The 112,637-nt window shown below is 63.7% G+C and carries 118 protein-coding genes, 2 tRNA genes and 1 pseudogene (1 of these 121 running past the window's edge); 60 read left to right on the top strand and 61 right to left on the bottom strand.

Going from position 1 to position 112,637, the window contains the following annotated elements; translation table 11 throughout:
• Positions 1-217 carry the 3' portion of a GNAT family N-acetyltransferase gene (locus C481_RS12045; RefSeq protein ID WP_006109499.1) on the top strand. It extends 371 nt beyond the left edge of the window, so the window shows 217 of its 588 coding nt (coding positions 372-588); its start codon lies off the left edge, out of view; its stop codon occupies positions 215-217.
• 15 nt (positions 218-232) lie between these two features.
• Here C481_RS12045 and C481_RS12040 read toward each other — a convergent pair whose 3' ends face one another.
• Both C481_RS12040 and C481_RS12035 read right to left on the bottom strand, forming a co-directional pair.
• Positions 233-1,189 carry a hypothetical protein gene (locus C481_RS12040; protein WP_006109498.1) on the bottom strand — a complete coding sequence of 319 codons (957 nt, stop codon included), beginning with the start codon at positions 1,187-1,189 and terminating at the stop codon, positions 233-235.
• Between the two features lies 1 nt (position 1,190).
• Positions 1,191-2,591: an outer membrane protein assembly factor BamB family protein gene (locus C481_RS12035; protein ID WP_006109497.1), complete on the bottom strand. Its 1,401-nt coding sequence runs from the start codon at positions 2,589-2,591 to the stop codon at positions 1,191-1,193.
• 125 nt (positions 2,592-2,716) lie between these two features.
• Between C481_RS12035 and fen the strand changes: the two are divergent.
• The 3 genes and pseudogenes from fen to C481_RS12015 all read left to right on the top strand — a co-directional run bounded on the left by fen (position 2,717) and on the right by C481_RS12015 (position 6,643).
• Positions 2,717-3,680 (top strand): annotated as a pseudogene (gene fen, locus C481_RS12030) (flap endonuclease-1).
• Between the two features lie 89 nt (positions 3,681-3,769).
• Entirely contained in the window at positions 3,770-4,789 is a 1,020-nt protein-coding gene (locus C481_RS12025; RefSeq protein ID WP_006109495.1) for a zinc-dependent alcohol dehydrogenase family protein, read from the top strand.
• Positions 4,790-5,404: 615 nt separating this feature from the next.
• Positions 5,405-6,643, top strand: a complete 1,239-nt coding sequence (locus tag C481_RS12015) for a PQQ-binding-like beta-propeller repeat protein (protein WP_006109493.1) — start codon at positions 5,405-5,407, stop codon at positions 6,641-6,643.
• Between the two features lie 61 nt (positions 6,644-6,704).
• On the opposite strand, the gene mvaD is transcribed toward C481_RS12015, so the two are convergent.
• Both mvaD and C481_RS12005 read right to left on the bottom strand, forming a co-directional pair.
• Positions 6,705-7,688 (bottom strand): phosphomevalonate decarboxylase MvaD, encoded by a 984-nt coding sequence (gene mvaD, locus C481_RS12010; RefSeq protein ID WP_006109492.1) that lies wholly within the window; start codon positions 7,686-7,688, stop codon positions 6,705-6,707.
• 79 nt (positions 7,689-7,767) lie between these two features.
• Positions 7,768-8,679 (bottom strand): coiled-coil domain-containing protein 154, encoded by a 912-nt coding sequence (locus tag C481_RS12005; protein ID WP_049904644.1) that lies wholly within the window; start codon positions 8,677-8,679, stop codon positions 7,768-7,770.
• Between the two features lie 324 nt (positions 8,680-9,003).
• Here C481_RS12005 and nth point away from each other — a divergent pair, with 324 nt between their 5' ends.
• A complete protein-coding gene (gene nth / locus C481_RS12000; RefSeq protein WP_006109490.1) occupies positions 9,004-9,687 on the top strand; it encodes an endonuclease III in 684 nt (227 codons plus the stop codon).
• A gap of 81 nt (positions 9,688-9,768) precedes the next feature.
• Complete coding sequence (locus tag C481_RS11995; protein WP_006109489.1) at positions 9,769-10,032, top strand: hypothetical protein; 264 nt, start codon at positions 9,769-9,771, stop codon at positions 10,030-10,032.
• A 184-nt stretch (positions 10,033-10,216) separates the two neighbouring features.
• On the opposite strand, the gene C481_RS11990 is transcribed toward C481_RS11995, so the two are convergent.
• Positions 10,217-11,029: an NAD(+)/NADH kinase gene (locus tag C481_RS11990; protein ID WP_006109488.1), complete on the bottom strand. Its 813-nt coding sequence runs from the start codon at positions 11,027-11,029 to the stop codon at positions 10,217-10,219.
• 93 nt (positions 11,030-11,122) lie between these two features.
• On the bottom strand, positions 11,123-12,436 hold the full coding sequence (locus C481_RS11985) for a M28 family peptidase (RefSeq protein WP_006109487.1): 1,314 nt from the start codon (positions 12,434-12,436) through the stop codon (positions 11,123-11,125).
• Between the two features lie 167 nt (positions 12,437-12,603).
• Here C481_RS11985 and C481_RS11980 point away from each other — a divergent pair, with 167 nt between their 5' ends.
• The 4 genes from C481_RS11980 to C481_RS11965 all read left to right on the top strand — a co-directional run bounded on the left by C481_RS11980 (position 12,604) and on the right by C481_RS11965 (position 15,279).
• Entirely contained in the window at positions 12,604-13,668 is a 1,065-nt protein-coding gene (locus C481_RS11980) for a polyprenyl synthetase family protein (protein ID WP_006109486.1), read from the top strand.
• Between the two features lie 175 nt (positions 13,669-13,843).
• A complete protein-coding gene (locus C481_RS11975; protein ID WP_006109485.1) occupies positions 13,844-14,263 on the top strand; it encodes a DUF7541 family protein in 420 nt (139 codons plus the stop codon).
• Positions 14,264-14,388: 125 nt separating this feature from the next.
• Positions 14,389-14,631 carry a DUF6684 family protein gene (locus C481_RS11970; protein ID WP_049904643.1) on the top strand — a complete coding sequence of 81 codons (243 nt, stop codon included), beginning with the start codon at positions 14,389-14,391 and terminating at the stop codon, positions 14,629-14,631.
• Positions 14,632-14,964: 333 nt separating this feature from the next.
• Positions 14,965-15,279, top strand: coding sequence for a hypothetical protein (locus tag C481_RS11965; protein WP_006109483.1), 315 nt, complete (start codon positions 14,965-14,967; stop codon positions 15,277-15,279).
• Positions 15,280-15,341: 62 nt separating this feature from the next.
• On the opposite strand, the gene C481_RS11960 is transcribed toward C481_RS11965, so the two are convergent.
• From C481_RS11960 to C481_RS11890, 15 genes are all read right to left on the bottom strand, one after another.
• Positions 15,342-16,154 (bottom strand): CBS domain-containing protein, encoded by an 813-nt coding sequence (locus C481_RS11960; protein ID WP_006109482.1) that lies wholly within the window; start codon positions 16,152-16,154, stop codon positions 15,342-15,344.
• Positions 16,155-16,207: 53 nt separating this feature from the next.
• A complete protein-coding gene (locus tag C481_RS11955) occupies positions 16,208-17,914 on the bottom strand; it encodes a DHH family phosphoesterase (protein WP_006109481.1) in 1,707 nt (568 codons plus the stop codon).
• 189 nt (positions 17,915-18,103) lie between these two features.
• Positions 18,104-19,624, bottom strand: a complete 1,521-nt coding sequence (locus C481_RS11950) for an NADH-quinone oxidoreductase subunit N (RefSeq protein ID WP_006109480.1) — start codon at positions 19,622-19,624, stop codon at positions 18,104-18,106.
• Entirely contained in the window at positions 19,624-21,159 is a 1,536-nt protein-coding gene (locus C481_RS11945; RefSeq protein ID WP_006109479.1) for a complex I subunit 4 family protein, read from the bottom strand. The genes C481_RS11950 and C481_RS11945 overlap by 1 nt, the downstream gene beginning before the upstream one ends.
• Positions 21,156-23,198 carry an NADH-quinone oxidoreductase subunit L gene (gene nuoL, locus C481_RS11940; protein WP_006109478.1) on the bottom strand — a complete coding sequence of 681 codons (2,043 nt, stop codon included), beginning with the start codon at positions 23,196-23,198 and terminating at the stop codon, positions 21,156-21,158. The genes C481_RS11945 and nuoL overlap by 4 nt, the downstream gene beginning before the upstream one ends.
• A 1-nt stretch (position 23,199) precedes the next feature.
• Complete coding sequence (gene nuoK, locus C481_RS11935; RefSeq protein ID WP_006109477.1) at positions 23,200-23,505, bottom strand: NADH-quinone oxidoreductase subunit NuoK; 306 nt, start codon at positions 23,503-23,505, stop codon at positions 23,200-23,202.
• Positions 23,505-24,002, bottom strand: a complete 498-nt coding sequence (locus tag C481_RS11930) for an NADH-quinone oxidoreductase subunit J family protein (protein ID WP_006109476.1) — start codon at positions 24,000-24,002, stop codon at positions 23,505-23,507. The genes nuoK and C481_RS11930 overlap by 1 nt, the downstream gene beginning before the upstream one ends.
• A complete protein-coding gene (locus tag C481_RS11925; protein WP_006109475.1) occupies positions 23,999-24,289 on the bottom strand; it encodes an NADH-quinone oxidoreductase subunit J in 291 nt (96 codons plus the stop codon). Before C481_RS11925 ends, C481_RS11930 begins: the two co-directional genes overlap by 4 nt.
• 40 nt (positions 24,290-24,329) lie before the next feature.
• Positions 24,330-24,791: a NuoI/complex I 23 kDa subunit family protein gene (locus tag C481_RS11920; RefSeq protein ID WP_006109474.1), complete on the bottom strand. Its 462-nt coding sequence runs from the start codon at positions 24,789-24,791 to the stop codon at positions 24,330-24,332.
• On the bottom strand, positions 24,788-25,876 hold the full coding sequence (locus C481_RS11915) for a complex I subunit 1/NuoH family protein (protein ID WP_006109473.1): 1,089 nt from the start codon (positions 25,874-25,876) through the stop codon (positions 24,788-24,790). Before C481_RS11915 ends, C481_RS11920 begins: the two co-directional genes overlap by 4 nt.
• Positions 25,873-27,549 carry an NADH-quinone oxidoreductase subunit D gene (locus tag C481_RS11910; protein WP_006109472.1) on the bottom strand — a complete coding sequence of 559 codons (1,677 nt, stop codon included), beginning with the start codon at positions 27,547-27,549 and terminating at the stop codon, positions 25,873-25,875. The genes C481_RS11915 and C481_RS11910 overlap by 4 nt, the downstream gene beginning before the upstream one ends.
• The gene (locus tag C481_RS11905) at positions 27,546-28,253 is read right to left on the bottom strand and encodes an NADH-quinone oxidoreductase subunit B (RefSeq protein WP_006109471.1); all 708 of its coding nucleotides are present in this window, start codon (positions 28,251-28,253) and stop codon (positions 27,546-27,548) included. The genes C481_RS11910 and C481_RS11905 overlap by 4 nt, the downstream gene beginning before the upstream one ends.
• Positions 28,254-28,269: 16 nt before the next feature.
• Positions 28,270-28,683, bottom strand: coding sequence for an NADH-quinone oxidoreductase subunit A (locus tag C481_RS11900; protein WP_006109470.1), 414 nt, complete (start codon positions 28,681-28,683; stop codon positions 28,270-28,272).
• A gap of 243 nt (positions 28,684-28,926) precedes the next feature.
• Positions 28,927-29,565: an AIR carboxylase family protein gene (locus C481_RS11895; protein ID WP_006109469.1), complete on the bottom strand. Its 639-nt coding sequence runs from the start codon at positions 29,563-29,565 to the stop codon at positions 28,927-28,929.
• Between the two features lie 15 nt (positions 29,566-29,580).
• Positions 29,581-30,789 (bottom strand): 5-(carboxyamino)imidazole ribonucleotide synthase, encoded by a 1,209-nt coding sequence (locus C481_RS11890; protein WP_006109468.1) that lies wholly within the window; start codon positions 30,787-30,789, stop codon positions 29,581-29,583.
• Between the two features lie 210 nt (positions 30,790-30,999).
• Between C481_RS11890 and C481_RS11885 the strand changes: the two genes are divergently transcribed.
• The gene (locus C481_RS11885; protein WP_006109466.1) at positions 31,000-31,317 is read left to right on the top strand and encodes a hypothetical protein; all 318 of its coding nucleotides are present in this window, start codon (positions 31,000-31,002) and stop codon (positions 31,315-31,317) included.
• Position 31,318: 1 nt separating this feature from the next.
• Here C481_RS11885 and tuf read toward each other — a convergent pair whose 3' ends face one another.
• Positions 31,319-32,584 carry a translation elongation factor EF-1 subunit alpha gene (tuf, locus tag C481_RS11880; protein ID WP_006109465.1) on the bottom strand — a complete coding sequence of 422 codons (1,266 nt, stop codon included), beginning with the start codon at positions 32,582-32,584 and terminating at the stop codon, positions 31,319-31,321.
• Between the two features lie 221 nt (positions 32,585-32,805).
• Between tuf and ribH the strand changes: the two genes are divergently transcribed.
• The 8 genes from ribH to C481_RS11840 all read left to right on the top strand — a co-directional run bounded on the left by ribH (position 32,806) and on the right by C481_RS11840 (position 39,440).
• Positions 32,806-33,240 carry a 6,7-dimethyl-8-ribityllumazine synthase gene (gene ribH, locus C481_RS11875; RefSeq protein ID WP_049904642.1) on the top strand — a complete coding sequence of 145 codons (435 nt, stop codon included), beginning with the start codon at positions 32,806-32,808 and terminating at the stop codon, positions 33,238-33,240.
• A 41-nt stretch (positions 33,241-33,281) separates the two neighbouring features.
• Positions 33,282-34,430 carry a pyridoxal phosphate-dependent aminotransferase gene (locus tag C481_RS11870; RefSeq protein WP_006109462.1) on the top strand — a complete coding sequence of 383 codons (1,149 nt, stop codon included), beginning with the start codon at positions 33,282-33,284 and terminating at the stop codon, positions 34,428-34,430.
• A gap of 169 nt (positions 34,431-34,599) precedes the next feature.
• Positions 34,600-35,409 (top strand): helix-turn-helix transcriptional regulator, encoded by an 810-nt coding sequence (locus tag C481_RS11865; RefSeq protein ID WP_006109461.1) that lies wholly within the window; start codon positions 34,600-34,602, stop codon positions 35,407-35,409.
• Positions 35,410-35,529: 120 nt separating this feature from the next.
• Positions 35,530-35,742 carry a hypothetical protein gene (locus C481_RS11860; protein WP_006109460.1) on the top strand — a complete coding sequence of 71 codons (213 nt, stop codon included), beginning with the start codon at positions 35,530-35,532 and terminating at the stop codon, positions 35,740-35,742.
• A gap of 124 nt (positions 35,743-35,866) precedes the next feature.
• Entirely contained in the window at positions 35,867-36,859 is a 993-nt protein-coding gene (locus tag C481_RS11855) for an arsenic resistance protein (protein ID WP_006109459.1), read from the top strand.
• A gap of 248 nt (positions 36,860-37,107) precedes the next feature.
• Positions 37,108-37,752, top strand: coding sequence for an imidazole glycerol phosphate synthase subunit HisH (gene hisH, locus C481_RS11850; RefSeq protein WP_006109458.1), 645 nt, complete (start codon positions 37,108-37,110; stop codon positions 37,750-37,752).
• 363 nt (positions 37,753-38,115) lie between these two features.
• Positions 38,116-38,454, top strand: a complete 339-nt coding sequence (locus tag C481_RS21960; RefSeq protein ID WP_161605633.1) for a helix-turn-helix domain-containing protein — start codon at positions 38,116-38,118, stop codon at positions 38,452-38,454.
• A gap of 59 nt (positions 38,455-38,513) precedes the next feature.
• On the top strand, positions 38,514-39,440 hold the full coding sequence (locus C481_RS11840; protein ID WP_049904621.1) for a DMT family transporter: 927 nt from the start codon (positions 38,514-38,516) through the stop codon (positions 39,438-39,440).
• Positions 39,441-39,506: 66 nt separating this feature from the next.
• On the opposite strand, the gene C481_RS11835 is transcribed toward C481_RS11840, so the two are convergent.
• Positions 39,507-39,842, bottom strand: a complete 336-nt coding sequence (locus tag C481_RS11835; protein WP_006109455.1) for a chorismate mutase — start codon at positions 39,840-39,842, stop codon at positions 39,507-39,509.
• Positions 39,839-40,717 carry a shikimate kinase gene (locus C481_RS11830; RefSeq protein WP_006109453.1) on the bottom strand — a complete coding sequence of 293 codons (879 nt, stop codon included), beginning with the start codon at positions 40,715-40,717 and terminating at the stop codon, positions 39,839-39,841. Before C481_RS11830 ends, C481_RS11835 begins: the two co-directional genes overlap by 4 nt.
• Before the next feature lie 131 nt (positions 40,718-40,848).
• Between C481_RS11830 and C481_RS11825 the strand changes: the two genes are divergently transcribed.
• Positions 40,849-41,340, top strand: a complete 492-nt coding sequence (locus C481_RS11825; protein ID WP_006109451.1) for a DUF5796 family protein — start codon at positions 40,849-40,851, stop codon at positions 41,338-41,340.
• 1 nt (position 41,341) lies between these two features.
• Positions 41,342-41,587, top strand: a complete 246-nt coding sequence (locus tag C481_RS11820) for a DUF7508 domain-containing protein (protein WP_006109450.1) — start codon at positions 41,342-41,344, stop codon at positions 41,585-41,587.
• A 56-nt stretch (positions 41,588-41,643) separates the two neighbouring features.
• Here the strand turns inward: C481_RS11820 and C481_RS22955 are convergent, their stop codons facing one another.
• On the bottom strand, positions 41,644-41,778 hold the full coding sequence (locus C481_RS22955) for a DUF7128 family protein (protein ID WP_006109449.1): 135 nt from the start codon (positions 41,776-41,778) through the stop codon (positions 41,644-41,646).
• Positions 41,779-41,940: 162 nt separating this feature from the next.
• On the opposite strand from C481_RS22955, the gene C481_RS11810 reads away from it, so the two are divergent.
• Complete coding sequence (locus C481_RS11810; RefSeq protein WP_006109448.1) at positions 41,941-44,208, top strand: AAA family ATPase; 2,268 nt, start codon at positions 41,941-41,943, stop codon at positions 44,206-44,208.
• A 96-nt stretch (positions 44,209-44,304) separates the two neighbouring features.
• Here C481_RS11810 and C481_RS11805 read toward each other — a convergent pair whose 3' ends face one another.
• From C481_RS11805 to C481_RS11795, 3 genes are all read right to left on the bottom strand, one after another.
• Positions 44,305-44,967 (bottom strand): protein sorting system archaetidylserine decarboxylase, encoded by a 663-nt coding sequence (locus tag C481_RS11805; RefSeq protein WP_006109447.1) that lies wholly within the window; start codon positions 44,965-44,967, stop codon positions 44,305-44,307.
• 74 nt (positions 44,968-45,041) lie between these two features.
• A complete protein-coding gene (locus C481_RS11800; RefSeq protein WP_006109446.1) occupies positions 45,042-45,422 on the bottom strand; it encodes a response regulator in 381 nt (126 codons plus the stop codon).
• Positions 45,423-45,517: 95 nt separating this feature from the next.
• Positions 45,518-48,358 (bottom strand): DEAD/DEAH box helicase, encoded by a 2,841-nt coding sequence (locus C481_RS11795; RefSeq protein WP_006109445.1) that lies wholly within the window; start codon positions 48,356-48,358, stop codon positions 45,518-45,520.
• A 280-nt stretch (positions 48,359-48,638) separates the two neighbouring features.
• Here C481_RS11795 and C481_RS11790 point away from each other — a divergent pair, with 280 nt between their 5' ends.
• The 4 genes from C481_RS11790 to C481_RS11780 all read left to right on the top strand — a co-directional run bounded on the left by C481_RS11790 (position 48,639) and on the right by C481_RS11780 (position 50,666).
• Positions 48,639-49,589 (top strand): hypothetical protein, encoded by a 951-nt coding sequence (locus C481_RS11790; RefSeq protein ID WP_006109443.1) that lies wholly within the window; start codon positions 48,639-48,641, stop codon positions 49,587-49,589.
• Positions 49,590-49,643: 54 nt separating this feature from the next.
• Positions 49,644-49,874: a hypothetical protein gene (locus C481_RS11785; RefSeq protein ID WP_006109441.1), complete on the top strand. Its 231-nt coding sequence runs from the start codon at positions 49,644-49,646 to the stop codon at positions 49,872-49,874.
• A gap of 148 nt (positions 49,875-50,022) precedes the next feature.
• Complete coding sequence (locus tag C481_RS22210; protein WP_006109440.1) at positions 50,023-50,187, top strand: hypothetical protein; 165 nt, start codon at positions 50,023-50,025, stop codon at positions 50,185-50,187.
• Between the two features lie 89 nt (positions 50,188-50,276).
• The gene (locus tag C481_RS11780; RefSeq protein WP_006109439.1) at positions 50,277-50,666 is read left to right on the top strand and encodes a hypothetical protein; all 390 of its coding nucleotides are present in this window, start codon (positions 50,277-50,279) and stop codon (positions 50,664-50,666) included.
• 16 nt (positions 50,667-50,682) lie between these two features.
• Here C481_RS11780 and C481_RS11775 read toward each other — a convergent pair whose 3' ends face one another.
• Entirely contained in the window at positions 50,683-51,039 is a 357-nt protein-coding gene (locus C481_RS11775; RefSeq protein WP_006109438.1) for a thioredoxin family protein, read from the bottom strand.
• A 212-nt stretch (positions 51,040-51,251) separates the two neighbouring features.
• On the opposite strand from C481_RS11775, the gene C481_RS11770 reads away from it, so the two are divergent.
• Complete coding sequence (locus tag C481_RS11770; RefSeq protein WP_006109437.1) at positions 51,252-52,607, top strand: glutamine synthetase family protein; 1,356 nt, start codon at positions 51,252-51,254, stop codon at positions 52,605-52,607.
• A gap of 229 nt (positions 52,608-52,836) precedes the next feature.
• Positions 52,837-53,256, top strand: a complete 420-nt coding sequence (locus tag C481_RS11765; RefSeq protein ID WP_006109436.1) for a hypothetical protein — start codon at positions 52,837-52,839, stop codon at positions 53,254-53,256.
• A gap of 5 nt (positions 53,257-53,261) precedes the next feature.
• Here the strand turns inward: C481_RS11765 and C481_RS11760 are convergent, their stop codons facing one another.
• Complete coding sequence (locus C481_RS11760; protein ID WP_006109435.1) at positions 53,262-53,996, bottom strand: SDR family oxidoreductase; 735 nt, start codon at positions 53,994-53,996, stop codon at positions 53,262-53,264.
• An 87-nt stretch (positions 53,997-54,083) separates the two neighbouring features.
• The gene (locus C481_RS11755) at positions 54,084-54,536 is read right to left on the bottom strand and encodes a response regulator (RefSeq protein ID WP_006109434.1); all 453 of its coding nucleotides are present in this window, start codon (positions 54,534-54,536) and stop codon (positions 54,084-54,086) included.
• 267 nt (positions 54,537-54,803) lie between these two features.
• Here C481_RS11755 and C481_RS11750 point away from each other — a divergent pair, with 267 nt between their 5' ends.
• Positions 54,804-55,514: a glycerophosphodiester phosphodiesterase gene (locus C481_RS11750; RefSeq protein ID WP_006109433.1), complete on the top strand. Its 711-nt coding sequence runs from the start codon at positions 54,804-54,806 to the stop codon at positions 55,512-55,514.
• An 85-nt stretch (positions 55,515-55,599) separates the two neighbouring features.
• On the opposite strand, the gene C481_RS11745 is transcribed toward C481_RS11750, so the two are convergent.
• The 4 genes from C481_RS11745 to C481_RS11730 form a co-directional block, all read right to left on the bottom strand.
• Positions 55,600-57,639 carry a SpoVR family protein gene (locus C481_RS11745; protein ID WP_049904620.1) on the bottom strand — a complete coding sequence of 680 codons (2,040 nt, stop codon included), beginning with the start codon at positions 57,637-57,639 and terminating at the stop codon, positions 55,600-55,602.
• Complete coding sequence (locus C481_RS11740; RefSeq protein ID WP_006109431.1) at positions 57,632-58,957, bottom strand: YeaH/YhbH family protein; 1,326 nt, start codon at positions 58,955-58,957, stop codon at positions 57,632-57,634. Before C481_RS11740 ends, C481_RS11745 begins: the two co-directional genes overlap by 8 nt.
• Before the next feature lie 76 nt (positions 58,958-59,033).
• Positions 59,034-61,319: a PrkA family serine protein kinase gene (locus C481_RS11735; RefSeq protein ID WP_006109430.1), complete on the bottom strand. Its 2,286-nt coding sequence runs from the start codon at positions 61,317-61,319 to the stop codon at positions 59,034-59,036.
• Position 61,320: 1 nt separating this feature from the next.
• A complete protein-coding gene (locus C481_RS11730) occupies positions 61,321-63,393 on the bottom strand; it encodes a PrkA family serine protein kinase (RefSeq protein WP_006109429.1) in 2,073 nt (690 codons plus the stop codon).
• Between the two features lie 550 nt (positions 63,394-63,943).
• Between C481_RS11730 and C481_RS11725 the strand changes: the two genes are divergently transcribed.
• On the top strand, positions 63,944-64,387 hold the full coding sequence (locus C481_RS11725) for a DUF5820 family protein (protein ID WP_006109428.1): 444 nt from the start codon (positions 63,944-63,946) through the stop codon (positions 64,385-64,387).
• A 45-nt stretch (positions 64,388-64,432) separates the two neighbouring features.
• Positions 64,433-64,879 carry a UPF0179 family protein gene (locus tag C481_RS11720; protein WP_006109427.1) on the top strand — a complete coding sequence of 149 codons (447 nt, stop codon included), beginning with the start codon at positions 64,433-64,435 and terminating at the stop codon, positions 64,877-64,879.
• Between the two features lie 20 nt (positions 64,880-64,899).
• Here the strand turns inward: C481_RS11720 and C481_RS11715 are convergent, their stop codons facing one another.
• Positions 64,900-65,256 carry a winged helix-turn-helix transcriptional regulator gene (locus C481_RS11715; RefSeq protein ID WP_006109426.1) on the bottom strand — a complete coding sequence of 119 codons (357 nt, stop codon included), beginning with the start codon at positions 65,254-65,256 and terminating at the stop codon, positions 64,900-64,902.
• Positions 65,257-65,495: 239 nt separating this feature from the next.
• On the opposite strand from C481_RS11715, the gene C481_RS11710 reads away from it, so the two are divergent.
• From C481_RS11710 to C481_RS11700, 3 genes are all read left to right on the top strand, one after another.
• A complete protein-coding gene (locus C481_RS11710) occupies positions 65,496-68,009 on the top strand; it encodes a penicillin acylase family protein (RefSeq protein ID WP_006109425.1) in 2,514 nt (837 codons plus the stop codon).
• A complete protein-coding gene (locus tag C481_RS11705) occupies positions 68,006-68,467 on the top strand; it encodes a hypothetical protein (RefSeq protein ID WP_006109424.1) in 462 nt (153 codons plus the stop codon). The genes C481_RS11710 and C481_RS11705 overlap by 4 nt, the downstream gene beginning before the upstream one ends.
• A 92-nt stretch (positions 68,468-68,559) precedes the next feature.
• Positions 68,560-69,540 (top strand): aldo/keto reductase, encoded by a 981-nt coding sequence (locus C481_RS11700; RefSeq protein ID WP_006109423.1) that lies wholly within the window; start codon positions 68,560-68,562, stop codon positions 69,538-69,540.
• Between the two features lie 10 nt (positions 69,541-69,550).
• Here the strand turns inward: C481_RS11700 and C481_RS11695 are convergent, their stop codons facing one another.
• Positions 69,551-70,105, bottom strand: a complete 555-nt coding sequence (locus tag C481_RS11695) for a hypothetical protein (protein WP_006109422.1) — start codon at positions 70,103-70,105, stop codon at positions 69,551-69,553.
• A 220-nt stretch (positions 70,106-70,325) separates the two neighbouring features.
• Between C481_RS11695 and C481_RS11690 the strand changes: the two genes are divergently transcribed.
• Positions 70,326-70,739 carry a helix-turn-helix transcriptional regulator gene (locus C481_RS11690; RefSeq protein ID WP_006109421.1) on the top strand — a complete coding sequence of 138 codons (414 nt, stop codon included), beginning with the start codon at positions 70,326-70,328 and terminating at the stop codon, positions 70,737-70,739.
• Between the two features lie 82 nt (positions 70,740-70,821).
• On the opposite strand, the gene C481_RS11685 is transcribed toward C481_RS11690, so the two are convergent.
• Positions 70,822-71,361, bottom strand: coding sequence for a CBS domain-containing protein (locus tag C481_RS11685; RefSeq protein ID WP_006109420.1), 540 nt, complete (start codon positions 71,359-71,361; stop codon positions 70,822-70,824).
• Between the two features lie 77 nt (positions 71,362-71,438).
• Positions 71,439-71,792, bottom strand: a complete 354-nt coding sequence (locus tag C481_RS11680) for a DUF555 domain-containing protein (RefSeq protein WP_006109419.1) — start codon at positions 71,790-71,792, stop codon at positions 71,439-71,441.
• Between the two features lie 322 nt (positions 71,793-72,114).
• Between C481_RS11680 and C481_RS22205 the strand changes: the two genes are divergently transcribed.
• Together C481_RS22205 and psmB are read left to right on the top strand one after the other, a co-directional pair.
• Entirely contained in the window at positions 72,115-72,285 is a 171-nt protein-coding gene (locus C481_RS22205) for a hypothetical protein (RefSeq protein WP_006109417.1), read from the top strand.
• A gap of 153 nt (positions 72,286-72,438) precedes the next feature.
• A complete protein-coding gene (psmB, locus tag C481_RS11675) occupies positions 72,439-73,170 on the top strand; it encodes an archaeal proteasome endopeptidase complex subunit beta (protein ID WP_006109416.1) in 732 nt (243 codons plus the stop codon).
• 162 nt (positions 73,171-73,332) lie between these two features.
• Here the strand turns inward: psmB and mct are convergent, their stop codons facing one another.
• A complete protein-coding gene (gene mct, locus C481_RS11670) occupies positions 73,333-74,520 on the bottom strand; it encodes a succinyl-CoA:mesaconate CoA-transferase (RefSeq protein ID WP_006109415.1) in 1,188 nt (395 codons plus the stop codon).
• Positions 74,521-74,657: 137 nt separating this feature from the next.
• Here mct and glmS point away from each other — a divergent pair, with 137 nt between their 5' ends.
• The 5 genes from glmS to citE are packed head-to-tail and all read left to right on the top strand — an operon-like array spanning position 74,658 to position 80,096.
• Positions 74,658-75,113 (top strand): methylaspartate mutase subunit S, encoded by a 456-nt coding sequence (gene glmS, locus C481_RS11665; protein WP_006109414.1) that lies wholly within the window; start codon positions 74,658-74,660, stop codon positions 75,111-75,113.
• Positions 75,114-76,553 carry a methylaspartate mutase subunit E gene (locus tag C481_RS11660; RefSeq protein WP_006109413.1) on the top strand — a complete coding sequence of 480 codons (1,440 nt, stop codon included), beginning with the start codon at positions 75,114-75,116 and terminating at the stop codon, positions 76,551-76,553.
• A 31-nt stretch (positions 76,554-76,584) separates the two neighbouring features.
• On the top strand, positions 76,585-77,865 hold the full coding sequence (locus C481_RS11655; protein WP_006109412.1) for a methylaspartate ammonia-lyase: 1,281 nt from the start codon (positions 76,585-76,587) through the stop codon (positions 77,863-77,865).
• Positions 77,858-79,006, top strand: a complete 1,149-nt coding sequence (gene mch, locus C481_RS11650) for a 2-methylfumaryl-CoA hydratase (RefSeq protein WP_006109411.1) — start codon at positions 77,858-77,860, stop codon at positions 79,004-79,006. Before C481_RS11655 ends, mch begins: the two co-directional genes overlap by 8 nt.
• Before the next feature lie 46 nt (positions 79,007-79,052).
• Positions 79,053-80,096, top strand: coding sequence for an L-malyl-CoA/beta-methylmalyl-CoA lyase (citE, locus tag C481_RS11645; RefSeq protein ID WP_006109410.1), 1,044 nt, complete (start codon positions 79,053-79,055; stop codon positions 80,094-80,096).
• 366 nt (positions 80,097-80,462) lie between these two features.
• Here the strand turns inward: citE and C481_RS11640 are convergent.
• Positions 80,463-80,544 (bottom strand) — tRNA-Ser (locus C481_RS11640).
• 23 nt (positions 80,545-80,567) lie between these two features.
• Entirely contained in the window at positions 80,568-81,398 is an 831-nt protein-coding gene (locus C481_RS11635) for a hypothetical protein (RefSeq protein ID WP_006109409.1), read from the bottom strand.
• A gap of 100 nt (positions 81,399-81,498) precedes the next feature.
• On the opposite strand from C481_RS11635, the gene C481_RS11630 reads away from it, so the two are divergent.
• Positions 81,499-81,723, top strand: coding sequence for a hypothetical protein (locus C481_RS11630; RefSeq protein WP_006109408.1), 225 nt, complete (start codon positions 81,499-81,501; stop codon positions 81,721-81,723).
• Between the two features lie 31 nt (positions 81,724-81,754).
• Here the strand turns inward: C481_RS11630 and C481_RS11625 are convergent, their stop codons facing one another.
• From C481_RS11625 to C481_RS11610, 4 genes are all read right to left on the bottom strand, one after another.
• Entirely contained in the window at positions 81,755-82,396 is a 642-nt protein-coding gene (locus C481_RS11625; protein ID WP_049904641.1) for a uracil-DNA glycosylase, read from the bottom strand.
• Positions 82,397-82,486: 90 nt separating this feature from the next.
• Positions 82,487-82,783, bottom strand: a complete 297-nt coding sequence (locus C481_RS11620; RefSeq protein WP_006109405.1) for a hypothetical protein — start codon at positions 82,781-82,783, stop codon at positions 82,487-82,489.
• On the bottom strand, positions 82,780-83,856 hold the full coding sequence (locus C481_RS11615) for an Mrp/NBP35 family ATP-binding protein (protein ID WP_006109404.1): 1,077 nt from the start codon (positions 83,854-83,856) through the stop codon (positions 82,780-82,782). Before C481_RS11615 ends, C481_RS11620 begins: the two co-directional genes overlap by 4 nt.
• A gap of 69 nt (positions 83,857-83,925) precedes the next feature.
• Positions 83,926-84,258: a hypothetical protein gene (locus tag C481_RS11610; protein ID WP_006109402.1), complete on the bottom strand. Its 333-nt coding sequence runs from the start codon at positions 84,256-84,258 to the stop codon at positions 83,926-83,928.
• A gap of 95 nt (positions 84,259-84,353) precedes the next feature.
• Here C481_RS11610 and C481_RS11605 point away from each other — a divergent pair, with 95 nt between their 5' ends.
• From C481_RS11605 to C481_RS11595, 3 genes are all read left to right on the top strand, one after another.
• A complete protein-coding gene (locus tag C481_RS11605) occupies positions 84,354-84,716 on the top strand; it encodes a DUF5783 family protein (protein WP_006109401.1) in 363 nt (120 codons plus the stop codon).
• A gap of 87 nt (positions 84,717-84,803) precedes the next feature.
• Complete coding sequence (locus C481_RS11600; RefSeq protein WP_006109400.1) at positions 84,804-85,655, top strand: translation initiation factor eIF-2B; 852 nt, start codon at positions 84,804-84,806, stop codon at positions 85,653-85,655.
• A gap of 290 nt (positions 85,656-85,945) precedes the next feature.
• Positions 85,946-87,232 (top strand): TIGR00341 family protein, encoded by a 1,287-nt coding sequence (locus tag C481_RS11595; RefSeq protein WP_006109399.1) that lies wholly within the window; start codon positions 85,946-85,948, stop codon positions 87,230-87,232.
• 15 nt (positions 87,233-87,247) lie between these two features.
• On the opposite strand, the gene C481_RS11590 is transcribed toward C481_RS11595, so the two are convergent.
• Complete coding sequence (locus C481_RS11590; RefSeq protein WP_006109398.1) at positions 87,248-87,970, bottom strand: ThuA domain-containing protein; 723 nt, start codon at positions 87,968-87,970, stop codon at positions 87,248-87,250.
• 240 nt (positions 87,971-88,210) lie between these two features.
• Here C481_RS11590 and C481_RS11585 point away from each other — a divergent pair, with 240 nt between their 5' ends.
• From C481_RS11585 to C481_RS11565, 5 genes are all read left to right on the top strand, one after another.
• Positions 88,211-89,365, top strand: coding sequence for a Gfo/Idh/MocA family protein (locus tag C481_RS11585; RefSeq protein WP_006109397.1), 1,155 nt, complete (start codon positions 88,211-88,213; stop codon positions 89,363-89,365).
• Between the two features lie 271 nt (positions 89,366-89,636).
• Complete coding sequence (locus C481_RS11580) at positions 89,637-90,920, top strand: ABC transporter substrate-binding protein (protein WP_006109396.1); 1,284 nt, start codon at positions 89,637-89,639, stop codon at positions 90,918-90,920.
• Between the two features lie 20 nt (positions 90,921-90,940).
• On the top strand, positions 90,941-91,918 hold the full coding sequence (locus C481_RS11575) for a carbohydrate ABC transporter permease (RefSeq protein ID WP_006109395.1): 978 nt from the start codon (positions 90,941-90,943) through the stop codon (positions 91,916-91,918).
• On the top strand, positions 91,918-92,871 hold the full coding sequence (locus tag C481_RS11570) for a carbohydrate ABC transporter permease (RefSeq protein WP_006109394.1): 954 nt from the start codon (positions 91,918-91,920) through the stop codon (positions 92,869-92,871). The genes C481_RS11575 and C481_RS11570 overlap by 1 nt, the downstream gene beginning before the upstream one ends.
• A 22-nt stretch (positions 92,872-92,893) precedes the next feature.
• On the top strand, positions 92,894-94,039 hold the full coding sequence (locus tag C481_RS11565) for an ABC transporter ATP-binding protein (protein WP_006109393.1): 1,146 nt from the start codon (positions 92,894-92,896) through the stop codon (positions 94,037-94,039).
• An 8-nt stretch (positions 94,040-94,047) separates the two neighbouring features.
• Here the strand turns inward: C481_RS11565 and C481_RS11560 are convergent, their stop codons facing one another.
• Complete coding sequence (locus C481_RS11560) at positions 94,048-94,827, bottom strand: DUF4013 domain-containing protein (RefSeq protein ID WP_049904618.1); 780 nt, start codon at positions 94,825-94,827, stop codon at positions 94,048-94,050.
• A gap of 92 nt (positions 94,828-94,919) precedes the next feature.
• Here C481_RS11560 and C481_RS11555 point away from each other — a divergent pair, with 92 nt between their 5' ends.
• From C481_RS11555 to C481_RS11525, 7 genes are all read left to right on the top strand, one after another.
• On the top strand, positions 94,920-95,246 hold the full coding sequence (locus C481_RS11555; RefSeq protein ID WP_006109391.1) for a DUF5785 family protein: 327 nt from the start codon (positions 94,920-94,922) through the stop codon (positions 95,244-95,246).
• 136 nt (positions 95,247-95,382) lie between these two features.
• Positions 95,383-96,144 (top strand): GTP cyclohydrolase III, encoded by a 762-nt coding sequence (locus C481_RS11550; protein WP_006109389.1) that lies wholly within the window; start codon positions 95,383-95,385, stop codon positions 96,142-96,144.
• A gap of 106 nt (positions 96,145-96,250) precedes the next feature.
• Complete coding sequence (locus C481_RS11545) at positions 96,251-96,877, top strand: CBS domain-containing protein (RefSeq protein WP_006109388.1); 627 nt, start codon at positions 96,251-96,253, stop codon at positions 96,875-96,877.
• A 249-nt stretch (positions 96,878-97,126) separates the two neighbouring features.
• Positions 97,127-98,359, top strand: a complete 1,233-nt coding sequence (locus C481_RS11540) for a phosphoglycerate kinase (protein ID WP_006109387.1) — start codon at positions 97,127-97,129, stop codon at positions 98,357-98,359.
• A 42-nt stretch (positions 98,360-98,401) separates the two neighbouring features.
• Positions 98,402-98,968, top strand: coding sequence for a GNAT family N-acetyltransferase (locus C481_RS11535; RefSeq protein ID WP_006109386.1), 567 nt, complete (start codon positions 98,402-98,404; stop codon positions 98,966-98,968).
• Positions 98,969-98,980: 12 nt separating this feature from the next.
• Positions 98,981-99,054 (top strand) — tRNA-Thr (locus tag C481_RS11530).
• A 693-nt stretch (positions 99,055-99,747) separates the two neighbouring features.
• Entirely contained in the window at positions 99,748-100,032 is a 285-nt protein-coding gene (locus C481_RS11525) for a HalOD1 output domain-containing protein (protein ID WP_006109385.1), read from the top strand.
• 53 nt (positions 100,033-100,085) lie between these two features.
• Here C481_RS11525 and C481_RS11520 read toward each other — a convergent pair whose 3' ends face one another.
• The 3 genes from C481_RS11520 to C481_RS11510 form a co-directional block, all read right to left on the bottom strand.
• Complete coding sequence (locus C481_RS11520; RefSeq protein WP_006109384.1) at positions 100,086-100,496, bottom strand: acyl-CoA thioesterase; 411 nt, start codon at positions 100,494-100,496, stop codon at positions 100,086-100,088.
• A gap of 53 nt (positions 100,497-100,549) precedes the next feature.
• Positions 100,550-101,302, bottom strand: coding sequence for a ribonuclease H-like domain-containing protein (locus tag C481_RS11515; RefSeq protein ID WP_006109382.1), 753 nt, complete (start codon positions 101,300-101,302; stop codon positions 100,550-100,552).
• A 103-nt stretch (positions 101,303-101,405) separates the two neighbouring features.
• On the bottom strand, positions 101,406-102,173 hold the full coding sequence (locus C481_RS11510) for a DUF7504 family protein (protein ID WP_049904617.1): 768 nt from the start codon (positions 102,171-102,173) through the stop codon (positions 101,406-101,408).
• 158 nt (positions 102,174-102,331) lie between these two features.
• On the opposite strand from C481_RS11510, the gene C481_RS11505 reads away from it, so the two are divergent.
• A complete protein-coding gene (locus tag C481_RS11505) occupies positions 102,332-103,243 on the top strand; it encodes a DUF7547 family protein (protein ID WP_006109380.1) in 912 nt (303 codons plus the stop codon).
• Between the two features lie 18 nt (positions 103,244-103,261).
• Here C481_RS11505 and C481_RS11500 read toward each other — a convergent pair whose 3' ends face one another.
• The 3 genes from C481_RS11500 to hflX form a co-directional block, all read right to left on the bottom strand.
• The gene (locus tag C481_RS11500; protein WP_006109379.1) at positions 103,262-103,621 is read right to left on the bottom strand and encodes a hypothetical protein; all 360 of its coding nucleotides are present in this window, start codon (positions 103,619-103,621) and stop codon (positions 103,262-103,264) included.
• Entirely contained in the window at positions 103,618-104,772 is a 1,155-nt protein-coding gene (locus C481_RS11495) for a thiolase family protein (RefSeq protein WP_006109378.1), read from the bottom strand. The genes C481_RS11500 and C481_RS11495 overlap by 4 nt, the downstream gene beginning before the upstream one ends.
• A gap of 438 nt (positions 104,773-105,210) precedes the next feature.
• Positions 105,211-106,512: a GTPase HflX gene (hflX, locus tag C481_RS11490; protein WP_006109377.1), complete on the bottom strand. Its 1,302-nt coding sequence runs from the start codon at positions 106,510-106,512 to the stop codon at positions 105,211-105,213.
• 527 nt (positions 106,513-107,039) lie between these two features.
• On the opposite strand from hflX, the gene C481_RS11485 reads away from it, so the two are divergent.
• Positions 107,040-107,363: an FUN14 domain-containing protein gene (locus C481_RS11485; RefSeq protein ID WP_006109375.1), complete on the top strand. Its 324-nt coding sequence runs from the start codon at positions 107,040-107,042 to the stop codon at positions 107,361-107,363.
• A gap of 205 nt (positions 107,364-107,568) precedes the next feature.
• On the opposite strand, the gene C481_RS11480 is transcribed toward C481_RS11485, so the two are convergent.
• From C481_RS11480 to C481_RS11450, 7 genes are all read right to left on the bottom strand, one after another.
• Positions 107,569-108,294: a ribosome assembly factor SBDS gene (locus C481_RS11480; RefSeq protein ID WP_006109374.1), complete on the bottom strand. Its 726-nt coding sequence runs from the start codon at positions 108,292-108,294 to the stop codon at positions 107,569-107,571.
• Positions 108,295-108,499: 205 nt separating this feature from the next.
• The gene (gene psmA / locus C481_RS11475; protein WP_006109373.1) at positions 108,500-109,261 is read right to left on the bottom strand and encodes an archaeal proteasome endopeptidase complex subunit alpha; all 762 of its coding nucleotides are present in this window, start codon (positions 109,259-109,261) and stop codon (positions 108,500-108,502) included.
• 4 nt (positions 109,262-109,265) lie between these two features.
• Complete coding sequence (locus C481_RS11470; protein ID WP_006109372.1) at positions 109,266-109,763, bottom strand: Rpp14/Pop5 family protein; 498 nt, start codon at positions 109,761-109,763, stop codon at positions 109,266-109,268.
• Complete coding sequence (locus C481_RS11465; RefSeq protein WP_006109371.1) at positions 109,760-110,386, bottom strand: class I SAM-dependent methyltransferase; 627 nt, start codon at positions 110,384-110,386, stop codon at positions 109,760-109,762. Before C481_RS11465 ends, C481_RS11470 begins: the two co-directional genes overlap by 4 nt.
• Positions 110,370-111,074 (bottom strand): RNase P subunit p30 family protein, encoded by a 705-nt coding sequence (locus tag C481_RS11460; RefSeq protein WP_006109370.1) that lies wholly within the window; start codon positions 111,072-111,074, stop codon positions 110,370-110,372. The genes C481_RS11465 and C481_RS11460 overlap by 17 nt, the downstream gene beginning before the upstream one ends.
• Before the next feature lie 131 nt (positions 111,075-111,205).
• Positions 111,206-112,024, bottom strand: coding sequence for a transcriptional regulator TbsP (gene tbsP, locus C481_RS11455; protein WP_006109369.1), 819 nt, complete (start codon positions 112,022-112,024; stop codon positions 111,206-111,208).
• Positions 112,025-112,406: 382 nt separating this feature from the next.
• A partial coding sequence (locus C481_RS11450) for a hypothetical protein (RefSeq protein ID WP_006109368.1) occupies positions 112,407-112,637 on the bottom strand: 231 nt, incomplete at its 5' end.

Raw genomic sequence — 112,637 nt, 5'->3', positions numbered from 1 at the left:
CGAACTCGTACTCGAGTATCCGCCGACGGCGACGATCGAGAGCGAGACTGCGACCGATGAACCCGTTGCTTCGGAAGACGCTGGCCGAACTCGAGACGCGTATCAGGCCGGTCTCGACGAGTTCCGCAACCGCGACCTCTCCGACGCCGAACACTCGTTTCTCGACTCCCGTCGCGGAAGCGAGCCGCCACCACCGGAAGCGACGGGAAGAGACTGACGCGGAATCGCCGCGCTAGTCGTCGGCCGACCAGCAAACGTACGCCGCTGCGACGACGGTCGCGTGGAGTGTCCCGCCGACGGCGACGCTCGTGAACGTTCCGAGTGCGACGCCGATTCGCGGGGACGGTCCGCCGTGAAAGACGCCGGTCAGGACGGTGCCGAGATAGCCGGTAGCGAGGAGTAGCGCGACGACCGAGAACGGGCGTCTCACGGCGTATGCGCCGCTCTCAATCACAGCCTCGATCGGGCGTTTGCCGCCGATCACGATCGCTGCGGGCGTTAGAAAGAGTCCGCTCGCGATGGGAACGACGACGAACAGCCATCCGAAAAGCAGACCGAGTCCAGTCGATCTAGGTCCGGGTCCGGGTCCGATTCCGAACGCTCCAACCACGAAGAGACCGGCGAGCAGTACGATCTGGACGCCGAGCACGTACGCGAAGAGCCAGCCGAGTCGGGCGGGTGACGGGACGAGACCCGGAATGAGTCCCCTGCTCCCGTCAGCCCCGACTTCGGATGTCGCCGATGTCGATGAGATCGCGTCCGTTTTCGAAATCGAACGAGTCGCCAGCCGAACGACCCCCGCGAACGCCACCGTCACCGCGAGCGCGAGTCCGACCTGCCAGCCGATGAGTACGGCCAGGAACGCCGGTTTCAGCCCGAGAACGAGACCCGAGTTCACCTCGGCCATCGGCTCCAGTGCCGGCACCAGTGCGACCGAAAGGTGGACGACGCCGTTGGCAGGAAACGCCACCATATCGACGGGATACGGCGATTCGATCCTGGCGACTGCACTCGTCGCTCCGACCGCACCGGCGAGCGCGAAGGGGACGAGTAACGACGGTCGAGCGCGGAGCAGCACGATGGTGATTCGGACGAGGCCGATCAACCCGACGGGAGCATTGTCCGCCGTCTGCTGTGACGGTTCGGTTCCCGTCGGCGTCCCGTCGTTCGAATCGTTCGGTGTCGACATACTATTCGAGTCCGTAGAGCATGAGCGTCGTTCCAATCACGATGCGGTCGTCGGTGACGACGGCCGGCGTCATCCCGCTGCGTTCGACCGATCCACCGCCGCTGGTCGGGGCCATTTCTGTGAACGTCCACAGTGTCTCGCCGGTTCCCCGATCGAGTGCGTGAAGTCCCCGCCTGCCGGGAACGAGCAGGTGCTCGTCGGCAACCGTCGGCGGTGCTCCGTACGGAAGTCGGGGAACGACCGGTGCACCGTCGATCGTCTCCACCCACCGCCGCGAGCCGCTATTGCGGTCGAGTGCGACGATGCGAAACGTCTCGGGTGCCCCCTCGCGGTCGACCAATCCGACGTGATAGAGCCGCGCCTCGTCGACGGCGACACCGATGTGTTCGCTTCGATCGAGTGATTTCGTCCAGCCGAGTTCACCGGTCGCAGCGTCGAGTTCGCGGAGGCGAAGCGCCCGAGACGACGTGTCCCAGTCGATCGTGTAGACAGTGCCGTCGCGCGTTGTGAGACTGTCCGCGGGTTCGACGCCCGGGTTCGTGTCGCCGGATGAGACTTCGCCTGTGGTCGTTCGCCATTCGAGCGATCCGTTCTCGCTGGAGATTCCGACGAGCAGCGGGACGGCGATGGCGGACTCCTCCCGCCGCGTCCGGAGTTTGACGACGACGGTACCGGTTGTCGTATCGACGACGTGGCCGACCGGGGAGGCGACGTATCCGTCGGCGGCGACCGTCTCGAGGTCGAATCGCCAGCGGTTGCTTCCGTCGTCGCTATCGCTCGCCGAAAGCGTCGCCGATCGTGGGTGCAGCGAGACGAGCGTCCCGTCGACGGTGAGCGGCGAGCCGAGCCACTCGCCGTCGGAAGCTCTGAGGGGCAGTCGAGACGCGCTCGTCGAGTCGCCGTCGAGCCACCAGCGAGCGCGTTCCTCGCCGATCCCCGAAACCGAGTCGGGCCAGCCGTCGCGGCCGGCAGCGTAGCCGCCGATGACGGTGCCGTACGGAACGACCAACACGCCGTCCCGGTAGAGTTCGGTCGAGGCGAACGCCATCGGTGAGATATCCCGGCCGAACGGCCCGTAGGTGCTCGCACGCGTTCCCTCACCCGTCGCAGCGTCGAGGACGAAGAGTCCGTTGCTGTACTGGCAGTAGACGGTTTCGTTCGCGACGACCGGCGGGTACCAGCCGGAGGCGCTGACCGAGCGTTCCCAGGCGATATCGACGCCGTCGCGCGGGAGGGACGCGTTCGGGACGAACCGCGTCCGGCCCGGGTCGCAGCCGTACATTCGCCAGTCGGTATCACTCGTGCCGGGCGTCCGCTCAGCGCCGAGACAGCCCGCACCGAGTAGCGATCCCACTCCGGCGAGAACCGCCCGCCGACTGACGTTCTCGACAGCGTTCTTCACGGTACGTATCACGATAGTATAATTAGAAAATAAAAGTATTTCCGTTCGTCGAGAACGTCCGACGGCGAAGTGAACCCGCGACAGAAGCCAACGATTCAAAACCCGTTCGCCCGAATAGAGAGGCAATGGGAAACGCTGCTTTGCGCGACATCGCCGTCATCGAGGAGGTTCCGTTCGCGGACATCGAGGGCGTCGTCGCCGTCGACGCGCACAACTGGCTCTACCGCTATCTGACGACGACGGTCAAGTGGACCAACAGCGCGAAATACACGACCGCGGACGGGACCGAGGTCGCCAATCTGGTCGGCATCGTCCAGGGACTGCCCAAGTTCTTCGAAAACGACGTGGTGCCGGTGATGGTCTTCGACGGCGGCCCCTCCGAGCTCAAGGAAGACGAGATCGAATCCCGACGCGATCAGCGCCGAACCTACGAGGAGCAACTCGAGACCGCCCGCGAGGAGGGCGACGAGGTCGCCATCGCCCAACTCGAGTCGCGCACCCAGCGGCTCACCCCGACGATCCAGGAGACCAGTCGCGAACTCCTCGAACTGCTCGACGTGCCGATCGTCGAAGCTCCCGCCGAGGGCGAGGCTCAGGCCGCACACATGGCCCGGCGCGGCGACGCCGACTACGTCGGCTCGGAGGACTACGACGCCCTGCTCTTCGGCGCGCCGCTCACGCTCCGCCAACTGACGAGCAAGGGCGACCCCGAGCGCATGGATCTCCAGGCGACGCTCGACCATCACGGACTGACACTCGAACAGCTCATCGACGCCGCCATCCTCATCGGCACCGACTTCAACGAGGGCGTCTCCGGTATCGGCCCGAAAACGGCCATCGCGGAGATCACCGAGCACGGGGACCTCTGGAGCGTGCTCGAGGCCCGCGGCGACTCGATCCGGTACGGCGACCGCGTCCGCGAACTCTTCCGCGAGCCGAACGTGACCNAGCACGACGCTCGATCCGGATCTGGACGCGGCTCGGGAATACGTCACCGATGAGTGGGGCGTCGATCCGGGGGAGATAGAGCGCGGCTTCGAGCGCATCGAGGAGAGCGTCACGCAGACGGGATTGGATCGCTGGACGTGATGTGAGGCGAGGACGAGTCTCATCGCAGAACCAGCAAAACGGTCGGTAAGCGGAGCACCGAAGTCCGGCGGTCCCCCTTCTTTCTGCTGATGGACGCCTACGAAGTACAAGAGGCGACGAGTGACTACACGGGCATCGTCGAAACCGATCGCGAACGGCCCGAACCGGACGAAAACGAGGCGCTCGTTCGAATCCACGCCGCGTCGCTCAACTACCGAGATCTGGCGATCGCCAACGACGAACTTGCCTACCCCGGCGCGGAATTGCCGGTCGTTCCGCTCTCCGACGGTGCCGGGGAAATCGTCGCAGTCGGCGACGAGGTCGACCGGCTCTCGGACGGCCAGCGGGTCGCGACGCCGTTCGCACCCGACTGGATCGACGGTCCCGGAACGCGGGAGAAGATCGCCCGGACGACTGGCGGCAACGTCGACGGCGCGCTTGCCGAGTACGTCACGTTCCCCGCAGCGAGCCTCGCGACCCTGCCCGATCACCTCTCCTACGAACAGGGGGCGACGCTCTCGTGTGCCGGGCTGACCGCCTGGCGCGCGCTGGTCGAAGACGGCGGGCTCGGCGCGGGCGAGCGCGTCCTCGCGCTCGGAACCGGCGGCGTCTCGACGTTCGCCCTCCAGTTCGCAGCACTCCACGGAGCCGACGTCTTCGCGACCTCCTCGAGCGACGACAAACTCGAGCGCGCCCGCGACCTGGGCGCGACGTGGACGTGCAACTACGAGGAAACGCCCGACTGGGGTGAACTCGTCCGGGAGCGAACCGGCGGTGGCGTCGACCACGTCGTCGAGGTCGGCGGCCCGGGAACGCTCGAACAGTCACTCGCGGCGGCCGCTCCGGGCGGGTACGTCCACCTCATCGGCGTCCTCGCCGGGCAGGAGGGACGGGTTCATCCGGGCCCGATCCTCCACAAGGCGCTCACCGTCGAGGGCGTGATGGGCGTCGGCAGCCGCGCGATGTTCGACCGGATGACTCGGGCGATGGCCGCCTCGGAAATGGAGCCGGTGATCGACCGCACTTTCGACGCGACCGACGTCCGCGAGGCCTACCGGTACGTTGAGGCCGGCGAGCATCAGGGCAAAGTCGTCATCACCCTCGAGTAATCTCCGGTGGGTGTGGACCGTTTCGTCTGTCAAACAGTGCGATTTCAATTCGATCGCGGAAAGCGGACCACAGTGCGGGCGAATCGGCGGACCTGTTTCCGATCACCCGTACGCGTTATTCGGGCTATAATAATCCGTTCCTCGCGGCAACGGGTGATCGGGGTGATTGCCCATGTCACAGCACACCGAACGCAATCGATCCGAGTCGGCGACCGCCGAAACCGAAACCACCAGCGAACGGTCGCCGGCAGATCGACGGCGCGGTCCGCGGTTCAGCATCGGTTCATGGTTGCTGTCGACCGCAGTGCAGACGATCGTCGTTCTNTCTCTTCGCCCTGGGCCAGGCGGTCGGTGCCGATCTCCTCGGAATGATCGGCGGCGCGTTAACGACCCACACTGGCCAGTGGCTCGCCGTCGCGTTCATCGCGCTGCTCGTGATCAGCATGGCGCTCCGAGCGATGCGATACACGCGCCCGCGGTGGTAACGCGACACGGCCACACCCGCAACGACGCGCAGCGGCCCACATCGACCCCGAGATCGGACGACCGAATCGAGACACACCACCCCTTTTGCGTATGAAAAGTATAACTGAATGTACTTCACACTAACCAGTAGTGCCCTCCAACGCAACACCGCCGGCCTGGCGTCGACGCGAGTTCATCGCGACTGCGTCCCTCTCGCTCGGTGCGCTCGCCGGCTGTTCGACGGTCCGAACCGAATTCCGAGAACGGCGGCTTGGAGAACCCGACCGGCGACTCTCCCCCGACTGGCGTCCCGATCCGGGTCAGTGGCCGATGGAGGGGTATAATTTCGCCCAGACGAGCCACAACCCGTACGCGACACCGCCTCGGGACGAGCCCGAAATCGTGTGGACGTACGAACACGAGAACGGGCAGGAACAGAACTCGCTTCGGACGCTGATAGTCGCCGACGACACCGTGTACGTCAGAACCGACGGTGAACTCGTGGCGCTGGACGCGGCGACCGGCCAAACGCAATGGACCCAACCGCGCGAGGACAGGGCGACCCTCGCGTTTATCGCCGGCCGACTGTACGAGTTCAGGGAGGATCAACTCCGCGCGCTCACCCCGGGCGGAGAATCGATCTGGGAAACTGAATTCGACGACGACAATTACTATTACACGCCCCTCGAACGCGACGGGTGGGTCTACGTCACGGGTCGAGATACCGTCGCCCGACTCCACGCCGACACCGGCGACATCATCATCACGGCGGATCTGGACGCTGCGAGCCCGATAACTGCGGGCGGGCCGGTCTACGCCGGGCGCTACTCGCTGACGGCGTACGATATCGTCGACGCCGAGTTCAGTTCGCGCTGGACGGTCGACGATGGATTTCCCTACGAATCCTACGGATCGACCGCGGTAGCGAACGGGCTGGTAGTTCGATCAGAGCGCCATAATTACGCCGGCAACGGCGAGGATAGGGGCCGGCTCTCGATCTACGATGTGACTGACGGAACGAGACGAACGGAACTCACCACGGCACGAACAACTCAATCGCCGTCAGTCGACGGACAACGGGTGTACGTGAGTACGTCCGACATTCGAGGAGGTACCATCGGATCGGCGGGACAACTCGCCGCGTTCTCAGTCGACGGCGAGGAACGCTGGCGTTACGAACCGGAGGCGGGACTTCAGCCACCGGTCAGTGCCGACGGGACCGTCTACGTCGGGCCGTTCGCCAACGACCGAGTTCCGCTGGTCGCGTTCGACGCCGCGACCGGCAATGAACTCTGGCGGCGCGACGTGGCGAGTTCACCCGAACTCGCGATCGCGGGCGAGACGCTGTACGTCGGGACGAGCGAGTCGGTGCGGGCGTTTCGAGCGTAACCACGCGGCGGCTGAACCCGTGTAGTCGTGAACTCGCGGCCGCAAACCCGAAACGCAGCCGTCAGAACAGGTGGTCGTCCTCGTCCAGGAGTCTGGCGGGGCCGCCGACGTCCCAGACCGTCGTCGAGACGCCGCAGTCCGAAATCGCCTCTTCGACCTCCTCGGCGTGTTCGTCGGTCGTGTTGACGTAGACGCTCGCGCCCGTATCGGTGGAGAAGTAGACGGGGATATCCTCTTCCTCTCGCAGTTCGCGAACGCGGTTGAAGACCGCGAGCGTCGCCGGCTGCCAGTAGACCCAGCCCTCGGGGCCGGTCATCGTCGTCGCCGCGAGCGAGAGCGAGTCGTGTTCGGCCAGTTCGAAGACGCCCTCGAAGTCGTCGTTCCGAAGGGCGTCGCGCATCTCGGCGATCTGACCGTGGATGTGGGCGTTGCGGGCCTGGAACATGTGACTGTCGGCGGCCTCGTCGTGGGCGTCCTCGGTTTCCTTGTGGTAGGGGACGAGCCCGACGATGATCTTGAGATCCTCGTGGAGATTACTCGGCAGGCGTTCGGACCGGCAATCCTCGTCGTTCAGCCCGGTGTGCAGGTGGGAGAACGCGCCGGTGACGGCGCGGGCGGCCGAGGCCGAGCCGACGCGGGCGATGGTCGAAATCGTGGGACGGTCGGCGTCGATTTCGGCCGCGTCGGCCAGCGCCATCGCGGCGGCGGCAAAGCCAGAGGAGGAGGAGCCGAGCCCGACGTTCGTCGGGAAACTGTTCTCGCTCTCGAGGCGGACGGGGTAGACCGTGTGCGCGGCGTCCGAGAGGTCGCGGGCCTTCTCGACGACGGCGTCGACGCGCTCTGCGGCGCGGCCCTCCAATTCCTCGCCGTCGACGACGTAGGTGTCCTCGTCGTAGTCCATCGAGAACTCGACGGTCGTTCGGGTGTGGCTCGGGGCCGTACAGACGCTGATGCTGTCGTGGTACGGGAGTCGCTTGATGTCGTCGCGCATCCCGTGGTACTTGACCAACCCCTGAATCGGGTGGGCCATCGCGGTCGCTTTCATACCCGGATAGGCGGATGATGGCCGCTTAAAGTTCACGGCATCCGATTGGTGGCTTCACGCGGGCGTCGAAAACGAACTGCTACTGCTCGTCGCTCGCTACCGAATCCGTCGGCGACTGGATCGCGTCCCGAAGTGAGTGCCGCCAGTCGCTGGCGGCTTCAGCTTCGGCTTCGAGTGCAGCCAGGCGAGTTTCGAGTTCGCTCGGTGCGGTCTCGAAATCGTCGGGAGCATCGGGATCTGCCCCGACCGTTTCCTCGAGCGCTTCGAGAGTGTCGTCGACGCGTTCGATTTCCCCCGAAACGGCCGACCGCAGCAAGAGGAGTTCGCGTTTGAGCCGCACTTCGGCCTCGTCGGTTTGGGCGGCCAACTCGTCCGTTCTGGATTCGAGGGTGCGTTCGACGGTGTCGATGCGGGTCTCGAGTTCGGCGAGGCGGTCGCCGTAGGTGTCGACGTCGGCCTCGAGTTCGGCAACGGAGCCCTCGAGAGCGGTACAGGTGGCCTCGAAGTCGGCCAGGCTACTGGTCGTCTCGGATCGGCGGTGTTCCAGCCGGGAGTCGAGTGCTTCGAGCCGGTCGGTGACCGAATCGAGTCGGGGCTGGAGCGTTCCTTCGAGACGACGCCGAAGGACGTTGTCGGCCGCGTTGAGATCCGCGATGTCGGCCTGGAGCTGCTCGATTTCGGTCGTGGTCGCTTCGAGTTCGGTCTGGACGTCTTCGAGTGCGGTGTCGGTGGACGCTGCGTCAGCGACGGTCTCGTCGGTAGCGCCGACAGCACTGTCAGCGGTGTCAGCGGTGTCGGCCACACCGGGAGGAGTACCGGCCGTACCGGCGGTCTCACCCGCGGGTGCAGTGTCGGGAAGACCGAGCGCGCGCTGGAGCGCCCGTCGCCGTGGCTCGTTTCGCTCGTCACGGAGTGCAGCGACCAGCGTCTCGAGAACGTCGGTCTCGTCCGACGAATCGGTCGACGGTGTCGTGTCGTTTCGTGATGGCATCGGAATCACGGGCACGGCGTGGCCGAGACGAAGGCGTATGCGTCAACCGCTCGTCTCGATCACTCCGTCAAGAGCGAGTCGGCGATGTGCGATCGCTCGTTCGTTGAACTAGTCACACGACGCGACTAATAATACCTCCCGTTCGTTGAAACTGATGCAACTATCCGGCCGGAACGAACCGCCGCTCACGCGTTCATCCGTCCGCGATGGCCACGGCGCGTCACCGTACCGCACTCTCTTCCAAACGACCCGCCGTGGCACGCCTGCCGGATCACTGGGGTCGAACCGAACACCTCAAATGGACGCTCTCGCAACGAACGCTGCATGGGAACGCCGCGTGAGAGCCGCACGGATCAGGCTGCGGAGGTCGTCGATCGACTCGAGGAAGCGTATCCGGACTCGACGATTTCACTCCGGTACTCGAACCGCCTCGAACTGCTGATCGCCGTCATCCTCTCGGCACAGTGCACCGACGAGCGCGTCAACACCGAAACCGAACACCTCTTCGAGACGTACGACGGGCCCGAAGACTACGCCACCGCGCCCCAGGACGAACTCGCCGAGGAACTGAACTCGATCACCTACTACAACAACAAGGCGAAGTACATTCGCAGCGCCTGTCAAACGATCGTCGAGGAACACGACGGCGAGGTTCCCGACACGATGGACGAACTCACCGATCTTTCCGGTGTGGGGCGCAAGACGGCAAACGTCGTCCTCCAGCACGGTCACGACGTCGTCGAGGGCATCGTCGTCGACACGCACGTCCAGCGCCTCTCTCGCCGGCTCGGGCTGACCGAGGAAGAGTACCCCGAACCGATCGAACGGGAGCTGATGGAACTCGTCCCCGAGGGCTACTGGCAGCAGTTCACCCACCTCTGTATCGATCACGGCCGCGCGACCTGTACGGCCCGAAACCCCGACTGCGATGACTGCGTCCTCGCGGACATCTGTCCCTCGGAGAAGGGCGACAGCGAGATCGACCTTGCTTCTGGCGAGCCCTGGTAGCGCCGCGGCGCTGGCTGCGGGTCGACTCACGCAAGCCGAACGCCTTTTCGGCGAGCGACGATAGCCCCGCATGGGATCACCATGGTTGACGACCCAAGCGAAACCGGCCAGACCGACAGGACCGGGAAAGACGAACACGGACGGGACGTCGAACTAACCCACGAAGAAACCGACGACGAGGAGGACGACGACGAGCTCACCGAGGAGGAGAAGGAAGCCAGAGAGCGAGAGGACGAGGAACAGCGCCGACAGGATATCGAGCACAAATCCGACGAGCGCGAGGCGGACGCGCTCGACAACGCGAATCCGGATCACCACCGGGACGAAGAGCCGTACAACAGTTAAGCGACGGGCGATCGGGCGTGGACAGGCTGAACTGGGGCGAGTTCAGCGGGCGGGCGATCCCACGTCCCGAACTGCGACGCCGATCACGAACGCAGGGCCAGCGCGATTCCGGCGGGTCGAACACGTAGTTGCGTTTTCTCGTTGTTTTCCACTCGTTTTCGAGGCGCTTACGGTCGGACCGAATTCACCCTTCGAGTACAGTACCGGGCACCGCGAGCACCGGGACCGTCTCGGTGACCGAGACGGTAACCGGTTCGGCCACGGCGACGCGACCGATCGCTTGCTCGTCGGCGACCAGCGTCACCGGCTGTTCGTCGCGGTCGATCGTCAGCGCGAGTTCACGATCCGGGAGAACCCACTGGCGGGTCTTCGTCACGAACGGTCCGATCGGAGCGACGGCGACGCCGTCGACCGCCCGAGAGAGTTCCGGGGCGTCGACGGCGCTCGCGTAGCCGTGCGTGCCGGCCGCGGTAGCGACGACGATGCCGTCCGCCCGAACCGAGTCGACCGTCTCGTCCCGGCTTCGGATCGAGAACTCGGAGATGGAGGCGGGTTCGTCGGTGACGAGGGTGAGATCGAACAGCGCCCGAACGGGGGGGTGGCTCGCGTCGCCCTCGAACAATGCGTCGGCTTCCAACACGTCCCGGCGTCGAACTGTCGCGTCGCCCTCGAGTGCCGCGGCGAGGGCGTCGGGAGCGCGATTTCGAGACGCAGCTCGAACGCCCGGAATCGGCCCGACTGGAAGCACTGGTGCGGAGAGCGAGGCGGTGGCGGTTGCACGAGCGAGCGCCGAAAGCGCCGCCCCGCCGGCTGCGACCAGCAGCGACGGAGCCGGCTCCGCATCGAGGACGGCCTCGAGTTCACCCCGGTGAATCGTCGCGTCGGCCGCGGCGAGCGCCGACTCGAACGCGTCGGTCGCCGGAAGCGACTCGTTCGAACTGAACTCGAGGAGGCCGATAACCGGCGACTCGTCGGGAGACCACGTGCCAGCGTCCATGCGGACCAGTTAGCGTGGCGTGATCAAAAGCGTGGGGTCCGTCCCAGACGGCTGCGGGTTACCGTCGAGCGGCCGGTCACGGGGTTCGTTCGATCAGTCGTCGTACGGCCAGTCGCCCGTGAGTTTGCTACCTTCGGCGAGTCCCTGCGCTTCGAGGTCGGCGGCGATTTCCTCGGCCGGTCGGTGTTCGACGGTTCGCTCGTCGCCCGCGAGTTCGACGACGAGGTCGGTGAGCAAGATCGCCTGTTCGCGCAGGGTGCGAACCTCGAGTTTCTCCAGCGTGTCGGCGAAGGTGTGGCCCCAGCCGCGGCCGACTTCGTCGGCGGTCGATTTCGCGTGGTAGCCGGGGACGCCCCACTGGACGAACGGCCAGTGATCGCTGTGGGGGCCGAGTTCGGGGACCGTCTCGATCGGGTGGTCGCGGCGCTCGGCGACCGCGTTCGCGGCGTCTTCCAGTTCGGGGAAGCCGTGGGTCGTCAGCGAGAGCGTCCGGTCGCGGACGACGCCGTCGTTGTTGACGATCGCTTTGATTTCGTCGTGGTCGGCTCGTTCGGCGTGGTAGCCGGAGCCGACCAGGCCGACCTCCTCGGCCCCGTAGGCGACGAACTCGACGCGCGTCTCGAGTTCGTCCTCGCGGGCGGCGAGCGCGTTGGCGAGTTCGACGACCATCGCGGTGCCGGCACCGTTGTCGAGCGCGCCCTCGGCGATGTCGTGAGCGTCGACGTGGCTCGTGATGAGGACGCGTTCCTCGGTTTCGGGGCCGAGTTCGGCGTGGACGTTCTGGCTCGCGGCCGCCGCGATGTCCGCGTCGACGCTGACCGCGAGTTCCTCGCCGTCGTACCGGCGGGCCAGGCGCGCGCCGACCTCTTTCGAGACGCCGACGGCGGGGATGTCGCCGATCGGATCGTCCTCGGTCCCGACGCTGCCGGTCGGCGGAAGGCAGCCCGGGACGTGGTTGCGGTAGACGAAGCCGACGGCCCCCTGGTCGACGGCGTGGTAGTACTTATCCCGGCGGTGGATGTAGCGCTCGTAGTAGTCCGGAATGTCGCTGCGGACCATCGCAACCTTCCCCTCGAGATCGGCGTCCTCGAAGTCCTCCGGCAGTCCGTACCCGAGGTCGACGAGTTCGGCCGTCGCGCCGTCGGCCGGGCTTCGGGGGAGCGCGATGCAGTCGAGCTCGTTCTCCTCGCCAGCGACGATAGAACTCTCGCCGCGCGTCCAGCCCTGAATGTCGAAGGGGTCGAGGCGGGCGTTTCGAGCGCCGGCGTCGGCGAGTGCGTCGCGGGTCAGTTCGGCGGCCGCTCGCTCGCCGTCGCTGCCTGCCATTCGGTTGCCGATGTCGACCAGTCGTTCCAGGTGCGTCCAGCCAGCGTCGCTGGTGAAGACGTCGCCGATCCAGGCGGTCATAGTGCCGGGTATCTCGGCGGAGCGGGTAATTGTACCGTTTGTCGGACGCGGTACCGCGATTCGGCTTCGGTGTCCCCGCCGTGTGTGGTCTCACCGCACGTTCGGGCTTACCGCACATTTAGGACGAACTAAGAATCTTTTTTACTTCGCTCGCTCTCGGGGCGTGTATGCGGGAGACGCTTGTCGAGTGGCGGCCAGTCGTAGACGGGGCGATCGCCGATCTCGTGCCGCGCGAGATCGACACCGAGTACCTCGAATCGTTCTTCGGCGAGCCGACCTACGCCTACGACCCGGACGCCCTCCAGCGGGCGCTGTCCGACCCGCTTTGGGACTTACTCGACCGCGGCGGCAAACGCTGGCGTGCCGTCCTCTTTCTCGTCTTTATCGAAGGCTTCGGCGAGGACCCGATGGCTTACTTGCCCTACGCGTGCATTCCGGAAATCCTGCACAACGGGACGATCATCGTCGATGACGTCGAGGACGGCGCGACGAAACGCCGCGGCGAACCCGCGTTGCACCACATCTACGGGCGCGACGTCGCGCTGAACGCCGGCAACGCACTCTATTTCCTGCCGCTGAAGATCCTGACCGAGGACCCCGGGAATCTGCCGGCCGAACAGCGACTGGCCGCCTACGAGATGCTGATGGACGAACTCAACCGCACCCACCTCGGCCAGGGCATGGACATCTGCTGGCACAACGAGCGCGAGGTTCGGATCACGCCCGCGGAGTACCTCGAGATGTGCGCGTGCAAGACCGGCTGTCTCGGCCGCATCGTCGCCCGCCTCGCCGCGATTATCACCGATCAACCCGAGCGCGTCGAACGGGCCGCCGCCACCTACGCCGAACTGACCGCCGTCGCCTTCCAGATCGGCGACGACATCCTCGACGTCGAAAACTCCCTCGGCCGCGCCGGCGAGTTCGGCAAGGAGTTCGGCAACGACGTTCGCGAGGGCAAGAAGACGCTGCTGGTCATCCACGCCATCGAGGAGAGTCCGCCAGAAACGGCGACGCGCCTGCAGGAGATTCTGGAAGCCGAGACGAACACCGACGACGAAATCGCCGAGGCGCTGTCGATCATCGAGGGCGCCGGCAGCATCGAGTACGCCCGCGAGCACGCACTCGAACTCGCCGCCGATGCTCGTACAGCCGTCGATGAACTCGCTCTCGACACGGAGACGACCGAGCGGCTGTATACGTTCACGGAGTTCGTCGTCGACCGCGACGTCTAGGTGCCGCCCGCGGTGTTCCAGCGCCGAGTTCGACCCGGCCGCGGAAGTGATCTCGAAACCGCACTGTCGCTCGTCCCGATCACGTACCGATTCCGATACTGGTTAGCGACGGTGAGTGTTCCGCTCTCTGATTTGTAGGGGTAGATACTACGGCGAGGGCGTCATACTGTTCCCCATGGGCGACCACTCTGCACACGGTACCGGATCGGCGACCACGAGTCCCTGGCCGCTGCTCGTCGCTCTCGGCCTCGTCTTCTCGGAGGTCGGGATCGTCGTCGCCTTGCTCCCGGTTGCCGTCGCCGGCCTCGTTCTGTTCGCCGCGAGCGTCACCGGCTTTCTCACGGAGTCCGCGCGCGTCGCTCGGCCGTGGCCACTCGCAATCGGATTCGGCATCGTCTTCGTCGTCTTCGGCGGGCTCCTGTACGCGCTCGGGACCGGAACGCTCTCGGTCGCTCCTGCCGACGAACTGACCGGCCTCGCGAGACGTGGAATCGCAATCGCCGTCGCCGGTGTCATCACCGCTGTCGGCGCGGTCGCCCTCCGCGCTCGCTCGCGCCGGAACCGCAAAAGCGACCGGGGTGGTCGACACGGGTGAGAGGTCGGAAAGTGAACCGCGCCCGAATGCCGCTGAAACCACACCGGTTACTATCGAACTACCGGAACTACCGGACGTACTCGCCACTCGAGACCAAAGCCCACACCCAACACACCCACAAACATATGAGCCGCCGTGCATTCGACACTGAACTCGCATTGGACCTCGCGGTCAACTTCATCCCGTTCGTGATTATCTTGTTCTTCACCGGCTTGTTCGCCGTATTCAACCCGTGGGGATTCTCCCCGCTACAGTCGACGATTCAGTTCGCGATTTTGATCTCGATAGCCGTTTCACTCGCCGTCGTTACGGCCATTGCCGCACGCGCGATCGAGAGTGACGACCACACGCGCGGGGAAACGCCGTAACCGGAGGGATGGCTCGCTTCGTCGTGGCGGTGACCGGAGTCGGTGCGATTCGAACCACCTCCCCCCGCTCTCGAGACGAGTCGGATCGCAGGCCTCGAACGACTGGGTATAGACAGCAACCAAATGACGGTCTCCTCGGAATCGCTATGAGACCCGGCGTGTGGCGACTCGCACGCCGGCACGAGTTCAATTGATGATCAACATGAATCCCGCCGTTCCCATCAAGAGTGCAATCCCAACGAGCAAGAGCGCGAAGAGTTCCTTCTCGGTCACAGTCGTACGAACGCCGGACACGAACAAAAGTTTGTATCCGATGTCGAGGGGACGACGACCATGACTGATGACCGAAGCAAGACGACGCCCACTGCCGAGCCGATCGCAGCGACAGGGAGAACGATCACCGGACGCACGCTCGTTCTCGCTACAGTCGGGACGATCGTCCTCGTCACTGCTGTCTTCGGGGGCGTTCTTGGCTTTCTGCTTCCTCGGCACGCTGAACTCGAGTCGGTAACCGTGAACGGAGCAACGGTCGTCGTGTCGCCGATAACGGGTGCGCTTTACGGGGCTGTGACGATCGGCTGCGTGCTGCTGACACTGGTTGCAGTCGTAATGGTGGTATCACGAGTCGGCAACAGAACGAGCGAATAACCACCGCGAACCGCGACGAGCAGGACGTCCGAGGAGCAGAGCCGATCGATCGTGATCAGTGATCAGTCGTTCGCCGCCGATTGTAATCGCTTCGTCGTCTGGACCAGCGGGTGGCGCGCGTAGTCGACGACCTCGATATCGTCGAGTTCTTCGAGTCCCTCGTTGGCGGCGGTCTCGGCCATTCCGAGTTCGATTTCGTGGTCGATGACGATGACGTAGGCATCCATGGCGTCGATGCCGAGTCGGTCGGAGGCGAGGACGCGGTGGTGGCCGTCGGCGAGCAAGAGCGTGCCGGCGTTGTCGATAACGACGAGGGGTTCGGCCAGGCCGCGTTCGAGTTCGTACTGGCGTCCCTCGAGTTCGTCGGCGTAGACGCGGCCCTGGGTGGGTGTGAGTTGATCGATCGCAACGGTCCGGCGTTCCTGTTCGAGTTCGATATTGTGAATCTGTTCGAGCGTGCGGACGAGTTTCCCGACCTTTTCGGGGGTTGCGCGTTCGATCTGACTGCGGATGACGTCGGCGTTCGAAATGATCCCGACGAGGTTGCCTGCATCGTCGACGACGGGGAGTTTCTGGATGCCGGAGCGAAGGATGACGCGAGCGGCGTCGGTGACCTTCATCTCGGGGTGGGCGACGAGCAGGTCGGTCGTCATGACCTTGAAGATGGGGTCGTCGTTGTCGGCCAGCAACAGGTCGCGAGCGCTGATGAAGCCCTCGACGCGACGGCGTTCACAGACGGGAAAACCGCTGTGCTCGTCGCTCTCGGCGATCCGCGTTGCAACGTCACCCACGGTAGCGTCGGGCGAGACGGTCGCCACGTCGCGGGTCATGTACTCCTCGACCTGGGGCTTTGTCCTGTCCGACACGATCTCCATACCGGTGGTAACGGGTCCGTGCGCAAAAGTACTGTTACTGCCCGCAGATGGCGTCAATCCTCGTCGTCGTCCGTTTCGACGGGCGAGCGAAGCGACTCCGGCGATTCCACCCAGTCGGCATCCGCCTCGAACAGCCACTCGCTCGCCCGGTGGTCCGTACTGACCGGGACACCCGGACGCGTCTCCATCGCCTCGAAAAACCGGTCGGTGATCACTTCCTCTGCAACGCTGACGATCGATTCGACCTCCGCTTCGTCGTCGAGTTGGCCGAGAATGCCGACTTCGAGTTGGGCACCAGCCATGTCCGCGTGACCGCCGGCACTCCCGATCTGGTCGAATCCGTCCCGGAGCGTTTCCCCGAGATCGACATCGCTGGACCGGGACCGGGCCGAGAGAAACGCCATCTCGTCCCTGAACCCGAAGACGAGCGTCGTTTCGACACCGTCCATCGCGAGCAACTGATCTGCCGCCTGGGGAAGCGCGTCCCGGTTCCCGATCCGGCCGGCACTCGCCACGACGATCGATCCGCGCTGGATCCGGTTTTTGATCGCCAGCGCAATCGTCTCGAGCGTCTCGCCTTCGAGCGTCGGTTGTTCGATCCGGCGAAGAATAGACGTCTCGACGTGCGGCCGGAGAACCGACGCTGCCCGAAAGTCCGCCGGCGAGACCTCCCGCGTAAAGTCGTTCGTGTCGATCCGAATTCCGTACAGTAACGCCGTCGCCGTCGCCGAGCCGAACGTCCCGTTGAACCGATCGATATACTCCGTCAGTATCGTACTGGTCGCCCCGACCGACTCGCGCAACTCGACGAACTCGCTCGGGATCGGTCCCCGCGGCGGATGATGGTCGATGACGATATCGATCGGACGCTCTTCGGGAAGTTGGTCGTTGACCCCCGGTCGGGAGTGATCAACCAGCGCAACTGCCTCGTACGTATCCAGCGTCTCACCCGGCGAAAGGTTCCGCAGGGACAGCCCCAGCAGGTTCACCATCGCCCGATTCTCCTGATGAGAGATGTCCCCGAAATAACAGGCATCGGCGGGAACACCAACCGACTCGGCGATATCGGCAAGCGCAACCGCGCTCGCGATCGCGTCCGGATCGGGGTTGTCGTGCATCACGACCGCGAGCGGCCCATCGATCGTCACTAACTTCCGTTGCAGCCCGAGCGCCGCCTCGGCCCCCGACGTCGTCGTCTCCTCCAACACCCGTTCGACGAGTGAACTCGTGGCATCGACGGTGTGGTCCGCGAGTTCAGTAAACCTGGCTCGGTCGTCGGGTGTCGGGTTCCCGCCCATATAGGCGGTGATCGAAGCGGCGGGGAACTCATCTCTCGCGGTTTCGAGGGCGTCGCGGTTGGTATCGGTTCGATCACCGCCGATGAAGATGACATCGGGGTGGTCGATGGTTGCGAGGGTGTCGGGATCGGTCGGGTCGCCACGGCGGGCGGGGATGCTCTCATCACGGAGCGTTTCGGCGACGTTCTGGTCGGCGGTGATGACGAGGAGGCGATCGGCCGGACTGGTCGCTGTTGCAGTCTTGGCGACGAGAGAGAGGGGGGACTGTCTGGCGGTAGTGTACGCGGCAGTTGGTGCCGTGCTCGGACTGGTGGCAGTCGCAGTGGGTGTGGAAGAGAGAGTCGAATTGATAGCGTCGGAACCGTGTGTGTGGCCCGGAAGATGGCTCTGGCCGCGGGTAGAGAGTGCTTCGGCAACGGTGCGGCCGACGGTTCCGCACCCGAGGACGAGCCGGAAAACCATGTATCGCGGCTTGCGACCCAGAGAGGTAAAACCTACCGGTACCGAGTTCGGGCTGAGACCGCACGACCGCCACCACGTGAGCTATCGTGAACTCGAACCGACGCCAAACGAGGAGTTTTCGAGTGCAGAAGCGACAGGAGAGAAAGGCCAGGAGTTAGGTGGTCGATGTTCCGTGTTCCGTGTTCCGTGTTAGGTGAGCACGGCAGTTGCTGCGTTGACGGCCGTATCGGCGACGGGGCCGAACATCGGCAGGAGTGCAACCGTCATGACGGCTGCGACGACGAGCGCAGCGTACAGTCCGATCGGCTGGGAGAGGGAGTCGCGTTCGACGACCGGGTCTTCGATCCAGACGGCCTTGATCAGCCGGGAGTAGTAGTACAGCGAGAGGGCGCTGTTGACTACGAGCGCGGCGGCGACGACGAGCAAGCCGGCGTCGAGTGCGCTGGTATACAGGAAGTACTTGCTCCAGAAGCCGCCCAGCGGCGGAATGCCGGCGAGACTGAACAGACAGATCCCGAGCGCGAAGCAGGCGACGGGTGCCTGTCGGGCGAGGCCATTGTAGTCTTCGAAGGTACGGCCGACGCCCCAGTACTCGGCGAGTGCGACGAACAGGAACGCGCCAGTGTTCATGAAGCCGTAGACCAGCAGGTGCATCATCGCCGCGCCCATGACGAGTGCACCGCCGTCGGCCGAGATGCCGGCCAGGCCGATCAGCGCGTAGCCCGCGTGGCCGATCGAGGAGTACGCGAGCATGCGTTTGACGTTCTCCTGGGTTGCGGCGGCGAAGTTCCCGAGCGTCATCGTGACGACCGCGAGGACGATGAACGCGACCGTCCAGTCGACGCCGATGACGCTTGCCGTCCGAGCGACGGGGAACGCCTCGGTGAACACGCGGAACGCGATGACGAAGCCGGCGGCCTTCGAGGCCGACGAGAGGAACGCCGAAATCGGTGCGGGTGCGCCCTCGTAGGCCTCGGGGGCCCAGAAGTGAAACGGGACGCTCGCGGTCTTGTACGCGAAGCCGCCGATCAGCATGAGGATGCCGAGACCGAGCAGTCCGCCGTAGTCGTTCGCGTCGCCGTTCCCGATGACATCCGCGATGGTTTCGAGTTGCAGATGACCGGTCGCACCGTAGACCAGCGAGATGCCGTAGAGGAAGATGGCCGAGGACAGCGCGCCGATCAGGAAGTACTTCATACCACCCTCGACGCTGCCGCGGTTGTCCTTGAGGATCGCGACGAGCGCGTAGGACGGCAGACTCGAGAGTTCGAGCGCGATGAAGATCGTTACCAGACTATTGGCGGCGGCCATCGTGGCCATCCCGGTCGCGGCGAGCAAGACCAACGAGTAGTACTCGGCCTGGTAGGCGTGCCCTTCCATGTAATCGTAGCTCGCGACGGTCACGAGCGCCGTGACGACGGTGATGACGATCATGAAGAACAGCGCGAGCTGGTCGACGACGAACTGGTTGCCCAGCACGTCGATGACGCCGCGGCCGCCGTCGATGGTCGGCGTGCCGACGCCGGCCAGGACGAACCAGACCGCGACGCCGAGTGCGGCGAGCGAGCCTGCCGTCGCAGTGCCGGCGAGCAGACCGCGGTTCGTCGTCGTCGGCGAGATACTATCGATGACGAACAGGGCCAGCGCCGTCGCCGCGAGCAGTACTGCCGGGGCGAGCGCCGTCCAGCCGGGGAGTTCGAAGATCGCCATTACAGTCCACCTCCGGTCTCCAGAATCGGAGTAACTGCGTCTTTCATCATCTCGAAGATCAGCTCCGGGGCCACGCCAAGCAGGATGATCAGTCCGAGCAACACGAACATCGGTGCGATGTCGTGCAGCGCGGCGCGGCCGACCTCGTAGTCAGTTTCCAGGTGGTACGGCCCGAAGACCGTCCGCTGGAGCGCAAACAGCAGGTAGCCGGCGACGATGACGATGCCGAACATCGCAAGCGCCGTAAACACCTGCGAGTACGCGAGCAACTCGGAGCCGAAGGCCCCGAAGAAGATCGTGAACTCGCCGTAGAAGCCGCTCATCAGCGGCAGTCCCATGTAGCCGAACGCGCCGGCGACGAGAACGCCGGCCGCGACCGGCATCCGATCCGCCAGTCCGGACATGTCGGTGACCATCCGCGTGTGGGTCACGTTGTAGATGACGCCGACAGCCATGAACATCAGCCCGGAGATCAGTCCGTGACTGACCATCTGGAAGGTCGCACCGCTGACGCCGAACTCGGTGTACGCGATCAGGCCGAGGATGACGTAGCCCATCGAGGAGACCGAGGAGTAGGCGACGATCCGTTTCAGGTCCGTCTGGGCCAGCGCCAACAGTGCGCCGTAGATGACGCTGATGACCGCGATCGCGGCGATCGGCACCGCGTAGGCCGCGACCTGCTCGGGGAACATGGTGAAGTTGAACCGTAACAGTGCGTAGGTCCCCATCTTCAGCAGCACGCCGGCAAGCAGGACGGAAGCCGGCGTCGGGGCCTCGACGTGGGCGTCCGGCAGCCACGTGTGGAACGGGACGACGGGCACCTTGACCGCGAAGCCGAGGAACATCGCGACGAACACGATTGCGGTGAGCGTGCCCGGGTCGACGCCGAACAGCGCCGTCTGGACGCCGCCGTCGTTGACCATCGCGTCCGCGATTTCGGGCAGCGCAAAGCTCGTGACCCCGTCGCCGAGGCCGAGGACGAGCGCGATGAACGCGCCGAACATCACGAGCGAGGCGACGTTCGTGTAGACGAAGAACTTGATCGCCGCGTACTTCCGGCGCGGACCGCCCCAGATCCCGATCAGCAAGTACATCGGGATGAGGACGGCCTCCCAGAAGATGAACCAGACGAAGAAGTCCAGTGCGGCAAAGACGCCGATCAGGTTTGCCTCGATGAAGAGCAGGAGTCCGTAGAACTGGGACTCGCGCTCGTCGATCGGCGTCCACGAACTCACGATCGCAAGGGTGACGAGGATCGTCGTCATGACCACGAGCGGCATGCTGATGCCGTCGAGGCCGACGAACCACGAGATCGTGTAGTCGCCGAACTGAATCCACTCGACGCTCGAGGAAAACGCGAGTTCACCGCCGAGCAGGGCGTTGCCGCTGCCGTCGAACGCCGAGAACAGCCACAGCGCGAGTGCGGTCGGAATCAGGCTGATGGCGAACGCCAGTTTGCCGGCGATGCGGTTCGGCGCGACGAACGTGACGAGCGCGCCGAGCAGTGCGACCGCGATCAGTGCTTCGATCATCATAAGAACCACCCCCCGAGCGTGCCGAGGAGAAGCAGGAGGCCGATGAACCCGGCCACCAACAGCGCCGCGTAGTTCGTCACGAGGCCGGTCTGCACGCGTTTCAGCCGGCTGCCGCCGAACAGACTCGCGGTCGAGACGCTATTGACGAGGCCGTCGATGACGGACTGATCGAACCGGTCTGCCATGCGAGCGGCCGGCAACGTGAATCGTTCGGCGATCCAGACCTGGTACTCGTCCTGGTAGTAGTTCGCCTCGAGCGTCCGGCGAACGCCGCCGAGTCGCTCCTTGTGGCGCACCGGCTCGGGAACGTTGTAGAGGGTGTGTGCGGTGAGTGCACCGGCGAGTGCCAGTCCGAGCGAGAGGCCGGCACCGAGCAGCATCGTCACCGTCTCGGACCCGATCGCGCCCTCCTCGAAGGCGACGGTCTCGTGGTAAGCGTGGTAGGTCAGCCCTTCGACCGAGCCGAACTCGCCGTCGAGCCAGTGCTCCAAGAACGTGATGTCGGCACCTAGCACCTGCGCGAGCGGTGCGAGGTTGACGAGGCCGGCGACGACGGCGAGGATACCCAGCACGATCAGCGGAGCCTTGATCGACCAGCCGACCGGGTGCGGGTCCTCGGCGGTCTCCGACCGGGGCTCACCGTGGAAGGTCAGGAAGACCATCCGGAAGGTGTAGAAGCCGGTGAAAAAGACCGCGATGAGCGCCATCGCGTAGGCGACGAGGATCACCGGCTGTTCGAGGCCGACGATCAGGGCGTCGTAGAGCACCTCGTCCTTCGACCAGAAGCCCGAGAACGGGATGATTCCAGCGAGCGCGAGCGCGCCGGCGAGGAAGGTGTAGTACGTGATGGGTGCTTTGTCCTTCAAACCGCCCATCTTCCACATGTCCTGTTCGTGGTGCATGATGACGATGACCGCGCCGGCACCCAGGAACAGCAGCGCCTTGAAGAAGGCGTGGTTCATGAGGTGGAAGACGCCGGCGACGTAGCCGCCGACGCCGAGTCCGAGCATCATGTAGCCGTACTGGCTGATCGTCGAGTACGCGAGCACCTGCTTGATGTCGTCTTTGACGACGCCCATCGTCGCGGCAAACAGCGCGGTAAAGCCGCCGACGAACGCGATGACCGTCAGCGCGGTCGGCGAGAGCGCGTAGTAGCCGAACATTCGGGCAACCAGATAGACGCCGGCCGCGACCATCGTCGCCGCGTGAATGAGTGCGGAGACGGTGGTCGGACCCTCCATGGCGTCCGGCAGCCAGGTGTGCAGCGGGAACTGTGCGGACTTGCCCATGACGCCCCCGAGGACGAGCAAGGCGGTGATCGTCACCCAGGTCCGCGCATCGAAGCCGAACAGCGTCTGGCCGTTTTCGATCGCCGTCTCGGCGGCGACGACGAAGGAGTTCTCGCCGGCGAACGCGACCGTGCCGAACGTCGACGCGATGGCGACGACGCCCAGCAGGAAGAAGTAGTCACCGAAGCGGGTGACCAGGAACGCCTTCTTCGCGGCCGAGGGTGCCGAGCGGGTGCGAAACCAGAAGCCGATCAGCAGGTACGAACACAGGCCGACGAGTTCGAAGAACATGAACGCCATCAGCAGGTTGTCCGCGTAGACGAAGGCGAGCATGCTGAACGTAAAGAGCCCGAGCCCGGCGTAGTACCGCGGCAGCCCGGTCTCTCCCTCGGCGTTCATGTACCCGAGACTGAAGACGTGCACGAGGAACGCGACCAGCGAGACGATGACGAGCATCAACGCCGACAGCGGATCGATCAGGAGTCCGAAGGTGAACTCGATCCCGTCGGGTCCGGCTTCGGTCAGCACGTCGCCGGCGGCCCACTCGTAGAGCGTCTCGTGATATACTTCGCCGCCCGCGACGGTGACGAGCAGCCACAGCGAGAGCAGGAGCGAGCCTGCCGTCGCGAGGATACCCGCGATCGCGCCCCGTTTCGGCATGTACTTGCCGAAGGTTAGCGCGACGACGAACGCCACGAGCGGGAACAGTGCGATTGCCGGAGCGTAGCCGAATGCACCTGTACCTGCCATCTTACCACCTCATCGTCGTTGGAACCGTGACATCGACGTCACGGAAGTTACGGTACAACACCAGCAAGATTCCGAGTCCGATCGCAACCTCCGCGGCGGCGAGCGCCATGGTGAACAGGGCGAACACCTGCCCGGTGAGGTTGCCGTGATAGAACGCGAACGCGATCAGATTGATGTTGGCCGCGTTCAGCATGAGTTCGACGGACATCAGAAACAACAGTGCGTTGCGACGCGTCAGAATGCCGAAGAGCCCGATCGAGAACAGGGCCATCGACAGGAGGACGTAGTACTGAACTTCGACCGCCATCAGGCGTCACCTCCCGTGTCGTCGGTGCCACTGCCGGCGGTCGTCGAATCAGCAGCAGAATCGGCGTCGGATCCGGTAGCTGTCACGCTCCCGGTCGAATCCGAACCGCCATCCGCAGCCGTCTCGCGTCCTGTCGCGGATCGGGTCGTGTCCGGATCGTCACGCTGGCTCGGCAGTGCGACGACCGGTTTCCCCTCCTCCTCGCGCTTTGCAAGGACGATCGCCCCGTCGAGGGCTGCATCGAGGACGACGGCGATCAGGAAGAACGCCGCGAGGAACGACTCCGTGTTCGGAATCGATCCCGCGGTGGACTGGAGTTCCTCGAGTCCGAACATCGCGTATCCGAGTTCGGATGTGATCGCAATGCTCTCGGGGAATCCCTGGCTCCCGCCGAAGCTCGTATTCAGGACGATCAGCGCCATCAGCCCGAAGAGGCCGACCGCGAGGACGCCCGGAAGGAGCACCCGCCCGACCCGGAGTCGCGGCTTGGTCGTCATGTCTGTACCACCTCGTCGGCGTTCGTCTCCGTATCGTCTGTCGCGTCCTCGCGCTCCGTCAGCATCACGGCGAACGTGATGAGGATGAGCACCCCGCCGACGTAGACGAGAACCTGCATCATCGCGACGAACTCGGCCGCCTGCATCACGAAGTGGACCGCGATGCTTAACAGCGCAACGCCGAGCATGAGCGCCGAGTGCCACGGCTCCCGCAAGAGAACCACACCCAGCGCGCTGGCGAGCGTGATGAACGCAAACAGCGCGAACGCGATCTGCTCGTATATCATTGTTGTGTCAGACTGCCCGTTTCGGGGACGGGCGACCCAGTTACTGGTAATCGACCTCCCCGTCTCCCTCGCCGATCCACGCGCCCCGGTCCGGTTCGCGCGACTCGAGCGGGTCGATATCCTTGTACCACGGTACCGACTTCAGCTCCTCTTTGTTGTAGACGAGGTCGTGTTTGGTATCGCCGGTGAACTCGAAGTTCTGCGTGAGCAGGATGGCGTCGACGGGACAGACCTCCTCGCAGAGCCGGCAGTAGATACACTGGCCGATGTGGAGGTTGTACTGTTCGCCGTTTCGCTTGTCGTCCATCACGATCTGGATCGTATCGTTCGGACAGACGTTCTCGCACTGACGACACCAGATACAGCGTTCCTGGCTGAACTTGTGGACGCCGCGGAACCGCGGCGATACGTCCGGTGCCGTGCTCGGATACTCCACCGTGAACGTCGAGCCGTCCAGTGCGTGTTTCATCGTCGTTGCCATCGATTTGAGTACCCCGATCATGCTATCACCCCTACGATTGCCGCAGTCAGTCCGAGATTCGCAAAGGACAGGACGAGCAGTCCCTTCCAGCCGATCTCGATAAGCTGGTCGATTCGTACGCGCGGCACCGCCGAGCGCAGCCACTGCGTCAGGAAGAACACGCCCCAAATTTTGAGGGTGAACCAGACGATACCGAGTGCAGCGGGCCCCGGACCGGCTGGTCCACCGAGGAAGATCGTCGAGATAATCGCCCCGCCGAGGAAGATGTGGAGGAACTCGCCGAGATAGACCAGCACGAAGTAGACCGAGGAGTACTCGGTCTGGTACCCTGCGACGAGTTCAGCCGGCGCTTCCGGCATGTCGAACGGGTTGCGTCCGACCTCGGCGAAGTTCGCGATCAGAAAGAGGACGAACGCGAACGGGTTGACGAGGGCGTACCAGGCCGGAATCGAGACGACTCCGAGATCGACGAGCGTCTGCGTGTTCTGTGCATCGACGATCGCACCCATCTGCAGCGAGCCCGCAAACAGCACGACGGACATCCCGGTCACGACGAGCGGGATCTCGTAGGCGACGTTCTGTGCGACGGCGCGCAAGCCGCCGAGTAGCGAGTACTTGTTACCCGAGGCGTAGCCGGCCATCACGAGGCCGATCGAGGCGATGCCGGCGACGGCGAAGGCGAACGCGAGGCCAACTTCAGGATCCGCGAGCTGGATACCGCTTCCCATCGGGATCACGGCGAAGCCGAGCAGCGCCGACCCCACGATGACGATCGGCGCGAGGTCGTAGGCCGGCCGGTCCGCGTTCTCCGGAATGATGTTCTCCTTCGAGAGCATCCGAACCGCGTCCGCGATGATGATGCCGATGCCGGCCGGTCCGATCTGGTTGATCGAAATGCGGTCCGTAAAGGAGGCCGTTATCTTTCGCTTCGCCCAGGGACCGGCGACGGCGGTCATCGTGAGGATCAGGCTCCCGACGATGACCGCACCGATGAGCGTCGAGAGCAACTCGCCGGCGAGGCCGAACTCGTTCAGGCCGGTGAGATCGCCGAGACGCTCGGGTAACAGCACGTCCGACTGAATCGGCGTGGTTGTCGCCGCGTTCATCGATCCACCTCACCTAAGACGATGTCGAGGCTGCCGAGCGACGCGATCAGGTCGGGGATGTACTCCCCTTCGGACATCTCGGCGAGCGCCTGTAGGTTCGAGAAGCACGGACTTCGGATCTTGAATCGACCGGGTTTGTCCGTCCCGTCGGAGCGAATGTAGATGCCGAGTTCACCTTTGGCACCCTCGACGGCCCGGTAGATTTCGGTGTCGGCGTCCGGCTTTAGCGTCCGGGGAACGTTGGCCTGGACGTCGCGTTCGTCTTCGGGCCATTCTTCGAGCAGGTCGAGACACTGCTCGATGATCTTTGCGGACTCCTCGACTTCTTCCATCCGACAGAGGACTCGCGCGTAGTTGTCACAGCCGTCGCGCGTGATGACATCCCAATCGAGTTGGTCGTAGTACCCGTAGGGGTCGTCACGACGGAGATCGTAGTCGACACCGGAGCCGCGAACGACCGGGCCCGTACAGCCGTAGCTTTTCGCGACGTCCGGCTCTAAGACGCCCGTGTCGATACACCGGGTCTGGAAGATTTCGTTCCCCGTGATCAGGTCGTGGTACTCCGCGACCTTCGCCGGGAGTTCGTTGAGGAAGTCTCGCGCCTGCGCGAAGAACTCCTCGCGCGGTTCGGGCAGATCCCAGGCGACGCCCCCGACCCGGAAGTAGTTGAACATCATCCGCTGACCCGTTAGATCCTCCAGCAGATCCTGGATGACCTCCCGGTCGCGGAACGTGTACATGAACGTCGCGGTGAACTCGCCGTAGACGTCGAGTGCGAACGTTCCGAGTGCGAGCATGTGCGAGGCGATCCGGCAGAGTTCGGCACCCATCGTCCGGATGACCTGCGCGTACTCGGGGACCTCGACGTCGGCCAGATCTTCGATCGCCCGCGCGTAGGCCCACTCGTTCAACAGGCCCGCCGAGACGTAGTCCCAGCGGTCGGGGTAGGGCATGATCTGGTGGCGGTAGGTCCCCGACTGACACATCTGCTCTTCACACCGGTGGAGATAGCCGATATCCGGCTCGACGTCGGCGACGGTCTCGCCGTCGAGTACCGTTTCGACGTGAAGGACACCGTGAGTTGCCGGATGGTGCGGCCCGATGTTCAGGAACATCGTGTCCGATTCGGCGTCCCGGTGATCCGGTTGAATCGGGTTCTGATGCTCCGTCAGCGTGACGAGTTGCGGTTTTTCCTGGTCGTAATCCTTCGAGAGCGGATGTCCCTGCCAGGTCTCGGGCAGGAGAATCCGCCGGAGGTCCGGGTGCCCCTCGTATTCGACGCCGATGAGGTCGTAGGCCTCTCGTTCGTGCCAGTCGGCCGTCCGGAACACCGGCTCGGCACTCTGGCTGACCGGATTCTCGCTCGTCGTCGGAACGACGATGCTGAGTTCGTCGGTCGGGTCGGCGAACTTCTTCAGGTGGTAGATCGACTCGTACCGGTCCTCGTACTGCTGTGCGGTGACACACGAGAGGTGGTCGTAGCCGGCCTCGTTCCGAAGGTCCGAAAGGACGGCCTGCACGTCGTTGGGATTGATGACGAATCCCGGTGCGTTCAGGTGTTCCTCGCGTGCGATCGCGCGGTCACCGAGCAGCGCCTCGAGTTCGGCTTCGTCGGTGCCGGACGCTGGCTGTGTCAGTTCCGACTCGACCTCGGGTTCCGTGCCCGTGCTCATGGTGAATCAGCCCAGTTATACCGCATGACGAGGTCGTCCTCGTCGATCTGGTCTGCGAGTTTCTGAACCAGTTCGTCCTTCGGCAGGTCGCCGAACTCCTCGAGTTCGTACGGTTTGACGACGACGGCCGAGGACTCGCCGTTTTTGATCCGCTCCTGGAGTTTGAGGACGCCGTATATCAGGGCCTCAGGTCGCGGCGGGCAGCCGGGGACGTGAATGTCGATCGGGATGATCTCCTCGGCACCCTTGACGACGTTGTACCCTTCCTGGAACGGACCGCCCGAAATCGTACAGGACCCCATCCCGACGACGAATTTGGGTTCGGGCATTTGATCGTAGACGCGCTTCATGCGCGGGCCGAACTTCGAGACGATCGTTCCCGGAACGATCATCACGTCGGCCTGTCGCGGCGACGCGCGCGGAACGCCGGCCCCGAATCGGTCGAGGTCGTGTTTGATCGCGTACGTGTGCATCATCTCGATGCTGCAGCAGGCGATGCCGAACTGGAGCATGAACATCGAGTTCCCGCGCACCCAGTTCATGAACTCGTCGAACTTCGTGAGGATGAACGGCGACGCGCCGAACGCCTCGCGAAGTCTGGAGTTGAAGCGATCGTCGACACCCTCGCCGATCCGGGCCTCACGGGTGTCCGTCGACGGCGCTGTGCTGTCGTGAATCGTTTGTTGTGGTTCGTCGCTACTCATGGTGTCTGACTCGTGCTCATGGTCGATTCCGCTCCGTGTCTACCTGACGAGGTGTCTGTGCCCACTGGACGGCCCCGTTTCGCCATGCCCATGCGAGTCCCGCGAGCAGGATCGCGACGAAAAGCACCATCGGGCCGAGGATATCGAGCAGCGACACGGCATCCGATTCGATGGCATCCAGGTACACGACCGCCCAGGGAAACAGGAGGACGGTTTCGATATCGAAGATGAGGAACAGAAGCGCAACCATGTAGTACTGGATGTTAAACCGGACGCGTGTGCCGCCGGTCGGAACCTCACCACTCTCGTAGGTGGCACGTTTGCTCGTTTCGGGCACACTCGGACGTAGCAGCGCCGATACCGCCATCATACTGAGCGGTATCAGGACTCCGACGAGCGCGAGCGCCCCGATCGCTATCCAATCGTTCATCTCCGTAACGTTCGGGAGTTTAAACCGCACGCACATAAGGGTTGATTGTTCGTTTTCCGGGTCAACACGGGCCAAGCGGAGAGATCAGGAATAAACGGTCTGTCCGTATACTTGGCGTATACTCGCCGTAGTCGTTTCCACGCGAGCGAATCGCGATGTGGCCGAGTACGGACGATAGGAGCGGCAATGAAGAACGATGAACGTTGGACGGCTACGCCGGGGCAGTGGCTGGGGGTGCGTTGACTACTGCTCGCGCTCTCGGAACGCAGGCGTCCCCTCGTCGTGGAGCTGGCGGGAAACGGTACCGACGTCGTCGCGCAGTCCCTCGCGGTAGGTGACGAGACGGTCGCGCACGTCGTCGTACTGGCGAGCGAGGATCTGTGCGGCGGAGAGGGCGGCATTGAAGGACTTGCCGGCGTCGACGGCGACGAGCGGCGCGCCGGTCGGCATCCCGATCACGCTGTCGACGGACTTCTCCTGGACGGGGACGCCGATGACCGGCAGCGGATACGCGATCGAGGCGGTCATATTCGGCAGATCAGCGGATTTCCCGCCCGCACCGGCGATGATAACCTCCAGCCCGCGCTCTTCTGCCGTCTCGGCGTAGGCCGCCATCAGGTCCGGCGTCCGATGGGCCGAGGTGACGTACGTTTCGAACGTAAACCGCTCGTCGGGGGCGTTTTCGTAGTCGGTCTGCTCGGCGAATCCGAGTTCATCAACGAACGCGTCGTAGGCTCCGCGGCGCTTGCCGCCGGTCAGCATCGTCTCGAGGTCCGAGTCGCTGCCCATCACGATGCCGATGTCCGGCGTCTCGGCCGTTGGACGGTCCTGTGTGGCTTCCTCGTGGAGTCGGTCGATCAGGTCGGAAACGCTGTCACTCATAGTGGGTAGTGGCGGTCACTCCGACGTGAACGTAACGGACCGCTCGAGTTCGCGCGCGGTCTCGAGTAATTCGGCGGTCGTCTCGTCGTCGCGCCCGGACAGCGTCACGTGACCCAGCTTTCGCAGCGGTCGCGCCTCCCGCTTACCGTACCAGTGGAGGGCCGCACCCGGCGTCTCGAGAATCCGATCCGCGTGGTGCAACGTCGCAGACTGGGACTCCTCGACGTCACCGAGCAGGTTCACCGACACCGTCGGCGACCGGAGATCGGTCGAGGCGAGCGGCCACCCTAGAACGGCCCGCGCGTGCTGTTCGAACTGTGAACTCTGTGCGCCCTCGATGGTCCAGTGGCCGGAGTTGTGCGGGCGCGGGGCGATTTCGTTGAGCAAGATTTCGCCGTCGCTCGTTTCGAACAATTCGATGCCGTAGACGCCGCGCCCCTTCATCACGTCGAGGACATCCGAGGCGACCCCGCGGGCTCGTTCTGCAACCGCGTCGGAGGAGCCCGCCGGCACGATCGTCTCCCGCAGAATCTCGTCCTCGTGGACGTTCTCGCCGATCGGAAACGTCGCGATTTCGTGGTCGTCGCGAGGGTCATCCTCGCGATTCGCCGAGTTCCGTTCGGCGGCTCCCTTGACCGCGATGATCGAAATCTCGCGCTCGAACTCGACGAAGGCTTCGACCATTGCGGGGCCGGCGACGGAGTCGAGTGCGGCCTCGGCGTCCGCTTTGGACTCGACGGGAACGTTCCCGCGGCCGTCGTAGCCGCCGGTTCGCGCCTTGAGCATGACCGGCGCGCCGTAGTCGTCGATCGCCGCGCGAATGTCCGCGGGGTCGTCGACTGCTCGAAACGGCGGGACGGGAACGCCCGCGTCCTCGAGTTCGCGTTTCTGGACGAGTTTGTCGTGGATCGTCTCGAGCGTCGCCGGCTCGGGGTGGACCGGCGTGCCGGAGTCCTCGCTGACGCGCTCGAGGACGTCCTGGTCGGCGAGTTCGATTTCGAAGGTGAGCACGTCGGCGCGAGCGGCGAGTTCGCGAATGCCGGCTTCGTCGTCGAAGTCCGCGACGATCTGGTCGCGAGCGACCGGTGCGGCCGGACAGTCGGGCGTCGGATCGAGGACGACGACCTCGACGCCGAGCGGTGCTGCCGCCTCCGCGAGCATGCGCCCGAGTTGGCCGCCGCCGACGACGCCGATCGTTGGTCCTGGCGTCTGTAACGTCGTCATTGGGCGGGCATTGACGGTGACCCCGCTTAAGAATTGGCAATCGGTGAGCGAACGAACTGTACCGGCTGGCCGGGAGATAATAGTCACCGAGTATCCCGAAGGTGAAAACAATTTGCCATTAGCATCGTAGTACACGGTCGCGAACGAACCCGTGCTGGTTCGATAGTTCGACGGAACTCGGTCGGCCGCCCGCGACGGTCGAAACCGCATTTGACGGTCGCCGGTCTGATCACTACACCCGGTGCGGTCCAGGCCCCCGCTCTCGTCCTCCTCCCGGTCAGCCCCGGAAGCAACCTCATCACGCTCGCGATGCTAGAAGGAACCAAACTCCGGGAATTCCCGCTCGCCGAACTCGTGGCGCTGCTCGTCACCGGCGTCGGCTGCCTCGTCGGCGGCTACTCGTCTCTCTGTCTCTGGTCGAGCGAACTCGCGACCGCGGCGCGATGGACCACTACTGAGCGATCCCGAACTCGGCGGTTCTCGGGATTGCGAGTTCGCGAATCCGCGAGTCGAACGCGCGCTTGCTGAGTTATTTCTCGTTGACGCTGAGGACCTTGCCGGCCGCGATGGTCTGGCCCATGTCGCGGATGGCGAAGCTCCCGAGTTCGGGGATTTCGCTGGACGGTTCGATGCTGAGGGGCTTCTGGGGTCGGATGGTGACCACGGCGGCGTCGCCCGACTGAATGAAGTCGGGGTTTTCCTCGGCGACTTCGCCGCTCGAGGAGTCGATCTTCTGATCGATGGATTCGATCGTGCAGGCGACCTGTGCCGTGTGAGCGTGGAAGACCGGCGTGTAGCCGGCCGTAATCACGGACGGGTGTTGCATGACGACGATCTGGGCCTGGAAGGTTTCGGCGACGCTCGGCGGATCGTCGGCCGGGCCGCAGACGTCGCCGCGGCGGATGTCGTCCTTGCCGATGCCGCGGACGTTGAACCCGACGTTGTCACCGGGTTCGGCCTTCGGCACTTCCTCGTGGTGCATCTCGATCGTCTTTACTTCGCCGCCCACGTCGCTGGGCTGGAAGGAGACGGTGTCGCCGGTGTTCATGACGCCGGTTTCGATGCGGCCGACCGGGACGGTCCCGATACCCGAAATCGTGTAGACGTCCTGAATCGGCAGTCGAAGCGGTGCATCCGTCGGCGGCTCCGGCTCCGGCAATGTGTTGAGCGCCTCGAGAACGGTTTCGCCCTCGTACCACGGCGTGTTATCGGAGACGTCCGAGACGTTGTCACCTTCGAACGCCGAGACGGGAATGAACGAGGCGTCTGCGGTGTTGAACTGCACCTGATTGAGCAGTTGGGTAACCTCCTCGACGACCTCGTCGTAGGTGGACTCCTCGTAGTCGACGACGTCCATCTTGTTGACGGCGACGATGAGTTCGTCGATACCGAGGGTGCGAGCCAGGAAGACGTGCTCCTGTGTCTGGGGCGCGACGCCGTCGTCGGCAGCGACGACGAGAACGGCGTGGTCCGCCTGGGACGCGCCCGTGATCATGTTCTTGACGAAGTCGCGGTGGCCCGGCGTGTCGACGATTGTAAAGTCGTACTCGTCCGTCGAGAACTCCTGGTGGGCGATGTCGATGGTGACGCCGCGTTCGCGCTCCTCGGCGAGATTGTCCATCACGTAGGCGAACTCGAAGCCGCCCTTGCCCTTCTCTTCGGCTTCTTCGCGGTGCTGTTCGATGACGTGCTCGGGGATGCTCCCCGTCTCGTAGAGGAGTCGCCCGACGAGCGTACTCTTTCCGTGGTCGACGTGGCCGATAATGGCCAGATTCTGGTGTTGACTTGCACTCATGGTGGTGGGTGTGCCGCTAGCGGGATCTACTCGATATGTACTCCTAAACCCTTGTGCGGTATTTGCTGGACAGTACAGAAACGCTATATATGGGTCCGGTACCGGCGATAATGGGACCGGTCCGCTTTCCCGGCAAGCCAGCCGACGCCGTCGGTTTCCGACTCGCGGATACATTCGGCGAGAACGGTACCTCTTTTACGCCCGCTCACCTCGGCTCGCGTATGACCGCGCTCGGACTGGTGATCGCGGAGTTCAATCGACCGATCACCGAGCAGATGGAGCACGAAGCCGCGGAGGCAGCCCAGGCCGCGGGAGCCGAGGTGCACGACATCGTCCACGTCCCCGGGGTGTACGACGCCCCGCTGGCCGCCGACCGCCTCGCGCGACTCGAGGCCGTCGACGCCGTGGCCGTCATCGGAACCGTCATCACCGGCGACACCGACCACGATCAGGTCATCTCCGACGCGACCGCCCAGCGGCTCGCAGACGTGAGCCTCGAGCGTGACACCCCCGTCACGCTCGGCGTCACCGGCCCCGGCATGTCCGCGGCCGAGTCCCGCGAGCGCATCGAAAACGCTGCGAAAGCGGTCGACAGCGCGCTCGATCTCGTCGACGAACTCCCCGATCCCGAGTCACCGTCGCGTACCGCCGATTAAAACGACCACGACGCATCCCGAAATCGAACCCAGTTCCAGCAATGACCATGGAATTCACCGACCGCCTGACCCGAGTCGAACCGTCCGCAACCCTCGCCATCTCCGCGCTCGCCACCGAACTCGAGCAAGAGGGCGCAGACGTCGTCGATCTATCCGTCGGCGAACCCGACTTCCCGACGCCGCGGAACATCGTCGACGCCGGCCAGGACGCGATGGACGCCGGCCACACCGGCTACACGACCTCCGCCGGCATCCTCGAACTCCGCGAGGCCATCTCGGCCAAACTCGCCGCTGACGGCCTCGACCACGGCCCCGAAGAGATCATCGTCACCCCCGGCGCGAAGCAGGCGCTCTACGAGATCGTCCAGGCCCTGATTCAGGACGGCGACGAGGTCGCGCTGCTCGACCCCGCCTGGGTCTCCTACGAGGCGATGGTCAAGATGGCCGGCGGCGACCTCACCCGCGTCGACCTCTCCGATTCCGACTTCCAGCTCGAACCCGCCCTCGACGACCTCGCGGCCGCCGTCTCCGACGAAACCGAGCTGCTCATCGTGAACTCGCCGTCGAACCCGACCGGCGCGGTCTACACGGACGCCGCACTCGAGGGCGTCCGCGACCTCGCCGTCGAGCACGACATCACCGTCATCTCCGACGAGATCTACAAGGAGATCACCTACGGCGTCGAACCCACCAGTCTGGGAACGTTCGACGGCATGGCCGACCGCACCATCACCGTCAACGGCTTCTCGAAGGCCTACTCCATGACCGGCTGGCGGCTCGGCTACTTCGCCGGCCCCGAGGACCTGATCGACCAGGCCGGCAAACTCCACAGCCACTCCGTGTCGTCGGCCGTCAACTTCGTCCAACACGCCGGCGTCGAAGCCCTCGAAAACACCGACGACGCCGTCACCCAGATGGTCGACGCCTTCGGCCAGCGACGTGAACTCGTCATCGACTTGCTCGACGAATACGACGTCGACGTTGCGGTTCCGGACGGCGCGTTCTACATGATGCTCCCCGTCGCCGACGACGATCAGGCCTGGTGCGAGGGAGCGCTCGAGGACGCCCACGTCGCAACGGTTCCCGGCAGCGCGTTCGGAACGCCCGGCTACGCCCGCATCTCGTACGCGGCGAGCGAAGAACGACTCGAGGAAGGGATCGAACGCCTCGCCGAAGAAGACTATCTCTAACCCGCCGGACGGGACTACCGCCGTTTTCGCACGAGTTCGGTCGACTGCCAGCGGGAAGCTAATTCGGACGAGTCGTTAAGCGCAGCCTGAACCGGATCGGCGGCGAGCCGTTTAGGTGATGTGCGCTCAGGATCCGAACAGCTATGTCGAGTGTGTGCGTACTAGTACCATGATGTCGAGAGCCACGAGCACGCCGCTCGACGACATCGAGTTCCTCGCGCGGTCGGAACATCGCGTGGCCGTGCTCGATGCGCTGGCCGACCGGCCCCGGAGTCGAGTTGCCCTTCGAAGGGAGACGGGGGCGTCGTCGTCCACGATCGGGCGGGCGCTGCGGGCGTTCGAAGAGCGCAACTGGATCAGGCGGACCGGCAAGCGGTACGAAACGACGCAGTTGGGCGCGTTCGTCGCGGCGGGGCTGCGGGAGTTGATCGACCGGCTCGAAACCGAGCGGAAGCTTCGCGATACCTGGGAGTGGCTTCCGAACGAGGAAAGCGGGTTCACCGTCGAGATGGCGGCCGACGCGGTCGTGACGGTTGCTTCGGTCGATGCGCCGTACCGGCCGGTGAACCGATTCGCATCCCTGTTCGAGGAGACGGACGAGTTTCGGTTCGTCGGGTTCGATATCGCCCTGCTCGAACCCTGTAAGGACGAGCTTCGAGAGCGAGTTCTCGAGGGGATGCGGACGGAAATCATCGACCCGCCGAGCGTCGCCCGCTACATTCTCGCGACCTACGGAGAGCACTGTGCCGGGCCGCTCGAAAGCGGGAATCTCACGGTCCGCGTACACGACGACCTGCCGCCCTACGGAATCAGTCTCTTCGACGATCGCGTCGCCGTTAGCTGCGCCGACCGACGGAGCGGCGCGGTGCAACTGTTGCTCGATACCGACGCGCCGACGACGCGCGAATGGGCGGAATCGGCGTTCGAGCGCTGCCGACACGAGTCGCGACCGCTCACGCTCGAATCGGTAAGCGAGTGACGTGTGACGGCTCGTAGCCGATGGACGGTTGCAGCAACTGCACGCGAGTCAGGGCGTGCATACCACCCACTCGGTGCCTACATGCGAGTTCACGGCGTAGCCTCTCGCGGAGACTGTACTATGGCCATCGAACACTCCGACGAAGAGACGAAAACAGCGCTACAGGTGGCGTGTGACACCGAAGTTTCGGGCTGTGTCTTCCTCATGCGGACCGAGGAGGAGGACAAAGACCGACTGGTAGAAATCACGCGCGATCACGTTCGCGAACGACACGGAAAGGAGTACACCCGCGACGAAATCGAAGCGGAACACGTTACCGAAGTCGAGGTCTGACCGACGGCGACTCGGAACTCCTCCCTTTTGGGATGCCAGCGTCCCGAGTTCCCCGAGCATCGGGAGCAGCGTGCATCTCGGTCAATCGCTCTGCTTAACTGTGCTATCACCGTAGAACGACGCGGTGAATCCGATCGAGAAGTACCAAACGGTAGTCGTCATCGCGGCTATCGCCGGTGGGATTCTTCTCGGCCAAATCAGCGGAATCCCGGCCGTTGCCGAACAACTGATCCTTCCGTTTCTTCTCGTGATGCTTCTCGGGGCCTTCCTCCAGATCCCCCTGACACGGCTCCGAAAGGCGTTTAGCAATCGTCGCGTCGTCGGGTTGAGCCTGGTAGTCAACTTCGTCTGGAATCCGCTATTCGCGGTCGGCCTCGGATTCGTCTTCTTGCGCGGCCATCCTGCGCTCTGGGTCGGACTCATCATGCTGATGGTCACGCCGTGTACCGACTGGTATCTCATCTTCACCGATATAGCGCGAGGAGACGTTTCGCTCGCAACATCGTTGCTCCCCTACAACCTCGTCCTGCAACTGGTGCTGTTACCGGTGTACCTCTACGCGTTCGCCGGGGAGCTGGTCGTACTCCCGCTTGGTACCCTCGTTGAAAGCGTCCTCCTCGTTCTCGTTATTCCGCTCGTGCTTGCCGCCGTTGGTCGAGCGACGCTTCCGAGAGTGACGGGTAATTCGTACTTCGAGGAAACGCTTCTTCCCGCACTCGGACCGGCACAGATCCTCTTTCTCGCGCTCGCAATCGCCGCGATGTTCGCCTCGCAAGGGGCTGTTATTCTCGAAAATCCGGGACTTTTGCTCTTGCTGGCGATTCCGGTGGTCGTATTTTACGTCGTCAACTTCGTCCTCGGACTGGGGATCGGCCGACTCGCCGATTTCAGCTATCGAGAAGTCGCGTGCTTCAACTGTACGATTCTCTCACGAAATTCGCCGACGGCGCTCGCCATCGCAGTTGTCGCGTTCCCCAACGAACCCCTTATTCCGCTGGCGCTGGTGATCGGCCCGCTGCTTGAACTCCCGCTGTTGAGCGTCGCTTCGCAACTCCTGTTGCAACTGCGAGAGCGAGACGTCTGGGAGACGGCGACATCGCCGTCGAGCGGCGATTGAGCGGACGAATCCGTATTGACGCCGGTATAAGCCGTTGAAATAGTCTGTCGAAACAGTATGGGAGAGCCGATAATCGATATATCGTACTAGTTACCGCTTATCACGCTGCTCGACCTTTTCAGGCCAATAACTCACGTTACACGGTCGCGTGGACTTTACCGGTTTCTGGATTCCATCGAAGAAAGTCATCAGAACGGTAGGTTCGGCGGAACGAGAAACGATTTACCACGGCACGGTTTACACTCGGTGTGCAAGTCACCATAATCGATTACGGGGTCGGGAACCTCCGAAGCCTCCAGCGGGGGCTGGAACGGGCGGATGCGACGGTGGCAATCTCTGATAATCCATCAGAGATTGCGTCGGCGGAGGCACTCGTTCTCCCTGGTGTCGGTGCGTTCGAGGAATGCGTTCGTAACTCGAAGCCCTTCCACGACGTCCTCGTCGAGGCCGCAGAGGATACGCCTATTCTCGGTATCTGTGTCGGCCTGCAACTCATGTTCACGGAGAGTACCGAGGGCGCACCTGACGGCGAAACCATCGATGGCCTCGACCTCATACCGGGACTCGTCGAACGCCTGCCGAACGACGAAGTGAAGGTTCCGCACATGGGCTGGAACACACTCACCGTCGAGCGAGACTATCCGCTCGTGGACGGTATCGAAGACGGGGAATACGCTTACTTCGTCCACTCGTACGGTTCGGAAGTCGCCAGTCACACGGTTGCCTCGTGTGACTACGGGTTCGACTTTGCTGCTATCGCTGCAAACGAACAGGGGAACGTAATGGGGACGCAGTTCCACCCGGAGAAGAGCGGTGAGCTGGGTCTTCGCGTTCTTCAGAACTTCGTGACCTACGCGCGAACGTTTCACGATGAACAACTCACCGTCGAGTAACGCTCACGGATCTGACCGAACCCACCGAGTTGATTTGGCGGTTCGCCACCCCGAATGTTGGATCATCGAAGTCGCGTCCGAAGTCGATGTAGGGGTTCTCGGACGTGGCGTGTACCACACTGACGATCGGCGGGCAAACAGTCACGTCACATTGTTCGTGACCAGTCTACCGAACTCGACGAGGGGGTTGAGGTCGCTCGTGCATCGGGACACACGTTCTCCGTTGCCGAAATAGCGGGAGGAAATGAGCACGTCGCTCCTATCGCCCCAGGAAAAGCGAAACGGGAGTTGCTAGTCGAACACGACCCGACCAAGCAGGTTAGCGACGCCTTGACAGCCAGAGGGTTCGTCTATGGTGCGCCAGTGGACATCCGCAAGGGTGTCGAGCACTGGACGTTACTAACCCACAACGACAGACACGAAATCGAAATCGCGCTAGACGAAGTTCGTGATTTGGAAGCCGCGAAAATCGAACTCATCGGTATATCGGAAGTGGATACCCGCGTTGGTGGAGGGGAGTTCCCACTTTACAACCTCTCACCGCGTCAGCGTGAAGTGTTCCAGCTAGCACGACGCCGTGGTTACTACGCACATCCGAAAGAGGCGACAGCGAGCGATCTCGCCGCGGAACTGGATGTGACGACTTCGACTATCCATGAACATCTCCACAAGGCCGAGCAGAAACTGTTGGATCTGTCCTGACTCGCACCACCTGCTGTGTCAGGCTCCCGTCTTATTCTACTACCGACAAACGGCTCTCCGTGAGCAAGTTCAGAAACGGGGGATTGTTCCTCCTGCTTTCGATTCTCTGGGGTACCGCATTCATGGTCATCAAAGCAGGGCTGGAGTTCGTTCCTCCAGTTCTCTTCGCAGCCTTTCGGTACGATATTGCAGGCGTCGTGATGCTCGGCTATGCGGCCTCCGTATCTGACCACTGGAAGCCGAAAACTCGGAGTGATTGGACGAGCGTTCTCGTCGGTGCGACGCTCATTATCGGGCTCTATAATGCGTTTCTCTTCGTCGGACAGCAAGGCGTGACGAGTGCCGTGGCAGCCATTCTGGTTGCTATGAATCCAATCTTGGCCACTGGTTTTGCACGAGTGTTCCTGCCGAGTGAGCGACTGACTCTCGTCGGGAGTCTGGGTCTCCTGTTCGGATTCATCGGTGTTGGCTTGGTCGCTCGTCCTGATCCATCGAACCTGCTCAGTGGCGGTTTGATTTTTCCGGGATTCGTGCTGCTCGCTGCGGTCTGTGTTGCACTCGGGAGTGTACTCACTCAACGTGTCGAGAGTGATATTTCGACCGAGGGAATGGTCGCCTGGTCGAACGCAATGGGTGCCGTCCTATTGCACGGGATCAGTACCAGTCTGCCATCGGAGTCAGTGACGGATGTCGAACTGACGACGGGGGCGATTCTCGCTGTCGTGTATCTCGCGGTGTTTGCCAATGCGGTTGGCTACTTCATCTATTTCGATTTACTCGATCAGGTCGGTGCAATCGAAATCAATCTCGTCTCGTATGTCGCCCCAGTCTTCGCAGCGGTGTCCGGATGGGTCGTTCTGAACGAGTCTCTCGATATCGTCTCCATTATCGGCTTTATCGTGATTTTTGTCGGATTCGTCCTGTTAAAACGCGAAGCAATAAGTAGTGAGACCGACTCGATTCAGCTCCGAAATCCATCCGAATAGAATCGATCCACACTGTTTTTCGACGCACGGCATACTGATTGAAGCGTAACCAGACCTTAGTGTGTGTTACCGGGACTCGCGCTGCTCAACTTTGTTCAGTTCGATCAATAACCGAAAGATCGCCTTCACCAGATTCGCGTCGACGTCGAACTGCTCTGCGTTCTGCCCCGCTCGTTCCATTACCTGTTCCTCCTGCTTCTCGTCGGTCGTCGGCAGGTCCTTCTCGTCTTTGACCGCTGCAATCGTATCCGCGACGTAGGTTCGCTGCGCGATCAGTTCGACGATCTCCTGATCGATCGTCTCGATCTCCTCGCGGAGTTCTTCGAGATCCATCTCGTCCGGTGTTCGGTCCTCGATCCCCGTTGCCGTCTCGTCTCCGTTCGAAGCTGAATCTTGCGTCATGGTGTTTGAATACGTGTCCCGTCGGTGCGGGTCTGCAGTAATCGTGTCGTTCCCTCGCGCTCGTCCCACCGCTCTCGAACGTCGGCCAGCGTGTCGCGGTCGCCGACGGCGACGTAGCTGGGTCCGGTTCCGGACAACGATACTCCGGTTACGTCCGGCAGCGCGTCGATCATCGGTCCCGTCGGGAACTCGAGCGCGCCACAGAAGGCGAAGCCGTTGACCGTCATCGCCTCGCCGTAGCGGCCATCGAGTGCGAGTTCTTCGACGAGTTCAGCCATCGACGCGACGCGCTCGCAGGCGGCGATGTCGGCGTCGGCGCTGTAGGCTTGTGCCGGCGGCGTATAGATCACCGCGTGCCAGTCGGGTTCGTCGCGGGCGAGCAGTTCGTCGCTCGTGTTGTCGGTGATCGTCACGCCGCCGAGCATGCTCGCGCTGGCGTCGTCGAACGCGCCGGTCGCGGTGACGCCGGCGTCGCGAGCGGCGCGGACGCCGAGTCGACAGGCGTCGATGCGATCGACGGCGTCGCTGACTGCCAGTGCATCGAGCGTCGCGAGAACGGTGGCGTTGGCCGCCGCGCTCGAACTCTTCAGCCCGCCGGCCATCGGCACGTCGCTTTCGGTGTGAACGCGAGCGCCGACGGTGGACTCGTCGAGGCCGGCCGACGCGGCGAACTCCGCGAGGGTCAGGTCGACGCAGCGTTCGATGAGCGTCGTGTCCGCGTCCGGGTGGCCGTCGACTCGGCCGATGATTTCGTCACCGTCGGTAAGTTCGACCGTCGCGGTCGTCTCGAGGTCGATCGCGAAGGCCGAACCGATTCCTGTTGCAAGGGCGTTGAGGACCGTTCCGGCTGCGGGTGCGACGGCGCGGCCATCCATACGAGAAGACTCACAGAGTGCGTATTTACGGCTGGCGGTTCTGACAAGTCTTCTCTGGGATGGGGATCGAAACTGAGCGGCGACCGCCGAGAACGCACCGCTTTTCCCGACTCCGACCGAATGATTGCGCAATGAGCGCACGCAATAACGTCGCTCCGAGTACGATCACCGTCAATCTCGTCGAGGGCGGGGTCGTCGTCCAGTACCTCGACGGTCGGGAGGTCTTCTACCACGGGCCGCCCGAACCCGTCACGGGATCGATCAAGACCCCGCCGGGGAAGGACGTTCACGTCCTCGTCACCGACCCCGACGGCGTCGAGGGCGTCATGACCTACGTCAACGACCGGGACACCCACGACGACATTCTGGAGACGACCGGCGTCGGTCGCGTGATTCTCAGCGGTGACGACGAAGAAGTGCTGTATCCGGGCGTGTCCGTCTCGACGGACGCCTACTCGATCCGCGTCGAGGCCGACCTCTCACTGGTCGACGGGCGGGTGTTCGTCTTCGCCGAGGACGAACTGAGCGAACACGCCTACGAGCTCGTTCCCGCTGCCGACGAATCCGCTGCCGACGAGTCAGACGACACTCCTGAACAGCATCGTGAGGACTCCACCGCGTAACATGCCGCTGCAAAAAGCCTGGACGACGCTCGACCGGGAGGCAGTCGCAAGCGCGCCGGATCGGCCCGGTGTCTACGAACTCGGCGACGACTCCGGCACGGTGCTGTCGGTCGGCCACGGTGTCTTGCGCGACGAGTTGAAGACGGCGCTTGCCTACGGCGACGGCGACCGCGTCCGCTGGACCGAGACGCACACGCTCGATCGCGCAGGTGAACTCGCTGCGTCTCATCGTGAACGGCTCGAGTAGGCCGCCTGCGGGTTGATCGGCTGCCGACTCATCGAGACCGTCGCGGGTACAGGACGTTATTGAATGTAGCTCGGATCAGCTCCGTCACACCGTTTTTCGTGCGCCGTTGCATCGGACTCCTCGTCGAAGAGCAGCCCGCAGGTTTCACACTCGTACCAGGTGGCGTCGTCCCGCTCGGTCTGGACCACCATATCGAGAGTTGGCCACGAATACCCAAAGGCATTGCTCCAGCACACTGAGACGTGTCGCTGGTGTGGCAGGGGAGACAAAGACCGTTTCCTCCCAGCGGGGCCTCTCGCGAGGCGGGAGTGACGTGGGTAATTCTCAAGGCGACGCGGCCGAAAGAACCGAGTATGAGTGGGTCGGATTCCGACGGCATCTCGCTGTCGGTACAAGCAGCCGAGAAGCGCGACGCGGGCCGAGGTGTCGCCCGAATCCCTGAGCTTGCTCGCCGGCAGCTGGGCGTTCTCAGCGGCGATACGATCGTCATCGAAGGCGAGGGTGACAGCGGAAAGACGACCGTCGCAAAGATGTGGCCCGCGGACGCGTCGATTCCGGAACACGCGATTCAGATCGACGGCGACACCCGTGCCAATGCCGGCGTTCACGTCGGCGATACGGTCACCATTCGAACGAAGGACACGTCCTCGATCCGCGACGCTGAGCGCGTGACACTAACGCCGCCGCCGACGCTGTCGGACAGCCAGCAGCAAGTCGCCGAACACGAGGCGGCCAAGACGCTGCGAAACCGACCGGTGCGTGCCGGAGAACAGATCAGAATCGAAGGCATCGGCCAGGAACCGTTTTCCGTCGTCGACACGACCCCCGGCGGTGACGTTCGAATCACGAGTTCAACGACGGTCCGCGTCACGGGCCCGGCGGGGAGTGGAGCCGGCTCCGGTACCAGTAGCAGCACCGACTCGAGTACAGCGGCCGAGAGTGACAACGAGAGCACGGGCACTGGTACAGCTGGCGGTACAGCCGGCGGCTCGTCGTCGCCAGCCACTGGCGAGCAGTCGCCAGACGGTACAGCCAGTTCCGGCATCACCTACGAAGATATCGGCGGCCTGGACGACGAACTCGAACTCGTGCGGGAGATGATCGAACTCCCGCTGTCGGAGCCGGAGCTGTTCCAGCGGCTCGGGGTCGAACCGCCCTCCGGCGTGTTGCTGTACGGCCCGCCCGGGACCGGGAAGACGCTGATCGCCCGGGCGGTCGCGAACGAGGTTGACGCCCATTTCGTGACGATTTCGGGACCGGAGATCATGTCGAAGTACAAGGGCGAATCCGAAGAGCAGCTGCGCCAGACCTTCGAACAGGCGCGTGAGGACGCCCCGACGATCATCTTCTTCGACGAAATCGACTCGATCGCGGGGACGAGAGACGACGACGGCGACGCCGAAAACCGGATCGTCGGCCAGTTGCTGACGCTGATGGACGGCCTCGACGCACGCGGTGAAGTGATCGTCATCGGCGCGACGAACCGCGTCGACAGCATCGATCCCGCACTCCGTCGCGGCGGCCGGTTCGACCGCGAAATTCAAATCGGTGTTCCCGACGAGACGGGACGCAGGGAGATTCTCGAGGTCCACACCCGCGGGATGCCGCTCGCGGACGACGTCGACGTGGACGCCCTCGCGCGTCGGACGCACGGCTTCGTCGGGGCGGACCTGGACGGCGTCGCAAGCGAGGCCGCGATGGCGGCGATCCGGGACCGGCCGGCCGAGACGGACGACCGCGAGGCGTGGAACCGGAACCCGACGGTACAAAAACGCCACTTCGACGAGGCGCTTGCCTCCGTCGAGCCCTCGGCGATGCGCGAGTACGTCGCCGAGTCACCCGACACGGACTTCACCGACGTCGGCGGGCTCGAGGACGCAAAGCAGACGCTTCGGGAATCCGTCGAGTGGCCGCTGACCTACGACCGCCTCTTCGAGGCGACGAACACCCAGCCGCCCTCGGGCGTCCTGCTCTACGGCCCACCGGGCACCGGCAAGACGCTGCTCGCCCGTGCGCTGGCCGGCGAAACCGAGGTAAACTTCGTCCGCGTCGACGGCCCGGAAATCGTCGACCGCTACGTCGGCGAGAGCGAGAAGGCCATCCGCAAGGTGTTCGAACGCGCCCGCCAGGCCGCTCCTTCCATCGTCTTCTTCGACGAAATCGACGCCATCACCGCCGCTCGCGGCGAGGGACACGAAGTCACGGAACGCGTCGTCTCGCAACTGCTGACCGAACTTGACGGGATGCGCGAAAATCCGAACCTGGTCGTCCTCGCGGCGACCAACCGCAAGGACCAGATCGATCCCGCCCTCCTCCGCCCCGGCCGCCTCGACACCCACGTCTACGTCGGCGACCCCGACCGCGAGGCCCGCGAGAAGATTCTCGAGGTCCACACCCGCGGCAAACCCCTCGGCGACGACGTGGCCCTCGACGAACTGGCGGCTGAACTCGAGGGCTACACCGGCGCGGATCTCGAAGCGCTCGTCAGGGACGCCTCGATGAAGGCGATCCGCGAGGTTGCAGACGAGTTCAGTCCGGGCGAAGCGAACGAGCGGGCCGACGAGGTCGTCGTCGAGCGCCGGCATCTCGAGGCGGCGCGGGAGAACGTCGATACGCCGTAGCGGCGGTTCGTGTGGCGTGCTGTCGAGCGCTGTCGCGTGCCGGGAAACCGGTTTCGGGCTACGGGTTACGCAAGAGGAGTAGGGAGACGGCGCGGATTACGCACCGGGGACGTCGGCTTCCTCGAGTGGGCCCTCGTCGAGGATCACGGTCTCCCCGGCGGTCATCGAGTCGCCGGGGGTCACGGCGATGTCGTCGATGTCGACCGCGGGTGGGAAGAGCACGTCGACGCGGCTGCCGAAGGCGATGTGGCCGAGGCGGTCGCCGCGTTCGAGCGTCGCACCGGAATCGTGGTAGGGGTGAATTCGGCGAGCGAACGCCCCGGCGATGAAGGTGACGGTCGCCTCGCTGTCGGTCGGAAGCCGGTTCCTGGCGGAGTCTGGGTCAGTTCCGAACCGCACGTGAACGCGCTCGTTTCGATCGGAGTCCTTGGAGAAGGCGGGTTTGTTCGCGCCGGGGATGTGTTCGACGTCGGTGACCGTTCCGGCGAAGGGCGCGCGGACGACGTGGACGTGCCAGACGTTCATGAAGGTGCCGAGGCGGACGCGGTCGCCCTCCTCGCGCAGGACCGACACGGTGCCGTCGGCGGGGGCGACGACGCCGGTCGGCGGCGGCGTGCGCTCCGGATCGCGGAAGAAGGCGAGCGTTCCGACGCCGAGCGCGAGCGCGACGACGCTCGCCGTCACGCTGAAGACGAACGCGAAGGGCGCGGCGAGCAGCGGCACGAGGGCGTACTTCCAGGCTCCCGGCGCGAGGTTCATAACGGGAGAAGGCGAGCGAGTTGTATGGTCGTTACGGATGGACGTGTGCCCGAGTCACGGCGGTGTGGGTCACGCTACGTGCCCGCCCGAATCGCGAGTCGGATCCGGTTCGCAAAGACGTTCATCTCGCCCGTCGCGTGGGTGCTCTTGCTGATGAACGCGGAAACGCCGGCCGCGAGCGCCTCGTCGACGAGCGGCTCGAGCGAATTCCCGGTAAAGAGCACGAACGGAACCCCCTCCTCGGAGAGCGAGCCTGCGAGTCCGATGCCGGTCTCGTCGGGCAGTTCGTAACTCGAGACGACACAGTCGAACGTTCCCTCCGCGAGCGCGGTCCGCGTTGCGGCCGCCGTCGCCACCGCGTCGACCTCGAAGCCGTGTTCCTCCCGTAACGTCTTGCTGACGTGTTCCGTGAGGAACTCGCTGTCTTCGACGAGCAGAACGCTGTGAGATGGCATGTATGGTGGCAGTGACACAGGTTCGTCTAATAGTTCTTCTTGCAGATTCGGATCGTTCCGTCGGGAGACGCGTGAACTGAAACGAACGGTCCCGGTCAGTCCCAGAACGACTGCGTCCGCGCGTACTCCCGTTCCTTCGAGAGGATGTCGCGGTAGAACTCGTCCTCGTTCTCCCGCAGTTTGTTGATGATCTGGGCGGCGTTGTGCGGGCCGACGCCGCGGGCCGCCATCGCGACGACGGCCCGTTTACCGTGGCTCTGGACGAGGCTCGCAGCCCGAAACGCGCGCTGGGTCATCTCCGCCTGCTCCTCGTCTTTCTCTTCGGCGCGCACCGCCTGCACGACCTCGTCGGCCCACGGGTTCAGCGAGGCGATGCGCGTCGACCCGCACTCGGGACACTGGGGCTGGTCGCGAACGCGCTTGACCTTCGTCGTAACTTTCCAGTCCTTGCAGTGCGTACACAGCAGGATGATCCGGTCGTCCTGCAGGCGCTCCTTGACAGTCTCGATGACCCCCGCATCGGCGTTCTCGGGCGCGAGCAGTTCCTTCCCGCCGGAGGAACGGCCGCCCTGCCCGACCGGCGTCCGCCCGCGGTGGGTGACGAGTTCAATGGCACCGGACTGAACGCCGTCGAGAACCGCCGCCGCCCGCTCGATGTCCAGGTCCTCGTGGAACACCTCGCGGATCGACTCGTCGTACATCGGGGTGTCCTCGAGTGCGGCCAGCAGGCGGTCGTTCGAGAGTCGGCCCGAACCCTGTCCCTGCCAGCGCTTGAGCGCGCCGAACTTGGCGGAGACCTGCGCCAGCCGGAACGCGAGTGCATCCGAGTTCTTGAGCCCGAGTTCGACGATGGTCCCGACGTGCTCGGGGTCGGTCTCTTCGAAGACCTCGACGATATCGCTCGTCGCGACCGACGTGGGCACCTCGAGTTCGATCCGGTACGGATCGGTTTCGAGGCCGACCGAGGAGCCGGCCTGCTGACCGAGCAGCGACGAGAGGACCCGTCCGAGCGTTTCGTTCGCCGTGTGGCCGTAACAGGCGTTGATGACGATGGTCCGACCCTGGCGTTCGAGGACGATGCGGTCCGCGGTGGGCATCGGCATCGGCGACTCCGGATCGATCTGTCGTTCGAGTTGCGTACAGGCCTCGGTCAGCGTGAACTCGTCCGCGGGATACCGGCCGGCGAGTTCACGTCCGATGGCCCGCGCGTCCGCGCCCGCTTCCAGTTGCGGCTCGGTGACGGCGCGGATCTCGCCGACCTCCTGAGCGACCGCCGCGGGGACCGGAATCTCCTGGCCGATCCACGAGGGCACTTCGCCGGCGGGGTCCTCGATCGGGCTGACCTTGACGCGAGCTTCGTCGTCGTCGATTTCGGCGATGCGCCACATCTCGCCGCGCTGGACGAACACCTCGCCCGGCTGGGCGAAGTTGACGACGAACCGCTCGTCCAAGGTCCCGATCTGTGAACTCGAGGCGATGTCGTGGACCTCGTAGGTCTCCTCGTCGGGGATCATCGAGAGGTTGGCGTAGACGTACTGCCAGGTGCCGCCGGTGGTCTCGAGACGGTCTTCGCCCTCGTCGAACCAGACGATCCGGTTGCGGTGGAGTTCGCCGAGTATCTCGCGAAACGCCTCCGGCGCGAGGTCGCGGAACGGATACGCTCGGCGGACGGTCTCGTAGGCGTCGCGGACGTGCACCGAGCCGCGGCTCTGGACGAATCCCGGAATCTGGTTCGCGACCACGTCGAGGCTGCCCTCGTGGATACGCGCCGGTTCGACCTCGCCGTCGCGGGCGCGGCGGGCGATCGCCAGCGCTTCGAAGGTGTCGTCGGGTCGGGTGGTGACGATCGTGCCGCTCGAGACTTCGTCGCGTCGGTGCCCGGCGCGGCCGACTCGCTGGAGCAGGCGCGCGACTTGCCGCGGACTCTTGTACTGGATCACGTGATCGACGCGGCCCACGTCGATTCCGAGTTCCATCGAGGAGGTACAGAGCAGGCCGTCGAGGTCGCCAGATTTGAATCGGTCTTCGACGTCGATTCGGGCCTCCTTCGAGAGCGAGCCGTGGTGGACGCCGATCGGCAGGTCGAGTTCTTTGAAGCGCGAGCCCAGTGCCTCGGCGGTCTGGCGCGTGTTGACGAAGATGAGCGTGGACTCGTGTTCGTCGACGAGGTCGCGGATCAGGCGAACGTGACTCGCCGTGTCGGGTTCGGTCATCAGTTGCCCGGCGAGTTGCTCGTCCTCGTCGGTGATCTCGGGTTCGCGGACGGTGACATCGACGTTGCTGCCGACGTCGATTTCGCGAATCTCGCAGGGCCGGCCGCCGGTGAGGAACTGACCGACCTCGTCGGGGTCGCCGACGGTCGCCGAGAGGCCGATCCGCTGGAACTGCCCGGCGATGTCGCGGAGGCGCTCGAGCCCGACCGCCAACTGTGCGCCGCGTTTGGAGGCCGCGAGTTCGTGCACCTCGTCGATCACGACGTGGGAGAGGTCCGCGAGCGCGTCTCGAAGGCGGTCGCCGGTGAGCATCGCCTGGACGGTTTCGGGCGTCGTGATCAGCACGTCCGGCGGGTCCTCGGCCTGCTTGCTGCGCTGGTAGTCCGTCGTGTCGCCGTGGCGAACGTCGACTTCGAGGTCGAGGAACTCGCCCCACCACTCGAGGCGGTCTAACATGTCGCGGTTGAGCGCCCGCAGCGGCGTCACGTACAGCGCGCCGAATCCCTCCGGTTGGGTAGCGACGAGGTCGTCGAAGACGGGGAGCATGGCCGTCTCGGTCTTGCCACTCCCGGTCGGTGCGATCACGAGCGTGTTCTGACCGGCGGCAAGCGGCGGAATCGCGAGTCGCTGTGGTGCCGTCGGTGTCGAGAACCCGCGCTCGGAGAGCGCTCCGCGGACTGTCGCGCCGAGACGTGAGAAAGCCGCAACGTCCCCTTCGGTCATCGAACCCGTATAGGGGCGAGCGATGCATAAGAGCCACGTTCTCGACCGCGATTCACGCTCAGGTGACGGTACGGAGTGCCTAGACGTCGGTAACCGGCACATACCTACAACGGTCTATTCGGTATGCCGACGAGATGACAGCTCCACGCAGACGACTGTCACAGACCCGTACTAATCGACACCCGTTGACGGAAGCAGGTCCCGAATCGGCGAACTCATCCGGGCGAGCGAACGCGTCGCCGACGCCCACGATACCGCACTCGTCGCGGAGGCGATCGCTATGAGTCGTGACGCCCCGTCCGGACGTCGCGCGGTGCTCGTCGTCGGTATCTGCGCCCTTCTCGGCGCAGTCGCCGCCTTCGGCCCCGCCGGTGCCGCCGCGGCCGGAACCGGTTCCGACCCCGTGTCCGCAATTGCGCAACAGTACGTCTCCGAGGAGGAGTACGTCGAGGCCGTTCCGGAGCAAGGCGACCCGTACTTCGAGGCGGCGGCCGATGACGGGAGTTGGATCAGTTACACGAACCCGCGCGACGACTACCGCATGCCCTACCTCGGCGAGGGCTCCGGGAAGATGTGCGTCACGTTGGTCAACGAGGCCGGCCAACCCGTCTCCGGCGAATCGGTGCCGGACACGACCGTGACGATTCCCACCGGCGAGTCGCTCTCCTGGCACCAGGGAGCCGATCCGTTCACCGTCGAGTACCCGCTGACGGACAACTACAACCGCCCGATGGACGGGGATCAGTTCGGCACGAGCGAACTCCCGCAGGGTGACGGGTACCTCGACTCACACTGTGTCGAATGGCACGGACTCCCCGAAAACGAGACCGTCGAATACGGCGAAGTCGAAATTGGGGGCCCCCACGCGGACCAGATCGAACTCGTCGGCTACGTTCAGCAAGCCAACCAGGACTGGAAGTCGAACATCGATCCGCTCGAAGCAGCCGAACCCTACGAGGAAGCCGGCGGTAGCTGGACGTACACGCCCGACGGCTCGCACGGCGATATGGTCGCCGTGTTGCAACTCGATGGCGACGCGGACATCCCCGTCAACGAGACGGACGGCAACGCCGCCGACGGAACTGATACCGACTCCGATTCCAACTCCGGCGCTGGCGACGGCGACAGCAGCCCCGGTTCCACGAACGACACCGATACGGTCCCCGGCTTCGGAATCCTTGCCGCAGTCGGTGCGCTGCTCGCCGCTGTCGCGGTCCGCCGACGCGGATAGAAGCGAACCCGTAAAATCGATGATTCTTTGCTGATTGCCACGAGAGACCCGCCAATGACGAGCGACGACACGGATACGGATGCCGATTCCCCGCGCGTCCCGATCGTCTGTGACGCCTGCGAGACGACCTCTCGCGTCCCGCTTTCGGCCGTCGCCGACGCGGTCGAGCGACACAACACCCAACTGCACGACGGCGAGGCCGTCGCGGAGGTCGATCCGGATATCGCGGACCGAATCGCCGATCTGGTCGCGACCGAACTCGGGTTGCTCGACGAGACAGAGTGAGCATCGGGAGCGCAACCGAGACCGTTCGGGTCCGATCCGCGGCGACTCGTCGCTGCGAACCCGCCGCGAGATCGAAACCGAAGCGGTCAGTTCACACCGTCCGGTACGTGACAGAGACTTCTGCGCTCCGCTCTTACGACGCTCACGCATGTCCCGCACGACCTACACCTGCCACTGCGGCGCCGTTATCCAGTACAACCACGACCTCGAGAAAGAGCCCGGGACCGTCTCCCGAAACTGGAACTGCGCCGACTGCGGCACGCGCGTCCCTAATACGATCGCCGAGCGCATCCAGCACCAACACCCCTCGTAAATCGCTCGGGGTCGCGTCCCGAGGGTTCGTCTCGACCGAACCCGTTTCCGATCAGTTCTTTCTTGCCCGCAGAGTGCGTACAACGCGCCATGACAGCGGACGACGACTCCGACACCGAATCGGACGCCGAACCGGACACCGAACTGGCCGCCGACTGGATGGACCCCGCCGACGAGCCCATCCTGGAACTCCTGAGCCAGGACGAGTTCTTCATGCCGGACCAGATGGAGGACGAAAAGATCTGTCGGAGCCCGCACGCCGCCTACCGGTGTCGAGAACTCGCGAAACGGGATCTACTGACGAAACACGCGCCGGGAATGTACGACATTACCGAACTCGGTGAACAGTTCCTCGCGGGTGAGGTGGATCCGACCGAGATATCGGGACCCGAAGAGGAGGAGTCGGAGACGGGAGACGACGGCACCGACGAAGGCGAAGGGGAGGAGACCGACGAGACCGACGAGACGACAGCAGAATAGCCGGGCCTCGCCCCGATCAATCGCCGTCCGCCACGGTCACCGGGGCGTTCGCTTCGAGAAACGCGACCACCTCGTCACCGCCGAGAAATCCATCAGCGCGCGTTGCGATCGGTTCGCCCGCTCGAAAAAGCACCAGCGTCGGTACCGACTGAATCTCGAACCGATCGACGAGTTCGAGATCGTCCCGCGGATTCACCAGCCCAATGGCGACGGCTGTCGACCGCGCAACGTTGCCGAGTACTGGTCCCATCGCCTGACACAGCGGACAGCCCTCCGCGTAAAACTCCACGAGACTGCACTCGTGGCGCTCGATGAACGCATCGAGTTCGGCTTCAGTGTCGAGTTGAACCGGTGTGGCCGTGAACTCGGTCATAGTCGGTGACGGGGCTCCGCAGGGAAATCCATGCCGGACGCGGTATCACAACCATTCGTCAACCTGTGGCGCAACGTTTGCCACGGGATGTGCCACTCTCGGCTGAACTCGAATTGTTGTGGACAAACATCCACGAATCCATGTGTAGAAGGATATTCGCCCACAACAATAGAGTTTTAGTGGTGGGTATCGTGGATTGATTCGAGCAAAAGATGACGGACGGGAACCTGACTACGGCGGAACAGAACGTGTTAGACAAAATCGAGACGGAGGACGTCGATTTCCTCCGATTGCAGTTTACGGACATCCTCGGGACGGTCAAGAACGTCTCTGTGCCGGCACGTCAGGCCGAGAAGGCGTTTACCGAGGGCATCTACTTCGACGGCTCCTCGATCGAGGGCTTCGTCCGGATTCAGGAGTCGGACATGCGGCTGAAGCCGGATCCGGAGACGTTCGCAATCTTGCCGTGGCGCAACGACGAGAACAGCGCGGCGGCCCGGATGATCTGCGACGTCTACGACACCTCGACGGACGAGCCGTTCGAGGGCGATCCGCGCTACGTGCTCAAGAGCGCCCTCGACCGCGCCAAGGAGATGGGATACACGGTCAACGCCGCGCCGGAACCGGAGTTCTTCCTGTTCGAGGAGGACGAGGACGGGTACGCGACGACGACGACCAACGACGCCGGCGGCTACTTCGACCTCGCGCCGAAGGACCTCGCGAGCGACGTGCGTCGGGACATCATTTACGGCCTCGAGAGCATGGGTTTCGAGGTCGAGGCCAGCCACCACGAGGTCGCGGAGGGCCAACACGAGATCAACTTCGAGTACGACGACGCGCTGACGACGGCGGACAACGTCGCCACCTTCCGCACGGTCGTTCGCGCCATCGCCGCCCAGCACGACTACCACGCGACGTTCATGCCCAAGCCGATCCCGAAGATCAACGGCTCGGGGATGCACACCCACCTCTCGCTCTTTACGGAGGGCGGCGAGAACGCGTTCCACGACGAGGACGACGAGTTCGATCTGTCGGAGACGGCCCACTCGTTCCTCGCGGGGATTCTCGAGCACGCCCCGGCGATCACGGCGGTCTCGAACCCGACGGTCAACAGTTACAAGCGGCTGGTGCCGGGCTACGAGGCCCCGGTCTACGTCGCCTGGTCCGACCGCAATCGCTCGGCGCTGATCCGCAAGCCCGCGGCCCGCACGTCCGCGGCCTCGCGAATCGAAGCCCGCTTCCCCGACCCGTCCTGTAACCCGTACCTCGCGTTCGCCGCGCTTATCCACGCCGGTCTCGACGGTATCGAGAACGACCTCAACTGTCCGGACCCGGTTCGCGAGAACATCTACGAGTTCGACGAACAGAAACGCGAAGAGTACGGTATCGAAACGCTGCCGTCGAACCTCGGCGGAGCCGTCGACGCCTTGGAAGCGGACGACGTCATCTACGACGCACTCGGCGACCACGTCGCTCCGAAGTTCGTCGAAGCCAAGAGCCAGGAGTTCGAAGAGTACTTGATCGACGTCTCCCAGTGGGAACTCGATCGGTACCTCGAGACGTTCTAACCGTTCGCTCGCTGGTGTTCACCTCGCTATTTCGGCTGCGGGTTTCGGCTCGCGGATCTTCCGTCGTCTCACGTCTCGTCTTTCGATTTTCGACTCAGTATCGCGTTCCGACTCCTGTTGTGACCGCAAGATCCCCTCGCTATCGATGCGTGCCGGCGGTCAGCGTGCCTCGAACCCCCGAGTGGCGGAGACCGGGTGAAATTTCGGGACGGGCGCACAACCGCGTGCAATGAGCGAACGCGGCCGCCCACGGCCACCGGACGAACTCGATGACGAACTGGCTGTGGCACTCGAGGACAGAAACGGTGAGACGCTCCGCGCCGTTGCTGAGCATGCAACCGCACTCGCCGACTGGAAGGACTCGACTGCCGAAACACGGACCATGCTCGAAGGGGGTGACGACGCGGCGAGTGACCACGATGCTGCGGTGAACTCGGAGTCAGCTACGGACGGGGAGCATGCGCGCGGGGGTGGCACTGCCCAGCGTACTGCTGCTGCTGCTGCGGTCGATTCCGACGAGTTCCCCGTCGGCGTTCCAGCGCGTGCGAACGTCTCGCTGGTCGAAATCGCCGGTGAGACCTACCGGTACTACCAGTGGCGGGAGGACGACGAGATCAGGTCCGAGACCGAGCGGCTCCCGGCCGAGTGAGCGGCTTAGGCCTCGCCGTAGACCGGTACCGCAGCGCCGCTCGTGACCGTCGCGCCGTCGCTGCAGAGAAAAGCCATCACGTTCGCGATGTCGCTTGGATCGACCCACGAGTCGGAATCTGCATCCGACATCATCTCGCGGTTCATCGGCGTGTCGATCACGCTCGGCATCACGCAGTTGGCCCGGACGGTGCCGCGGTTCTCCTCGGCCAACGTCTCCGTGAGCAGGCGGATTCCGGCCTTCGTGATGCGGTACGGACCGTCGCCCTCGCCGCCCTCGAGTGACGAGCGTGCGCTGATGCTGACGATCGATCCCTCGGTTTCCTGAAGGTGCGGCAGGGCGTGCTTCGACGCGAGAAACGCCGTCTTCAAGTTGACATCGAGCAAGAGTTCGACGTCGTCGAGGGACGTCTCCTCGATGTGGTCACCGCCGCGCCAGGTACCTGCGATGTTCAGCAGGTGGTCGATCCGGCCGTGGTCGTCGACGATTCTGGAGACGAGTTCAGTGACGTCGGCTTCGTCGGTCAGGTCGGCCTCGTAGAACGCGAGGGCGGCCTCGTCGGCCGGGTCGCGGTCGAGCAGGCTGTCCTCGTCGTCGGGTGCGACGACATCGACGGCGCAGACGGTCGCGCCCGCTGTCCGGAACCGGTCGACGACGGCACTGCCGAGTGCACCGCTCGCACCGGTGACGACGGCGACGGTGTCCGTGAAATCGACCTCGAAGGCTGATTGTGGTGCCATGGATGTCCCTCCAACGTCGGTGACGATCAATACCGGGGGCGACGGGACGAAGTGCGTGATGACGGGTGCCTGCAAGCAACGGTCCGCTCAGGACGTTTCGATAGGTGGTAAGAGCACTTGCTCGAACCAGAAAGACGCCACCGTTTCGGCCAACGAGTCGAACTCGGCGGGGTCCGACGGCTTCGGGAGCGAGGCGTTCGCCGCGAGTTCGTAACTCTCGAGGACGGTCGCCGGGTCGTCTGCTGCCGTGAGTACGATCACGGGGAGCCGGACGAGTACCGGGTCCGCTTTGATCGCCTCTAGAAGCCCGTGGCCGTCGACGGACGGCTGATCGATATCGAGCAGGACGAGTGCCGGAAATGGGGTCGTCTCGTCTGTTCGGCGGCGCTCGAGTTCATCGAGTCCGACCGTCGTGTCGTCGAGAGCGGTGACACGAATATCGATTGTGAGATTCTCGAAGGCATCACGTATCGGCTGATCGTCGTTCGGATCGCCTCCAACGAGAAGGATTTCGAACGGTTCCGATCGTCGATCACTCATCGTTCAGCCACCACAGGAGGTACAACGTTGAGACTCCACAACGATACATGCGGGGGACACGTACCGATCTGTTCTCACGGGACTTGTTTAAACGTGGGTGCTAATTGATTTGGCCGAGCGACCGGCACGAACGTAATAGCGTTCACGTACCGCACGGGTTGCGTCGCAGCTATCGATCCGTAATCACAGCGCCGAGTCCGGCTCTCAGCGCACCGGGAACACGGAGAACAGAACGCTAAAGGTCACCACCCACATCACGTGGCTCGAATGCGACTGATTGCCCACCGTGGCTTCGCGTCGACGGCTCCCGAGAACACCGTCGCCGCCGTCAAGTCGGCTGCCCAGCATGCAGACGCCGTCGAGGTCGACGTCCGTCGCTGTCAATCGGGTGAACTCGTCGTTATTCACGACGCGACGATCGACCGCGTTACCGATGCGGTTACTGATACTGATACCGCTCCCGCTACCAGCGACGCCCCAGTCGCAACGAGCAGCCTCACGGAACTCAAAACGCATACCGTTCTCGGAACCGACGAGCGAATTCCGACCCTTGTGGAACTGCTCGAGGCGCTACCGCCGGGTCTCGAACTGCACCTCGAACTCAAGGAACGCGGCCTCGCGGCGGACGTGCTCGATGCGATCGACGGCATCGACAATCCCGTTCTCCTGACCTCGTTTCTCCCCTCGGAACTACGAGCGATTCGCGAACTCGAGCCGAGTCAATCCATCGGACTCCTCGTCAGCCGTCGGCTCGAGACGCCCGTCACGACCGCGGTCGAACTCGACTGCGACGTGATCGGTGCGAGTTACTGGCGCTGTCTGACGACGCGACTCGTTCCGCGAGCGAAGACGGTCGATCTCGAAATCCACGCGTGGCCGATCAAGCGGCGGCTTACGGCGGCGCTGCTCGGATTCCGTGGCGTCGACTGTGCGTCTGCGGATCGGCCGATTCGCGCGCCGCGTGTCGGGTTGAAGTGAGTCATACGGACTGCTGTCCGTCAATTCCGGCGCAATCGCGAACCGTCCTGCGGTCGCACCGGTAAATCGGTACGGCAGACCGGAATCAGGCGAGCCACTCCTCCGGCTTCGTATCGTAGTCGACATCGTCGGCAGCGAGATGTTCGACCTCCTCCCAGCGGCGATCCTCGACCGTTACCTCCTCGCCGTCGTACCGCAGCAGTTTGCCCCGCTCTTCGGCTTCGGGCTCCCGGTTCCGGCGCTTTGCCACCTCGATATCGTGCTCGTCGATCTCCTTGACGATGGTCAGCAGATTCACCGGCCGGCCCCACAGCTCGAAGATACGCTTGATCGTTTCCTTCGCCTTGCCGAGATCGAGCATCACGCCGTTGTACTGGTGTCCTAACAGGAGTTCGTTTGCGTTGTTGTAGTTGCCGTCGTAGACCGCAATCGTCGGCTTGCCGAAGTTGGTAAACTGCAACAGGAGCTTCTTCTTGACGTCCTCGGCGGCGTCGCTCGCGACGTGGAACTGTCCCGTCGCCTTCGAGTGCTCGTAGGTGAAGTAGTTGTTCTCCGTGATGAACTCCTGCGTGAGGAACTCGTCCAAGAACGTCACGTCGTTGTGACTCTCGCGCACGTCAAAGAGCCGGTCCCAGCCCGCGGTGAACTCGACGTTCGAGAGCGCCTCCTCGATGCTGTCGTAGCGGGTATCGTCGAACAGGTAGCGGCCGATCTGCTCGAGTTCGTTCTGGGTGACCCGCGAGAGGAATCCGCGGTGCTGGCGCTTGACGAGCGAGTAGTGTCGGTGGGCGAGTCCCTCGTAGGTCAGAACCTTCCAGGGATACCGTTCAACGTCGATCTCGCCGTTCCGAGCCCGTTCGAGCGCCGCGTGATCGATCCACTCGTCGGGCACGTCGGCGCTCGCGAGTTCGTCGAGCGTCGCCGGCGTGATCGTGTCGATCGCCGCGGGCGGTTCGAGGTGCTCGCACACCTCGTCGAAGTCGACGACGTCTGCGAGGTTTCGCCAGGTGATGCCCTCGACCCGAAGCAGGTGCTCTAAGACCTCGCGACGGTTCGTCGTGTTCTCGACGTACTCCCACAGTTCCATGCCCAGACTGTAGGGGTTGAGTCCGCCCGAGGCGAGCACCTTCGCCATGTGGTCGGCGTAGTTCATGAACTCGTCTGCGCCGGCGAAGCCTTCGTCGGTCATCATAGTCGACTCCCAGTAGGCGGCCCAGCCCTCGTTCATCACCTTCGTCATCTTTTGGGCGGCGAAGTAGTACGCCTCGGCGCGCATCATGTCGAGGACGTCGCGTTGCCACTCGTCCATCTCGACGGCGCGTTCCGCCTCCGGATCGTACCGTTTGCCGTGCTCGCGGACGAACGCGAGGAGGTCCTTCTGTGGCTCTTCGGGGAAGGTGACGCCGCCGTCCTCGCCCTCTAAGCGTTCGAGCCACTCCTCGTCGAACACCTCGCCTTTGATCTCCTCGGAAAGTTCGAGTTCGTCCAGCTTTTCGGCTAAATCTTTGTCGAGTTCAGCCGTTGCCGCCGGGCCGTCGACGTCGAGTCGGCGCTCGAACACCTGGTGTTGATCGATGTTGTCTTCGAGGCTGAGGCAGTGGTCGATCCACTTCTCGACCTCGGCGCGGTCGATATCGGGATCAGACATGTAGTCGTCGATCGCCCGCGCGTGCCGTTCGAGCATGGCCGCGGCGTTGACCTGCTTCTCGTCGGCGCGGCCGCTGGTGAAGAGGCCGAACCACTCGTTGTTCGCGAAGAAGTCGGAGTGGGCCTCGACGTGGGTGATGACGGCCTTCTGGTCGGCGACGGTGTTCGATTCCTGGAGGAACGCGTGGGCCGGGTTGTCGTTGTTGACGATCTCGAAGGCCTTGCCGCCGCCGTACTGGCCCTGCTTTTGCTGTTTGTCGTACTGCATGCCCCACCGCCAGTGCGGGTAGCGCGACTGGAAGCCGCCGTAGGCGATGAGTTCGTTCATCTCGTCGTAGTCGATGATCCAGTAGTTGACCGGGTAGGGCTCGAGCCCCAGTTTCTCGGCCAGGTTCCGAGCCTCCGTGACCGGTTCCTCGAGGTCGGTCGCGATCGCCTGTTTGCGGAATCTGTCGGCGTTGGTGTTTCGCTTACTCATCGGACTCACTCTCCGTGCTGAGAATCTCGTAGATCGCGTCGGTCACGTCGTCGGCGTCGTTGACGTATGCGATCGCCACATCGTCGGCGTCCGTGCCGAAGTGGCGCTCGAGTTCTTCGGCGTGGGTGGCGTTGATCGCGTTCCCGCTCGGCTGGGTCTCCACGTAGGCGTGGAGGTTGGCGGGAATCTGGTCCATCATCGGGATCACCCGTTCTTCGGTGTCGTTCGAGGAGTTCTCGGAGTCGCCCGCCGCGAAGACGTAGCGGTTCCAGTCGCTCCAGGGGTACTCCTCCAGGAGTTCGGCGGCGAGTTCGTACGCGCTCGAAATTTTCGTGCCGCCGCCGCTGCGGATGCCGAAGAAGTCGTCGCGCTCGACCTCCCAGGCCTCGGCGTCGTGGGCGATGTAGACGAACTCGGCGTTGTCGTACTTGCCCTGGAGGTACCAGTCCAGCGGCGTGAAGGTGCGCTCGACGAGTTCGCGTTTCTTCTCGCGCATCGACCCGGAGACGTCGCGGATGTTGACGACGACGACGTTCTTCTCTTTCTCCTCGATGATCTCGGGGTACCGGTAGCGTTCGTCCTCGCGGCGGAAGGGCACGTGCTTGATCCCCTCGCGGCGGATCTGCTGTTGAACGCTCTCGCGTTCGACGTTGGCCTCGACTTCGGCGATCGACCGCCACGTTCCCCGTTCGTCCGCGGGAATGTCGTCGTAGGCCTCTTCGACCCAGGCCATCGACACCGGCAGATTCTCGCCGCGAGCCCACTCGAAGACCTTTCGCGGCGTAATGCCTTCGACCTTGCAGAGTTCGCGAAGGAAGTCCTCGTCGAAATCCATCGCAAGTTTGCGCTTGAGGCCTTCCTTGAACATCCGCTCGAAGTCGAGCGTGCTATCCGGGCCAGTCCGCGTGAGGTCGGTAAACGGTCCCTCCTTCTCCTCGATGACGCGCTTGCCCTTCGGCTCGAGATCGAGCCCGAGCTCTTCGTCGAGTTCCTCGGCGAACTCTTCGGGGTCCATCTCGTAGTACTCGTGGTCGCTGCCCTCCTCGCCGGGTTCGCCGTCCTCGCCGTCGTCGCCCGGCTGCGGTTGCGGCTGGCCGACCGGTTGGCCGGTGTCGGGCGTGCCGTCTTCGCCCTGTCCGACGCCGCCCTGGTCGCGCTGGTCGTACTCGAACTCTGGCAGCGAGATGATCTTGACCGGGATGTTGATCTGGTCGGGGCGGCCGCCCCCGAGGTCGCCGTACTGGATGAAGTCGGCGAGGTCTTCGCGGCGCTGTTCGCCGACTTCGCGGAATCGTTCGAGGTCGTCTCTCAGTCCCATGATTGCACCTCCGCTGCCGCCTCACGTTCGTGGTCGTGATCGTGGTCGTGGTCGTGTTTGCGGTCGTGTTCGGCAGTCAATCCCATCGGTAGCTCACCTGTCCCATGACGTGTCTGCTGGTCAGTTCGGCCGACGCCGCCGAGTAGTCGAACTCCGAGACCATTGTCTCGATCGTCGACTCCTTGACGGCGGCCGTCTCGGTCCCGCTCGGCGGGTCGTCCCACTGGCGCGGGTCGAAGTCCTCGAAGGTCCGGCTGACGTCGTCCCAGTCGTGGCTCTCGAGGACGCTCTTGATGACCGGAATCGCCGTCAGGTCGACGTTCGCCGCCGAGAAGTCCTCGTCGCGGTGCTCCCACGCGTGGCGGTTCAGCGACGTGATCACCTTCTCCCGGCGGAAGTTCCTGACGCTCTCTCTGGGAAGATTGCCCTGGTATTCGTCCTCGGAGAACCGCCCGAGGTGCTCGATCTCGAACAGCTTCATCTTCAGCGGGTCCGGCTCGACCTCTTCGCCGCGGTCGTTGTACAGCGGCTCGTCGGTCTCCCAGGCGTAGACGTGTTCGACGTACTCGGCGACGGTCTCCTCGTCGACGCGTTTCTCGTGCATGATCGCCTCGATAACGTCCGACTCCTGCTGGTCGAAGACGTAGTTCTTGACCGGCACGACGCGGTTCTCGAACTCCGAGCGTTCGCCCGTCGAGAAGACCGGCGCGTTCGCCATCCCTTCGGCCATCGAGTTCAACACGTCGCGCGGCATAACCACGTTCTCGACGCCGAGTTCGGCGTGGTGGCGGTCCCGCTCGGTCTGGAGCAACTCCGCGAGCGTATCGCGCGTGTACGTGACCGGAATGCCGTGATCGCCGTCGTTGCCGTCGTCGTCGAAGTCGAACTCGTCTTTCTCCCGGCGCGTGTCGCCCTCCTGGAGGAATCCCTGATCGTAGATCAGCGCCTTGTCGACCAGGTCGAGCCCGTTGGGCAGGTTCTCCTCGTCCAGGCGCGTGACGACCGCGTACAGCGCCGCCGCCTCGATCGCGTGCGGGGCGAACTCGCGGGTTCGCGTTTCGCCGTCCTGACCCTTGATCGTCGTCGTTATCGGCTCGCGGATGCGCGCTTCGAGTTCGTCGTAGCTCTCGGCCTCCCAGATTTCCGTCTCGTTCGCCAGTTCGCGGCGGATGAGTTCGGTTTCGAGACTCAGGTTGGTCAGGTAGCCAAAGCGGTGTTTGTCGAGGCGGCGCTTGAGCGCTTTCAGGGGGTCCATGCCGTTCCGGTCGGCGTGCTGGTTGAGCTGGGCCTCCAGATCGGGATTCGAGATGATCAGCAGCTGCGTGTCGACGTCCATCCCGATCCCCTTGTCCAGTTTGACGGACTGCTCGTCGGGGACGTTCAGCAACTTCTGGAGGAGGTCGGCGTGCTGGGCCGCGTCCTCGACGATGGTGAGGACGCCGTTGCCCTGCGACAGCACCCCGTCGTAGCTAAAGGCCTGCGGGTTCTTCCGGCCTCGCGAGTCGAGTTCCTGGAGCATCCCGTGCATCCAGGAGCCGACGAGTCGTTCCTTCGGGCGGCCCTCGTCCTCCGAGTGCAAGACGCCGACGCCCTGCCCGTGGTCGACGACGTAATTTTTCACGCGGAGGTGCTCGTCGTCGGCGATCGCCGAGAAGAGATCGTCGCTGCCCTCCCGACGGTACCGCTCTTCCAAGAACTCGTACGCTTCCCGCGAGAACGGATCGAGTTCGGTGTCGATCCGGACGGGGACGTGGTCGCCGAGTTCAGCGTTCAGATCCGCGAGCAACTGCGAGCGGACTTGCTCGGGGAACACCGACAGCGGGTGGGCCTGGACGGGGCTTTCGTACCAGTTCTGGTCGTCGCCGGCGGTCGGATCGACGCCGTAGCTCAGGCCGCGGTCGCCCGTCTCGGCGGTGGTGACGTTCCACTCGACGGTGTAGCGTCGCCCGTCGGGCGTCTTCGAGTACTCCCGGAGGCCGTTGACGAGACACCGCTTGAGTTCCGACTTGCCCGTCGCCGTCGGGCCCTCGAACCAGATGATCTTCTCGTCCTTGCCGCGACCCGCGGCGATCGACCGGAGGTCGTCGACGAACCCGTTCAACACCTCCGTGTTACCGAGAATCGCGTGCTCGCCGTCGTTGTGCGGGTCGTCGAAGAAGCGATAGCGCTCTTTCTCCTCGCCCTCCTCGACCACCGCTCGCGTCCCGGCGGCTTCGATCGCCTCGAGCAGGTACTTCGACGCGTGCGAGGCGATCGTCGGGTTCTCGAAAATCCGGTCGACGTACGCCGCGAGACTCATCGGCTCCTCGTAGGTCTCTTCGAGTTCGCGATCGGCCTCGGTGACGTAGTCGTGTCCGGTCATGTTAGTCTTCCATCTCGGCTTTGGCGACCTCCGCGCCGGCGAACTCGAGCACTTCCTTTGCGCCGCCCTCGGAGTAGCCCTGTTCCATCAGCGCGTCGATCCACGCCGAGCGCTCGTCGTCGTCGAACTCGTTGGCCGACACCAGCGCCGAGAAGTTGATGTTGTGCTTCTTGTCCTCCCAGAGCTTGCGTTCGAGGGCGCGGCGCAGGCGCTCGTTGTCCTGCGGGTTGAAGGCCTCGCCCTCGCGGGCCCTGCGGCTGACCCAGTTCGAGACCTCCTGGCGGAAGTCCTCTTTGCGGTCTTCGGGGATGTCGAGTTTCTCCTCGACCGAGCGCAGGAACGTCTCGTCTGGTTCCTGCTCGCGCCCGGTGAGTTCGTCCTCGATCGTGTCGTCGTCGATGTAGGCCATCACGTGGTCCATGTACTTTTCGCCCTGGCGCTGGATCTCGTCCAGATCGTAGGCCAGCGCGTGGCGCACGTCCTCGATGGCGCGTTCTTTGTACTCCTCGCGGACCGTCTCGAGGTAGCGGTAGTAGGTCTCGAAGTTATCTTCGGGAATCGAGCCGTGGTGTTCCAGGTTCTCCTCGAAGAAGTTGAACACCGTCAGCGGCGAAAGGAAGCCGCGAGAGCGGTGTTTGGAGTCCATGATCGCCTCCGCGATCTCGTCGCCGATGAACCGCGGCGAGATGCCGACCATCCCCTCGCCGATTTCGGCCGTCTGCTCCGCCTCTTCGCGGAGCTTCTTGATGTCGATGTCGTCGCCCTCGTCGATTTCGCCGTTGTAGGCTTTGACCTTCGAGAGGAGGTCGACCGTCTCGGCGTCCGGCTCCTCGATACGGGTGAGGACGCCGAACAGGCCGGCCATCTCCAGGGTGTGTGGCTCGACGTTGATGTCCGGCACGTCGGCGTTGTTCAGCATCTTCTGGTAGATCTGGGACTCGTCCTCGTAGGACAGGACGTACGGGAAGTCGATCCGCTTGGTGCGGTCGTTGAACGCTTCCATCTTCTCGTCGCCCTTCTTGTCCTTGTACTCGGGCATGTTCGTCCGGCCGACGATCACCTGGTCGATGTCGATCCGCGGGTTGTTCTTCGGCTTGATCGTCTGCTCCTGGGTCGCGTGCAGGAAGTCGTAGAGGAACTCGCGCTGGAGTTTGAGCAACTCCTCCCCGGAGAAGATGCCGCGGTTCGCGTTACAGAACGCCCCCGAGTAATCGAACGCGCGCGGGTCCGATTCGCCGTAGATGGCGATCTTCGAGTAGTTAACGTCGCCCGTCAACTCCGTTTCGTCCTGATTCTTCTTGTCCTTCGGCTCGAAGGTCTCCAGTCCCTGCCGTTTGTTCTCGTCGGCGACGAAGCGGATGATCTCGACGTGGTTCTCTAACACCTGCTGGAGGTCGTCGTCGTAGTACGCGAGCAGTTTGTCCATGTAGAACTCGCTCTCCGGATCGAGCGACTGCTCGTTTTGGATGGTGTACGGCGCATCCAGGCGCTCGTTGACATCGTCGATCACCCGCTGGCGCTGTTCGTACGGCAACAGAACCAGCGGGTCCTGGTTCATCGGCGACCGAACCGTATCGTCGGCGGGGTCCTGGTCTTTGATGACATCACAGAGGTTGGTCCACCGGAAGGTGTACATCCGCCCCTCCTCGTGCATCGTGTAGTCCTCGAAGTACTCCCGAACCTGCTTATCGAAGTGGGACTTCCCCGAGCCGACCGGGCCGAGTAGGAGTTTGATCCGGCGTTCCGGTCCCAACCGTCTGGCTCCCGACTTCACCTTGTTGACGAACTCGTGGATCGACTGGTGGATCACGGTCCCGTAGAAGGTGTTCTCACCGTCGTTCAACGGGTCCTCGCTGGCCAACTGGTACTCGACGACGCCTTCGGTCTCGTCGTAAGTCGTCCCGTAGTAGTCGAACATATCCGCAACGCGCTGGTGGGCGTTCCGGGTGATCTTCGGGTCGTCGTACACCGCTTGTAGGTACCAGTCGAAAGACTTGGTCTCCCGTAGGTCCGCGGGCATCGATTCCTTGTACTCCGTGCTGAGTTGCTCGAGTGTCTCGATGTCACCGGTCATTGTATCATTGCCAGTTGTGGATCCCCGTCGGTCGTGAGCCGAGAGTCGATCCGATCGCCAACCCTCGGCGTCGCGGCTACCCTCCGGAACGAGACGGGGGCTCTCGAAGAGGGCATACCCGTGCGGGCGACAGCGGCTTTTTGTGTCATGTGTGAACCCTCACCACTCACCGATGGACGGTGACCACGTCTAGAAGCGTGGGCAACGTACCAGGGTGGGCGTGGGGTGAATCGGTCCGACGGACGGATACCGATAGTATTTAATGAGTGAGTAATCCAGATACTTAACGTTGGCCCCAAAAGGTATTTATTAGGAGATTATTACAGGATATATCTGCCACTATTCTCTAGAGACGAATGGTATCGTGGACCACAGTTCGTGCCGAGCGACGTAAATGACCTGCCTGCATTGCCGTGGTTCACTCGCGCGCGCTTCGGTACCTGACCTGATATGTCTACAGGTATCAACAGTCGGGTTCGTTGCAGTAACTGAAACCTTACTCAGCGCTCGGCGACGACGGAGATTTAGGGACGGTTCTCCTACCCTCACTATGACCGATCTCGCAGCGCTCCCCGATTCCTGGGACATCTGGGCCGAGGGCGAGGACGGCCGCCTCGTCCTGGCGTACCGTCCCGATATCTTCAACGGCAGCGATCTCCCCGCCCCCTGTCTCCCGACGCTGTATCTCACCCACGGCAGGCGCACGCGTCGTCCCGGCCAGAATCCAACCGACACGACCGGCCGGAACGACTGGTACGTTACCCTCTATCTCGAACCCGAAATCACCCTCGACGGCGGCGCCCAATTTTCAACGCGATCCGACGCGCTCTCGGCCGCGCTCGAACTCGCACAGCAGTTCGACGCGGGTGAAATCGATTACAGAGACTGCTATCAGGTCCCGCGCGAACAGTACTTCGCGCGACTCGACGAGTTCACCGGACGCGAGCCCGCCGGCGAGCGCGAGAGTGAGGAAGCGTTCAGCGATCGATCCTGACGGCGGGACGTGAGGCTTAACCGCGAGTGTCGAGTAATCACTGCTATGTCTACTGTCACGCTCGTCGGCTCCCGACTCGCCGAACCGGGAACCGAGTTCATCTATCAGGGCGAGGCCGACGGCTGTGCCGGCTGTCCGTACCGGAGCCAGTGTCTCAACCTCTCGACGGGGACGACCTACCGCATCACGTCGGTTCGCGAGAACGCACAGACGCTCGAGTGTGCGATGCACGACGGCGGCGTCCGCGCCGTCGAAGTCGAACCCGTGCCCGTGCGCGCGAACATCCCGACCAAGGGCGCGTTCGCCGGAAGTAAGGCGAGTCTCGCCGGCCCCTGTCCGTACGTCGAGTGCCCGAGCCACGAGTTCTGCGAGCCCGACGGTGCCGCCTTCGACGAGGAGTACCGGATCAGCGAGATGCTCGGCGACCCGCCACACGACGACTGTCACCTCGACCGGTCGCTCCAGTTCGTTGAACTCGAACAGGAGGACTAAACGCGGTCGGCATCGTCCGGTTAGTTCTGTTCTTGTACAGACTCGTCGTCGAGCCAGGTACCGGCCCAACACTCGATTTCGTCGAACACCGGCTCGAGTGATTCGCCCTTGTCGGTGAGACTGTAATAGGTCGCGATCGGGGCGTCCTCCTCGATGCGGCGCTCGACGAAGCCCGTCTCGCCGAGATCGTCGAGGACGCGCGAGAGCGTTCGTGCGTTCGCGCCGGTCGAGCGCTTGAGTTCGTTGAACCGCTGTTCGCCCGAGAGCAGTTCGTGGAGGACGGCCAGTCGCCACTGGGAGCCGATCTGTTCGAGCGATTCGATGACTGAGCAGGCGCCGGCGTCGGTTTCGCGGGTATCGATTTGCTGGGAAGACATTCGATTTGCAGTCCCTACGGCGTGGAGTACTATAGCAGTTCGGAAACGAACTAGCTAACGTGGCGTTACCGCTGCCCGGCCGAGTTCACGAGTCTCGTCGGACCGACGACAGTCGAGTTCAGCACGCATATCGGCTGGAAACGGCCGAATTCTGATGCACAGTGGCACCGCGACCGTCACACTCCCCGGAGAATCGTCCCAACGGGACAGTTATGTACCACTAGCAACAGGTATCGGATGTGCAGGCTGATACCACGCGTCGGGGCGTCCTGGCCGGTGCGTTAGCTGCCGGCGTTGGCGGGCTCACGTTGACGTCTGCCCGGGAGTTGCTCGATCAGTTCGCACCGCTCTCGGGCGACGCCTGGGACGCGGCGGATCGGTCGCTCCCGGACACCGTCGAGAGCCCCTACGGCGAGGCCAGCGTCCGTCACGACGAGTTCGGCGTGCCGACGGTCGCGGCCGACGACGAGGCGGCGGCGTACTTCACCGTCGGCTACGCGCAGGCGTTCGATCGGCTCTTCCAGCTCGACCTCCAGCGGCGGGTCATGCGCGGACAGGTTTCCGAACTCGTCGGCGAGTCGACCGTCGAGGACGACGAGTTTCACATCGCGATGGACTTCGCGGGGGCGGCCGAGGCGACCTGGGAACACGTTTCCGAGACGCCGGCCGGGCCGCTGATCGAGGCCTACGCGGACGGCGTCAACGCGGTGATCGAAGACGAGCAGCTCCCCCTCGAGTTCGAACTGCTCGGGGCCGAGCCGGAGCCGTGGACGCCGGTCGATTCGATGCTGATGGAAAAACAGATCTCGTGGGATCTAACCGGCTCCTTCGCCGAGTTGCGGCAGGCGCTGCTCGCGGATCGACTCGGCGAGGAAACCGCAGCTGAACTCTATCCGGAGCGGCTGGATCACGACGTGCCGATTCTTCGGGACGCGGTCGAGGGGGAGCGACTGGATGCGGACGAACGCGGTGACGGCGAGACGGAGCGCGAAAATGGAAGCGAAGCGGCGACCCATACCGGAACCGAGGGCGATGCTGCGAACGCTGTGGACCGACTCCGACAGTCCGAGACTGCATCCGACACCGACAGCAATACTGCTGCCGAGCACACTGCCGCCGTCGGCCCGGCGCTTCTGAACTGGCTGTCGACATTCGAGTCGCCGCCGGGCGTCGGTTCGAACAGCTGGGTCGTCTCCGGCGAGCACACCGAGAGCGGAACCCCGATCGTCGCCTACGACCCGCATCTCACCCTGATGACGCCGCCGCTGTGGTACGAGCAACACGTCGAGACCGCCGACGCCTCGGTTCGCGGGGCGACCTTTCCCGGCGTCCCGTTCGTCATCGCCGGAACCAACGATAGCGGCGTCTGGTCGTTCACCAACGTCGGCGCGGACGTACTCGACTGCTACGAGTACGAGTTCGACGAAGCAGGCGAGCGCTACCGCTACGAGGATGAGTGGCGCGAGTTCGAGACCGAGGAACGCGAACTCGCCGTCGCAGGGGGCAAGAACCGCACGATAACTGTCAGGAAGACGGTTCACGGGCCGGTCCTCGAGCGGGAGGGCCAAACCGTCGGCGTCGCCTGGACCGGCCACACGGCGACCCGGACGACCGAGGCGATCTACGAGTTCGGCCGGAGCGACGGCCTCGACGACGTGCTCGAGTCAACCCGAAAGTTCGACCTGCCGACGCAGAACCTCGTCTACGCGGACGCCGAGGGGCGGACGATGTACTACGCGACGGGCAAGCTCCCGATTCGGGAGGTCGACGGCGAGGCGGTAGCCGGGAACCGAATCTTCGACGGTTCCGCGGGCGAGGGGGAGTGGGACGGTTTCACTCCCTTCGGCGAATCCTCCTGGGACGGATTCGTCCCGTTCGAGGAGAAACCGCACGTCATCGATCCCGATATACTCGCGACGGCAAACCAGCGCGTGACCGACGACCCGACCCACTACGTCGGGACCGGCTACGCGACCCCCTACCGCGGGCAGCGGATCTATGAGCGACTCGACGAGCGCGTCGGCGGCGGCGAGCCGACCGATCTCGACTTTCATCGCACCCTTCAGGACGACGCGTACGACGAGCGGGCAGCGCAGCTCGTTCCCGCCCTCGTAGACGCCGTTCGAGCGAGCGAGACGACCGGGCTCGCGAACGCCCGCGAGGCCCTCGAATCGTGGGACTACCGCATGGACCGCGACTCCCGCGGCGCGCTCGTCTTCGCCCGCTGGATCGAGCACTACCGGCGAGAACTCTTCGAACCCGCGTTCGACGACGCGGGACTGGACGACTCGTACTATCCGAACGATTGGGTCGTGGCGACGCTGCCGGCGGACGGCGAGTTCTTCGCCGAGCGCTCGCGGGCCGAGACGATGATCGCCGCGCTCGAGACGACGCGAGACGAACTCGACGAGGAGGGCTGGGACGCGTACGGCGACTGGAACTCGACGCGGGCGATCGAGCATCCGTTCGGCGTCGAAGCGCCGTTTCTGGACTACGAGACGGAGCCAGCCGACGGGTCGCGGGCGACGGTCAAAAACTACCGCGTCGACTCGGCCGTCGGCTCGAGCTGGCGGATGGTCGTCGAACCCGGCGGCGGCGCGACGGCGATTCTCCCCGGCGGGAACTCGGGCGACTACTTCTCCGAGCACTACGACGATCAGTTCGACCGGTGGCGAAACGGCGAGCAGAAAGCGATGGATCGGACGGTCGACGACGGCGAGGCGGACGTCTCGTTCGTGGAGGACGGCTCATGAACGCCGGCTCGGCTGACGGCGACCGCGCCGCATCGGAACCGACGGCGGTTGCCACCGCCGCCGACGATACCGACACAGACGCCGACACCGGCACCGATGCAGACGGGGGGAACCGATCGCTCGTCGCCGAACTCGGTCGCCGGCTTGAAGCCGTGAGAGCCGATCCACGCCAGCGAGCCGTCGCGATCGCCCTGACGACCGTCATCGGACTCGCGCTCGCGTGGCTCCACTGGTTCGGGCTCGTTCTCGCGGGCGCGCTCGTGGGTCTCGTCTCCGCGAGCCCGTGGCGCGCGCTCGCCACGGCGGCCGGCTTCGGACTGGTCGCCCTCGGGCTCTTCGTCGTCAGTCTGGGCGGCGCGACCGCGACGGTTCTCGAGATGCGGCCGGTCGTCTATCTCACCGTCGGCAGTGCGATCGGGCTGCCGATGCTCGGCTCGTTGGTTCGGGGGCTCGTCTAGCCTGTGTGGCGACTCCCGGGACGATAATCGGCGACGGTCGCAGTCCCGAACCCCGACAGAACTGTTTTCTTCCCGCTCGTCGATCCTCGCATATGGAGTACACGACGCTTGGAAACACCGGCATGGAGGTCAGCCGCCTCTGTCTCGGCTGCATGAGCTTCGGGTCGAGCGACTGGCGCGAGTGGGTGCTCGAAGAATCGGAAAGCACGGAGATCATCGAGCGCGCCATCGACCTCGGGATCAACTTCTTCGATACCGCCAACATGTACTCGCGGGGCGAATCCGAGCGCATCCTGGGCGACGCACTCGCCGAGTTCGACTACCGCGATGCGGCCGTCATCGCGACGAAGACCTACTTCCAGATGCGCGACGACGACCTGAACTCGGGCGGGCTCTCGCGAAAGGCGATCGAACAGGAACTCGCCGCCAGTCGCGAGCGCCTCGGCGTGGACGCGATCGATCTCTACCAGATCCACCGCTGGGACGACGACACGCCGATCGAGACGACCATGCGCGCGCTCGACGACGCCGTCCGCCGCGGCCACGTTCGGTACGTCGGTGCCTCCTCGATGTGGGCCCACCAGTTCGCCGAATCGCTGCACGCGAGCGACCGACTCGGACTCGACCGGTTCGCCACGATGCAGAACCACTACAACCTCGTCTACCGCGAGGAAGAACGCGAGATGCTGCCGCTCTGTGCGAAAGAAAACGTGGGCGTCCTCCCCTGGTCGCCGCTCGCCCGCGGCTACCTCACGCGTCCCCACGAGGACATCGACGCGACGACGCGCGGCAAGACGGAAGAGTACCTGTACGACCACCCCTACCGAGAGGGCGGCGGCCCCGAAATCAACGAGCGCGTCGCCGAACTCGCCGCCGAAAAGGGCGTCACGATGGCACAGATCGCCCTTGCCTGGCTGCTCCACAAGGACTGGGTCGACGCGCCGATCGTCGGCACGACCAGCGTCGAACACCTGGAACAGGCCGTCGACGCGCTCGATATCTCGCTGTCGGCGTCCGACATGGCCTATCTCGAGGAGCCGTACGAACCGGTTCCCGTGTCGGGCCACTCGTAACTGCACTCGATTACGGAAGTTCCTCGGCGGCGGCGACCAGTTCCGCCTCGGTTTCCCAGCGGTGGAGTCGCCCCTCCGACTCGAGCAGCTCGAAGACGCCGTCCTGCATCCAACCGAAGGGGTGGTCGTCCTCGCCGTCCGGGTACTCGCGCTTGAGGACGTGACTCTTCTCGAAGAACTCTGACGTGCCGGCGAGCAGCCCCTGTTCGACGAGGAAGTCGCTCGGCTCCTTCTCGGCGACGCCGACCACGTGCGTGACGAGATCCGCGATAAGGCAAAACTTCTGAATCCCGTTTTCCCACTCGCCGCGAACGTCGACCATCCGGAACGCGTAGGCATCGGATCGTCGATTCAACCGGTCGACGACGAGGTTGAGCCGCCGGATCGGTTCGCGGTCGTAGCTACCGAGGACGAAATAGGAGCGGTCGCTCTCGTAGATCGGCGTCAGCTCGCTCAGCGAGTGCAAGATGGCCTCGTTGTCCGCGAGTGAGATGTCCTCCCGGTCGAGTCGCTCGTAGGCACTCGTGAGGACCGCCTCGGGGACAGCCGGCTGTGAGTCTGTCATGTGCAATGAGTTTCGGCAATCGACCATAGTAGTTTCCGGGTCGTTTCCGATTTTCCGATTCTTTGTGCTCGATCGAGAAAGTGGCAATAGAGGCCCGAAAGACCGATAACGTGGGACACAAGTATCGGAAATCAATCGGAATTCGACGAGTTCAGTATCTTACCCGCGAGTGATTTACTCCAGAGTAACTTACTTGGTGTCCCAGCACGTAGCCCGCCGTATGAGTACCCGGCTCGGCACGTCCGAGGGACCGAACACCCGCGAACTCCTTCACTTCGTCACCCAAGAAACGCGATTTGCACTGCTCATGAACGTACTGCAACACCCCGAGCAACTCCCCTCGATGTACGAACTCGAGCAGTTGAATCCGAGCGTTAGCGAGGCGACCGTTTACAAACACGTCCAGAAACTGATCGAGGCCGGAATGCTCGAAGCGGTGGAACTGACCGAAGACGAGCGCCAGCAGGGGTATCCGTGGAAATTTTACAGGCTTACTGCCGAGGGGCGGCAGTTCCTCGACGAACACAATCTGCTCGCCGCGGAGGAGACGCTCCAACACCTGTACGAGACGATTTCCGATAAATCGGCGAAGATGCAACGGTACGAGAGCGCGCCGCGGCCGTCTGTCGAGTGAGCGGCGGTCGAATCGCGCCGTTCAGCGCACAGTCGCCCTCGGCCGGGTGCGACCGCAGATCTGGAGGGCTTGGTGACAGGGCTCAGGAGAACCGCGAGGCGATGTCCGCCTCGGTGATGATGCCGACCGTCTCGCCGGCTTCGGTGATCATGACGGCCTTGTAGTGCTCCAGTAGATTACTGATCTCGTCGAGCGTCGCGTCCTTCGAGACGGTCGGGAAACTCTCGCTCATGTGGTCCGCGATCGGCTCATCACGGGCCGCAGCGTCCAGGTGGACGAGGCCGCTTTGACTGATCGAACCGACGGGAATGCCGTCCTGAATCACGGCGAGTTGCGAGTAGGCTTCTTCTTCCATCTTGCGTGCGGCTTCCGTAACGGGATCGTCCGGCGACACATTCACGACGGCCTCGTTCATCAGGTCCGCCGCGCGAACTACGTCGCTTTCGGCTTTCTCCAGTGCGTTGACGATCCGTCGAAGCGTCGAGAGGCGGGGGTCGACGTCTCCGCCTTCGATCCGGGCGATCAGCGGCTGAGAGACCTCGGCCTTGTCGGCGAGTTCACTCTGGGTTAACTCGAGTTCGGTCCGGCGCTGGCGGAGGTCCGCGGGCGTGGGAAGTTCCATACCGGTGGATAACCAGGGGTTATAGAAAGTCCTTTGGGTGGCTGGCGGTCCGCGTCCGAAGCGGGGTGTCGCGGGGGCTATTCGTCCTCGGGGACCTCGATGATTTCGACGACGGAGAGGGGGACGTCTCGGAGCGCGCCGCCGACTTCGCTCTTTGCGATGCGGGAGGCGTGTTCCTCGCCGTCGGCGTTGAAGACTTCCATCTCGAGAGCGAGGCCGACGAGCGCGGTTTCGGCTGCGACGAACGCCGAATCGAAGGGCTCACCGCATGCGGGACAGCCCGTCGCGCCGACTTCGACTTCGACGTAGTCCATATCTTCGCTGTTGAGGCGCTTGCCGGCTTCGCTGACCGCGACGCCGATCGCGTCGTCGATCGCGTCGACATCCCGAACGAGCCATGCTGCTTCCATCGCGACGAGGTAATTGCCCATATTTCCTGGTCGGTCCGGGGGGTTTCCTGTCTTGCGGTTCGATGCTGACCGGAGAGCAACCGCGCGAGTGTTGCTTACCGCGTGTGCCAGCGCCTCGGCGCGCACGCGAATTCGATCATCCCTGTAAGTTATGCGAATTGAGCTAGTCGATTCCCGCCTGCATAGCCGGATGTCGGGTCGGGTACAGGTTCAGTTGCTCGGACTGAAAGTGATTTTGAATCGCAAGACGACGTCGCCCCCATCTGGGATTAACAAACGTTATGATTTTTCCAGCTTACAAACGCTTATATATCACCTCCGTCTGACCCACGACTGAACGCTGATGATATCCCGCGTGTACCGCGCAACGCTGTTCGCACTGTACCAACTCTGTATCGTGACCGGTATCGTCGCAATGCCGCTCGCAATCGCCGCCCGCCAGGCCGGAATCACGCTGCCCATCCACCGACTCATCGACACCGTCGAAACCGCTTACGACGCCACCCAACCCTGATTACTCGCTGAACTCGTTTGCTCGACCGTACGCCTGCACTCGGTAGCGACGCGAGTTCAGTAGTACGCCGGGTCGAACCTGCACTCGGACGAAGCGGAAACAAGGACGATGACCGCCGATGTTTTATATCGTGCCGGTCGTAATCTTCGGTCAATGCGAGCACCACAGCATAATTCGGAGTTCTCCCGGACGGTCGATCAGTTGGCCGACGATTCGAACCCCTACGCGCCGGAGGTCGGATCGCTGCCGCAGAACGACCTTTCGCGGGCCGACCTGGACAACGTCAACAAGACGGGGACGACGACGATCGGCATCACGACCGAGGACGGCGTCGTCATCGCGACGGACATGCGCGCCAGCCTCGGCGGCCGGTTCGTCTCGAACAAGAACGTCCAGAAGGTCGAGCAGATTCACCCGACCGGTGCGCTGACGATGGTCGGCAGCGTCGGCGGCGCCCAGTCGTTCATCTCGAGCCTCCGCGCCGAGGTTAACCTCTACGGGGCGCGTCGCGGTGAGGCGATGAGCATCGATGCGCTTGCGACGCTCGCCGGTAACTTCGCTCGCGGCGGCCCGTTCTTCGCGATTCACCCCATCCTGGGCGGCGTCGATTCGGAAGGCAGTCACGTTTACAGCATCGATCCCGCCGGCGGCGTCATGGAAGACGACTACACCGTCACCGGTAGCGGGATGCAACTCGCCTACGGTCTGCTCGAACAGGAGTACGAGGACGGCCTCTCGAACGACGACGCGACCACGATCGCCGCCCGCGCGATCAAGTCCGCCGCCGAACGCGACACCGGCTCCGGTAACGGCGTCTTCCTCTGCGAGATCACCGACGAGGGCGTCGAGATCAACGGTCACCACGACTTCGAAGAAGTCGTCTGAATCTAAACGACCTCGATTCCGAGTTCGGGAGTAGTGACCCGTCCACCGGGGCTGTTGGCGGCTTTTCTGGCTGTTGCTGTTGTAGTGTAGAGATCCGTGTCGTTGCCGTCTAGCGGAATAGTGGCTTGTCCGACGGAAACCGAGACTGCCTGCGGATCGCGTTCAGTCGTCGGCAGCCTGTTCTGCGTCCGCGCGCTCGTCCGTCGAACCGAGGATTTCCGTGCGATGTTCGTCGAGTAACGGGGCGCGACCGCGCGGTTCGGGCGGCGTCTCGGTCATCTTGATCGGCGAGCCGGCGATTTCGACTTCCTCGTCGGTGCCGGGTTGGTCGACCGGGACGAGCATGTCACGCGCGTGGACGTGCGAATCGTCGAAGATGTCCTCGGTGTTTTGCACCGGCGCGACGGGAACGCTCCCCTCGAGTTCGGCGACGAGTTCGTCCGTGGTTCGATCCGCGGCCCAGTCGGCGAGTTCGGCGCGCAAGAACTCGCGGTGTTCGAGTCGGTCGGCGGTGGTGGGGTAGTCGTCGGCGAGGTCCGCGCGGTCCATGGCGGCGCAGACCTCGGTCCAGTGGTTCGTGCCGAACGCGGCGATAACGGCGTAGCCGTCGGCGGTCTCGAAGGCGTTGTAGGGAAACAGCGTCGGGTGGGAGTTGCCCTGTCTGGTGGGCGGGGTGCCGGTGTAGGATTGCTGGTAGACGGCGCGTTCGGTCATGCTGATCATCGAGTCGTACATGCCGGTGTCGACGTACTGGCCCTCGCCGGTCTGTTCGCGGTGGTTGACGGCGGCGAGGATGCCGATGCAGTTCAGCGTCGCGGTGAAGAGGTCGCCGATGCCGGGGCCGACCTTCGTCGGGGGGCCGTCTTCCTGGCCGGTAATCTCCATGACGCCGCCTAGGGCCTGGGCGATGAGGTCGAAGGAGGGCTGGCCCTGCCGTTCGGTTTCGCCCGTGCGCGGATCGCCGAAGCCTCGGATCGAGGAGTAGATGAGTTCCGGATTGAACTCGGTGAGCGTCTCGTAGCCGAGGTCGTACTTCTCCATCGTGCCCGCGCGGTAGTTCTCGACGACGATGTCGGCTTCCTCGACGAGCGAGCGGAAGTCCGCGCGGTCGTCCGCGTCGGCGAAGTCGAGTTCGATGCTTCGCTTGCCCCGGTTGACGCTCTGGAAGTAGCCGCCGTAGGCCTCTTCGTTGGGGTCGTCGACGAACGGGGGATTCGACCGGATGAGGTCGCCGCCGGGACGTTCGATCTTGACGACGTCGGCACCCATGTCCGCGAGTAACATCGTGCAGTACGGGCCGGCGAGGACCTGTGTGAGGTCCAGCACGCGCAGGTTCGAGAGTGCGCCCATGGTGTGGGTGGTTGCGACACCGCCACCTAAACCTTTACCATCGATCATGTAGGTGTGAACTTGTGACATAGAGGGGCTGTTAAGGTGTTTAAGGAATATTATCATGGAAAATCATTAGGTTTATACCCAGGTCCATCATGGTTCTGCACACGATGTCCCAAACGGTCGTCCTCGGCGTGATCGGCTCGGACGCTCACGTCGTCGGCATTACGATCCTAGAGCAGGCATTCAGTGCAGCAGGCTTCGACGTCATCAACCTCGGCGTCCAGACCTCCCAGGAAGAGTTCGCCGAGGCCGCGGTAGCACACGATGCCGAGGCCGTACTGGTTTCGTCGCTCTACGGCCACGCCGAGCAGGACTGCCGGGGATTCCACGGCGTGCTCGAAGACGCGGGTGTCGATGCGCACACCTACATCGGCGGCAACCTCGCCGTCGGGCAGGACGACTTCGAGCAGACGCGGGCGACGTTCGAAGAACTCGGCTTCGACCGGGTCTTCGACTCGGAGACGGACCCCGAAGAAGCGATCGCTGCGCTCCGCCAGGATCTCCAGATTGCGCCGACGGAGACGGAGCGCGCGACGATCAGTTCCTAGATGATACGAGACGAACGCATTCCGGCCGACGAGCTACGGCGTATCGACGAGGAGATTCGGGCCGACTGGCCGACGGGTGCGGATGTCGACTTCGACGAGGCGATCGCGTACCACGAGTCGCTTCCCGCGAGCAAGCGCTTCGCCGACGTGCTCGAAGAGGCGACCAAACCCCTCTTGCAGCCGCGGGCCGGCGTGCCGTGTCTCGACGATCAGGTCGAACTGCTCGAGTACCTCCACGGGGAGGGGAAAGCGGATCTCCTCCCGACGACGATCGACTCGTACACGCGCGATAACGAGTACGAGAAGGCACAAGAGGGGCTCGAGAACGCCCGCGAGAGCGGGGAAGACACCCTCAACGGGTTCCCGGCGGTCAACCACGGCGTCGAGGGCTGCCGGGAGCTGATCGAGGCGATCGACGCCCCGATCGAGGTTCGCCACGGGACGCCCGACGCCCGCTTGCTGGCGGCCATCACGTTCGCCGGCGGCTTCCAGAGCTTCGAGGGCGGCCCGATCTCGTACAACATCCCCTACACCAAGCGCCACGGTTTGGAGGAAACCATCGAGAAGTGGCAGTTCGTCGACCGGCTCGCGGGAGCCTACACGGAACGCGGCGTGCGGATCAACCGCGAGCCGTTCGGACCGCTGACCGGAACGCTGGTGCCGCCCTCGATCGCCATCGCGATCATGCTGGTCGAGGGCCAACTCGCCGCCACGCAGGGCGTGCGCTCCGTGACGCTGGGCTACGGGCAGGTCGGCAACGTTGTCCAGGACGTTGCGGCGCTGAACGCCCTGCAGAAACTGGGCGACGAGTTCCTGCCCGACGAGGTCGTCGTCACCACGGTTTTCCACGAGTGGATGGGCGGCTTCCCGCCGGACGAGGCCCGCGCGAACGGCGTGATCAGCCTCGGCGGGATGACCGCCGCCATCGCCCGGCCGGACAAAGTCATCACCAAGTCCCCCCAGGAGTTCCAGGGCGTGCCGACGAAGGAGGCGAACGCCTCCGGGCTGCGCACGACGCGGCAGGTCATCGACATGGCGATCGAGCAGGAGATCGATATCGACGGCATCGCGGAGGAACAAGACCTGATCGAGCGCGAAACGCGGTGTCTCACGGACACCATCCTCGAGCACGGCGACGGCGACGTCGTCCGGGGAACGATCGAGGCGTTCGACTCGGGCGCACTCGACGTGCCGTTCGCACCGAGCGACAGCGCGAGAGGGGCCGTCCTCCCCGCACGGGACGACGACGGCCGCGTCCGCATCTTCGAGTGGGCCGACCTCGCGATGGACGACGACATCAAGGAGATCCACCGGGCGCGACTCTCGCGGCGTGCGGACACCGAAGGCCGCGACCAGTCGTTTCGCATGGTTGCAGACGACGTCGACGCGATCAGCGACGGAAAACTCATCGGTCGTCCCCAGAACGCGGGGGACGTCTAGAACGACACGAGGACACGACGAAACTACGATAATGCAGATTACAGCCATCCACGCAACCCCCGGCTACGCCGGGTTCTTCTTCGACGACCAGCGCGCGATCAAGCAAGGTGCACAGCAGGACGGGTTCACCTACACCGGCGACCCCGTCACCGACGGCTTCGAGGAAATCCGCCAGGCCGGCGAAACCCTCATCGTCGACGTTGAACTCGCGGACGGAACGACCCACCGCGGCGACTGCGCCGCGGTCCAGTACTCCGGTGCGGGCGGACGCGACCCGCTCTTTCGGGCCGACGAGTTCGTGCCCGTCGTCGAGGGACCCGTTACCGAAACGCTCGCGGGACGGGACGCAAGCGAGTTCCTCGCGAACGTCGACCGCCTCGAGGAGGTAGCGATCGGCGGGAGCCAACTCCATACTGCGATCCGCTACGGGATCTCCCAGGCGCTGCTCGCGGCAGCCGCTGCAGCCAAGGGCACGACGCGCACGGACGTACTGGCCGACGCGCTCGGCACGGAGCCCGCGACGGAACCCGTCCCGGTCTTCGGCCAGTCCGGGGACGACCGCTACACGAACACCGAGAAGATGTTCGTCAAGGGCGTTCCCGTCCTCCCGCACGCGCTGATCAACAGCGTCGAGAAGATCGGCGAGAACGGAGAGACGCTGCTCGAGTTCATCGAGTGGCTCACCGAGCGCTCGCAGGAACTCGGTCCCGACGACTACGAGCCGCGATTCCACATCGACGTGTACGGGATGATCGGCGAGGTTTTCGGCGGCCCCTACGACCGCGACGAGGTCGTGGACTACTTCGCCGCCGTCGAAGACGCCGCTGCGCCGTACCCGATCCAGATCGAGGGACCGATGGACGCCGGCGGTCGCGAGGCGCAGATCGAGGCGATGATCGAGCTTCGGACGGGATTGCAGGAGGCCGGCGTCGGCGTCGATATCGTCGCCGACGAGTGGTGCAACACTTTCGAGGACGTGCGAGCGTTCGTCGACGCCGGCGCGGCCGACGTCGTCCAGATCAAGACGCCGGACCTCGGTGGCGTCCACCGAAGCGGGCAGGCCGTCCGCTACTGCGAGGGGACCGAGACCCGCGCCTACCTCGGGGGCACCTGCAACGAAACGGCAACGTCTGCACGCGCTTGCGCGCACGTCGCGCTCGCGACCGACGCCGCGCAGGTCCTCGCAAAGCCCGGCATGGGCTTCGACGAGGGTTATATGATCGTCGAGAACGAGATGCGACGGACGATCGCGCGTCGAAACCGCAGCCGGCAACCCGAACCCGACGCCGACGAGGTGACCGCAGATGACTAGGGAATCACGACGCGATTCCGAAACCGGGAGCGGAGAGCGACCGATCGAGTGGACGGATCCCGACACGTTCGCACGGGCGCTCGAGCGAGCCGAGACGCGAGAGAAGGGCAACTGCTTCGAGGACTTCGCCGAGGGCGATCTCCTCGAACACGACCCCGGACTCACGCTCACCCGCTGGGGAAACGAGTCGTGGATGAGCCAAACGCTCAACCACGATCCGGCGTACTGGCGTTCCGACGCCGCCGCGGAGCGCGGCTTCGACGAGCCCCCGATCCACCCGGACTACCTCACCGCCGCCACGCTCGGCATCACCGTCGAGGACCTGAGCGAGAAGGGCGGCTACTTCCTCGGGCGGACCGACGTGCGATTCCCCGGTACCCCCGTGTACGCCGGCACCGAACTCCGCGTCGAGAGCGAGGTCGTCTCCAGGGCGACCTCGAGTTCGCGCCCCGAGTTCGGCATCGTCACCTGGCGGACGCGAGGGAAAGACGCCGCGACGGGCGAGGTGCTCTGCTCGTACGAGCGGACGAACATGATTCCGCGCCGGGAACCGGTCGCGACGGACGGGAGCGGCGCTGCAACGGCGGAGTCCGACGGCGGTGACGATGGTGATGGTGATGGTGACGGCGACGGCGATGAGCCCACGCTACCCGAGGCGTTCGTCACACCTGCGGGCGGCTACTTCGAGGATTTCGTCGACGCGCTCGAGACGGCCGAGGGGTGCGACGCCGCCGTCGCCTACCGCCACGAACGCGGGCGCACCCAGGACGACGTGACCGTGGCCTCGCTCCCGCTCGCGACGCTCAACACGGCCAAACAGCACCACAACGTCGACGTGATGGCCGACTCGCCATCGGGCGACATCGTCACCTACGGCGACGTGACCCGGTCGACCGCGCTCGGCCACGCCCGTTCGGACGAGCGGACCTGGCGCGAGGTCGGCTTCGACGACGAGCAGTTCCACACGTTCGTCGCACCCGGTGACACCGTCTACGCGTTCACGCGCGTGCTTTCGGCCGAGAACGACGCCTCGATCGACGCGGCGGGAACGGTCCGCTTCGAACACATCGCGTTCACCCAGGACGACGATCCGGTCTACTCGGGGACCAGAACCGCGGAGATTCGAAAGCGCACAGACTGAGACGACCACCCGCAACTACGATTCACTCATACACGCCAACCGAACCATGACCGACGACATCCGACTCTGTCGAACCTTCCAGACCGCACCGGCCGCCGTCCCGAAAGACGACTCGGCGAAATACCTCGTCTCCGGCCTCGAGGCCGAGGGCTTCCAGGCACCCGACTGGCTCGTCCCCGACCTGGAGGACGGCACCGCCCCCGACATGAAAGCCGAGGGGCTCGAAAACACCATCGACCGCGTGCCGGAGCACGAGTTCCCCGGCGAGATCTGGCCGCGCGTCGAGTGGAGCTACGAGGACGCGGCGTCCCGCGACAAAGGGCGAAACCAGATCGATGAACTCGTGGCCGAACTCGGCGACGAACTCGAGGGCGTCGTCGTCCCCAAGGTCGGCCGGCTCGAAGACGTCGAGCGCGCCGCCGAAGTCGTCGCCGAGGCCGAGTCCGAACACGGCTATCCGGACAACTCGATCGGCCTCTCGATCATCGTCGAAACCGGTCGGGCTAAATCAGACCTCCGAAAGATCGCCGCGTTCGGCGCGGAATCGCGACTCACCGCGCTCGTCTTCGGCCCCGTCGACTACACCGCCGAACTCGGCGGGCGCGACCTCGGCGACGGCCGCCCGCGCTGGGACGGCCTGCTCGAAGAACTCTCGAACGAGGCCAGCGCCGGCGGCTTGCTCTCGATCGGCGGCCCGTTCGACGACCTGTTCAAAGAACGCGCCGGGCTGACCTACTACAACGCCGACGAGTACGCCGACCAAGTCGAACACGAAGCCCGGCTCGGTCTGGACGGCTCCTGGTCGCTCTATCCCAAACAGACCATCCAGGCCAACACGATCCACATGCCCACGCCCGCCGAACTAGAACGCGACGTGCACAAGATCGAACGGTTCAACGAAGCCAAGCGCGAGGGCACCGGCGCGGTCACCATCGACGGCCAAATGGTCGACGAAGCGACGTTCAAGAACTTCGAGAATACGGTCCAGCAGGTCCGTGCGATCGATACAACGCGCCCGGCCCAAACCGAAGAGCGCTACGACGAGGCGCTGTTAGAGCGCGCGCGCGAACTCGAGTTGTCGTACCGATAGCGAGGCCTCTCTCGCCCGTTCTTCTGCGAGTTCAGTTCGATACGTCCCGTGGGTGGCGTCCCGTTTTCGGAGCCTGCTTCGACCCGGGCGAGAGCGACACACCTGAGCAGTACAGCGAGGCCGGCCGTGCCGCCGACGAGAACGGCGCGGAAACCGAGCGAAGTGACGAGATACGGGACCGGGAGGCTGCCGACGATGGATCCAGTCCCGGCAGAAAGCCCGCAGACGAGGGCGAATAGCGGGGGATGGTCCCAAACAGTAGGATCCGTCGAACAGGGTTTTCGCGGTACGACATGAACTCTCGTTGATCGTCGAGCATGAAAGCAGTACTGAGCGAACGCTCGTCGTCTGCTAGTCGTGAGAAAACGGTGGGGTTGGGATTTGAACCCAAGAGGCTGACGCCACCTGCTTTCAAGGCAGGCGCAATAGGCCGCTCTGCCACCCCACCTCACCTGCGTCTTCCCCGTGCGTTCAAAAAGGGTTATCGGTCTCCGTCCGCTCGAGCGTTTCGTCCGAGCCGACCGTCAACCCGAGTTCAGCAACGGCGGCAGCCGTTGCATCTGTCCTCGGTCGACCAGCCCGCTGGCGCGCTTCGAGAGTGGCGATGGTTGCACACAACCCGGACTCGGTCGCGACAGTCGGGAGCATGGGCGCGAAGCCGAGTTTGAGGTCGGCCTCCGCTGCTGCCGTCCGTTTTGCGAGCGTCGACACTGCCGGCGTTTCGTACGCGTCGGCGAAGTCTATCGGCTCGGTAAAGCCCGCGAAGTACGCCCGACCGTTGGAGGAGGGGCCGAGGACGACGTCGTGGCGGCGCAGCGACATCGCCGCCCCGTCGAGTTCAGTTCGGGCGACGAGCGGGACCGTCGGTTCGAGGACGCCGACCGCGTCGGCCCGATCGCGCTCGAGTAAGTGCGTGACCGTGTTTCCGATGCGGGCCGCGTGCGTGGAACCGACCTGGCGTTCGAATCTGACGGGAGAAGCGTCGGCACCCGGTGAGCCATCCGCGCTCGCATCGGCGTCGACCGACTCGAGTGCGTCGTCAACGAGTGTTCGGACTGCCGTCTCTGCGCCAGCGCCGGCGTCGGCGTTAACGTTGGCGTCGGCGACCGCGTCCGGTATCGTCTCCTCGTCGCGGTAATTGAGCAGGACGTCGCCGCCGCTTTGCTCGGCGGCCCGCACCACGTCGGTGACGGCGGCTTCGTAGAGCGCCACAGCCGCTGATTCAGAGAGCGGTGTCGACTCGACGAGCGACGGCAGGACCAGCCCCGGCCACGGCGGGTCGACGGGAACGACGACGATCATACTGACTCATCCGGGACCTGAACTCTTGAACGCGGCGCTTCGTGCGGATCGAACCGGGAAACTCGGACGAATTATAGGGGTGGAGGCTGTGCACCCGCGTATGACCGATCGATCACTCGCGATCGAGGGACTGCTCGGAACGGGAGTCGTCGTCGTGCTGGCGGCGCTTGGCGTCTACGGGTTCACAACTGGCTACCTGCTCGAATCGCCCGACAGGTTGTTCGCGCCATCGGTTGCGACGCTCGGGATTGTCACCGCGGTCGTCGGCACGCTGGTACTCCTCGGCGCGCGTTCGAAGCGGTGGCGGCAGAATCCGTACTGGTAGTGCTCGCGACCTTTGGTCCGGTATCGCTCTGTTACCGTTTTTGTCGCCCCTTCGTCTGCCGATAGTCCGACGCCATGAGATCGGCGAAGTGTTCGATCCAGGTCTGGGTCTGCGCCGGGGTCCGGTCGCGGGGCGCTTCCATCGGCACGAGTTCGAAGCCGCGTCCGCGGATCGTCGTCGCGTGGGCGTCGGGAAGGACGAGTTCGTCCGCCGGCGTCGTGGTGTAGTCGGTGCCGAGGACGGAGAGCGCGCGGTCGCCGATGGGGACCAGGATTTCGGGGTTGATCATCCGGATTTCGGCGTTGAGGTAGGGTTCGCAGGTGTCGATTTCCTCGGCGGTCGGCGGCCGCTCCGGGTGGCGACAGCGCGTGAGAGTCGTCAGATAGACGTTCTCGAGTTCGGGCTGGTCGGCGGGAGACGTGGCGTCACAGAGGGCGAGGCGTTCGAGGATGCGTCGGAGGTCGTCGGCGGTGTCCGCGTCCGCGCCGGTGTCCACTTCGGTCCCCGACTCCGCCGCGGAATCGCGCGCGACGAGCGGAACCCCACTCTCGTCGGCCGCTCGACTCGGGCGTTCGCCGACGAACAGGAAGTCAGCGCCGACGTCGCCGTAGCCGTGGACGACCTGCGTGCGCGTCTCGCAGAGCGCCGGGCAGTTCCGGCACTGCTCGTCCATGCTGAACGGATTCGCCCGCGTTTGCTGATTCGCGTCCACACTCGGGTCTCGGCGGGAACGACCAAAAGCACCGCGACTGCACGGAGCGGGTCAGCGACCCAGCCCGCCGCGTTCGTTGACTTCGAGAATGAACTTGACGTTGCGGACGATTTCCTCCGGCGACGTGTCTTCATCCGCGTCGTAAAGGTCGCTGGTCCGGTACAGGATGTTCGCGAGCTGCTTGCTCTCGCTCGACTCGCCGCGAACGTCGTCGGCAACGGCCCGGATGCGCTCGACGCGTTCCGGGTCCGGACTGAACTCGTCGGGTTCGGCATCGTCGTCGCGCTCGGCGCCGTCTTCACCGGAATCCGGTTCCGGAACCGCATCATCCGCGCTCTCGTCGGTCATTGGTCCAGCGAGGACGCCTCCGTCCGGCTTGCCTGAGACACGCCGCGCCGGTGGACGATCCCCGTGTTATTCGCGACGTTCTGGGTGATCGTTCGAAACGCGTCGCCGGTCTCACTGCCGTTGTCGAGGACGGTCGGCTCGCCGCCGTCGCCGCCCTCGCGGACCGCCGGATCGAGCGGGATCGAGCCCAGGAACGGCATGTCGTGAGTCTCGGCGAACTCCTCGCCGCCCCCGGAGCCGAAGATGTCGTGTTCGCCGCCGCAGTCGGGACAGGCGAACGTCGACATGTTCTCGGCGATACCGAGCACGACGGTGTCGTGTTTGGCGAACATCTCGAGGCCCTTGCGGGCGTCGTCGAGCGCCACGTCCTGGGGCGTCGTAACGATAACCGCGCCCGTGACGGGCATGGTCTGGAGCATCGTCAGTTGGGTGTCGCCGGTGCCCGGCGGGAGGTCGACGACGAGGTAATCGAGGTGGCCCCACTCGACGTCCTCGGTGAGCTGCGTGATGACCTTGTGGACCATCGGACCGCGCCAGATGACCGGATCGTCCTTCCCGGTGAGAAAGGCCATGCTCATCAGCTTCACGCCGTACTTTTCGGGCGGCACGAGCGTCTCGTCCTCGGTGGCCATCGGCGGCTCGTCGGCGTCGACCATCCGCGGCACGTTCGGACCGTACACGTCGGCATCGAAAAGTCCGACGCGCGCCCCCAACTGCGAGAGCCCGGCGGCGAGATTGACCGCGACGGTCGACTTGCCGACGCCGCCCTTGCCGGAGGCGACGGCGATGACGTTCTTGACGTTCGGCAGGACCTGTTCGTCGGTTTCGAAGTCGTCACGGTCGGGAATACTCGCGGAAAGATCGGGTTCGAGTCCCTCCGCGACGAGCAACTCACGGATCTCGGCGGCGATGTCGGACTCGGTTGGCGAGTACGGTGCGCCGAGTGCGAGATCGATGTCAACCTCGTCCCCCTCGACAGTCACGTCGTTGACCAACCCGAGCGAGACGATATCGTCGCCGAGTTCGGGATCATCGACCGACCGAAGGCGGTCGCGAACGGCGGCTTCGTCCATGTTTGAAGGTACCTCCGGGCGTCGAAAAGGGTTGTGTTCGCGGGGGCGACACGGCCGGTCGACTCAGGGTCAGGGTTTGAAGTCGAATCGCGGCCCGCCGTACGTCGGCGGGTCGGGTTCGAGTTCAACGCCGCGCTCGTAGCGGACGAAATTGAGGTAGAACGGGCGACCACAGCCCTCGATCGAGGTGCCTTCACGATCGGTAACGGTGCCGTCTTCGCCGCAGAGAAAGGCGATTCCGTCCGCGGATTCGCGGGTTTCCAGGTCGTCGGTCGGCGCGGCGTACTCCCAGCCCGGCTGTGCGTGTTTCGTGACCGAGCGGTCCGCGAGGTCGGGACCGCGTTCGATGCTGTGAACGGCGTCGCAGTAGGGGCAGGTATATCGGACGGTGACGGAAGCCATCGGTGGTGGATCTAGCACGGCGTGAACCGTAAGGATGCGGTCGCTGTGCTCGCCAGAGCCGAACCGTTTACCGACTGGGGGCCGGACGAGTTCCCATGACCGACCCGGACCCTGAACCCGAGGGTGAGGCCGAACAGACAACCGAGTTCGACCCCGAAAAGTTCGAGGAGAAATACGTCCACTACTTCGACGAACTCGAAGAAGCGTATTCGAACGCCTACCAGCAACTCCACGGGCAGGTCGATTCCGAGGTCCTTCGAGCGATCGACCGACAGGTATTGAGCGAGAGCGAACCGGTGTACGAGGGAAACGGCGAGTTCAGCGTTTCCCTTCCCGAGAACCCGCGGGAGCGAGTCGGTGCCGTTGACGACGACGAGTTCGAGGCCGTGCTCTCCGCGTTCACCGAGCGGATCGAACGGGAGCTACAGCGACTCTTTGGATTCGAGACTGCGGAGTGAACTCGCGGTGTCGATCCCTAGTTGAACGGGGTCGATTCGATCGGCAGACCCGGAACACCTTTTGCGCTTACGGGAATCCATGCAGGTATGATCGACGAGACGGTCGAGGAGATTCAGGAGATGCAGACGCACAGCTCCTCGGTAGTCGCCGTAAACGCGACGCGGGCGCTCGAGGAACTGCTCGATCGGGAGTTCGCGACCGCCGAAGAGTACGTTCGCGCGCTCGAGCGAAACGGCTCGGTGCTCCGGCGGGCCAACCCTTCCCACGCGTCGCTCCAGAACGCGGTTCGCCAGGTCGTGGCGGCCGTGACCGAGGCCGACCCCGAGACCGTGACGGAAGCGAAGATACTGACCCAGGAGGAGATAGACGCGGTCGTCTCGCGGGTCGAATCCGCCAAGGAGCGGGCGGCCGAGAACGCCGTGTCGCATCTCGAAGACGACATGACGTTGTTGACGCACGACTACTCCTCGACCGTCATCGAGGCGCTCGAACAAGCGACGGACGCGGGCAAAACCTTCGAGGTTTACGTCACCGAAGCGCGACCGCGTTACATCGGCCGCAAGACGGCTCGCCGACTCGCCGACCTCGACGGCGTCGAGGCGACGCTGATCACCGACAGCGCGAACGGCTACTATCTCGAGGAGTGCGACCGCGTCGTCGTCGGCATGGACTGCATCGTCGAGGATACGCTCTACAACCGCGTCGGGACGTTCCCGATCGCGGCGACCGCGCGCGAACTCGACGTTCCGGTGACCGTCCTCGGATCGGCCTCGAAAATCGTCGGCGAGGGCTTCGTCTTCGAGAACGAGTTCAGGTCGGGCAGCGAGGTCATGCCGGAACCGGCGGAGGGATTCGACGTGGAGAACCCGACCTACGACGCGACGCCGGTGGCGTTGCTCGAGAGCGTGATCACCGACGAGGGACGAGAGACGTTCTGATTGGCGGAACTCCGTTTCGTTTCCGTTCGCTTTCCCATCCGCTCTTTCACGCCTGCGCTTCCTCTCCTCCTCACTCCCGCTTCCCCTTTCAGACTCTTTCTCTTACCCACTCACCCACTCTCACGCGTACCCTCCACCTCTCACGCTCGTTCTCTCACTCTCGGCCTTACTTACCCCACTCGGACCGCCGATTTGCCGCCTCGCCGCCGTCGACGTGACGAGCGGTCAGCATCGCTGACGGTCACGATCCCGTGACGACAGCCTATGCCGGTGTCCGTCGTACGGTCTGTATGCGCCTCGTCCAGGTGTTCGTTCCAGCGGGTGATCTCGAACTCGTCCTCGAGCGGGCGGAGGCGGCCGGCGTCGACTACGCCGTCTCCGAGGAGACGAGCAACGACGAGTTCGAGGCGCTCGTCTCGATTCCCGTCCCGCCGGCCGCCGTCGAACCGCTCGTGGCCGACTTTCGGAAGGCCGGCCTCGACGAATCCTCCTACACGGTGGTCACGTCCGCGGAGACGATCGTTTCCGACCGGACCGACGACTTGCTCGGTCGGTTTTCCGGCACCCGAATCTCCCGCGAAGAGTTGCAGTCCCAGGCGGTGGCGCTCGCGCCCGCGAGTTCGACGTACTACACGCTGCTCATCGTCAGCACGGTCATCGCGACGGCCGGCTTGTTGCTCGACTCCGCGGCAACGATCATCGGCGCGATGGTCGTCGCACCGCTTATGGGACCCGCGCTCGCGGCGAGCGTCGGCGTCGTCGTCGACGACGACGAACTCGCGAGACGCGGGGTCGTCCTGCAAGTCGTCGGCCTCCTCGTCGCCGTCGCAACGGCGGCGCTGCTGGGATGGCTTCTCAGGGGAACGGTGTTGTTGCCGCCGGGATTCGACATCACGACGGTGCCGCAGATCCGCGAGCGGATCACGCCGAACGCGCTGGCGCTGTTTCTCGCGCTCGGCTCCGGCGTCGCCGGCGTCATCAGCCTCATCCGCAACGTCGGCTCGGTCCTCGTCGGCGTCGCAATCGCCGTCGCGCTCGTGCCGCCGGCCGCGACGGTGGGCCTCGGAATCGCCTGGGGGCATCCGGAGGTCGTCGTCACCGCCGGCACGCTCGTCCTGGTCAACCTGCTCTCGATCAACCTCACCGCGTTACTCCTGCTCTGGCTCTCCGGCTACCGACCGCACCACGTCGGGAGCGTCGACCGCGTCTACGGCCGCCTTCGCTCACGGATCGTCGTGCTGGTCGTCGCTATCGCCGTTCTCTCGGTGGTCCTCGGGGGGATCACCTACGGCACCTACCAGACTGCAGCCGTCGAACACGACGCGCAAACCGAACTCGACGCGATGAGCGACGAGCCGCCCTTCGACGATCTCGTCCTGCAAGAACTCTCCGTCCAGTACGAACTGATCGACCTCTACACCGGCGACGTGCCGGTCGTAACCGTCCTCGTCGAACGCCCGCCCGGCGAGACGGAACCGCCCGATTTCGCCGAGCAGGTGCGCGAACGACTCGAAGCGGCGACGGGAACCGAACTCGAGGTCGTCACCGAACTGGTCGACACGCAGCGAAGCGGCTGAGCCGGCGCGGTCGACTCACTCGCGCTCCCCGAACGATCGCGGGGCGCCCGCCGTCGGACTCGCCCAGGCGACGGCGTTTCGGAGCACCCGCCGAACCTCCGCGTTCTCGTAGATCGGATACGTCTCGTGACCCGGTCGGAAGTAGAAGATGCGCCCGCTCCCGCGACGATAACAACAGCCGCTTCGAAACACCTCGCCGCCCTCGAACCAGCTCGTAAAGACGAGTCGGTCCGGTTCCGGCACGTCGAACGGCTCGCCGTACATCTCCGTCTCCGGCAACTCGATGAACTCATCTAGCCCGTCCGCGATCGGGTGGCCGGGATCGACGACCCACAGCCGTTCCGTGCCGCCGTCTTCGCGCCACTGAAGGCTACACGACGTTCCGAGCAGCCGCTTGAATACCTTCGAGTAATGTGCGGAGTGGAGGACCAGCAAGCCCATCCCCTCGAGCACGCGCTCTTGAACGCGGTCGACAACCTCGTCTTCGACCTCGTCGTGCGCCTCGTGTCCCCACCAGAGCAACACGTCGGTCGCGTCGAGTACGTCCTCGGTGAGCCCGTGGTCGGGTTCGTCGAGTGTCGCCGTCCGAACGTCGTACTCGATACCGTCCTCGATCTCGGCTTCCTCGCCGGTAAACACGGTTGCAAGCGCTTCGTGAATCCCGTCCGGATACACCGCCGCAGCCTCCTCGTCCTCTCGCTCGTGTCTGAACTCGTTCCAGATCGTAATCGTACACATCGGATATGGGTCCACCATCGACGGCCTTAGCTCACCTGGTCTGTCCCGCATTCACGTGACACACCATCGGCCCATATCAGATTCAATGACTCACAGTAATGCAGAGAGATGGGTCGGTCACAACCCTTATTTTGATCGCTGCCCGCGTCTCTCTATGAACTGGGACTGGGCGCTCACGACATCGAACACCCTCATTTCTCGCCTAACACCACCCTCACAACAACGACGGGGTGGTTCTCGGTGAACGGAACGGACATCGGCGTCGGCATCGTCGGCCTCGGCGGCATGGGTCACCACCACGCACGAAACGTCGAAGAACTCGGTGCTACCGTCGTCGCCGGCGTCGATCTGGTCCCCGAACAACGCGAGCGCTTCGCGGCAGAGTTCAACGCGACGACGTACGAAACGCACGACGAACTCGTCGTCGACGATGCGGTGGATGCGGTCGTCGTGACGACGCCGAACCGATTTCACGAACCGATCACGATCGCCGCGCTCGAGGAAGGCTGTGACGTGCTCGTCGAAAAACCCCTGGCACACACCTTAGAGAGCGCAGAGCGGATCGCAGCGGCCGAAGCGGAATCGGACGGATTCTGTATGGTCGGCTTCCACAACCGACACGCGGCTTCGATGGCGATGTTCGAGGAACACCACGCCCGCGGTCGGTTCGGCGAGCTAACCCACATCGAAGCCAACTACGTGCGGCGACGCGGCGTCCCCGGACCGGGCTCGTGGTTCACGAACAAGGATCTCTCGGGCGGGGGCGCGTTGCTGGATATCGGCGTTCACGCGCTCGACCTCGCCCTGTACGCGCTCGACTTCCCCGACATCACCGAAGTCTCCGGCATCGCCAGGACGACGTTCGGCGGGAGCGAGGACTACGCGGACCCCGACGGGTTCGGCGACAACTGGGACGCGAACGCCGAAACGTACGACGTCGACGACTCGGTCAGCGCGTTCATCCGCTGTGCCGACGGACAGACCGTCTCGCTCGAGGCCGCGTGGGCGACGAACCGCGAGGAGAGCATGGACTTCCGAATCCGCGGCACCGAGGCCGGTGCACAGTTCGACATCGGCGATACGAAGCTCCAGATTCTCGGTGCGAGTGCGACCGGCGGCGATCACTACACCGATACGACGTGTACGGGCGATACGGGACTAACTGGCTATCTCGAGCAGGACGAGCGATTCCTGACGGCCGTCGCCACGGGAAGCGAGCCAACGACGAACACGCTCGAGGAGGCGCTCACCGTCCAGCGCGTCATCGACGCGATTTACCGCTCGAGCGAGACGGGCCAAGCCGAGTCGATCGAATCACGGCCCACCCCACAGCCGGTCGATCGGGAGGCCGAAGCGGATCAACAGCCGGAAGCCGAAGCCGAAGCGGATCTCTAAACCCGGCCCCCGTCGCTCGCCGTCGAGTCATCTTCGTGCGGACTCCTTTGTTTCGCTGCGATTCCGTTGTAGAATCAGCCGCCATAGCTGAATAAGCCGCTGAGCCGCCGATATCGTCCTATCCACTCCACATACATAATTAACTATATTCTGGATTAATGTTGTCCATCATTATCAAAGGCCTTATTACGATGTGCATATCTCGCATACAGTAGAAGGGTTGACTATGGTTAGAAAAAATTCTAACACAAGCGGACACTCACGACGGCGAGTGTTGCAGACGACGGGGGCACTCGGACTAGCTGCTGCGGCGGGTTGTCTCGGTGGCGGCAACGAGGCCGAACCGCTCGATGAACTCCTCGAGGAGGATCCCGACGAGTTCGAACCGGTAGAGATCGGCCACTGGTGGACGGCCGACGCGGAGGCGGAAGCCTTCGAGGCGCTCGTTGAAGGTTTCGAAGAGGAGTATCCGGATATTACAGTCGAGTCCTCGCCGTCACCGGGTGGGGCTGGGAGCGCACTCGAGGCGAACATTCGAAACCGGGTCGTCGACCAGGATCCGCCGAGCACGTTCCAGGTTTGGCCGGGACAGGCACTCGCGGATTACACCGCCGATGATCTGCTCTACGACATCGAAGGGCACGTCTGGAACGATGAAATGGAGGAAGCGTACCTCGACGGGCCGATCGAGGTCGCGCGGCCGGACGGCGACTTCGTCGCCGTGCCGATCAACATCCACCGGCTGAACAACCTGTTTTACAACGTCAACGTTATCGAGGACAGCGGCATCGATCCCGAATCGGTCGACAGTCCGAGCGCACTCATCGACGCGATGGAGACCGCCGACGAAGCGGGATACATCGGAATGGCTCAACAGACCCAGTCGTCCTGGTCGACGCTCCAGCTGTGGGCGCAGGTCTTGCTCGGCGAGCACGGCACCGATGTGTACGACTCGGTCATCGAGGGGAACGTCGAGGAGAACGAATCCGAGGTCCGCGACTCGCTCGAACTCGTCGTCGACTACAGCGAGTTCTTCAACGAGGACGCGAGTTCGATGAACGACTGGGACGACGCGAGCGACTACATCAACTCCGGCGAGGCCGCGTTCTTCCACCAGGGAGACTGGGCCGCCGGCCAGTACGAGACCGACGAGGAACTCGCGTACGGGGACGACTGGGATTACGTCCCGTTCCCGGGAACTGACGGGATGTACGCGATGGTCATCGACTCGTTCGTATTCCCGAAGTTCAACCCGTCGCCGAACGCGACCGTGCGATTCCTGCGCTACGCGGGCACCGCGGACGCACAGGAACGGTTTAACCAGGCCAAGGGCTCGATTCCGCCGCGGACCGACGTTTCGGACGAAGCGTTCACCCCGTTCCTGCAGGATCAGATGGCCGACTTCGAGGAGTCAAGCGACCAACCGCCGTCGATCGCCCACGGGCTGGCAGTTGCGCCGGAGACCCAGACCGAGGTCGAGGGCGCGTTCTCGAACTTCATCGATAACTGGAACGTCGACGAGACGTACAACGAACTCGTCAACAGCTTCCAGTAACGGTGGAAGAGGGATTTACTATGGATTCGTTACGGAACTCCCTCCGACGGCTCAACCCGCTGTCCGAGACGGCGACGGAACAGTCCCAGGGAACGCAGACGCAGGGGTCGCTCGCCGGCCGGCTTCGAGACAGTGACTTCGTCGAGTCGATGCCGTTCTGGCTGCCGCCGACGTTACTCGTCTTACTGTTCGTCTACGGGGCAATCGCCTGGAACGTCGCCATCTCGTTTACCGGCTGGTCCGGGCTCGGACAGCCGGAGTATACGGACCTCTCGCTCGAGATGTATCGCCAGTTGCCGGCGGACCAGAACTTCCGGGCGTCGCTCTGGAACACGATCGTCCTGCTCATCACGTTTACGGGGTCGTCGCTGGTCGTCGGACTGGGGCTTGCCCTGCTCGTCGATCGAAAGATTCGCTTCGAGAACACGTTTCGGACGATCTACCTGCTACCGATGGCGCTGTCGTTCGTCGTGACGGCGATCTTCTGGTCGTGGATGTACGCGAGGGGCGGATTGATCAACACGACGTTGGAGGGTATCGGACTCGATTGGCTCGCGCACAACTGGATCGGCGATCCGCAGTTCAAACTCGCGGCGGTGATCGTCGCGCTCATCTGGCAGTTCAGCGGCTACTGTATGATCGTCTACCTCGCGGGGCTGCGGGCGATTCCGAACGAACACTACGAAGCCGCGCGGATCGACGGCGCGTCGACGCTGAAGCTGTACTGGCGAGTCATCATCCCGCAGCTTCGATCCTCGACCATCGGCGCAGTCGTCGTGTTGATGGTCTTCGCGCTCAAGGCGTTCGACTTCATCTACGTGATGTTCGGGACCAATCCCGGCCGCTCCGTCGACATCCTCGCGGTTACGATGTACCGCGAGGCGTTCTCCTCGAGCCAGTGGGCCTACGGCGCTGCGATCGCCGTGGTCCTGTTCGCGCTCGCACTGACGATCATCGGACCGTACGCCTACACGCAGTACAAGCGAGGTGCGCTCTAATGACGGACGATACCGACGCTAACACAGACATAGACGCGGACGCGGATACCGACACCGACACCGACACGAACGCGGAGACAGAAACGGACGCGGAAACGAAACCAGCGACCGACGATTCTTCGCGCCTCCCAGCTATCGAGCCCGGTCGAATCGCGCTCTACGGCGCGTTACTCGCACTCGTCATCGGCTACCTCTCGCCGCTGTACGGCGGGCTGACGACCGCGTTCAAGACCCAGAAAGCGTACCGCGAGACCTCGCCGCTCCAGCCGCCGATCGAGGGGGTCACGATCGACCCCTGGGTCACCGCCGGCAGCGAACTCGCCATGGGAATGGTAAACAGCTTCGCGCTGACGATTCCTGCAGCCGTCTTCTCGGCACTCCTCGGCAGCCTGGCCGCCTACGGCCTCACCAAGGTCAACTGGCGCGGGCAGGCGTTCTTGCTCGCGCTGTTCCTCGCCGCCGTGTTCATCCCCTACCAGGCCGTGCTCGTCCCGCTCCGCCAGTTCTGGTCGATCGTCGACATCTCGGGACTCCACGAACGCGGTGAACTCGTCGAACTGATAATCACCCACATCGCCTACGGGACCCCGATCTGTACGATCCTCTTTCGGTCGTACTACCAGACGCTCGACGACGAACTCATCGAGGCGGCCCGCCTCGACGGTGCAAGCCTCGCCCGGATCTACCGAAAGATCGTCCTGCCGCTCTCGGTTCCGATGTTCGCCGTCACGCTGATCTACCAGTTCACCCAGATCTGGAACGACTTCCTGTTCGCGCTCGTCTTACTCAGCGACCAGACGAACTACGTCATCACCCTCGAGTTGAATGCACTTCAGGGCGCGATGGCAACCGACTACGGCGTGCAGATGGCAGGTGCGTTCATCGCAGCGCTCCCGACGATTCTCGTGTATATCATGTTCGGAGAACAGTTCGCGAAAGGACAGACGATGTGATTACAACTCACAGATCAAAACGATGGCAGACCTACAACTCGACGCCGTAACCAAGGTGTTCACGGAACGCGACGGCAACGAAATCACCGCCGTCGACGACGTATCGCTCACGATCGAAGACGGGGAATTCCTCGTCCTCGTCGGCCCCTCCGGCTGTGGCAAGTCGACGACCCTCCGAATGGTCGCCGGCTTAGAATCGATCAGCGCCGGCCAGGTCCGACTCGGCGACTCGGTCGTCAACGACTCGAAACCGAAAGACCGGAACATCGCGATGGTGTTCCAGTCCTACGCGCTGTACCCGCACATGACCGTCCGTGAAAACATGGCCTTCGGGCTGCAGGAGTCGACCGCGATGCCCGATGACGAGATCGAACGAACGGTCGCGTCCGCCGCCGACATGCTCGGCATCGACGACCTCCTCGAACGCAAACCGGACGATCTCTCCGGCGGCCAGCAACAGCGCGTCGCCCTCGGCCGCGCGATCGTCCGCGACCCCGAGGTCTTCCTGCTCGACGAACCCCTCTCGAACCTCGACGCCAAGCTCCGCGCGCAAATGCGCACGGAACTCAAACGCCTCCAGAACGATCTCGACGTCGCCACCATCTACGTCACCCACGATCAGACCGAGGCGATGACGATGGCCGACAAAATCGCCATCCTGAACGACGGCGAACTCCAGCAGGTCGGCACCCCACTCGAGTGCTACCACGAACCCGCAAACCTCTTCGTCGCCAGCTTCATCGGCGAACCCTCGATGAACTTCTTCGACGTAACCCGAGACGATAGCCAACTCGTCCACGACCACTTCAGGTACGACCTCTCGAACGAAACTGATGACGCGCTTGCGGACGCCCACGCTGAACTCGTCCTCGGCGTTCGCCCGGAGGACATCGCCCTGCAATCCACCGCAGACGGGGCACACACCTACGCAACGGTCGTCGATGTCGTCGAACCGATGGGTAACGAAAACAACGTCTACCTCACCATCGGTGACGAGCAGACGCAGACGTTCGTCGCCACAGTCGATGGAATGCACCACGTTGAGGCGGGGGAGACCGTCTACGCGCACATCCCCGAATCGGCGGTGCATCTCTTCGACCGACAGAGCGGACGCGCAATGCGTAACCGAACGGTCGAGTCGACGACGATTCCGGAAACGAAGCTCTGACTCGGTCTCTATCTCGATCGGCCTATCGGCTCGCCGTTCGTTTCCACGGACGGTGAATCGCGTCCCGTTGCACTTCGATAGCCGCGCGCGAGAACTCGGATCGACACGAGATGGGCGTAGAAGGCGAGGAAGACGGCACCGACGCCGACTATCGTTCGTCTGGAGAACGAGGCTGCGAGAAACCCCCATCCCGGAACCACGATGAGGAACGCGATCAGCCACGCGATCGCGTAGCCTCCGTCCAGAAGAACCGGCCGCTGCAGGCGGATATCTATCGCCTCGAGAAGCGTCGTCCCTTCGGCGATGCGACCGACGGCGATCGAGTACGTGTACCCGATCGCGAGAACAGCGACGAGCGTCGTCGTTGACAGCAGGAAAAACGCCATCGATCCGGCGAAGCCGACCGCCGCCGAAAACGGAAGTCGAGTGAACACCGCGAGGACCACCGCGAAGACGGCCACCAGGAGGATCGCGTACCCGGCCGAGAGAACGGCCAGCCGACAGCCGCGTCGAAGCGTCGAGCCGAGCGGACGAAACGACGGCGGGATTTCTCCTCCGTCCACCGTCGTCTCGAATACGCGAAGGAGATAGCCGAGCAAAGCGGTGGCGGTCGCCATCGATGCGACGAGAAACGGCACTGCGAGGAGCGGCTGTGACGTCCCCATCGCCACGCCCAGTTGTCCTACGATAACCGTCACAAGCCCGAGCAAGCCACCGACCACGAATAGATCCATCGAGCGCTCGCCACGGAGTGGGTACCGTAGCGCCCCGCTCAGTCGAAGCGCCATCACCCACGTCTGCGGACGCTCGCGGTATAACGATTGCTGGTCGACGACGACCAAGAGTAACCCTTTTGCGGGACCCCTGCACACATCCGAGTATGAGTTCGGACTGGCCACACGACCCCGACGGCGAGGAGGGAAGCGAGGGGATGCGCAAGTACGATATGGCAGTCATCGCCAAGAAGGTCGACGAAGAGGCGGACTTCCCGCTCGACCGAGACGAGTTCGTCGCGGAATATGGGGACGATCCGATTCGGGTGAACTATCAGACGGTCGTCGCGCTCAGTGAGATCTTCGAGTTCGTCGAGCAGGCGGAGTTCGAGACGATTACGGACATGCACAAGGCAGTCGGTGCAGCGATGCGTCAGGGGGGCTTCTGGGACTACCACCCGCAGGGCGTGAACCCGGAGCAGAAACACGCCTGAGTCCCGTTTTTCTGTAACGTAGTTCCACCCGATACACTGGGTGGCCGTCGCGGTCGAATACGCCTGGCGGCTGCACCCCATCACGAATCTGGATTACGTACCACTTATACGATGGCGTTCGAAAGCTTCGGGCACCGTGACTAACACGCAGGTAACGCTCGTTCAGATCGACAACTACGGGCCGTGGACCGTGACGCCGGAGCCGCGACGCGAAGCCGACCTCCAGACGATGCAATCGCGACTCTACGCCGATATCTCCCAGTTCGTCGGCAACCGTGGCGGGTACGTCTTCTTCAGCCGGTTCGACAACATGATCGCGGTTACGAACGGGCTCTCGATGGCGGACCACGAACTCCTTCAGGAGTCGGTGAACAATCGCTACCCCGTGACGCTCAGTCTCGGCGTCGCGACCGGCACCTCGCCCGTCCAGGCGCTCGCCGATGCGACCACGCTGGTGCAGGAAGCAGGCAGCGCACAGGACAAGAGCCGGCGCGAGTGTCTCAAAGGACGGGCGATCGAAACAGCCCACCAGACCGCCGACGATGTTCAGATCGCCCACTTCGACGTTATCAACGCGACGGGCAACTACACGGACGAGCTCAACGCCTTCGATACGTTCATCGAAATCGAACAGGGATACGCGGAACTCATGCGACACATGCGCACCGCCCACGAGAGCCTCTCCTTTTTCGTCGGCGGCGACAACATTATCGTCACCTGTCCGGACCTGACGGAAGGCGACTACGAGGACGCGATTCACCACGTCGAGGATGCCGTCGATGTCGAACTCCAAGTCGGCGTTGGGCGCGGTGAAAACGCCCACGACGCGGGATTCGCTGCAAAACATGCGCTCGAAATCTGTCGGGCAGACGGAACCAGAGTCGAAGTCGACTGGTAGCCGTCTGGTATCGGTAACTGGTGCCGTAGAAGCAGAGAACTTCGGCGTGTGGCCGCTTAAGTGTGGTGGAGGTAGTTTTTAGCCCGACCGCGCGGTGTGTTCACACATGGAATCGGAACTGTCGGTCAGGGATGTCCTGACGACCGAATACGTCGGTGTCAGCGAGTCAGACACCGTTCAGGACGCAGTAACGCTCATGCGCGAGGAACACACCGGCTGTGTGCTCGTCGTCCGCGGCGCTGACCCAGTCGGCATCATGACCGAGTGGGACGTCCTCGGTCTCGTCGCAGCCGGCCGCGATCCCGCTGAAACGACCGTCAGCGAAGCCATGACAGCACCCGTCATCTCCATCGACCCGGCTCGGTCGGTTACCGACGCAGCGACGATCATGGCTCGTGAAAACATCCGAAATCTCGTCGTCGAACGCGATACCGAACTCCGCGGCGTCGTTACCCAACGCGACGTCATCGCCGCCGCCGGCTCGTTCCAGGCAACGATGACACCACCACGAACGGCCGACCCCGAATCGAGTGCGGTCGCCGATCAGGACCGCGGCGACGAACGCCTCGCCGCCACAACGCCGGGAACCGAACTCGACACACAGACTCAACTGCAGCCAAACGGCGGTGACGAGTATTCGACACAGGGCGTCTGTGAATCCTGTGGCTCACTCGCAGACGAACTCTGGGATGCGAACGGCCAACTGGTCTGTACCGATTGCCGGACGGTATGACGTCCCGTCTCGTAGCGCTTTGTACCACACAGTTCCGCCCACGGACGAGTTCAGCGATCGCTATCGGCCTTTAAATTGACTGTTGACTGGCAGACTTTCTGACAAGTGCAGGTTGCAGGTTCTGGCGGCTACGTGAGCGGGGACGCTGACCGTTTCATGGTCGCTGTAATCACGGCTCACGGATACAGCAGACGGAGACTATCTCTCCGATAGAAAGACCTTTCGGGTGTCGCGGTGGACTGACCGACAATGATCGATACCCTCGACGACCTCGACGTCGAAGGGACAACCGTCGGCGTTCGCGTCGACATCAACAGTCCGATCGCCGACGACGGGTCTCTCGCCGACGACGCCCGACTCCGTGCTCACGTCGATACGCTCTCGGAATTGCTCGAGCGCAGCGGTCGGGTCGCCGTTCTTGCCCACCAGGGCCGACCCGGCGGTGACGACTTCGGCTGCCTCTCTCCACATGCCGACCGTCTCTCCGACCTGCTCGGCCGTCCCGTCGACTACGTCGATGCAACGTTCAGCCAGGCCGCACGCGAGGCCGTCCAGTCGCTCGAAGACGGCGACTGCGTCGTTCTCGAGAACACCCGCTTTTACAGCGAGGAATACATGGAATTCGATCCGGACCGCGCGGCTCGAACGCAGCTCGTAGCGAATCTCGCACCCGTCCTCGATGCCTACGTGAACGACGCCTTCGCCGCCGCTCACCGTTCACAGCCCTCGCTCGTCGGCTTTCCAACCGTCGTGCCGGGGTATGCGGGTCGCGTCATGGAATCCGAACTCGACGTGCTCGGTTCGATCGAGGAGACGCCCGAACCGCGGATCTACGTCCTCGGCGGCGCGAAAGTCCCCGATTCAATCGACGTCGCCTGGAGCGTTCTCGAGAAGGACCTCGCCGACCACATCCTCACCGCCGGCGTCGTCGCCAACGTCTTCCTCATCGCCGACGGCGTCGACCTCGGCGACGCGAGTTCGGATTTCATCTACGAACAGGGCTACTGGGACGAGATCGATCGCGCCAGCGACTTGCTCGACGCCTACGGCGACCGGATCGCACTGCCGCGCGATGTCGCCGTCGACCGCGACGACGGCCGCCACGAACTCGGCGTCAACGCGTTACCGCCCCAGGAAGGTGAGGCCGCGATGGATATCGGGTCATCGACGCTCGCCTACTACGAGCGACTTCTCGAGGACGCAGGCACCGTTATCCTCAACGGGCCGGCCGGCGTCTTCGAGGACGACCGATTCGAACTGGGAACCAGACGGCTCTACGGCGCGGCGACGGACGTGCCAACGAGTATCGTCGGCGGCGGCGACACTGCCTCGGCGCTCCGTCGACTCGGCGTCGAGGGCTTTTCACACGTCAGCACCGGCGGCGGCGCCGCGTTGCAGATGCTGACCGCCGATCAGTTGCCTGCTGTCAGCGCGCTCGAGCGTACTGTTGACACCGCTTCCGATCGTAACGATGGCCACTGATCAGACGATCGATGATCGCTGATCGATGACCGACAACCGACAATGACAACCGATCTAACCATCGATCACGCTACGAGCGACGATCTCGAAGCGGTCACCGATCTCTGGGTTCAACTCGCCCGCAGCCAGCGCGAGTTCGACTCGGCCGTCCGCGCGGAGGCCAACCGCGAACTGATGCGCGAGACCCTCGCCGCACACCGCGTCGCCGACGGCCTTCTCGTCGCTCGCGTCGCCGACGCGATCGTCGGTTTTGCCTCCGTCTCACTCGAACGGGGCAGTCTCGAACTCGAGCGGACGCGTGGGACTCTCTCGAATCTCTACGTCGACCCGGCCTATCGCGACCGGGGCATCGGGTCCGCACTACTCGAGGCCGCCACGGCCGAACTCGAATCGAAGGGCGCGGAGGTGTTGCTTCTCGAAGTGATGGCACAAAACGAGGACGCCAGGCGGTTTTACCGAACGCACGGATACGAGTCCTATCGAGTGGCGATGAAACGATCGCTCGAGGAGCCCGCAGCCGGGACGGATACCGATACCGAAACTGACCGAGAGGCCCTCGAACGGAACTCCGGGACAGAAACCGATACACACTCAAAGGAGGATTGCTAACCAACGGACTGCGCCAGGGGAGCATGGGCGGTTCATGCACTCGACTTGTAATCGAGACTTCGTGGGTTCAAATCCCACCCCTGGCTTACCCAGTTGGGTTCAACGCTTCTCCGATCGGTCTCGGCGCGGTCCGGTATTCGGAGAACGCCGTATTCGGACCGTCGGTTCAACGCTCGTTCTACCGCTGGATCTACGCGGATGGATATCGAGTACCTCGACGACCTCTCCCCCAGCCTGCACTGCAATCGCGACCGGCCTCCGTATCTGGCTGAGTATTCTCACACAGTACGAAGACAGCACACGAGGAAACCGAGTCGGTCTCGGTCCCCGGAATCGTACCCGATTGAGTAACTACCACGGCGTCGTCGACGTGAGGATACCGACCGTCACCGGACCGACAGCCAACGTGCTCGCCGCAAAGGCGGACTCAAATTCGCGTTCGGGTGTGCCCGCCGACGCGTGAACGTACGCGGGAAGCGCGAGAACCGTGCCTGAACTCGGTAACTATCTATTAAATAATTCCCGAAACAAAGACAGACTCCCGTAGTAGCCTCGAACGCCGGAAACCGTAGCGTGTCCCGCCTCCTACAACGAGTTCCTGTTCGGTGGATACGGTTCCCTGAAACGTCTCAAGTGGGGTGAACTCAACTATATTATCTACTATATTTATAGAAATAAATACGCTAGTGGACAACTACGGCTGATGATCAACAGATATGTACTACAAGATTGGATTGAGGCCAGTGGATTTATATATAGGCGAGGAAAGAGTCCGGCCAATGCTACTCTCAGTCGATCGTTCGGAGACAGCCGAGACGCGGTCGCTTAGCTTTGACGTAATTGCCGCAGTCGCCGAACGGGAGGGAGTCGATCCGACCGAGATCGAACCGCCCGAGTACGAATCCCTCTATGCTGTCGTCAATCCCGAAGCCCTGGATGCACTGTTTGCACCACGACAGGACGGGTCCGATCGAATTTCGGGTCGTGTCGAGTTCACGTTCAATGGCTATCACGTCGTTATTACAGGCGACGGTGAGGTGAGATTGCGAGAGGACTCGTCGTAGTGTCTTCACCGGCGAGACAGTCTCTCGATCGAAAAACGATGGGTGGGTCGTGACTAGTCGAGCTGGGAACGCCAGGTTTCCGGAATGGGACGTGAGTCGCCGGTACTGGAGTCGATGAAGACCTGGACGGTCGTGGCTGTCGCTGCCAGGGACTCGTCGGCGTAGATCTCGTACGTGAGCGGGAGACTCGCAGTCCCGGGTTCACCGACGGTGAGCGCGATGGAGACGGTTGCGTCGGCCTCGATAGGCTGCTTGTAGTTGATTTCGAGATGTGCGAGAACGGTATCGAGATCGGCGAGTGAGGTGTCGAAAACGTCCCGAAAATAGGCCTCTCGGGCCTGTTCGAGGTAGGTTGCGTAAGTGGCGTTGTTAACGTGGCCCATGAAGTCGATATCTCGGAGCCGAACGTCGATTTCGACGTCGTAGGTATCCGCTGTTGTGTCCGGTTCGGTCCCTGGAGTCATGTGGGATGATGGCCGGTCGACACCCGTATACGTACTGGTTGTCGGGACCAGAATTATTCGCCACGACAGACCGATTCGAACACCTGCTCGTGAAGCCGCTCTGTGACGAGTTCAAGGAGCGGTTCCATGTGCTGCGTGTCCGCCCGGTTGTATTCGATCAGGGTTTCGAGTGCGGCGTCGTCGCCGCGTTCGTATTCCCGCCAGAGGCGGACGGCATCGCGGCCGCTTATCTCGGGGAGGTCGCGGTCGATACCGACATCCCGTTCGATCGCTTTGAGTCCGCCGTCGAGGCCGATTTTCTTGCAGGGGTACATGAGGTCGACGTGTGGCGTCGTCACGTCCAGATCGTAGCAGGTCTCGAGAAACGGCACGTCAAAGCGCTGGCCGTTGAACGTGACCAGCAGCGATGCGGCGTCGAGTGCAGCCACGAGTCGGTCGCGCGTGAGATCTCGGCCCTTGACGAACGTCGTCGTCTCGCCGTTGCGGTGAAGACTAACGGTCGTCACGTCGTGGTGGCTTGCACCGAGACCGGTCGTTTCGATGTCGAGAAAGCACGTGTTCTCGCGGGCGTTTTCGTAGAGTCGCCAGCGGCTCGCAGCGGGGAGTGACTCCGCGAACGGCGCGACGTCGCCCTGCTCTAAGTGAGTTCGACCCGTTTCGATGAACGTCTCGATCCGATCCGTGAGCGTGTCACCGACGACGCTGCCGTCGAACTCGTCCCAGTGGGTAATTCCGTGTTCCCAGAGGCGGCGTTCGGTCACCTCGCCGACGCCGCGAACGGGAATGAAACTGTTCTCGATTCGCACACCAGTGGAGGGGAGTGGCGGAGAGAAAAGTGCTTGGATCGATGGAAGCCGTACTGCCGAGTACGCGATCGATGTCTATCGGGTGCCAAGAAGGGAAGAGCGATCAGACCGGCACCCACTCCGTCACCAGTCCCCGATCGCGCAGCGTCCAGCGCTGTTCGTCGATACCGTCACGCCTTCGGAGTTCGACGATCGCATCGAACAGCGGTTCGAGCAACGCAACGGCGTCGTGGTCGGAGTCGAGCGGCAGATGGACGTGACCGACCCCCCGAACGTGAGTGGTGGTGGTCGTCACCAGATGCAACAGTCGAAAGACCTCGTCCGTGTCGTGCTCGTCGAGCAACGTGACCAGTGAATCCAGACAGAGACGAAGACCCGCCGGTTTGCAGTCGGCCGTCTCCCGGTCGAACTCGTCGATCGCATCGATAATTTCGAGGCCGAGCGTGCCGATTAGCGGCTTCTCACCCGGCGGCGACTCGGGCGGGTACGTGTGACTGGATCGAGAACGATCGACGGAAGCCGCGGAAATCGTACGCGTTCGGACCGGCTGGTTCGTACAGTCCTGCCAAGAGTCCGCGCTGGTTGTTGCATCGGCGTTGTCTGTGACGCGCAGTCGATACTGGACGCCGTGCGAGTCAACTGTCTCCGGCGTCTCCGAGTCAGACTCACGGTGAACGCCTGCGAGCCGCCGGCAGACGGCCTCGTGTGCCCTCTGTCTCCCGGAACCGACTACCAAGACGGAACTCCCCTCTCGTTTGAGCGCGTCGAGAGTCTGTGCGAAGGTCGTCTCCCTTTCGGTGTCAGCGGTTCCCCCAGGAACCGGCGCGCTGTCCATCTCCGTGACGTCGGAACCCCCAGATTCTGACCCCATCTTCGCTGACAGAGGTACCGATCACACATAATATTTCGGAATGCATGCGGGAGAAAAACGGTGTTACCCATCGTCCGAGTTCAGCCGGTCGACTCGCGATCGGGAGCCACTCTCCTTCCGACAGCCGGATTTTCATACCGTGACCCCATACGGGACGTATGGGCGACCCCGACTCCAACGCCGACTCCGGTTCCGGTCCCGGTTCCGACTCTCCTCGCTCCGACCCCGACGAGGATCTCGCGACGGCCGTTCGCGAACTCACCGACACGATCGAACTACTCCGTCAAGAACTCGCCGAGAGCGACCGCCGGTCCCCGTTCTCACCCGCAGCGCCATCCGGACCACCGCTCCGGCCACCCTCTCCCCGGGAAGTTCTCGCGTTCACCGACGAGTTCGCTATTCCCGCCGCCATCACCGCCCTCGAATCGAGCGTGCGCGCACTCGAGGCGTTCCAGCGCGGCCTCAACCTCGTGCGCACCGAACGGGAGGCCAGGGATCGCGCGTCGGCGGCGGCCGAAACGACCAGCGAGCGCGCCACCGACGTTCGTCGTACGACACTCTCACAGCTCGATACGGTCCTCACGCAACTCCAGCGGGCGGCCTCGTCGGATGCCCTTCCCGCGGACGAAGACGCCCGCGAGCTCCTCACAGAGGCGCGTCGGCTTCGTGACGAAGTCGATACTCGCCTCCGGGAAGCGACTGCCGACCGCGAGTCCGGTCCCGATGACGGGACTCCTGATACCAGTGGTGACAGCACTGAGACGGGGACTACCGACGTGGTTCAGATCGACATCGACGACGGTCGCCCCCCGCGCGATGAGACGACGGACGAAACCGAGGCGGCGAACGGCTCGAACGTCGATGTCGACGCCGAACTCGAGACGCTGAAGGATCGGTACAGTTCGGACGAGGAGCCACCGGCCGATGACGAGCACGACGCCGGCGATTCCGATACTGAGTCGAGCGAATCGGACGCCAGCGGCAACGAACGCGACGATACGACGACTGCCGCCGATGACGACAGCGAGGGCGATGGCGGCGACGACGATCCCGACAACAACGGCCAATAGAAGACGAGTTCCCACCCGTTAAACCGGCTCGAACCGATAGCCGTCCCACTCCTGACTCGCCGGCTCCCGAATGCCCGCGCCCGGCTCGCGGAGTTCGTCGACGGAAACCGGCCGGACCTCCTCACCGACCTCGATCTCGCCCGTCGTCACCTGTCCGATCGCGCGCACCGATTCGCCCTCGATCGTGAACTCGACGATCGCCAGGTGGTTCGGCTCGCGAACGCCCGGGGGTGTCGCCGTCGAGGTCGTCCAGGTGACGACCTCCGCGGTGAACTCGCTCAGATCGATCGTGTCCACCGGCTCCGCGCCGTCGGGACCGCGCGGATGTCCAGGGTAGCTGATCGTGCCGTCCTCGTACCGATAGGCGTCCATCGTCATTGTGCTGCCTCCATGATGGTGGTGATAACGCAGTTGCCAAAGCCGCCGACGTTACAGCACAGTCCCACGTCCGCCTCGACCTGCCGTGGGCCGGCTTCGCCGACGAGTTGTTCGTAGATCTCAACCCCCTGTGCGACGCCGCTCGCGCCGAGCGGGTGGCCCTTCGATTTCAGCCCACCGGAGGTGTTGATCGGCAACTCGCCGTCGCGTTCCGTGTCCCCTTCTTCGACGAGTTCCCAGGCCTCGCCCTGCTCGGCGAAGCCGAGTCCCTCCATCTGGAGGAACTCGAGGATCGTGAACATATCGTGGAGTTCAGCGACGTCGATGTCGTCGGGCTCGCGGCCGCTCATCTCGTAGGCCCCCTCGCCGCTCTCGACGACGCCGCCCATCACGGTCGGGTCCTCGCGCTCGTGGACGACGTGCGTGTCCGTCGCGCCGTCGATACCCGTGATGACGGCGTACTCGTCGGCGTACTCCTGGGCGACAGATTCGGGGCACAACAGCAGGGCCGCCGACCCGTCCGTGATCGGACAGAAGTCGTACAGTCGGAGCGGATCGGCCACGATCGGCGACTCCAGCACCGTCTCCAGATCGACCTCCTTCCGGAACTGCGCGTTCGGATTGTCGACGCCGTTTTTGTGGTTCTTGACGGCGACCTTCCCGAGGCTCTCGCGGGGCGCATCGAACCGATCGAGGTAGTGTCGCGCGGTCAACCCCGCGAACGAGGGCAGCGTCACGCCGTGTTTGTACTCGACCGGATGCGTCAACGAGGCGATCACGTCCGTCGCCTCGCCGGTCGTTCGGTGAGTCATCTTCTCGCCGCCGACGAGCAGCGTCATCTCGCTCGCCCCGCTCGCGACCGACTGCCAGGCGGCGTAGATGCCCGCCCCGCCGCTCGAACTCGTCTGATCTACCCGCTGGGTGTACGCCGGCGTCGCGTCGATGTCCTGGGCCAGCGCGTTCATCGCTCCGGTCTGTCCCTCGAACTCGCCGCTCGCCATGTTCGAGACGTACAGGTGCTCGACATCCGACGCGTCGACGCCCGCGTCGTCGAGACAGGCGAGTCCGGCTTCCGAGAGGAGTTCGACGATCCACTCGTCTCGCTGCCCGAACTGGGTCATCGACGAGCCGATGACTGCGACACGTTCCATACCCTACTGCACACAGGTCACTGTTTTATATGGTAGGGGTCCGGAACGCTCGCGGCGCGCCGGTATCGATCAGCACTGGGAGCGGCCGGTTGCTGGCAGTTCCTGCACAGCAGTGCCCGATCCGACTACACGTCGGTCACGTTGATCCGCGCTCGCTACTGGTATATGTACTACTCGCCATCATCTTTCACCATGGTGAAGTAGAACTCATCGACCGGCCCCGACGAATACGATACGTACACGAACGCGTGGTCGTCGAGAGCTTCTATCGTCGAGATTCGTTATACTTCCGAGACAACCAGCAGAGCCGAGGACAGTTCCCGTTCCGATTCCGCCGAGTATTTCTCGTCGGTTCATACCACCAATAGTTTCCCGTTTCCATATGTAGTCTAACAAAATACACACTGTAATCTACTATCCGGCGGCGGGACAACCAGGTTAGGCTGATTCGGGCGTCGCCGTCTGCAACTCGCTCGCGCGCGAGCGCGCCTGCGAGATTACCGCGGGCCGCGCCTCGAAGGAGACGAGTACGTCTTCGTCCCCGTAGGTAACGTCGTCGACGTGAGCGTTGTCGTGGATCCACGAGACCACGCTCATCGTCTCGTCGGTCATCGGCAGCACGAGCCGTTCTTCCTCCCAATCTGGCAGTTCGGTATCGATCCGATCAAGCAGTGAGTCGACGTTCGTCCCCTCCCGCGCGCTGACGGTGACCGGGTTCGGTGCGAGCGCGGACAACGCCTCTTGCTTTTCCTCGAGTTCAGCTTCGCCGACGGCGTCGATCTTGTTGAGGACGGTGACGATCGGGGCCTCGTTGCGTTCGTAGAGCGTGTCGTGGCTGGTGACGAGTTTCTCGTGGATGTCGTCGATGTCTTCGCTCACGTCGACGACGAGCAAGACGAGATCGGCCCGGTAGACGGAATCGAGCGTCGATTTGAAGGATTCGACGAGCCAGTGGGGCAGATCGCTGATGAAACCGACGGTGTCGGTTACGAGCACGTCGCGCGGGTCGATGTCGGCGCGGCGGGTGGTCGTTCCGAGGGTGGTGAACAGCTTGTCCTGTGATTCGGCGGTCGAGTCGAGGTCGGGATGGAGATCGTCGTTCTCGTCGACATCGAGATCGGCCGCGAGTCGTCGGAGTAGCGTGGATTTGCCGGCGTTCGTGTAGCCTGCGAGCGCGACCAGATCGAAGCCGGAGTTGCGTCGTCGTTCGCGGCGGTGTTCCTCCGTTTGTTCGATGCGCTCGAGTTCGTCGGTGATGCGGCTGATCTGGTCTTTGATGTCCTGCTCGCGGCTTTCGTCGTACTCGCCGAGTCCCATGAAGCCGGGATGCTCGTCGCGTTTGGCGAGGCTGGTCTTGGCCTCGGCGCGCGGCAGTTCGTAGCGGAGTTCGGCGAGTTCGACCTGGAGCTGGGCTTTTCGAGTTTGGGCGCGCTGGCCGAAGATTTCGAGGATGAGGGTGAACCGATCGATGACTTCGACGCCCTCGGGAAGGAGCTGGCCGAGGTTGTACGTCTGGTAGGGGCCGAGCCGGTTGTCGAAGATGACGGTCGTCGCGTCCGTGGCGGCGGCTGTTTCGGCGAGTTCTTCGGCCTTTCCCTCGCCGATCTGGAGTGCGGGGTCGGCTCGGCGGGACTGGGTGATCTCACCGACGACGGTGTAGCCGGCGGCGGCGGCGAGGTCGGAAATCTCGCTTGTATCTGGCGTTCCGGAGTCGACGCGCTTGGCGATGAGTGCTCTCATGCGGGTGCGAATGCGATTACAGGGGTAGCTTCGAGTTGGTGTTTTGCGGTTGGTTCGGATGCCGGTGCTGGCGCTGGTGTCGGTACTGGTACTGACGATGTCTTGACGGAAACGCTGCTACTGCTGCTACCGCTGCTACCGATACGTGGCACCGATGGTGACACCGCCGCTGCAGGGGCACATCCGCAGAGTAGCGTGGACCGTCGTGGATGAGACTCGATCCAATGCCGTCGCTGTTGCCGAGACGAAGTCGACTCCATGCGCACACGCGAGCACGGGTGCGGGTACGACCGAAACCACAACCGCGACCGCGACCAGTCTGGCGATACGACGCCATCAACCACGCTCGGGGTGCCGGCGAGACACCTCCGTTGGACGCAAGACAATCATACTCCACTGTACGTCTCCAAACGCCTTGAATCCCGTGCCCACACTGAACTCGTCGTTGTACCGCCGGTTCGCTGGCCGCTCGCTCGACGGAAATCGGATCAAAACAGTCATTATCTGTGATACGAATACTCGCGGTGATGGTTTCCGCCGACCCGACGACGCTCGCACTCGAGTTCGGAGCCGGCGCAGTCCTCGGCGGGCTGCTCGGCTTCGGGACCAAGCGAGTCGCCAAACTGATCGCTATTATCTTCGGCATCGAACTGATGGTCTTTCGCTACCTCCAGTCCCAGGGCATCGTTATCGTCGACTGGGATCGACTTTCCGCCGGACTCATCACGACACAAGAACAGACGGTGTCAAATGCCGGTGTCGCTGCTCACTGGATCGACTCGCTACTCTCCGTCGCCTCGATCGCCGTCGGCTTTACGAGCGGCTTTCTGATCGGATACCACCGCGCCTGAGACGGGCTGCTGGCAGTCAGCTCCGTCGCACCTGTGACCTGCCCTGCAATCGCGATGGAAATTGGCACAACAGACCGTCTGACGCCATCTGTGTCCGAAAACGGTACGCAGATCGGGCTCGAACAGAACTCGTCCGGTACTGTAATACTGCAGTGTCGCTGTTGGATTGCCGGTCTCACACCGGTACCGCCACGACGCACGCCGACTATCGCGTCTGAATATCGTCCTTGTCCTTGATCAACTCCGTCTCAGCCTCGCCGCTCGAGTGTTCGTTGACCACGTCGTAGAACTCGTTTTGCATCCCTGCGGGGAAGGTGACGACGCCGATCCAGGAGCCGTCGGCCTGCCACTCCTCGCGCTCGAGGTCGCCGAACTGTCGGACCTGCGCCTGCGCGCTGCCCGCGTACTCCGCCGGAATCTGGACCGCGATCGTCACCTCCTCGAACCGGATCGGGATCACCGGTCGAAGATCGTCCAGCGCGTCGTCGACCTGCGATTCGACCGTCTCCATCGGATCGACGGTAAAGCCCGCTTCCTCGAGCGCGTTCTCGATCCGTTCCGGGGGATGCGGCGCATTATCCATCTGCGGATTGACCGCGTTGCGCGCGATGGTGTCGACCAGTTGTTTGCGCTTTTGCTCTTGCATCTCGCGCCGCTGCTCGGCCGTAATCTGGATCTCTCCCCTCGTGATAACGTCCGGGATGATCTCCAGTGGGTCCGTCGTATCGAAGACCTTCTCGAGATCGCTCTCGGCGGGGCGGTCCCCGCGGGAGGCGTTCTCGAAAACGTCCTCCGCAGCGATGACATCCTCCAAGTCGCCCTCGAACTCGCCACGTTTGATCGCGAGAGCCGCATCTGGATCGACCAACACTTCAAAGCGCGCCCCGTGTGACTCGAGTCGCGCTGTCACCGCCTCGTCAAGAGAGATCATACCGAAGCGTTCCTCCGGCTTCGTAAAAGAGTTTTTCCTGAGACGAGACCGTTGCTCGGTGCCGTCGAACGAATCCGAATCCCGAAACAGTGACAAACGAGTGCAGCAGCGCGAGTTGTCAGGTATCAGGAGTCGGGATCAAGGCCAAGAACCGATACTCGTGAACTCGAGCGACCGAGTGGGTCGCCACGAGTCTCTGGCCCGATTACTCTTCGGATTCGCCGTCCTCGTCGCCCTCATCGAGGAGGTCGTTCTCCGTCAAGTGGTCCGCGATGCGGTCCTGTTCGAACTGTTCGAAGCGCTCGGTTTCAGCGTCAATGGTAGCAAGGCCGACTTCGCTCGGGAGCAGCGAGCCGTCGTTGACCGACGCGAGTGCGTCGAGTGCGAGGTGGATGCCGCCGTCCAAGTCCGCCTCGTCGTCGTAGTTCTCTTCCAGGTAGCTCTGGAGTTCACTACGGTCGGCACCGACGGCGAGGGCCTTCCACTCGTAGGGCGTTCCCGACGGATCGGTCTCGAACAGGCGCGGCTCGCCGTTTTCGACGCCGCCGACGATCAGTGCGACGCCGAACGGGCGTGCACCGCCGACCTGGGTGTACTGCTGGATGTGGTCGGTAACTTCCTTCGTCAGCGTTTCGACGCCGATCGGTTCGCCGTAGCGCAGTTGGTTGACCTGAGTCTGCCGGCGCGCGAAGTCGATTAGCTGGCGCGCGTCGGCGACGTGACCCGCGCTCGCGATGCCGATGTGGTTGTCTGCCTTGTGGATCTTCTCGACGCTCGAATCTTCGAGCAGCGGCGAGGGAACGCGCTTGTCGACGGCCAGCACGACGCCGTCGTCGGTTCGCACGCCAATACTCGCCGTGCCACGTTTGACCGCCTCGCGGGCGTACTCCACCTGGTAGAGTCGGCCGTCGGGCGAGAAGATCGTGATGCCTCGGTCGTACGCCTGCTGTTGGGCTTGTCCCTGCATAGTATCACGCTAAATCGTAATCGTAGTCGAGGTCTGTCGTCCCCGCGAACGCCGCATCGAGTCGCACGTCTACAGATTCATCGCGCACGACGGCGACTCGCTCCTCGTTCCCGAACACGACGTTTCTCTCTTCAGAATCTTGCCCGCGTCGCCCTAAATACTTTTCTTCAGCGGCACGGATCGTGCCACTGATACCGCTGACCCGAACACCGACCGGCTGCCCGTCGATTTCGTCGATGCAAGCGAGCGCCGCCCGCGCTTCGTCTGTCCAGCCGTGTCTGACCTTGACGAGTGCCTCACCGACGCCTGCGTCGGCACTGAACTCGAACTGCAGGACCGACAGCTCGGCGCGTGCGCTCCCCGGATCACCGAGCAAATTCTGGCCCGCGTACCAGCATTCGCGCTGGAACGCTCGCCGATCGATCGACGCGTCCGGCCAACTCTCGATCTCGACCGCGAGATAGCGCCAGCGCGGCCGGAGGTGTTTTGGGAGATGTTTCATTCGTTCTGGTCCGCGTCGGGACGGCCGCGCTCGGCCACCAACACGCCAACCTGCTCGTGGACGCGTTCGACGGCCGACAGGGAGAAGCCGGCGTCCGTAAGCGCATCGGCGAGGAAGCCGACGGTCGCCGGATCGTCGACCTCCGGCGAGTAGAACGGCTCGTCCGGGTTCGGCTCGCCGAAGAACATCACGTCCCCGAGGACGAACGTGCGCGGACCGAGATCGGCGATCGCCGAAATCGCCTCGCGCTTTTCCTCGTCCGATAGGTGATGCATCGCGAAGTTCGAGGTCACGATATCGACTTCGCCGTCGTACTCGGGCTCGCGGAACGTCCCGCGGCCGAACGCGACGTTCTCGAGCCCTTCCTCGGCGGCTTTCGTCTCGGCTTCCGACATCATGCCCTCGCTGATGTCTCGCCCGACGACGCGCTCGGCGTCCGGAGCCAGCGCGAGCGCGATCGCGCCCGTACCGGTCCCGAGATCGAGAACGACATCGTCCGTATCGGGTGCAGCGTGCTCGATAACCAGATTCGCGCACGCGCGGTACTCGTCGGAACCCTCGTCGTCGTACTCGCTTGCGATCTCGTCGAACCGGGCGGCGTGATCCTCAATGCTCCTCTTCATACCTGCCTCGTTCGACCCCTGGCTCAATGAACGACTCGGACTGGATCCGTCGGTTGCGCTCGGCCATCCGCCCCCACTCTTCGAGTCCCGCCTCGACGAACGAACTCGAAAGGCCGAGCTGCTCGCCGAGCGCCGCCAGGTCCCGCGGCGCGCGGAGCTCGAGGTGTGACTGCGGGGACGCGCTCACGACGTAGGGAGCGTCGTAGTGGTCGACGATGTCCGCGAGCTTTCGCAATGACTGGATGATCCGCACGCGTCGCCCGCCGTGGGTGCGAAGGACGCCCGAGAGATCGAACTCGAAACGAACGCCGTTCTCGACGGCTGCTTTCGCGAGCACGTGGTTTACGTCGCCGCCCGCTGTCATCGGCCGGGCGAGCACGTCCACCTTCTCGTTTTCCACGGCGAAGCGATTCATCGCGGGCGTTCCGCCCGCCACCGTGATGATCGTCTCGTCGGTCCGGTAGTTGCCGACCGCACCGCTTGCCTGTTCGACATCGTCGGCGTCGATTTCGATCCCTTCGACCACGTCGATCCCGTACTCGTCCCCGATCCGCTCGGCGTCGAACTCGGCCCGTTCGTCCGCGCGATTGCGCACGACCACGCCCTCGAAGCTGAACTCGGCCGCCGTCTTCGCAAGTCTGGCGACCGTGCTCTGTCCGTCGGGGTGGGCGTGGACGGCCTCGTACATAGTCGAGGACTCACGCGGCGAGAACTTGGGGTTTGCGTCATCCGGCGACAACGGCTGTCCGCCGAGTGGACACAGGACGATCCGAGTGCAGCGAGAAACAGTGATAGCGACAGTCAGTGCCGGGTCGGTCCTCAGTTCAGGATAGACTGGGCGACCGTCGCGAGCTGGCCGTTGTCGGCCTCGCGGAGTCGGTCGTCGCCGATCTTCAGACGCAGGCGCGGCCGACCAACGTCGATTGGCACCTTCTCGGTGTCGATCAGGCCCATGTCTTCGAGCTTGGTCTTCGTGCGGCTAAAGGTCGCCTTCGACGCGATGCCCACGTCCTCGCCCCACTTGCTGATGTCGTACAGCAACGCCTCGTTCTTGGCCGCGACGAGCAGCGAGATCGTCACTTCGTCGAGCCCGTCGCCGTCGCCACGAGCGGTCTCGAGCGAGTTCAAGATCGCGGTGAAATCGTCCTCGGCCTCGGGGCTGATCTCGTCGGAAAGGGTCTCGCGAACGTCCGTGATCGGCGGTGTCCGGAGGTTGTAAGCGGGCGCGTCCTCCCACCGATCGGCGTAGGTCTCGTACGTGTCCTCGACGAAACTGCCGTCGTCGGTGACGAGGCCGCCGACGCGGTCGCCGGCGTGGACGACGGCGATGACGCGGTCTTCGGTAACCAAAAGCGAGTTCTCCGGCGCTTCCTCGAGCGTGTGGAGTGCGAGTGCGCCCTCGCTGATCAGGTCTGCCGCGTTCGAGGCGACGATGAAGTCGTCCATGACCGCCTTCAGGGTACGCTCGTCGGCGAGCATGTGGACCGACGGGAGCGAGCCCTCGAGCGCCGTCGCAACGGCGATGAACTCCTCGATGGCGTCTCGCGAGGGGTTGACCATGTAGACATCACCGCTTGCGTCTTCGAGGACTGATTCGAGTATATCGTCAATCTGGTGGTTGAGTAAATTCGAAGCCATCTCTCTGCAGAAGTAAACGAGATCCCAGTACTTAATTTTGGTGGCCATCTTCACGGCAGAACTTCTCACCTGATTGACGAACGGGTAATTTTTGTCCGCTTGTTGTTCATTATAGCTATAGGTTTCGCAGAACAACACGATACTCACTAGAAACGAGCGATGACGGCCCCAGTTTAATCCGTATCTGATTGCGCGAATTAATTAGAATAATTATATAAAGGTGTTCTGATAATACCGCATTGCATGGGTTTCAGAAGTACTCGAATCCGGATGAATGTATGGCCCCGCTTGCGAAGTGGTGGATTGCTCTCTCATCAGCGTTCGAAGCAGCAGACGGTGTCTGCAGAGCGCGTGAGTACGTACGGCGGCCCGTGAAGTTGGACTACTCGTCGAACTGCGACCAGAGCGAGTTCGACCAGTAAATATCGCCGTCGTAAATCACCGCCGCCTCCGTTTCTTTGAGCAACGTTACGAGTGCAGGTTTCGAGACGATAAAATTGGACTCGGAGCCACAGAGGTAGGCGAGTTCGTTGTCGGCGGTGTGGGGGAAGTAATAGGAGCCGGTGACGCGGGTCGAGTAGCAGTCGAAGGTCTGTCTCTTATACACATCTCT

The sequence above is a fragment of the Natrialba asiatica DSM 12278 genome, assembly GCF_000337555.1.
GTDB lineage: Archaea > Halobacteriota > Halobacteria > Halobacteriales > Natrialbaceae > Natrialba > Natrialba asiatica.
Note: the sequence above shows the minus strand (reverse complement) of the source record. Positions and strands in the feature narration are given on the sequence as shown.

Coding starts and splice junctions, on each gene's coding strand:
- C481_RS12040 (WP_006109498.1), bottom strand. CDS start 1,189: ATGTCGACACCGAACGATTCGAACGACGGGACGCCGACGGGAACCGAA.
- C481_RS12025 (WP_006109495.1), top strand. CDS start 3,770: ATGGACGCCTACGAAGTACAAGAGGCGACGAGTGACTACACGGGCATC.
- mvaD (WP_006109492.1), bottom strand. CDS start 7,688: ATGAAAGCGACCGCGATGGCCCACCCGATTCAGGGGTTGGTCAAGTAC.
- C481_RS12005 (WP_049904644.1), bottom strand. CDS start 8,679: ATGCCATCACGAAACGACACGACACCGTCGACCGATTCGTCGGACGAG.
- nth (WP_006109490.1), top strand. CDS start 9,004: ATGGGAACGCCGCGTGAGAGCCGCACGGATCAGGCTGCGGAGGTCGTC.
- C481_RS11995 (WP_006109489.1), top strand. CDS start 9,769: ATGGTTGACGACCCAAGCGAAACCGGCCAGACCGACAGGACCGGGAAA.
- C481_RS11990 (WP_006109488.1), bottom strand. CDS start 11,029: ATGGACGCTGGCACGTGGTCTCCCGACGAGTCGCCGGTTATCGGCCTC.
- C481_RS11985 (WP_006109487.1), bottom strand. CDS start 12,436: ATGACCGCCTGGATCGGCGACGTCTTCACCAGCGACGCTGGCTGGACG.
- C481_RS11980 (WP_006109486.1), top strand. CDS start 12,604: ATGCGGGAGACGCTTGTCGAGTGGCGGCCAGTCGTAGACGGGGCGATC.
- C481_RS11975 (WP_006109485.1), top strand. CDS start 13,844: ATGGGCGACCACTCTGCACACGGTACCGGATCGGCGACCACGAGTCCC.
- C481_RS11970 (WP_049904643.1), top strand. CDS start 14,389: ATGAGCCGCCGTGCATTCGACACTGAACTCGCATTGGACCTCGCGGTC.
- C481_RS11965 (WP_006109483.1), top strand. CDS start 14,965: ATGACTGATGACCGAAGCAAGACGACGCCCACTGCCGAGCCGATCGCA.
- C481_RS11960 (WP_006109482.1), bottom strand. CDS start 16,154: ATGGAGATCGTGTCGGACAGGACAAAGCCCCAGGTCGAGGAGTACATG.
- C481_RS11955 (WP_006109481.1), bottom strand. CDS start 17,914: ATGGTTTTCCGGCTCGTCCTCGGGTGCGGAACCGTCGGCCGCACCGTT.
- C481_RS11950 (WP_006109480.1), bottom strand. CDS start 19,624: ATGGCGATCTTCGAACTCCCCGGCTGGACGGCGCTCGCCCCGGCAGTA.
- C481_RS11945 (WP_006109479.1), bottom strand. CDS start 21,159: ATGATGATCGAAGCACTGATCGCGGTCGCACTGCTCGGCGCGCTCGTC.
- nuoL (WP_006109478.1), bottom strand. CDS start 23,198: ATGGCAGGTACAGGTGCATTCGGCTACGCTCCGGCAATCGCACTGTTC.
- nuoK (WP_006109477.1), bottom strand. CDS start 23,505: ATGGCGGTCGAAGTTCAGTACTACGTCCTCCTGTCGATGGCCCTGTTC.
- C481_RS11930 (WP_006109476.1), bottom strand. CDS start 24,002: ATGACGACCAAGCCGCGACTCCGGGTCGGGCGGGTGCTCCTTCCGGGC.
- C481_RS11925 (WP_006109475.1), bottom strand. CDS start 24,289: ATGATATACGAGCAGATCGCGTTCGCGCTGTTTGCGTTCATCACGCTC.
- C481_RS11920 (WP_006109474.1), bottom strand. CDS start 24,791: ATGATCGGGGTACTCAAATCGATGGCAACGACGATGAAACACGCACTG.
- C481_RS11915 (WP_006109473.1), bottom strand. CDS start 25,876: ATGAACGCGGCGACAACCACGCCGATTCAGTCGGACGTGCTGTTACCC.
- C481_RS11910 (WP_006109472.1), bottom strand. CDS start 27,549: ATGAGCACGGGCACGGAACCCGAGGTCGAGTCGGAACTGACACAGCCA.
- C481_RS11905 (WP_006109471.1), bottom strand. CDS start 28,253: ATGAGTAGCGACGAACCACAACAAACGATTCACGACAGCACAGCGCCG.
- C481_RS11900 (WP_006109470.1), bottom strand. CDS start 28,683: ATGAACGATTGGATAGCGATCGGGGCGCTCGCGCTCGTCGGAGTCCTG.
- C481_RS11895 (WP_006109469.1), bottom strand. CDS start 29,565: ATGAGTGACAGCGTTTCCGACCTGATCGACCGACTCCACGAGGAAGCC.
- C481_RS11890 (WP_006109468.1), bottom strand. CDS start 30,789: ATGACGACGTTACAGACGCCAGGACCAACGATCGGCGTCGTCGGCGGC.
- tuf (WP_006109465.1), bottom strand. CDS start 32,584: ATGAGTGCAAGTCAACACCAGAATCTGGCCATTATCGGCCACGTCGAC.
- ribH (WP_049904642.1), top strand. CDS start 32,806: ATGACCGCGCTCGGACTGGTGATCGCGGAGTTCAATCGACCGATCACC.
- C481_RS11870 (WP_006109462.1), top strand. CDS start 33,282: ATGACCATGGAATTCACCGACCGCCTGACCCGAGTCGAACCGTCCGCA.
- C481_RS11865 (WP_006109461.1), top strand. CDS start 34,600: ATGATGTCGAGAGCCACGAGCACGCCGCTCGACGACATCGAGTTCCTC.
- C481_RS11860 (WP_006109460.1), top strand. CDS start 35,530: ATGGCCATCGAACACTCCGACGAAGAGACGAAAACAGCGCTACAGGTG.
- C481_RS11835 (WP_006109455.1), bottom strand. CDS start 39,842: ATGACGCAAGATTCAGCTTCGAACGGAGACGAGACGGCAACGGGGATC.
- C481_RS11830 (WP_006109453.1), bottom strand. CDS start 40,717: ATGGATGGCCGCGCCGTCGCACCCGCAGCCGGAACGGTCCTCAACGCC.
- C481_RS11825 (WP_006109451.1), top strand. CDS start 40,849: ATGAGCGCACGCAATAACGTCGCTCCGAGTACGATCACCGTCAATCTC.
- C481_RS11820 (WP_006109450.1), top strand. CDS start 41,342: ATGCCGCTGCAAAAAGCCTGGACGACGCTCGACCGGGAGGCAGTCGCA.
- C481_RS22955 (WP_006109449.1), bottom strand. CDS start 41,778: ATGGTGGTCCAGACCGAGCGGGACGACGCCACCTGGTACGAGTGTGAA.
- C481_RS11810 (WP_006109448.1), top strand. CDS start 41,941: ATGAGTGGGTCGGATTCCGACGGCATCTCGCTGTCGGTACAAGCAGCC.
- C481_RS11805 (WP_006109447.1), bottom strand. CDS start 44,967: ATGAACCTCGCGCCGGGAGCCTGGAAGTACGCCCTCGTGCCGCTGCTC.
- C481_RS11800 (WP_006109446.1), bottom strand. CDS start 45,422: ATGCCATCTCACAGCGTTCTGCTCGTCGAAGACAGCGAGTTCCTCACG.
- C481_RS11795 (WP_006109445.1), bottom strand. CDS start 48,358: ATGACCGAAGGGGACGTTGCGGCTTTCTCACGTCTCGGCGCGACAGTC.
- C481_RS11790 (WP_006109443.1), top strand. CDS start 48,639: ATGAGTCGTGACGCCCCGTCCGGACGTCGCGCGGTGCTCGTCGTCGGT.
- C481_RS11785 (WP_006109441.1), top strand. CDS start 49,644: ATGACGAGCGACGACACGGATACGGATGCCGATTCCCCGCGCGTCCCG.
- C481_RS22210 (WP_006109440.1), top strand. CDS start 50,023: ATGTCCCGCACGACCTACACCTGCCACTGCGGCGCCGTTATCCAGTAC.
- C481_RS11780 (WP_006109439.1), top strand. CDS start 50,277: ATGACAGCGGACGACGACTCCGACACCGAATCGGACGCCGAACCGGAC.
- C481_RS11775 (WP_006109438.1), bottom strand. CDS start 51,039: ATGACCGAGTTCACGGCCACACCGGTTCAACTCGACACTGAAGCCGAA.
- C481_RS11770 (WP_006109437.1), top strand. CDS start 51,252: ATGACGGACGGGAACCTGACTACGGCGGAACAGAACGTGTTAGACAAA.
- C481_RS11765 (WP_006109436.1), top strand. CDS start 52,837: ATGAGCGAACGCGGCCGCCCACGGCCACCGGACGAACTCGATGACGAA.
- C481_RS11760 (WP_006109435.1), bottom strand. CDS start 53,996: ATGGCACCACAATCAGCCTTCGAGGTCGATTTCACGGACACCGTCGCC.
- C481_RS11755 (WP_006109434.1), bottom strand. CDS start 54,536: ATGAGTGATCGACGATCGGAACCGTTCGAAATCCTTCTCGTTGGAGGC.
- C481_RS11750 (WP_006109433.1), top strand. CDS start 54,804: ATGCGACTGATTGCCCACCGTGGCTTCGCGTCGACGGCTCCCGAGAAC.
- C481_RS11745 (WP_049904620.1), bottom strand. CDS start 57,639: ATGAGTAAGCGAAACACCAACGCCGACAGATTCCGCAAACAGGCGATC.
- C481_RS11740 (WP_006109431.1), bottom strand. CDS start 58,957: ATGGGACTGAGAGACGACCTCGAACGATTCCGCGAAGTCGGCGAACAG.
- C481_RS11735 (WP_006109430.1), bottom strand. CDS start 61,319: ATGACCGGACACGACTACGTCACCGAGGCCGATCGCGAACTCGAAGAG.
- C481_RS11730 (WP_006109429.1), bottom strand. CDS start 63,393: ATGACCGGTGACATCGAGACACTCGAGCAACTCAGCACGGAGTACAAG.
- C481_RS11725 (WP_006109428.1), top strand. CDS start 63,944: ATGACCGATCTCGCAGCGCTCCCCGATTCCTGGGACATCTGGGCCGAG.
- C481_RS11720 (WP_006109427.1), top strand. CDS start 64,433: ATGTCTACTGTCACGCTCGTCGGCTCCCGACTCGCCGAACCGGGAACC.
- C481_RS11715 (WP_006109426.1), bottom strand. CDS start 65,256: ATGTCTTCCCAGCAAATCGATACCCGCGAAACCGACGCCGGCGCCTGC.
- C481_RS11705 (WP_006109424.1), top strand. CDS start 68,006: ATGAACGCCGGCTCGGCTGACGGCGACCGCGCCGCATCGGAACCGACG.
- C481_RS11700 (WP_006109423.1), top strand. CDS start 68,560: ATGGAGTACACGACGCTTGGAAACACCGGCATGGAGGTCAGCCGCCTC.
- C481_RS11695 (WP_006109422.1), bottom strand. CDS start 70,105: ATGACAGACTCACAGCCGGCTGTCCCCGAGGCGGTCCTCACGAGTGCC.
- C481_RS11690 (WP_006109421.1), top strand. CDS start 70,326: ATGAGTACCCGGCTCGGCACGTCCGAGGGACCGAACACCCGCGAACTC.
- C481_RS11685 (WP_006109420.1), bottom strand. CDS start 71,361: ATGGAACTTCCCACGCCCGCGGACCTCCGCCAGCGCCGGACCGAACTC.
- C481_RS11680 (WP_006109419.1), bottom strand. CDS start 71,792: ATGGGCAATTACCTCGTCGCGATGGAAGCAGCATGGCTCGTTCGGGAT.
- C481_RS22205 (WP_006109417.1), top strand. CDS start 72,115: ATGATATCCCGCGTGTACCGCGCAACGCTGTTCGCACTGTACCAACTC.
- psmB (WP_006109416.1), top strand. CDS start 72,439: ATGCGAGCACCACAGCATAATTCGGAGTTCTCCCGGACGGTCGATCAG.
- mct (WP_006109415.1), bottom strand. CDS start 74,520: ATGGGCGCACTCTCGAACCTGCGCGTGCTGGACCTCACACAGGTCCTC.
- glmS (WP_006109414.1), top strand. CDS start 74,658: ATGGTTCTGCACACGATGTCCCAAACGGTCGTCCTCGGCGTGATCGGC.
- C481_RS11660 (WP_006109413.1), top strand. CDS start 75,114: ATGATACGAGACGAACGCATTCCGGCCGACGAGCTACGGCGTATCGAC.
- C481_RS11655 (WP_006109412.1), top strand. CDS start 76,585: ATGCAGATTACAGCCATCCACGCAACCCCCGGCTACGCCGGGTTCTTC.
- mch (WP_006109411.1), top strand. CDS start 77,858: ATGACTAGGGAATCACGACGCGATTCCGAAACCGGGAGCGGAGAGCGA.
- citE (WP_006109410.1), top strand. CDS start 79,053: ATGACCGACGACATCCGACTCTGTCGAACCTTCCAGACCGCACCGGCC.
- C481_RS11635 (WP_006109409.1), bottom strand. CDS start 81,398: ATGATCGTCGTCGTTCCCGTCGACCCGCCGTGGCCGGGGCTGGTCCTG.
- C481_RS11630 (WP_006109408.1), top strand. CDS start 81,499: ATGACCGATCGATCACTCGCGATCGAGGGACTGCTCGGAACGGGAGTC.
- C481_RS11625 (WP_049904641.1), bottom strand. CDS start 82,396: ATGGACGAGCAGTGCCGGAACTGCCCGGCGCTCTGCGAGACGCGCACG.
- C481_RS11620 (WP_006109405.1), bottom strand. CDS start 82,783: ATGACCGACGAGAGCGCGGATGATGCGGTTCCGGAACCGGATTCCGGT.
- C481_RS11615 (WP_006109404.1), bottom strand. CDS start 83,856: ATGGACGAAGCCGCCGTTCGCGACCGCCTTCGGTCGGTCGATGATCCC.
- C481_RS11610 (WP_006109402.1), bottom strand. CDS start 84,258: ATGGCTTCCGTCACCGTCCGATATACCTGCCCCTACTGCGACGCCGTT.
- C481_RS11605 (WP_006109401.1), top strand. CDS start 84,354: ATGACCGACCCGGACCCTGAACCCGAGGGTGAGGCCGAACAGACAACC.
- C481_RS11600 (WP_006109400.1), top strand. CDS start 84,804: ATGATCGACGAGACGGTCGAGGAGATTCAGGAGATGCAGACGCACAGC.
- C481_RS11595 (WP_006109399.1), top strand. CDS start 85,946: ATGCGCCTCGTCCAGGTGTTCGTTCCAGCGGGTGATCTCGAACTCGTC.
- C481_RS11590 (WP_006109398.1), bottom strand. CDS start 87,970: ATGTGTACGATTACGATCTGGAACGAGTTCAGACACGAGCGAGAGGAC.
- C481_RS11575 (WP_006109395.1), top strand. CDS start 90,941: ATGGATTCGTTACGGAACTCCCTCCGACGGCTCAACCCGCTGTCCGAG.
- C481_RS11570 (WP_006109394.1), top strand. CDS start 91,918: ATGACGGACGATACCGACGCTAACACAGACATAGACGCGGACGCGGAT.
- C481_RS11565 (WP_006109393.1), top strand. CDS start 92,894: ATGGCAGACCTACAACTCGACGCCGTAACCAAGGTGTTCACGGAACGC.
- C481_RS11560 (WP_049904618.1), bottom strand. CDS start 94,827: ATGGCGCTTCGACTGAGCGGGGCGCTACGGTACCCACTCCGTGGCGAG.
- C481_RS11555 (WP_006109391.1), top strand. CDS start 94,920: ATGAGTTCGGACTGGCCACACGACCCCGACGGCGAGGAGGGAAGCGAG.
- C481_RS11545 (WP_006109388.1), top strand. CDS start 96,251: ATGGAATCGGAACTGTCGGTCAGGGATGTCCTGACGACCGAATACGTC.
- C481_RS11540 (WP_006109387.1), top strand. CDS start 97,127: ATGATCGATACCCTCGACGACCTCGACGTCGAAGGGACAACCGTCGGC.
- C481_RS11535 (WP_006109386.1), top strand. CDS start 98,402: ATGACAACCGATCTAACCATCGATCACGCTACGAGCGACGATCTCGAA.
- C481_RS11525 (WP_006109385.1), top strand. CDS start 99,748: ATGCTACTCTCAGTCGATCGTTCGGAGACAGCCGAGACGCGGTCGCTT.
- C481_RS11520 (WP_006109384.1), bottom strand. CDS start 100,496: ATGACTCCAGGGACCGAACCGGACACAACAGCGGATACCTACGACGTC.
- C481_RS11510 (WP_049904617.1), bottom strand. CDS start 102,173: ATGGGGTCAGAATCTGGGGGTTCCGACGTCACGGAGATGGACAGCGCG.
- C481_RS11505 (WP_006109380.1), top strand. CDS start 102,332: ATGGGCGACCCCGACTCCAACGCCGACTCCGGTTCCGGTCCCGGTTCC.
- C481_RS11500 (WP_006109379.1), bottom strand. CDS start 103,621: ATGACGATGGACGCCTATCGGTACGAGGACGGCACGATCAGCTACCCT.
- C481_RS11495 (WP_006109378.1), bottom strand. CDS start 104,772: ATGGAACGTGTCGCAGTCATCGGCTCGTCGATGACCCAGTTCGGGCAG.
- hflX (WP_006109377.1), bottom strand. CDS start 106,512: ATGAGAGCACTCATCGCCAAGCGCGTCGACTCCGGAACGCCAGATACA.
- C481_RS11485 (WP_006109375.1), top strand. CDS start 107,040: ATGGTTTCCGCCGACCCGACGACGCTCGCACTCGAGTTCGGAGCCGGC.
- C481_RS11480 (WP_006109374.1), bottom strand. CDS start 108,294: ATGATCTCTCTTGACGAGGCGGTGACAGCGCGACTCGAGTCACACGGG.
- psmA (WP_006109373.1), bottom strand. CDS start 109,261: ATGCAGGGACAAGCCCAACAGCAGGCGTACGACCGAGGCATCACGATC.
- C481_RS11470 (WP_006109372.1), bottom strand. CDS start 109,763: ATGAAACATCTCCCAAAACACCTCCGGCCGCGCTGGCGCTATCTCGCG.
- C481_RS11465 (WP_006109371.1), bottom strand. CDS start 110,386: ATGAAGAGGAGCATTGAGGATCACGCCGCCCGGTTCGACGAGATCGCA.
- C481_RS11460 (WP_006109370.1), bottom strand. CDS start 111,074: ATGTACGAGGCCGTCCACGCCCACCCCGACGGACAGAGCACGGTCGCC.
- tbsP (WP_006109369.1), bottom strand. CDS start 112,024: ATGGCTTCGAATTTACTCAACCACCAGATTGACGATATACTCGAATCA.